General features: G+C 64.7%; 101 protein-coding genes (1 of these 101 only partly in view). 41 read left to right on the top strand and 60 right to left on the bottom strand.

The annotated features are described in order from the left end of the window. From ftsH to dacB, 5 genes are all read right to left on the bottom strand, one after another. Positions 1-1,924: the 5' portion of an ATP-dependent zinc metalloprotease FtsH gene (ftsH, locus tag G6R19_RS00505; RefSeq protein WP_163161282.1), read on the bottom strand. The gene continues 140 nt to the left of window position 1, outside the view; the window shows 1,924 of its 2,064 coding nt (coding positions 1-1,924); it begins with the start codon at positions 1,922-1,924; its stop codon lies beyond the left edge, outside the window. A 262-nt stretch (positions 1,925-2,186) separates the two neighbouring features. Continuing rightward, positions 2,187-2,738 carry a hypoxanthine phosphoribosyltransferase gene (gene hpt, locus G6R19_RS00500; protein WP_041651844.1) on the bottom strand — a complete coding sequence of 184 codons (552 nt, stop codon included), beginning with the start codon at positions 2,736-2,738 and terminating at the stop codon, positions 2,187-2,189. A 30-nt stretch (positions 2,739-2,768) separates the two neighbouring features. Beyond that, positions 2,769-3,827 carry a tRNA lysidine(34) synthetase TilS gene (gene tilS / locus G6R19_RS00495; RefSeq protein ID WP_163162798.1) on the bottom strand — a complete coding sequence of 353 codons (1,059 nt, stop codon included), beginning with the start codon at positions 3,825-3,827 and terminating at the stop codon, positions 2,769-2,771. A gap of 120 nt (positions 3,828-3,947) precedes the next feature. Continuing rightward, positions 3,948-5,081 carry a zinc-dependent metalloprotease gene (locus G6R19_RS00490; RefSeq protein WP_163161280.1) on the bottom strand — a complete coding sequence of 378 codons (1,134 nt, stop codon included), beginning with the start codon at positions 5,079-5,081 and terminating at the stop codon, positions 3,948-3,950. A 75-nt stretch (positions 5,082-5,156) separates the two neighbouring features. Continuing rightward, entirely contained in the window at positions 5,157-6,680 is a 1,524-nt protein-coding gene (dacB, locus tag G6R19_RS00485) for a D-alanyl-D-alanine carboxypeptidase/D-alanyl-D-alanine-endopeptidase (protein ID WP_163161278.1), read from the bottom strand. A 155-nt stretch (positions 6,681-6,835) separates the two neighbouring features. Here dacB and G6R19_RS00480 point away from each other — a divergent pair, with 155 nt between their 5' ends. Beyond that, a complete protein-coding gene (locus tag G6R19_RS00480) occupies positions 6,836-7,324 on the top strand; it encodes an inorganic diphosphatase (RefSeq protein ID WP_079596875.1) in 489 nt (162 codons plus the stop codon). 179 nt (positions 7,325-7,503) lie between these two features. After that, positions 7,504-8,832, top strand: a complete 1,329-nt coding sequence (locus G6R19_RS00475) for a carboxylesterase family protein (RefSeq protein ID WP_240341749.1) — start codon at positions 7,504-7,506, stop codon at positions 8,830-8,832. Positions 8,833-8,908: 76 nt separating this feature from the next. On the opposite strand, the gene G6R19_RS00470 is transcribed toward G6R19_RS00475, so the two are convergent. After that, a complete protein-coding gene (locus G6R19_RS00470; protein ID WP_163161276.1) occupies positions 8,909-9,739 on the bottom strand; it encodes an alpha/beta hydrolase in 831 nt (276 codons plus the stop codon). A gap of 127 nt (positions 9,740-9,866) precedes the next feature. Between G6R19_RS00470 and G6R19_RS00465 the strand changes: the two genes are divergently transcribed. Beyond that, on the top strand, positions 9,867-10,619 hold the full coding sequence (locus G6R19_RS00465) for a DUF429 domain-containing protein (protein WP_163161275.1): 753 nt from the start codon (positions 9,867-9,869) through the stop codon (positions 10,617-10,619). A 72-nt stretch (positions 10,620-10,691) separates the two neighbouring features. On the opposite strand, the gene G6R19_RS00460 is transcribed toward G6R19_RS00465, so the two are convergent. Then, a complete protein-coding gene (locus tag G6R19_RS00460) occupies positions 10,692-13,073 on the bottom strand; it encodes a phosphoketolase family protein (RefSeq protein ID WP_163161273.1) in 2,382 nt (793 codons plus the stop codon). A gap of 121 nt (positions 13,074-13,194) precedes the next feature. Between G6R19_RS00460 and G6R19_RS00455 the strand changes: the two genes are divergently transcribed. After that, on the top strand, positions 13,195-13,794 hold the full coding sequence (locus G6R19_RS00455) for a hypothetical protein (RefSeq protein WP_163161270.1): 600 nt from the start codon (positions 13,195-13,197) through the stop codon (positions 13,792-13,794). 46 nt (positions 13,795-13,840) lie between these two features. On the opposite strand, the gene G6R19_RS00450 is transcribed toward G6R19_RS00455, so the two are convergent. From G6R19_RS00450 to serS, 3 genes are all read right to left on the bottom strand, one after another. Next, positions 13,841-14,425: a histidine phosphatase family protein gene (locus tag G6R19_RS00450; protein ID WP_163161268.1), complete on the bottom strand. Its 585-nt coding sequence runs from the start codon at positions 14,423-14,425 to the stop codon at positions 13,841-13,843. An 80-nt stretch (positions 14,426-14,505) separates the two neighbouring features. Then, the gene (locus G6R19_RS00445; RefSeq protein WP_163161266.1) at positions 14,506-15,366 is read right to left on the bottom strand and encodes an HAD family hydrolase; all 861 of its coding nucleotides are present in this window, start codon (positions 15,364-15,366) and stop codon (positions 14,506-14,508) included. Positions 15,367-15,485: 119 nt separating this feature from the next. Continuing rightward, the gene (gene serS, locus G6R19_RS00440) at positions 15,486-16,766 is read right to left on the bottom strand and encodes a serine--tRNA ligase (protein WP_163161264.1); all 1,281 of its coding nucleotides are present in this window, start codon (positions 16,764-16,766) and stop codon (positions 15,486-15,488) included. Positions 16,767-16,856: 90 nt separating this feature from the next. Between serS and G6R19_RS00435 the strand changes: the two genes are divergently transcribed. Continuing rightward, entirely contained in the window at positions 16,857-17,921 is a 1,065-nt protein-coding gene (locus tag G6R19_RS00435) for a diacylglycerol kinase family protein (protein ID WP_163161262.1), read from the top strand. A gap of 10 nt (positions 17,922-17,931) precedes the next feature. On the opposite strand, the gene G6R19_RS00430 is transcribed toward G6R19_RS00435, so the two are convergent. The 3 genes from G6R19_RS00430 to G6R19_RS00420 all read right to left on the bottom strand — a co-directional run bounded on the left by G6R19_RS00430 (position 17,932) and on the right by G6R19_RS00420 (position 19,608). Further along, positions 17,932-18,138, bottom strand: a complete 207-nt coding sequence (locus tag G6R19_RS00430; protein WP_163161260.1) for a hypothetical protein — start codon at positions 18,136-18,138, stop codon at positions 17,932-17,934. 95 nt (positions 18,139-18,233) lie between these two features. Continuing rightward, a complete protein-coding gene (pheA, locus tag G6R19_RS00425) occupies positions 18,234-19,211 on the bottom strand; it encodes a prephenate dehydratase (protein WP_163161258.1) in 978 nt (325 codons plus the stop codon). Positions 19,212-19,281: 70 nt separating this feature from the next. After that, the gene (locus tag G6R19_RS00420; protein WP_163161256.1) at positions 19,282-19,608 is read right to left on the bottom strand and encodes a rhodanese-like domain-containing protein; all 327 of its coding nucleotides are present in this window, start codon (positions 19,606-19,608) and stop codon (positions 19,282-19,284) included. 110 nt (positions 19,609-19,718) lie between these two features. Between G6R19_RS00420 and G6R19_RS00415 the strand changes: the two genes are divergently transcribed. The 5 genes from G6R19_RS00415 to G6R19_RS20175 all read left to right on the top strand — a co-directional run bounded on the left by G6R19_RS00415 (position 19,719) and on the right by G6R19_RS20175 (position 23,177). After that, on the top strand, positions 19,719-20,453 hold the full coding sequence (locus G6R19_RS00415; RefSeq protein ID WP_163161254.1) for a peptidase E: 735 nt from the start codon (positions 19,719-19,721) through the stop codon (positions 20,451-20,453). Continuing rightward, positions 20,446-21,870 carry an amidase gene (locus G6R19_RS00410; protein WP_163161252.1) on the top strand — a complete coding sequence of 475 codons (1,425 nt, stop codon included), beginning with the start codon at positions 20,446-20,448 and terminating at the stop codon, positions 21,868-21,870. Before G6R19_RS00415 ends, G6R19_RS00410 begins: the two co-directional genes overlap by 8 nt. A gap of 77 nt (positions 21,871-21,947) precedes the next feature. After that, positions 21,948-22,151, top strand: coding sequence for a hypothetical protein (locus tag G6R19_RS00405; RefSeq protein ID WP_163161250.1), 204 nt, complete (start codon positions 21,948-21,950; stop codon positions 22,149-22,151). A gap of 161 nt (positions 22,152-22,312) precedes the next feature. Beyond that, positions 22,313-22,672, top strand: coding sequence for a hypothetical protein (locus G6R19_RS00400; RefSeq protein ID WP_163161248.1), 360 nt, complete (start codon positions 22,313-22,315; stop codon positions 22,670-22,672). A gap of 82 nt (positions 22,673-22,754) precedes the next feature. After that, positions 22,755-23,177 carry a LapA family protein gene (locus G6R19_RS20175; RefSeq protein WP_205484175.1) on the top strand — a complete coding sequence of 141 codons (423 nt, stop codon included), beginning with the start codon at positions 22,755-22,757 and terminating at the stop codon, positions 23,175-23,177. A gap of 40 nt (positions 23,178-23,217) precedes the next feature. Here the strand turns inward: G6R19_RS20175 and G6R19_RS00390 are convergent, their stop codons facing one another. The 3 genes from G6R19_RS00390 to G6R19_RS00380 are packed head-to-tail and all read right to left on the bottom strand — an operon-like array spanning position 23,218 to position 27,359. Then, complete coding sequence (locus G6R19_RS00390; RefSeq protein WP_163161246.1) at positions 23,218-24,726, bottom strand: carboxyl transferase domain-containing protein; 1,509 nt, start codon at positions 24,724-24,726, stop codon at positions 23,218-23,220. A 1-nt stretch (position 24,727) separates the two neighbouring features. Continuing rightward, positions 24,728-25,939: a CoA transferase gene (locus tag G6R19_RS00385; protein WP_163161244.1), complete on the bottom strand. Its 1,212-nt coding sequence runs from the start codon at positions 25,937-25,939 to the stop codon at positions 24,728-24,730. 55 nt (positions 25,940-25,994) lie between these two features. Next, on the bottom strand, positions 25,995-27,359 hold the full coding sequence (locus G6R19_RS00380) for an SLC13 family permease (RefSeq protein WP_163161242.1): 1,365 nt from the start codon (positions 27,357-27,359) through the stop codon (positions 25,995-25,997). Between the two features lie 137 nt (positions 27,360-27,496). Here G6R19_RS00380 and G6R19_RS00375 point away from each other — a divergent pair, with 137 nt between their 5' ends. Beyond that, positions 27,497-28,195, top strand: coding sequence for a FadR/GntR family transcriptional regulator (locus G6R19_RS00375; protein ID WP_163161240.1), 699 nt, complete (start codon positions 27,497-27,499; stop codon positions 28,193-28,195). 208 nt (positions 28,196-28,403) lie between these two features. Continuing rightward, positions 28,404-29,855: a cytosine permease gene (locus tag G6R19_RS00370; protein WP_163161238.1), complete on the top strand. Its 1,452-nt coding sequence runs from the start codon at positions 28,404-28,406 to the stop codon at positions 29,853-29,855. A 76-nt stretch (positions 29,856-29,931) separates the two neighbouring features. Here G6R19_RS00370 and G6R19_RS00365 read toward each other — a convergent pair whose 3' ends face one another. Further along, positions 29,932-30,468, bottom strand: a complete 537-nt coding sequence (locus tag G6R19_RS00365; protein WP_163161236.1) for a DUF4190 domain-containing protein — start codon at positions 30,466-30,468, stop codon at positions 29,932-29,934. 58 nt (positions 30,469-30,526) lie between these two features. Then, a complete protein-coding gene (locus G6R19_RS00360; protein WP_163161234.1) occupies positions 30,527-31,123 on the bottom strand; it encodes a LysE/ArgO family amino acid transporter in 597 nt (198 codons plus the stop codon). A gap of 69 nt (positions 31,124-31,192) precedes the next feature. Here G6R19_RS00360 and G6R19_RS00355 point away from each other — a divergent pair, with 69 nt between their 5' ends. Beyond that, a complete protein-coding gene (locus G6R19_RS00355; RefSeq protein WP_163161232.1) occupies positions 31,193-32,152 on the top strand; it encodes a LysR family transcriptional regulator ArgP in 960 nt (319 codons plus the stop codon). Here G6R19_RS00355 and G6R19_RS00350 read toward each other — a convergent pair. After that, on the bottom strand, positions 32,112-33,038 hold the full coding sequence (locus G6R19_RS00350) for an NERD domain-containing protein (protein WP_163161230.1): 927 nt from the start codon (positions 33,036-33,038) through the stop codon (positions 32,112-32,114). The genes G6R19_RS00355 and G6R19_RS00350 overlap by 41 nt on opposite strands. Positions 33,039-33,283: 245 nt before the next feature. Here G6R19_RS00350 and pgm point away from each other — a divergent pair, with 245 nt between their 5' ends. Further along, positions 33,284-34,948, top strand: a complete 1,665-nt coding sequence (gene pgm, locus G6R19_RS00345; protein WP_163161228.1) for a phosphoglucomutase (alpha-D-glucose-1,6-bisphosphate-dependent) — start codon at positions 33,284-33,286, stop codon at positions 34,946-34,948. On the opposite strand, the gene G6R19_RS00340 is transcribed toward pgm, so the two are convergent. Together G6R19_RS00340 and G6R19_RS00335 are read right to left on the bottom strand one after the other, a co-directional pair. Further along, positions 34,945-35,436: a 2'-5' RNA ligase family protein gene (locus G6R19_RS00340; RefSeq protein WP_163161226.1), complete on the bottom strand. Its 492-nt coding sequence runs from the start codon at positions 35,434-35,436 to the stop codon at positions 34,945-34,947. The two genes, pgm and G6R19_RS00340, sit on opposite strands and share 4 nt — an antisense overlap. Positions 35,437-35,566: 130 nt before the next feature. Beyond that, entirely contained in the window at positions 35,567-36,172 is a 606-nt protein-coding gene (locus G6R19_RS00335; RefSeq protein ID WP_163161224.1) for a malonic semialdehyde reductase, read from the bottom strand. A gap of 195 nt (positions 36,173-36,367) precedes the next feature. Here G6R19_RS00335 and G6R19_RS00330 point away from each other — a divergent pair, with 195 nt between their 5' ends. Beyond that, positions 36,368-37,714 carry a solute carrier family 23 protein gene (locus G6R19_RS00330; RefSeq protein WP_163161222.1) on the top strand — a complete coding sequence of 449 codons (1,347 nt, stop codon included), beginning with the start codon at positions 36,368-36,370 and terminating at the stop codon, positions 37,712-37,714. Positions 37,715-37,723: 9 nt separating this feature from the next. Here the strand turns inward: G6R19_RS00330 and G6R19_RS00325 are convergent, their stop codons facing one another. From G6R19_RS00325 to G6R19_RS00305, 5 genes are all read right to left on the bottom strand, one after another. Then, the gene (locus G6R19_RS00325; protein ID WP_163161220.1) at positions 37,724-38,695 is read right to left on the bottom strand and encodes an SGNH/GDSL hydrolase family protein; all 972 of its coding nucleotides are present in this window, start codon (positions 38,693-38,695) and stop codon (positions 37,724-37,726) included. Continuing rightward, the gene (locus G6R19_RS00320; RefSeq protein WP_163161218.1) at positions 38,692-39,552 is read right to left on the bottom strand and encodes a GAF and ANTAR domain-containing protein; all 861 of its coding nucleotides are present in this window, start codon (positions 39,550-39,552) and stop codon (positions 38,692-38,694) included. Before G6R19_RS00320 ends, G6R19_RS00325 begins: the two co-directional genes overlap by 4 nt. A gap of 102 nt (positions 39,553-39,654) precedes the next feature. Next, positions 39,655-40,554, bottom strand: coding sequence for a glycosyltransferase family A protein (locus G6R19_RS00315; protein ID WP_240341707.1), 900 nt, complete (start codon positions 40,552-40,554; stop codon positions 39,655-39,657). 173 nt (positions 40,555-40,727) lie between these two features. Continuing rightward, positions 40,728-41,099: a hypothetical protein gene (locus G6R19_RS00310; protein ID WP_163161213.1), complete on the bottom strand. Its 372-nt coding sequence runs from the start codon at positions 41,097-41,099 to the stop codon at positions 40,728-40,730. A gap of 49 nt (positions 41,100-41,148) precedes the next feature. Continuing rightward, entirely contained in the window at positions 41,149-42,048 is a 900-nt protein-coding gene (locus G6R19_RS00305) for an SDR family oxidoreductase (protein WP_163161211.1), read from the bottom strand. A 210-nt stretch (positions 42,049-42,258) separates the two neighbouring features. Here G6R19_RS00305 and G6R19_RS00300 point away from each other — a divergent pair, with 210 nt between their 5' ends. Together G6R19_RS00300 and G6R19_RS00295 are read left to right on the top strand one after the other, a co-directional pair. Beyond that, the gene (locus G6R19_RS00300) at positions 42,259-42,756 is read left to right on the top strand and encodes a DUF6328 family protein (RefSeq protein WP_163161209.1); all 498 of its coding nucleotides are present in this window, start codon (positions 42,259-42,261) and stop codon (positions 42,754-42,756) included. A gap of 144 nt (positions 42,757-42,900) precedes the next feature. Continuing rightward, entirely contained in the window at positions 42,901-43,215 is a 315-nt protein-coding gene (locus G6R19_RS00295; protein WP_163161207.1) for a LuxR family transcriptional regulator, read from the top strand. Positions 43,216-43,242: 27 nt separating this feature from the next. On the opposite strand, the gene G6R19_RS00290 is transcribed toward G6R19_RS00295, so the two are convergent. The 5 genes from G6R19_RS00290 to G6R19_RS00270 all read right to left on the bottom strand — a co-directional run bounded on the left by G6R19_RS00290 (position 43,243) and on the right by G6R19_RS00270 (position 47,154). After that, the gene (locus tag G6R19_RS00290; RefSeq protein WP_163161205.1) at positions 43,243-44,367 is read right to left on the bottom strand and encodes a glycerate kinase; all 1,125 of its coding nucleotides are present in this window, start codon (positions 44,365-44,367) and stop codon (positions 43,243-43,245) included. An 89-nt stretch (positions 44,368-44,456) separates the two neighbouring features. Continuing rightward, complete coding sequence (locus G6R19_RS00285; protein WP_163161203.1) at positions 44,457-45,266, bottom strand: SDR family oxidoreductase; 810 nt, start codon at positions 45,264-45,266, stop codon at positions 44,457-44,459. A gap of 19 nt (positions 45,267-45,285) precedes the next feature. Continuing rightward, positions 45,286-45,705 (bottom strand): hypothetical protein, encoded by a 420-nt coding sequence (locus tag G6R19_RS00280; protein WP_163161201.1) that lies wholly within the window; start codon positions 45,703-45,705, stop codon positions 45,286-45,288. A gap of 91 nt (positions 45,706-45,796) precedes the next feature. Continuing rightward, entirely contained in the window at positions 45,797-46,246 is a 450-nt protein-coding gene (locus tag G6R19_RS00275; protein WP_205484173.1) for a hypothetical protein, read from the bottom strand. 134 nt (positions 46,247-46,380) lie between these two features. Further along, positions 46,381-47,154, bottom strand: a complete 774-nt coding sequence (locus tag G6R19_RS00270) for a class I SAM-dependent methyltransferase (RefSeq protein WP_163162785.1) — start codon at positions 47,152-47,154, stop codon at positions 46,381-46,383. 233 nt (positions 47,155-47,387) lie between these two features. On the opposite strand from G6R19_RS00270, the gene G6R19_RS00265 reads away from it, so the two are divergent. The 3 genes from G6R19_RS00265 to G6R19_RS00255 all read left to right on the top strand — a co-directional run bounded on the left by G6R19_RS00265 (position 47,388) and on the right by G6R19_RS00255 (position 51,811). Beyond that, positions 47,388-49,025 carry an ATP-binding protein gene (locus G6R19_RS00265; RefSeq protein ID WP_163162783.1) on the top strand — a complete coding sequence of 546 codons (1,638 nt, stop codon included), beginning with the start codon at positions 47,388-47,390 and terminating at the stop codon, positions 49,023-49,025. Positions 49,026-49,043: 18 nt separating this feature from the next. Further along, complete coding sequence (locus G6R19_RS00260) at positions 49,044-50,576, top strand: EAL domain-containing protein (RefSeq protein WP_163161199.1); 1,533 nt, start codon at positions 49,044-49,046, stop codon at positions 50,574-50,576. Between the two features lie 284 nt (positions 50,577-50,860). Beyond that, on the top strand, positions 50,861-51,811 hold the full coding sequence (locus G6R19_RS00255; protein ID WP_205484172.1) for an EAL domain-containing protein: 951 nt from the start codon (positions 50,861-50,863) through the stop codon (positions 51,809-51,811). Between the two features lie 104 nt (positions 51,812-51,915). On the opposite strand, the gene G6R19_RS00250 is transcribed toward G6R19_RS00255, so the two are convergent. After that, a complete protein-coding gene (locus G6R19_RS00250; RefSeq protein WP_163161195.1) occupies positions 51,916-52,152 on the bottom strand; it encodes a DUF6480 family protein in 237 nt (78 codons plus the stop codon). Between the two features lie 139 nt (positions 52,153-52,291). Here G6R19_RS00250 and G6R19_RS00245 point away from each other — a divergent pair, with 139 nt between their 5' ends. Then, positions 52,292-52,750, top strand: coding sequence for a hypothetical protein (locus tag G6R19_RS00245; RefSeq protein WP_163161193.1), 459 nt, complete (start codon positions 52,292-52,294; stop codon positions 52,748-52,750). Here G6R19_RS00245 and G6R19_RS00240 read toward each other — a convergent pair. The 6 genes from G6R19_RS00240 to G6R19_RS00215 all read right to left on the bottom strand — a co-directional run bounded on the left by G6R19_RS00240 (position 52,747) and on the right by G6R19_RS00215 (position 58,449). Then, the gene (locus G6R19_RS00240) at positions 52,747-53,559 is read right to left on the bottom strand and encodes a glycerophosphodiester phosphodiesterase (RefSeq protein ID WP_240341706.1); all 813 of its coding nucleotides are present in this window, start codon (positions 53,557-53,559) and stop codon (positions 52,747-52,749) included. The two genes, G6R19_RS00245 and G6R19_RS00240, sit on opposite strands and share 4 nt — an antisense overlap. 48 nt (positions 53,560-53,607) lie before the next feature. Further along, complete coding sequence (locus G6R19_RS00235) at positions 53,608-53,856, bottom strand: hypothetical protein (protein ID WP_163161191.1); 249 nt, start codon at positions 53,854-53,856, stop codon at positions 53,608-53,610. A 111-nt stretch (positions 53,857-53,967) separates the two neighbouring features. After that, positions 53,968-54,786, bottom strand: a complete 819-nt coding sequence (locus G6R19_RS00230; protein ID WP_163161189.1) for an HAD family hydrolase — start codon at positions 54,784-54,786, stop codon at positions 53,968-53,970. Between the two features lie 9 nt (positions 54,787-54,795). Beyond that, entirely contained in the window at positions 54,796-55,605 is an 810-nt protein-coding gene (locus G6R19_RS00225; protein ID WP_163161187.1) for an IclR family transcriptional regulator, read from the bottom strand. A gap of 136 nt (positions 55,606-55,741) precedes the next feature. Further along, complete coding sequence (locus G6R19_RS00220; protein ID WP_163161185.1) at positions 55,742-56,995, bottom strand: aminopeptidase P family protein; 1,254 nt, start codon at positions 56,993-56,995, stop codon at positions 55,742-55,744. A gap of 50 nt (positions 56,996-57,045) precedes the next feature. Beyond that, positions 57,046-58,449, bottom strand: coding sequence for an MFS transporter (locus tag G6R19_RS00215; protein ID WP_163161183.1), 1,404 nt, complete (start codon positions 58,447-58,449; stop codon positions 57,046-57,048). A gap of 463 nt (positions 58,450-58,912) precedes the next feature. Here G6R19_RS00215 and G6R19_RS00210 point away from each other — a divergent pair, with 463 nt between their 5' ends. The 3 genes from G6R19_RS00210 (at position 58,913) to G6R19_RS00200 (ending at position 63,096) form a co-directional block, all read left to right on the top strand. Continuing rightward, a complete protein-coding gene (locus G6R19_RS00210; RefSeq protein WP_163161181.1) occupies positions 58,913-60,019 on the top strand; it encodes an S-(hydroxymethyl)mycothiol dehydrogenase in 1,107 nt (368 codons plus the stop codon). Further along, entirely contained in the window at positions 60,016-60,636 is a 621-nt protein-coding gene (locus G6R19_RS00205; protein ID WP_163161179.1) for an MBL fold metallo-hydrolase, read from the top strand. The genes G6R19_RS00210 and G6R19_RS00205 overlap by 4 nt, the downstream gene beginning before the upstream one ends. 99 nt (positions 60,637-60,735) lie before the next feature. Beyond that, positions 60,736-63,096, top strand: coding sequence for an FdhF/YdeP family oxidoreductase (locus tag G6R19_RS00200; RefSeq protein WP_163161177.1), 2,361 nt, complete (start codon positions 60,736-60,738; stop codon positions 63,094-63,096). A 77-nt stretch (positions 63,097-63,173) separates the two neighbouring features. Here the strand turns inward: G6R19_RS00200 and G6R19_RS00195 are convergent, their stop codons facing one another. From G6R19_RS00195 to G6R19_RS00170, 6 genes are all read right to left on the bottom strand, one after another. Continuing rightward, the gene (locus G6R19_RS00195) at positions 63,174-63,392 is read right to left on the bottom strand and encodes a hypothetical protein (RefSeq protein WP_163161175.1); all 219 of its coding nucleotides are present in this window, start codon (positions 63,390-63,392) and stop codon (positions 63,174-63,176) included. A 153-nt stretch (positions 63,393-63,545) separates the two neighbouring features. After that, positions 63,546-66,053 (bottom strand): FAD-dependent oxidoreductase, encoded by a 2,508-nt coding sequence (locus G6R19_RS00190; protein WP_163161173.1) that lies wholly within the window; start codon positions 66,051-66,053, stop codon positions 63,546-63,548. 39 nt (positions 66,054-66,092) lie between these two features. Next, entirely contained in the window at positions 66,093-67,022 is a 930-nt protein-coding gene (purU, locus tag G6R19_RS00185; RefSeq protein ID WP_163161171.1) for a formyltetrahydrofolate deformylase, read from the bottom strand. A 3-nt stretch (positions 67,023-67,025) separates the two neighbouring features. Further along, on the bottom strand, positions 67,026-68,948 hold the full coding sequence (locus G6R19_RS00180) for a BCCT family transporter (protein ID WP_163161169.1): 1,923 nt from the start codon (positions 68,946-68,948) through the stop codon (positions 67,026-67,028). A 248-nt stretch (positions 68,949-69,196) separates the two neighbouring features. Next, positions 69,197-70,612, bottom strand: coding sequence for a ferredoxin reductase (locus G6R19_RS00175; protein WP_163161167.1), 1,416 nt, complete (start codon positions 70,610-70,612; stop codon positions 69,197-69,199). After that, positions 70,609-71,913 carry an aromatic ring-hydroxylating dioxygenase subunit alpha gene (locus G6R19_RS00170; protein ID WP_163161165.1) on the bottom strand — a complete coding sequence of 435 codons (1,305 nt, stop codon included), beginning with the start codon at positions 71,911-71,913 and terminating at the stop codon, positions 70,609-70,611. Before G6R19_RS00170 ends, G6R19_RS00175 begins: the two co-directional genes overlap by 4 nt. A gap of 151 nt (positions 71,914-72,064) precedes the next feature. On the opposite strand from G6R19_RS00170, the gene G6R19_RS00165 reads away from it, so the two are divergent. Further along, on the top strand, positions 72,065-72,997 hold the full coding sequence (locus G6R19_RS00165; RefSeq protein WP_163162779.1) for a LysR family transcriptional regulator: 933 nt from the start codon (positions 72,065-72,067) through the stop codon (positions 72,995-72,997). A 64-nt stretch (positions 72,998-73,061) separates the two neighbouring features. On the opposite strand, the gene G6R19_RS00160 is transcribed toward G6R19_RS00165, so the two are convergent. Beyond that, entirely contained in the window at positions 73,062-73,871 is an 810-nt protein-coding gene (locus G6R19_RS00160) for an IclR family transcriptional regulator (protein ID WP_163161163.1), read from the bottom strand. A gap of 432 nt (positions 73,872-74,303) precedes the next feature. Here G6R19_RS00160 and G6R19_RS00155 point away from each other — a divergent pair, with 432 nt between their 5' ends. The 6 genes from G6R19_RS00155 to G6R19_RS00130 all read left to right on the top strand — a co-directional run bounded on the left by G6R19_RS00155 (position 74,304) and on the right by G6R19_RS00130 (position 81,610). Next, complete coding sequence (locus tag G6R19_RS00155; RefSeq protein ID WP_163161161.1) at positions 74,304-75,581, top strand: sugar ABC transporter substrate-binding protein; 1,278 nt, start codon at positions 74,304-74,306, stop codon at positions 75,579-75,581. Between the two features lie 66 nt (positions 75,582-75,647). Next, positions 75,648-76,535 (top strand): sugar ABC transporter permease, encoded by an 888-nt coding sequence (locus tag G6R19_RS00150; RefSeq protein ID WP_163161159.1) that lies wholly within the window; start codon positions 75,648-75,650, stop codon positions 76,533-76,535. Then, positions 76,535-77,488, top strand: coding sequence for a carbohydrate ABC transporter permease (locus tag G6R19_RS00145; protein ID WP_163161157.1), 954 nt, complete (start codon positions 76,535-76,537; stop codon positions 77,486-77,488). The genes G6R19_RS00150 and G6R19_RS00145 overlap by 1 nt, the downstream gene beginning before the upstream one ends. A gap of 67 nt (positions 77,489-77,555) precedes the next feature. Next, positions 77,556-78,608 (top strand): LacI family DNA-binding transcriptional regulator, encoded by a 1,053-nt coding sequence (locus G6R19_RS00140; protein ID WP_163161155.1) that lies wholly within the window; start codon positions 77,556-77,558, stop codon positions 78,606-78,608. A 39-nt stretch (positions 78,609-78,647) separates the two neighbouring features. Further along, on the top strand, positions 78,648-80,231 hold the full coding sequence (locus G6R19_RS00135; RefSeq protein WP_163161153.1) for a glycoside hydrolase family 32 protein: 1,584 nt from the start codon (positions 78,648-78,650) through the stop codon (positions 80,229-80,231). 41 nt (positions 80,232-80,272) lie between these two features. Continuing rightward, the gene (locus G6R19_RS00130; protein WP_163161151.1) at positions 80,273-81,610 is read left to right on the top strand and encodes a right-handed parallel beta-helix repeat-containing protein; all 1,338 of its coding nucleotides are present in this window, start codon (positions 80,273-80,275) and stop codon (positions 81,608-81,610) included. Positions 81,611-81,636: 26 nt separating this feature from the next. Here the strand turns inward: G6R19_RS00130 and G6R19_RS00125 are convergent, their stop codons facing one another. From G6R19_RS00125 to G6R19_RS00110, 4 genes are all read right to left on the bottom strand, one after another. Beyond that, positions 81,637-82,287: a hypothetical protein gene (locus G6R19_RS00125; protein ID WP_205484170.1), complete on the bottom strand. Its 651-nt coding sequence runs from the start codon at positions 82,285-82,287 to the stop codon at positions 81,637-81,639. A 40-nt stretch (positions 82,288-82,327) separates the two neighbouring features. Further along, the gene (locus G6R19_RS00120) at positions 82,328-82,579 is read right to left on the bottom strand and encodes a hypothetical protein (RefSeq protein WP_205484169.1); all 252 of its coding nucleotides are present in this window, start codon (positions 82,577-82,579) and stop codon (positions 82,328-82,330) included. Beyond that, a complete protein-coding gene (locus G6R19_RS00115; protein WP_163161149.1) occupies positions 82,576-83,262 on the bottom strand; it encodes a hypothetical protein in 687 nt (228 codons plus the stop codon). The genes G6R19_RS00120 and G6R19_RS00115 overlap by 4 nt, the downstream gene beginning before the upstream one ends. Positions 83,263-83,394: 132 nt before the next feature. Next, positions 83,395-86,130, bottom strand: a complete 2,736-nt coding sequence (locus G6R19_RS00110; protein ID WP_205484167.1) for a LuxR C-terminal-related transcriptional regulator — start codon at positions 86,128-86,130, stop codon at positions 83,395-83,397. A 464-nt stretch (positions 86,131-86,594) separates the two neighbouring features. On the opposite strand from G6R19_RS00110, the gene G6R19_RS00105 reads away from it, so the two are divergent. After that, positions 86,595-87,926, top strand: a complete 1,332-nt coding sequence (locus G6R19_RS00105; protein ID WP_163161145.1) for a glutamyl-tRNA reductase — start codon at positions 86,595-86,597, stop codon at positions 87,924-87,926. 35 nt (positions 87,927-87,961) lie between these two features. On the opposite strand, the gene G6R19_RS00100 is transcribed toward G6R19_RS00105, so the two are convergent. The 5 genes from G6R19_RS00100 to G6R19_RS00080 all read right to left on the bottom strand — a co-directional run bounded on the left by G6R19_RS00100 (position 87,962) and on the right by G6R19_RS00080 (position 93,207). Beyond that, positions 87,962-88,873 carry an NAD(P)-dependent oxidoreductase gene (locus tag G6R19_RS00100; protein WP_163161143.1) on the bottom strand — a complete coding sequence of 304 codons (912 nt, stop codon included), beginning with the start codon at positions 88,871-88,873 and terminating at the stop codon, positions 87,962-87,964. A 125-nt stretch (positions 88,874-88,998) separates the two neighbouring features. Next, a complete protein-coding gene (locus G6R19_RS00095) occupies positions 88,999-90,276 on the bottom strand; it encodes a TRAP transporter large permease (RefSeq protein WP_163161141.1) in 1,278 nt (425 codons plus the stop codon). Further along, positions 90,273-90,752 carry a TRAP transporter small permease subunit gene (locus G6R19_RS00090; protein ID WP_163161139.1) on the bottom strand — a complete coding sequence of 160 codons (480 nt, stop codon included), beginning with the start codon at positions 90,750-90,752 and terminating at the stop codon, positions 90,273-90,275. The genes G6R19_RS00095 and G6R19_RS00090 overlap by 4 nt, the downstream gene beginning before the upstream one ends. Before the next feature lie 133 nt (positions 90,753-90,885). After that, positions 90,886-91,914 (bottom strand): DctP family TRAP transporter solute-binding subunit, encoded by a 1,029-nt coding sequence (locus G6R19_RS00085; RefSeq protein ID WP_163161137.1) that lies wholly within the window; start codon positions 91,912-91,914, stop codon positions 90,886-90,888. Between the two features lie 264 nt (positions 91,915-92,178). Beyond that, entirely contained in the window at positions 92,179-93,207 is a 1,029-nt protein-coding gene (locus G6R19_RS00080) for a substrate-binding domain-containing protein (protein WP_163161135.1), read from the bottom strand. A gap of 258 nt (positions 93,208-93,465) precedes the next feature. On the opposite strand from G6R19_RS00080, the gene G6R19_RS00075 reads away from it, so the two are divergent. The 3 genes from G6R19_RS00075 (at position 93,466) to G6R19_RS00065 (ending at position 95,865) form a co-directional block, all read left to right on the top strand. Beyond that, positions 93,466-94,818 (top strand): Gfo/Idh/MocA family oxidoreductase, encoded by a 1,353-nt coding sequence (locus G6R19_RS00075; RefSeq protein ID WP_163161133.1) that lies wholly within the window; start codon positions 93,466-93,468, stop codon positions 94,816-94,818. Between the two features lie 199 nt (positions 94,819-95,017). Then, positions 95,018-95,329: a putative quinol monooxygenase gene (locus tag G6R19_RS00070; RefSeq protein ID WP_163161131.1), complete on the top strand. Its 312-nt coding sequence runs from the start codon at positions 95,018-95,020 to the stop codon at positions 95,327-95,329. Further along, positions 95,329-95,865, top strand: coding sequence for a gluconokinase (locus G6R19_RS00065; RefSeq protein WP_163161129.1), 537 nt, complete (start codon positions 95,329-95,331; stop codon positions 95,863-95,865). Before G6R19_RS00070 ends, G6R19_RS00065 begins: the two co-directional genes overlap by 1 nt. A gap of 856 nt (positions 95,866-96,721) precedes the next feature. On the opposite strand, the gene G6R19_RS00060 is transcribed toward G6R19_RS00065, so the two are convergent. From G6R19_RS00060 to G6R19_RS00040, 5 genes are all read right to left on the bottom strand, one after another. Continuing rightward, positions 96,722-99,451: a glycoside hydrolase family 2 TIM barrel-domain containing protein gene (locus G6R19_RS00060; RefSeq protein ID WP_163161127.1), complete on the bottom strand. Its 2,730-nt coding sequence runs from the start codon at positions 99,449-99,451 to the stop codon at positions 96,722-96,724. A 93-nt stretch (positions 99,452-99,544) separates the two neighbouring features. Further along, complete coding sequence (locus G6R19_RS00055) at positions 99,545-101,920, bottom strand: glycoside hydrolase family 3 N-terminal domain-containing protein (RefSeq protein ID WP_163161125.1); 2,376 nt, start codon at positions 101,918-101,920, stop codon at positions 99,545-99,547. Positions 101,921-102,212: 292 nt separating this feature from the next. Then, positions 102,213-103,523 (bottom strand): TRAP transporter large permease, encoded by a 1,311-nt coding sequence (locus G6R19_RS00050; RefSeq protein WP_163161123.1) that lies wholly within the window; start codon positions 103,521-103,523, stop codon positions 102,213-102,215. A 6-nt stretch (positions 103,524-103,529) separates the two neighbouring features. Next, positions 103,530-104,177: a TRAP transporter small permease gene (locus G6R19_RS00045; protein ID WP_163161121.1), complete on the bottom strand. Its 648-nt coding sequence runs from the start codon at positions 104,175-104,177 to the stop codon at positions 103,530-103,532. Positions 104,178-104,287: 110 nt separating this feature from the next. Beyond that, positions 104,288-105,313, bottom strand: coding sequence for a TRAP transporter substrate-binding protein (locus G6R19_RS00040; protein ID WP_163161119.1), 1,026 nt, complete (start codon positions 105,311-105,313; stop codon positions 104,288-104,290). Positions 105,314-105,667: 354 nt separating this feature from the next. On the opposite strand from G6R19_RS00040, the gene G6R19_RS00035 reads away from it, so the two are divergent. The 5 genes from G6R19_RS00035 to G6R19_RS00015 all read left to right on the top strand — a co-directional run bounded on the left by G6R19_RS00035 (position 105,668) and on the right by G6R19_RS00015 (position 111,388). After that, complete coding sequence (locus G6R19_RS00035) at positions 105,668-106,675, top strand: LacI family DNA-binding transcriptional regulator (RefSeq protein WP_163161117.1); 1,008 nt, start codon at positions 105,668-105,670, stop codon at positions 106,673-106,675. 68 nt (positions 106,676-106,743) lie between these two features. Beyond that, positions 106,744-108,159 carry a glucuronate isomerase gene (gene uxaC, locus G6R19_RS00030; protein WP_163161115.1) on the top strand — a complete coding sequence of 472 codons (1,416 nt, stop codon included), beginning with the start codon at positions 106,744-106,746 and terminating at the stop codon, positions 108,157-108,159. A gap of 62 nt (positions 108,160-108,221) precedes the next feature. Next, the gene (locus tag G6R19_RS00025; RefSeq protein ID WP_240341705.1) at positions 108,222-109,580 is read left to right on the top strand and encodes a mannitol dehydrogenase family protein; all 1,359 of its coding nucleotides are present in this window, start codon (positions 108,222-108,224) and stop codon (positions 109,578-109,580) included. Positions 109,581-109,646: 66 nt separating this feature from the next. Next, positions 109,647-110,876 (top strand): D-mannonate dehydratase ManD, encoded by a 1,230-nt coding sequence (gene manD, locus G6R19_RS00020; RefSeq protein WP_163161111.1) that lies wholly within the window; start codon positions 109,647-109,649, stop codon positions 110,874-110,876. Further along, positions 110,873-111,388, top strand: coding sequence for a gluconokinase (locus tag G6R19_RS00015; RefSeq protein ID WP_240341704.1), 516 nt, complete (start codon positions 110,873-110,875; stop codon positions 111,386-111,388). The genes manD and G6R19_RS00015 overlap by 4 nt, the downstream gene beginning before the upstream one ends. 226 nt (positions 111,389-111,614) lie before the next feature. Here G6R19_RS00015 and G6R19_RS00010 read toward each other — a convergent pair whose 3' ends face one another. Next, positions 111,615-112,652 carry a LacI family DNA-binding transcriptional regulator gene (locus tag G6R19_RS00010; protein WP_205484165.1) on the bottom strand — a complete coding sequence of 346 codons (1,038 nt, stop codon included), beginning with the start codon at positions 112,650-112,652 and terminating at the stop codon, positions 111,615-111,617. Between the two features lie 280 nt (positions 112,653-112,932). Here G6R19_RS00010 and G6R19_RS00005 point away from each other — a divergent pair, with 280 nt between their 5' ends. Beyond that, entirely contained in the window at positions 112,933-114,219 is a 1,287-nt protein-coding gene (locus G6R19_RS00005) for an MFS transporter (protein ID WP_205484163.1), read from the top strand. Positions 114,220-114,234 lie beyond the last annotated feature (15 nt).

Here is a 114,234-nt window from a genome sequence, read left to right as displayed (position 1 = left end):
GCTCCGCCTTTTCCTGGCGGGATTCCACCGGGCCGGCGGTCTGGACCGGACGGGTTTCCTTCGAAAGCCACACCTCGCGGAAGTCGCGCTTGCGGATATCACGGAAGATGTCGGCGATCTCGGCCTGGTTCAGCGTTTCGCGTTCCAGCAGCTCGAGGGCCAGGCGGTCCAGGACATCCCGGTTCTCGATGAGGATGGCGTAGGCCTCGTCATGGGCCTGGTCAATCAGCCGGCGAACTTCCTCGTCCACCACGTACGCGATCTGGTCCGAGTAGTTGCGCTCGTGCCCGGCGTCGCGGCCCAGGAACGGCTCGCCGCCGCCCTGGCCCAGGCGCACGGCACCAACGCGTTCGCTCATGCCGTATTCGGTAACCATCTTGCGGGCGGTGCCGGTGGCTTTCTCGATATCGTTGGAGGCGCCGGTGGAGGGATCGTGGAAGACGATTTCCTCGGCGACCCGGCCGCCCATGGCGTAGGCCATTTGGTCCAGCAGCTCGTTGCGGGTCACAGAGTACTTGTCGTTGTCCGGGACCACCATCGTGTAGCCGAGTGCGCGGCCGCGGGGAAGGATGGTGATCTTGGTGACCGGCGCGGAGTTCCGCAGCGCGGCTGCCACCAGGGCGTGGCCCCCTTCGTGGTACGCGGTGATCTTGCGCTCGTGTTCCTTCATCACGCGGCTGCGCTTCTGCGGGCCGGCCATAACGCGGTCGATGGCCTCGTCCAAGGCGCGGTCGTCAATGAGGTTGGCGTTGGAGCGGGCGGTGAGGAGGGCGGCCTCATTGAGCACGTTGGCCAGGTCCGCACCGGTGTAACCGGGGGTCTTCTTGGCCACGGCCTTGAGGTCCACCCCGGGTGCCATGGGCTTGCCCTTCGCGTGAACCTGCAGGATCTGGTCGCGGCCGATCAGGTCCGGCGCCTCAACGCCGATCTGGCGGTCGAAGCGGCCCGGGCGCAGCAGCGCGGGGTCCAGCACGTCGGGACGGTTGGTGGCAGCGATCAGGATGACATTGGTCTTGACGTCGAAGCCGTCCATCTCCACCAGCAGCTGGTTGAGGGTCTGTTCGCGTTCATCGTTGCCGCCGCCGATGCCGGCACCGCGGTGACGGCCCACAGCGTCGATTTCGTCCACGAAGATGATGGCGGGCGAGTTGGTTTTGGCCTGCTCAAAGAGGTCGCGGACACGGGAGGCGCCCACACCCACGAACATTTCCACAAAGTCCGAGCCGGAGATGGAGAAGAAGGGAACGCCGGCCTCGCCTGCCACAGCGCGGGCGAGGAGGGTCTTGCCGGTGCCCGGAGGGCCGTACAGCAGCACGCCCTTGGGGATCTTGGCGCCAACAGCCTGGAACTTGGCCGGTTCCTGCAGGAATTCCTTGATCTCCTGGAGTTCCTCCACAGCCTCGTCGGAGCCTGCCACGTCAGCGAACGTCACCTGCGGCATGTCCTTGCTGACCATCTTGGCCTTGGACTTCCCGAACTGCATGATCTTGGAGCCGCCGCCCTGCATGCGGGTCATCAGGAACCAGAAAAGCGCGCCCAGGAGGATAACCGGGATGAGGAGGGAGAGCAGGCCGGAGAACCAGTTGCTTTCGATCGGCTGGTCCGTGTAGCCCCCGCTGGGTGCGGACGAGGTGACAGCCCGGACAACGTCCTGGGCGCGGGCGTCAACGAAGAAGAACTGGACGCTCTTGCCCTTGTCCTGCCCGTCCAGCTGGTAGTTTTCCTTCAGCACGAGGTCAACGCGGTTTTCACCATCGAAGATCTTTGCCTGCTCAACGTTGTCGCCGGCGAGCAGTTCGAGGCCCTTGTCCGTGTCAATCCGTGCGGCGCCGCCGGGAGCCAGCGTTGCAAAAGCCACCAGGAGCATGCCGATCACGACAACGATCCAGATGCCCGGGCCCTTGAAGAAGTTCTTAGCTTTCATCTGTGTCGGGGCTGGCCCCGTCCCTCCTGGTAGTGCTGCACGGCGAGAAATCTGCGCGCGTGATGGTGCTGCGTCAGCTTCTAGCTATACACCGTCCGGAGTAGATCACGCATGGTGCCGGGCAAAAGTTCCCTCTGGGCGTAGTGGCCGCCGCCATTTGGGCAGGCGGCCGCACCGGGCCTGGAACCGGGGGCACCGACATCAATTGCGCCCACAATAACCGCCCGGCAGACGGCGTGGTGCATGTCCGCGCCGGCGAATCCTACTCGTAAACGTGCGGCGCGAGGGTTCCCACGAAGTCGAGATTGCGGTACTTCTCGGCGTAGTCCAGGCCGTAGCCCACCACGAATTCATTGGGGATGTCATAGCCGACGTACTTGACGTCGATTTCCACCTTGGCGGCGGTGGGCTTGCGGAAGGCAGTGCAGATTTCCACCGAGGCGGTGCCGCGGGATTCCAGATTGGTCTTCAGCCAGGAGAGCGTGAGGCCGGAGTCGATGATGTCCTCGACGATCAGGACGTCCTTGCCCATCAGGTCCGTGTCCAGGTCCTTCAGGATGCGGACCACTCCGGAGGACTGGGTGCCGGAGCCGTAGGAGGAAACAGCCATCCAGTCCATGGAAATGTGGCTGTGGAGCGCGCGGGCCAAGTCAGCCATGACCATGACTGCACCCTTGAGGACGCCCACAATAAGGATCTCGCGGCCCTCGTAGTCCTTGTCGATCTGCGCAGCGAGCTCCGTGATCCGCTGCTGGATCTGCTCCTTGGTGTAGAGAACGTGCTTGAGGTCTGCCTGGACGTCGTTTGAATCCACCAATGGCTCCTGTGTAGATGCGGGGTGCGACTATTTTGCGGGCGGTTTTTGAGGCCGGAGTACTAGCTTCCCACAGCGTGCGCCTCCGCGGGGAACGGGTGTGCCCTTATCCGCGGCGGCCGGGCCACGGGCGGCCGGGAGGTCTTCGAGCTGCGCGAGCGACAACCGGTACACGCTCACTCCCCCGGGCAGCTCAACGGGACCCGCAGAGCCCTGCCGCCGCAGCAGCGCTTCCGCGGCCAGAAGGCGCTGGTAGCTGGGCTGCTGCCCACCGACGTCGGCCGCTGCCTTGGCGATGACGCGGAACCTGATGGCGGGGGCCAAGGCCCGCAACGCGTCCTCCGGGAGGCTCAGTTCCTGGCCGTTCCGCTCCACCAGGGACGCGAAGGTGGCTTCCGCCACATCCTCCAGGTAGTCGGCGTCCAACTGCAGGATGGATGCCGAGCGGGCGAGGGATTCCGCGACGCCGGGGCCGAGTTTTTCCTCGAGGTGCGGCAGCACCTCCACCCGGGTACGTGACCGGGCGAAGGCGGGGTCCGAGTTGCTGGGATCGTGCCAGGGCTGCAGTTCCTCGATGGCGCAGATTTCCTCGGTGTCCGCCCGGCGAAGCCCCAGGAACGGGCGAAGCAGCATGCCGCGGGCAGGCCTCATTCCTGCCAGCGACCGGGTCCCCGAGCCCCGGGCCAGGCCCAGCAGCACCTGTTCGGCCTGGTCGTCCAGAGTGTGTCCCAACAGGATGGCAGCCGCGCCCTGGCTTCCGGCAGCCGCTTCCAGCGCTGCATGCCGTGCTTCCCGCGCGGCGGCTTCCGGCCCGAGGCCTTCCCCGGCCACGGTCACGGTCCGGATTTCCACGGGGGCGAGGCCCAGTTCCTGCAGGACGTGGGCCGTCTCCGCAGCCACCTGCGCCGAACCCTCCTGCAGCTGGTGGTCCACCACCACTGCGCCCACTGTTATGGGGTGGCCGTCGACGTGCCCGCGGCGGGCGAAGTAGGCGGCCACCGACGCCAGGGCAAGGGAGTCCGGGCCGCCGCTGCAGGCCACAATGACGTGCTCGGGATATCCGGCCCGGGCCAAGGCGTCCTGGAGCATCTTGCGGGCTGTGCCGACGACGGGCGCCAGCCTTCCGGGCCGCCGTCGGCCGCTGCGATGGGGAGACGCTGTGGCGGGTGCCGTCGGCGGGGGCGCGTCAGGCAAGCTGGCGCCGGGCAATCAGAGCCCCATCCGCTCAAGCCACAGCTTGGCGTCGTGGATTTCCGGTTCTGTAGGCAGGTGGTCGGCCGACTCCCAGACCCTGTTAAAGCCTTCCATTCCCGCGGCGTCCACCACGGCGCGGACGAACCGGGCGCCGTCGGAGTACTGGCGCATTTTCGCATCCAGGCCGAGGAGGCTGCGGATGAATTTTTCGATCACGCCGCGGTCCTTGCCGCGGTCGTTAAAGCGCTGCCGGATGGTTTTCACAGACGGCACGATGCTGGCGTCAACGGCGTCCATCACCACGTTGGCGTGGCCCTCGAGGAGGCTCATCACGGCGGTCAGGTGCGAGATGGCGGCCTTTTCCTCCGGGTCCTGCAGGAGGTCCAGGATGGCGCCGCGGCCGGGGGTGTTTCCGTTGCCGGCGCGGTCCTTCAGCGAGCGGGCAGCTGCGGTGGCCCGCTCCATCAGGGTGTCAACGTTGCCGAGCAGGTGGGCGCTGAGCTCGTCGATCTGCTCCAGCATGTGGTGGCGCAGCCAAGGTGCCGCAGCGAACTGCACCCGGTGTGTCTGCTCGTGCAGGCACACCCACAGGCGGAAATCCTCGGGGGCGACGTTCAATTCCCGCTCGACAGCCACGATGTTGGGCGCTACCAGGAGCAGGCGTCCGCCTGAGGGCGCAGTGGAACCTTCGGCCAGGGCGGCAAACGGATCGTACTGGCCCAGGACCTTGCTGGACAGGAACGCCAGGACGGCGCCCAGCTGGCTGCCGGTGATGGCGCCGCTGACGCTGGCCGCGGCCGGGGTGAGGTTTCCGCGCCGGTTTTCGAGCATCTTTTCCATGGCCGGCTTCAGCATTACGGCGAAGCTTTGGGTGTTTGCCTTTGCCCACGAGGCCCGGTCCACCACCAGCACGTTTGAATCCCGGAGGTCCCTTGCGGCTTCCAGCCCGGTGATCTCATGCACGTGTTCAACCGAAGCGTCGGCAAGCCGGCGGAGGCTTTCCACCGCGTCAGCGATGGCGGCCTGGTTCAGGACCGGACCGGCAGGAGCCAGCCGCGCCGCGGTGGAGGCGGCGAGGTCCCAATTGATCAGGGCCGAGGCCTGGCTGGACAACGTTTGGGCTGACGACGCACCTGCAGTGGACTCCATAGTTCCCATCAGAACACAGCAGGCTGGGGATAGTCCTTAAGTTCGCTCACCGGCGAACCCGGCGGCAGCAGGGCGCTAGCGGCAGCCGCAGGCCGCGAGCGCCGTGGCGGCCCGGTCGAGAGCCACCCTGTTGCCCGCAGCGCCCGGCATCAGCCCGTTGCCGATGAAGGAGAAGACCAGGAGGCGGCCGTCAGCATCAACCACGTAGCCGCTGAGCGCCAGCACCGAGTTCAAGGTGCCGGTCTTGGCACGGACCAGTCCTGCGCCCCGGGCTGTTGAATTGTCGCCGTAGCGGGTGTCCAGGGTTCCGGTGAGGCCGGCTACCGGAAAGCCGTCCAGCGCGGCGCGGAGCCTGCTGTCCGTGCCCGAGGTGATGGCACGCACCACCTCCGCGAACTGGCGGGCCGAGACCTGGTTGCCCATGGCCAGTCCGCACACGTCCACGAGTTTCATGGCGTCAACGGGTATTCCGGCGTCGGCGAGCTGCGCCCGGACGGCAGCCGTGGCGCCGTCGTTGCTGCCAGGCTGGCCTGCCGCTACTGCCGCCATCCGCCCCAGGACTTCGGCGAGGTAGTTGTCTGATTCCTGCAGCATGTGGTCCACCTGCTCGGCCACCGTCGCCGACTCCACCCCGGCCAGGACGGCCGGCTCCCCGCCTGCGTCTTCGGCCGGTTCACCCGCTGGTGCCGGCTGCGGGGACCGCTCGACGGCGGCCGCCACGGTCAGTCCCGCGGCCGCTCCCGCCGTCCGCAGCCGGGCGGCGAATTCCTCGGCCACGGTGATGGCTGAGTCCTGGGGGCGGGGGCCGGTGGTGACGGCGGGATCGAAACGCGCCGAGTTCAGGGCCAGCGGGTACAGGGGCGCCACTTCCCCCGCTGCCACGTCCCCGCTCTCCCACGCCGGGTTCAGGGCAGGGCCGGTGAACACGGAATCGTCCACGAGGACCTTGATCTCCCCGGCGGTTCCGGCTGCTGACAGGGCTTCGATCGTTTGGACAGCGAGCGTGGCCAGGCCGGCATGGCCCATCACCAGGTCCCCGTTCGATTCCCCGGGTCCGAGGAGGACGTCGCCCCCGCCCACCAGCACCACCTGCCCGGCTGCCGAACCGGCCACCACTTGGGTGGTAAAGCGGTGACCGGGACCCAGGGAGCGCAAAGCTGCCACCGCGGTCAGCAGCTTCATGTTGGAAGCCGGCACCCGGTTCTCGGAACCCCCGCGATCAAAAAGGACCTGGCCCGTGAGCGCATCCTGGACCAATCCCGTGAAAGTACCGCCGCCGTCGGTCTTCAACAGGGGTTCCAGTTGGGCGGTGACGCTGGCCGCGAGCGGCACGGCCGCCGAGTCATCCAGCGGCGCAAGTCCCTGCTCGGGCGAAAGTGTGGCCGGAGCCTGCTGCCACGCCGGTGCCGGCGGAGCGGGGGCTGGGGGTTCGGGCCCAAGGAAACCCGGGGCAACCAGCAGGGCCGCTGGGACTGCGAGAACCACCAGCAGGGCCGTCAGCAAAACCGAGGGCCAGGACTTCCGCAGCCCGGTGACGCCCACCCGGAGACGGTGGCGGGCACGGTCAGGCCATGGTTCCGCGGCAGTTGGTTTGGTCATGCTGGTGCTGGTCCTCAAGTCCTGAAATATCCCCACAAGTTCCTGATTCCAGGGCCTCTCGCTATATCCTCAATAATAGTCGGCGGCACGGAGACTCAATTTTGGTGAGCCGTCAAGTGTGCCGCGAACCCCCTGCAATTGCCGAGGAGCATTCCATGAAGCATGACGTGACCATCGAGATCCCCAAGGGATCACGCGTCAAGTACGAAGTTGACCACGAGACCGGCCGCGTCCGCCTGGACCGCGTCCTCTTCACCTCCATGCAGTACCCCACGCACTACGGATACTTCGAGAACACCCTCGGCGAGGACGGCGATCCGTTGGATGCACTGGTGCTCCTGCAGGACTTCGACCTGCACCCGGGCGTCATCGTTGAGTCCCGCCCCATCGGCGTTTTCAACATGACTGATGACGGCGGCGGAGATGCCAAGATCCTCTGCGTACCCGTCGATGCCCGCTTCGACCACATCCAGGAAGTCAGCGACGTCAACGACTTCCTGATCAAGGAGATCGAGCACTTCTTCACCCGGTACAAGGACCTGGAGCCCGGCAAGTGGGTCAAGGCCGAAGGCTGGGGCGACCGTGCCGCCGCCGAAGCCGAGCTCGAAGCTTCCATCAAGCGTTACGTGCCCACCGGCCACTGATCCCCGCCGTCCACCGGACTGGCAGTACGACGGCGGGTGCCCGGCTCTTAGGAGCCAGGCGCCCGCCGTCGTTGTTCCCGGAGTTTTTGTCCAGATATGCAGGCTTCGCCGCCCTCCAACCCTGCATACGTGGACAAAAACTCCACAAGGGGATGTGAAAAGGTGGTGCTGTGAAATTTGTGCCTGAGCCCTCCCGCCTGTTCACCCCGCCCTGCGGTCCCGTCACCGGCTGGCGGGACGGCGGCGTCGTCCGGGCCACCGGCATCCCGTACGCCAAGGCCGGCCGTTTCCAGCCTCCCGTTCCAGCGCCGGACTGGGACGAACCGTTGCCCGCAACCTCGCCCGCTCCTGCCTGTCCGCAGGGTCCGGTGCCGTTCCTCGACGACGTCCTGGGCACCCGCTACGGCGAACTTCCGGGGAGCGAGGACTGCCAAAACCTCTCCATCACCATGCCCGCAGACCTTGCCCCTGGCGAGAGGTTGCCCGTGATGGTATGGATCCATGGCGGTTCCTACACCACCGGATCCGGTGACCTCGCCATCTTCGACCCCGCGGTACTGGTTGCCGAAAACCGGGTGGTGGCGGTCTCGGTGACTTACCGCCTGGGGCTGTTCGGTTTCCTCGCCACCCGCTCCGGCCGGCCGGGCAACCTCGGCCTGCTGGACCAGCTCGAGGCGTTCCGCTGGGTGCAGCGGAACATTGCAGCCTTCGGCGGCGACCCGGGCTGTGTGACAGCCTTCGGCCAGTCGGCCGGTGGTGACGCGATCGCCCACCTCATGGCCACCCCTGAAGCACCATCCCTGTTCCAGCGGGCCATCATCCAGAGTGCGCCGTTGGGCATTTCGCGCGGCCGGGACAAAATGAACCACGCAATGGGTATCGCTGCCGAAGCCGTCACCGAGGAAACGCCGGCGATGGAAGTGGTGGAGCGGGAGGACCACGTGGCCCAGGTGGCCCGGAAGTTCGGCATGCTGGCCGCCATGCCTTTCGGCACCCAGTACGGGCACGCGCCGCTCCCGGAGGAATCCGCCATAGAGGCAGCCTGGAACCGTTCCGCTCCCGGCATTGAGGTGCTGATCGGCCATACCTCGGAGGAGGCGCGGCTGTTCCTGCCGCGAAGCCCGTACCTGAGCCGGCTGGCCAAGATCCCCGTCGCCGGGACCGCCGCCGTCCGCGCTATCGATTGGGTGGTCACCGAAACCGTCTACGGCCGGGCCGCCCGGAAGTTCGCGCGGCGCCATGCCCTGGCCGGCGGAAAGGCTTACCGCTACATCCTGCACTGGCATGCGCCGGGAAACATTTTTGGTGCTGCCCACACCATCGATCTCCCGCTGCTTCTCGGCAACCGCAAAACGTGGGACGGCGTAGGGCTGATCGCCGGTGCCCGCTGGGAGGACGTGAACGCAGTGGGACGCGAGCTGCGCAGCCTGTGGGCTGCTTTCGCCCGGGGAGACTCACTTGGCGACAAGGGTGGGATTACCGGGGCGCTAACGTATCACGCGGCGTGACCAGGAGTTTTTGTCCACATATGCGGACTTCCGGGCAGCGGAAGCCTGCATATCTGGACAAAAACTCCGAGCAGGTTTAGGCGGTGGCTGCGGTGTTCCGGATGGTGTCCACCAGGATGTCCTGGCGCTGGAAGTAGGCGTTGTGGCCGGCCTCCTCGACAACCAGCAGACGCGCGCCGGGCACAGAGGCCACAACGTGCTCAGCCCCGCAGCGGATACGCGGCCTTTCCTCGTCCCCGATCATCACCACCAGCGGGCTGGTTATTGATTCGAGCCCCTGCTGGAACCAGTCGACGTCCGACGGGTCGGCGCTGAGGAACTCCCCCTGGCTTTGTTCGAGGCTGCGCGGGTGGCGGGCTGCTTCAATCGCCGCCGCTGTGGAACGGACGCGGATATAGCGGGCGTAATCACGCGGGTTTTCCGCGATCCACTGCTCCGTGAAGGAGTTTCCTACCCCCAGCCAGATCCCCTCGTCGGCGTCGAGTGAGCTGAACACCTCGAATTTCTCCGGCTGGCCGGGCTGCCCGGGAGGGGGAACCACCAGCGGCCAGCCCATCCCGCACACCACCAGGGCGGCGGCACCGTCTGGATTCCGGACCGCCCAGCGAAGCGCTGTCATGCCGCCCATGGACTGCCCCACGATCATTGGGTTCTCCAGGCCGAGCGAGTTGATGAAGTGCTCCAGTTCGGCAGCGCGGTCCACCAGCGGTCCCTGCCGCGGCGAGTTGGAGGACCAGCCATGATCGTAGGTGTCATAAGCCAGGACCCGGAAGTCCTGCTCCAGTTCAGTGATGATCGGTTCCCAGCAGGCCGCCGCCGAGGCGTGGCCGTGGAGCAGCACCACCGGCCGGCCGGCGCCTGAGTCCGTGTAGTGGATGTCGTTGCCGAGTACATCAAGCCATGGCATGAAGGTGATCCTTTCGGTCATGGTCTGCCGGGACAGCGCACCAGGCACCAGCGTCCCAGAACCAGGAGCACCGGGTCATCCAGTGTCCAGAACGGGACCGGGAAAGCCAGGGGTAGAGTCTGGTCACGTGAGAATGCTCGGAGTGGACCTCGCGGCAGCAGCCAGGAAAACAGCCGTGGCCGTCATCGAATGGGGCCAGGGCTCGGCCCGGCTGGCGCAACTCGCACTCGACGTGGATGACCACCACATCGCCGAGCTTTTCGGCACCACGGACATGACGGGCATTGATTGCCCGGTGGGCTGGCCGCAGGCCCTGATTCCATTCCTCACCGGGCACCGGAACTTCGACGCCGGCCCCGTCCTGGCACACGACGGCATCGAGGGCAGGCGCTTGCTCGCGTACCGGGATACGGACCGGTTCGTCACCGCCCGGACCGGCCTGATCCCGCTGAGTGTCTCGGCGGACCGCCTGGCCCACCCGGCCATGAGATGCGCCGTGATCCAGGCGAAAATAGCGGCCAGGCATAGCCCCCAACCACGGGACGGATCGGGCCGCCTGGCCGAGGTCTACCCTGCTGCTTCCTTGAAGCTCTGGGGCTTGAACGCCCGCGGCTACAAAGGACGGGGCAGCGCCGAGACGGAACAGCTTTCCCTGCTCCTGCGCAATTTGTGCCAGCAGGCACCGTGGCTGGACCTTGGCGGCCACGAGGCCCGCCTGGCCGGGTCGGATGACCTGTTCGACGCCGTCGTCGCAGCCCTCACCGCCCGCGCAGTCGCCGTCGGCCTGACCGTGCTCCCGGATGACGTCCAGGCCGCGGCGGCCCGCAGCGAAGGCTGGATCCACCTGCCCGCGGGCGGCCTCCACGGACTCATCGCCTAGGAGAGTTTTTGTCCAGATATGCAGACTTAACAAGCCCGGAAGTCCGCATATCTGGACAAAAACTCCAAGGAGCTAGCCGAGCTGCCAGTTCCGGATTTCCTCCGGGTCCTCCCCGTGGGTGCGGGTGTGCTCGCGGGCGCGGATCCTGCGGTCCTGGAGCTCCTGCCGCAGCATCGAGTGCTTCTCCGCAAGGCCGGGAACGCGGTCGATGGCGTCGATGGCCAGCTGGAACCGGTCGATGCCGTTCAGCATGGCCATGTCGAACGGCGTGGTGGTGGTGCCCTCCTCCTTGTAGCCGCGCACATGCAGTCCCTCCTGGTTGCTGCGGCGGTAGGCTAGCCGGTGGATCAGCGCCGGGTAGCCGTGGTAGGCGAAAATGATGGGCTTGTCGGCGGTGAAGATCCCGTCGAAATCGCGGGCCGGGAGCCCGTGCGGGTGCTCGCTCTCGTCCTGCAGCCGCATCAGGTCAACCACGTTCACGACGCGGACCTTCAGCCCCGGAGCACCCAGCCGGAGCAACTCTGCCGCGGCAACCGTCTCCACGGTGGGCACGTCGCCCGCGCAGGCCAGTACTACGTCGGGCTCCTCACCCGGGACTTCGGAGCCGGCGAACTCCCAGATTCCCAGTCCCCGCTGGCAGTGCGTGGCCGCGTCGGCCGGTCCCAGCCAGGTGGGAGACGGCTGCTTTCCGCTGACCACGATGTTCACATAGTCCGTGGACGCCAGGCAGTGCTCCATCACGGACAGCAGCGTGTTCGCATCCGGCGGCAGGTACACCCGGATGACCTCTGCCTTCTTGTTCACCGCGTGGTCGATGAACCCCGGGTCCTGGTGGGAGAACCCGTTGTGGTCCTGCTGCCACACGTGCGAGGACAGCAGGTAGTTCAAAGACGCCACCGGCTGTCGCCACGGCAGCTTGCGGTGCACCTTCAGCCACTTGGCGTGCTGGTTGAACATCGAGTCAACAATGTGGATGAAGGCCTCGTAGCAGCTGAAGACGCCGTGCCGGCCGGTCAGGAGGTAGCCCTCCAGCCAGCCCTGGCACAGGTGTTCGCTCAGCACCTCCATCACCCTGCCGGAGCGCGCAAGGTGCTCATCGACGTCGTCAATCCGGTACTGCCACACCTTATGCGTGACCTCATAAACGTTCTGCAGCCGGTTCGACGCCGTCTCGTCCGGGCCGAAAAGCCGGAACGTTTCCATGTTGAGTTCAATGACGTCCCGCATCCAGGAGCCCAGCGTCACCATCGGGCTGACCCGCTCGCTGCCCGCCCGGGCAACCTCGACGGCGTGGTCCTGGTAGGCAGGCAGCTTCAGCGCCCGGCGGAGCAGGCCGCCGTTGGCGTGGGGCGTGGCGCTCATCCGGAAGTCCCCGGTGGGAGCCCCTTCGGCGACGTCGGGCCGGAGCCGCCCGTCGCCGTCGAACAGCTCCTCGGGGCGGTATGACTGCAGCCACTGCTCCAGCAGCCGCAAGTGGTCTTCGTTGGTGCGTACCTCCGCCAGCGGCACCTGGTGGCTCCGCCACGTCCCTTCTACCTGCAGGCCATCCACTTCCCGGGGTCCGGTCCAGCCCTTCGGCGAGCGCAGCACGATCATGGGCCAGCGCGGCGCGCCGCCATCGGCTTTTTCCGTACCTGCCTGCGGCGTACGCCGGGAGTCCTGGATGGCGCGGATGCCGGCCAGGCAGCCCTCCAAAGCTTCGGCGAAGTCCCGGTGCGCCTGTTCGGTGTCGTCGGGGTCCTTCACGGTGACGAAGTGGGGCTCGTGGCCGTAGCCCCGCAGGAGCTGCTCCAGCTGCACTTCGGGCATGCGCGCCAGGATGGTGGGATTGGCAATCTTGTACCCATTCAAGTGCAGGATGGGCAGCACGGCGCCGTCCGTGGCGGGGTCGAGGAAGTTGTGCGAGTGCCAGCTGGCGGCAAGGGGCCCGGTCTCCGCCTCGCCGTCGCCAATCACGACGGCGGTGACCAGCTGGGGATTGTCGAGTACCGAGCCGTAGGCATGGGCGAGGGAATAGCCGAGTTCGCCGCCCTCGCTGATGGAGCCGGGGGTTTCCGGAGCGGCGTGGCTGGGGATGCCTCCGGGGTAGGAAAACTGCCGGAAGAGCTCGGCCATGCCGTCCGCGTCGTTGCCCACGTGGCCGTAGATTTCGGAGTATGTCCCTTCCAGCCAGGCATTGGCGACGACGGCGGGGCCGCCATGGCCGGGACCCGCCACAAAGAGCATCTCGGCGGAGTCGCGGCGGATCACGCGGTTCAGGTGGGCGTAGACAAAGTTAAGGCCCGGGGTGGTGCCCCAGTGGCCCAGCAGCCGGGACTTCGTGTGCTCCGCCTTCAGCGGTTCGCGCAGCAGCGGGTTGGAGCGGAGGTAGATCTGCCCTACCGAAAGGTAGTTGGCGGCGCGCCACCAGCGGTCTACACCTTCGAGCTCGTCCTGGCCCATGCTGCTGGTCATAACCATCCTCACGTCGCGTTCGCCGCGGAAGGCGGCCATTGGTCCATCGCATCAGATGGGTCCGGACGAGGCAACCCCGCTTGCCTGCCCTCTGCTACCAGCGGGTAGTCTTTGGTTTCAGATGTTCACGCTGACAATCAACCAAACCGACAGCCGGCGCGATGGCGACCGGGTGCCGCAGTTACTCAAGGACCTGCGGCATATTCCTGCGCGCCTGGATTTCGACCGGTCGGTGGAGGACGAGGTCCAGGGCATCGTGGACTGCCCGCATCAGGCCGTGGAGGCGGCGTTGATCGCGCTGCGCTCCGGTTCCTGGTACGTGGGTATCGGGGTTGGGCCTGTCAACGAGCCGTTGCCCAACCAGATCAAGGACGCTTCCGGCCACGGGCTGGTGTACGCCCGGCGTGCGGTGGACCGGATCCGCAGCAGCAAGGAGCGGATCCCGGTTGCGGTGGAAGGGCCGCTGGCCGATGTGGCCCATGATGCCGAGGCCGTGCTCCGGCTGCTGGGACATATCGTCCGTGACCGGTCCGATGCGGAATGGCGGGTCCTTGACCTGCTGACCCCGGGCGTCCGCGGCCAGCAGAAGGCGGTGGCCCACGAACTGGGCATCACCACGCAGGCCGTCAGCAAAGCTGTGGCCCGGGCGCAGTGGAACGAGGAGCATGCAGCCCGGCCCGCCGCGGCCCGGCTGCTGGGGCTGATTCTCGAAGTGCGCTGAAACGGCCTTTCCAACGAAAGCCAGGGCCGCTAAAACGTGCCAGTGGTCAGCGCTGGGTGGCGGCCATCACGGGCTCGCCGTTGAAGTATTCGAGCTGCCATCCGTCAAAAGCGTGGTGGTGCGCGAGGTTCAGGACGGCATTGTCGATGCTCTTCAGGGTGCTGCCTACGGCGCGGCTGAGGCTCACCCGGAGCAGCGTCCCGTGGGCGACCACGAGTAGCCGGCGTCCGCGGAACTCCTCAGCCAAAGCCTCCAATGCGGCCAGTCCCCGGTCTGCTGCCTCGTCCTCGCTTTCCGCGCCGCGGAAGCCCCCGGGGATCCGCAGGGCGTCGAGTTCCGGGCCGGCCTGCATGCCCTCAGCGGGCCCGAAGCTGCGCTCAATGAGTTCCGGCACGCGGCGGACCTCGGTGAGCCCGAGCCCGGCGGCGATCAGGTCTGCGGTTTCAGCAGCGCGGCTGAGCGGCGAGGACACAATGGCGTCCCATTCGTAAGCGGACAAAACGGCGACGGCGTCACGCGCCTGGGCCCGGCCGACGTCGTTCAAGGGAATATCCGTGGAACCCTGCAGCCGGCGCTGCGCATTCCAGTCAGTCTGGCCATGGCGGATGAGGGCGAACGTCGTAAGGGTCATGCTTTCCATTCTGCCCGACGGCGGGCCCCCACCCGGACGCCGGCTGGCGTTCGCGTGGGGCCGCCGTTCGGCTCCGGCAGCTAGAGGAGGCTGCGCAGCACGTGGGCGGCGCCGTCGTCGAACACGGAGTGGGTGACCTCGTCCGCGGCCCTCATCACTTCCTCCGGAGCCTGGCCCATGGCCACGCCCCGTCCGGCCCAGCTGAGCATCTCGATGTCGTTACGGCCGTCTCCGACAGCCACGGTAAGGTGCGGTTCGATGCCGAGGCGGCTCCGCAGGTTTTCCAGGGCGCTGGCCTTGGTCACCCCGGCCGCGGCAATATCCAGCCAAGCGGTCCAGCCCACCGAGTAGGTGACGCCGGCAAGGCCAACATGCTCGATCGCTTCGTTGAACTCTTCCGGCGTGTTTTCGGTGCTGAACACCACTACGCGCACAGCGGTGGCTTCGAGCATGGTGTGGAAGTCCACGCCGACGGCCTCGACGCCGAAGCTTGCGTCCTGGAAGCGTTCCGTGGAAAGGAAGTTTCCGTCCTCATCTTCCAGCGCGTACTTGGCAGATGGGAGCCGCTCGCGCAGTGCACGAAGGGCAGGCGCAGGATCAAAGGTGGCTTTATGGATGACCTCATAGCCTTTTTCAAGCTCCGGGTGGAGCCGCAGGGTTACGCCGCCGTTGCAGCAGACCGCGTAGCCGCGCTCGATCCCGATGTTCTCAATGATGGGCAGCATGGCGTTGAGTGAGCGGCCGGTGGCAATCATGACCTCATGCCCGGCAGCTACCACCGCCTGCGCCGCTTCGCGGACCGCCGGGGACATGTGCCCGTCGTGGTCCACCAGGGTGCCGTCCACGTCCAGGGCGACCATGAACTTCTGGTTTACGGTGTCGTTTTCGTTCTCTCGCCGGTCATCGTTGCCGGCGACTGAGGTTTCAGTCAGCGTTGTCATCCATCAAGTAGAGCAGACGGCCCCCAACCCCGCTAGGACGCGCGCCACAGATTTTTTGAACTATTGGTAAACATCCGGACACGGCCGCCGGGGTGGATATTCACCCCGGCGGGAAACTTTTACAGGACCGGGAGGACCTCAAGGCCGCCCAGGTACTTCTGCAGTGCCTTCGGAACGTTGACCGAGCCGTCGGCGTTCTGGTGGTGCTCCAGGAGAGCAACGATCCAGCGGGTGGTGGCCAGGGTGCCGTTCAGGGTGGCCACCGCCCGGGTGCCCTTGGCAACACCGGCCTCGTTCACCACGCGCTCACGGATGTTCAGGCGGCGTGCCTGGAAGGTGGTGCAGTTGGACGTCGAGGTCAGCTCGCGGTACGCGCCCTGGGTGGGAACCCAGGCTTCGCAGTCGTACTTCCGCGCAGCAGACGTGCCAAGGTCGCCGGCTGCGGTGTCGATCACGCGGTACGGCAGCTCGCACTTGGCCAGCATATCCTCTTCCCAGGCCAGCAGGCGCTGGTGCTCGGCGGCGGCTTCTTCAACGGTGGTGTAGATGAACATCTCCACCTTGTTGAACTGGTGCACGCGGATGATGCCCCGGGTGTCCTTGCCGTGCGAACCGGCCTCACGGCGGTAGCAGGAGCTCTGTCCGGCGTAGCGGATGGGCCCCTTGGAGAAGTCGAGGATTTCGTCGGCGTGGTAACCGGCCAGCGCCACCTCGGAGGTGCCGACCAGGTACAGGTCGTCTTCCGCCAGACGGTAGATCTCGGCGTCGTGCTTTACATCAAAGCCGGTGCCCTGCATGGTCTCCGGCCGCACCAAAGTGGGCGTGATCATCGGGACAAAACCGGCCTCAATAGCCTGCTCCATCGCCATCTGCAGCAGGGCCATCTCCAGCCGGGCACCCACGCCGCGGAGGAAGTAGAAGCGGGCGCCGGACACCTTGGCGCCGCGCTCCATATCGATGGCGCCGATCAGTTCACCGATTTCGAGGTGGTCCTTCGGCTCGAAGTCAGGGAATTCGCGGGGCGTCCCGACGGTCTTGACCACCACGTAGTCGTCCTCGCCGCCCTCGGGAACGCCGTCCTCGATGAGGTTGGGAATGGTGCGCAGCAGCTCTTCCTGCTTCAGCTGCGCCGCGTCTGCCTCGGCGGAGGCAGCCTTGACCGAGTTGGCCAGTTCCTTCACCTCGGCCAGCAGCGCCTTCTTCTCGTCGCCCTTGGCCTGGGCCACCTTCTTGCCAAAGACGTTCTGCTCGGCTCGGAGGTTCTCGAAGCGGATCAGCGCCGCCCGGCGTGCAGAGTCCGCGGAGATGATCGCGTCCACCACTGATTCGTCCGCGCCGCGGGCGCGCTGGCTGGCTCGGAACTTGTCCGGGTTTTCGCTGAGGTCTTTTACGTCGATCACCACACAAGGGTATCCAATCCGAAGGAGTACGACGGCGGCCGCGGGCACCCAGGACCGGCGCACCGCCCGCCGGGATACTGTTGGGGGACCATGAGCGACCTGATTCTCTACGTGCTGATTGCGGTGGCGCTTGCCTTCGCCATCTCCAGCTGGTGGGGAGTGCGCAGGCTCAAGGCCCTGCATGTGCGCAGCGCCGTAGGCGGGGACGCCCACAAACCGGGGCTCACTGATCAGCGCGTGGTGGTGATCCTCAACCCGATCAAGGCCCGCTCCGACGAAGCCAAAGCCACCATCCAGCGTGCCTGCCTGACGGCAGGCTGGGATGAGCCGGTGTTTTACGAAACGACGGCGGAGGATCCGGGCTTCTCGCAGGTGCAGGCGGCGTTGGAGCACAAGCCCGACGTCGTCGTGGTGGGCGGCGGCGACGGCACCGTCCGGGTGGTGGCTGAGTCCCTCGCCGGCACCGGCGTCGCGATGGGCATCATCCCGCTGGGCACTGGAAACCTCCTGGCCCGCAACGTGGACCTGGACGTCAACGACCTCCACGGCAGCGTGCAAACCGCACTTTTCGGGCACCAGCGGTACATCGACACGGCACGGATGGGTATCGAAAACTCCCGGACCGGCCATTCCTCCGAGCACGCATTCCTGGTGATCGCGGGTATCGGCATGGACGCCGAAGTCCTTGCCGACACCAACGCCGGCCTCAAAAAAACGTTCGGTTGGCTCGCTTACACGGAGGCCGGCATGCGCCACCTGCCCGGCCGGCGGAAGAGGATCTCAATCTCCCTGGACGGCAGCCCGGACCAGGTCAGGAACATCCGCAGCATCCTTTTTGCCAACTGCGGGCTGGTTCCCGGCGGCATCGACTTCATTCCGCAGGCCATGATCGACGACGGCATGCTGGACGTGGTGGTGATGAGCCCGCGGAGCGCCATCGGCTGGCTGCTGATGTATGTAAAAATCATGTTCAAGCACAGCGGCAAACTGCCCATCATGACCGTTTACAGGTCAGGCAGGATCGTCATCAAGTGCCCCGAGCCCATGCCTACGCAACTCGACGGTGACACGGCAGGGGAAGCCACCAAGGTCACTGTGCAGGTGGAGCCGCGTTCGCTACTGATCAGGGTTAAAGGGCAGGGCTTGCTGGTCTAAAGCAGGAGGATCAGGCGTGGGCTTCCTTGCGTGCCTCGGCGGCGGCCTTGGCGGCGGCGCGGGCCTCGGACTGCTCACGGATCATGGCCTGTTCCTCTTCGAAGCGCAGGCGGTCCGCCCGATCGGCCTCGTCGCCGTCCCAGTCCTGGTTGTCGGCGGTGGGGCGGGGATTAACGATCATCCCCTGGCCGTCGTTGTCAGAGCTGTTGGTACTCATGACCCGCTCCCTTCGTTAGGGGCCATCCCCCAATGTGGATCAAGTAAGCATACGCATTGTCCACAGCCCGCGGAAGTGGTAAGGAAGGCAATCACCTACGCTGTGGGCGAAGCGGCGGAACCGATTTCCGGACCACCAGCCTGCGGCTGCAGCCCTTCCACCCAGGCCCGCGCTGCTTCGAATGCGCCATCAGAAGTATGCGGCTCCACCACTGCCTCCTGGTGGTCGGCCCGCGGGTAGGAACCCAGGAAACGCGTGGCCGGGCTGATGCGGTGGAGCCCTGCCAGGGCGTCCGCGACACGCGCGTCCCCGAGGTGGCCGTCGGCGTCGATGCTGAAGAAATAGTGCCCCAAGTACTGCCCGGTGGGCCGGGATTCGATCCTGCTGAGGTTCACTCCCCGGCTGGCGAACTGGTCCAGGATCTCCATCAGGGCACCTGGGCGGTCTTCCGGCAGGGGCACCACCACTGTGGTTTTGTCCGCTCCGGTGCGTTCGGGCAGGATGCCGGGGCGGCTGACCAGGACGAAGCGGGTTACGGCCCCGGGGTTGTCTCCAATGTCCTCGGCGAGCGCCGTAAGTCCCGGCTGTTCCTGGGCCACCAGCGGCGCACAGATCGCGGCGTCGTAATGGGAATCGTCCTCCAGCAGCCCCATGGCAGCGGCAGCGGTGGACGAACCGGGAACGTACTCAGCACCGGGAAGGTGGGCATCCATCCAGAGCCGGCACTGCGCCCAGGCGTGTCCGTGCGTGGACACCCGCTTGACGTCCTGCAGCCGCACGCCCGGGCGGGCCACCAGCACAAAACTGATGGGCACCAGGACTTCCCGGATGATCCGCAGTTCCTGGCCGGTGGCGATGGCGTCCAAGGTGGCGGTGACGCCGCCCTCCACCGAATTCTCGATGGGCACCATCGCAGCGTCGGCCGATCCCTCGCGCACCTTGTCCAAGGCAGCATTGACGTTCGACGCAGGGAGGCGGGTAGCCCGGCCGGCGCCCGGCACCTTCAGCAGGGCAGCCTCGGTGAAGGTACCTTCGGGCCCGAGGAAGGCGTAGGTGGCGGAGGGCGCAGGCATAGGTATTCCTTCGAAGGCATGTGAGCACCCTGGGGCAGGGCGCCCGGAACGCGGAAGCGAAGCGGAGGTGCTAGAGAACCAGCGGCTTCAGCCCGTTGTCCGACACCAGCGGCTTCCCGGCTTCCAGCCACTGGTCCATGCCGCCGGAGACATTAATTGCGGAATAGCCCTGGCCAGTGAGCCACTGTGCAGCGCGGAATGACCGGCCGCCGGTACGGCAAATGATGTACAGGTCCTGGTCCGGATCGAGTTCGTCCAGGCGCGAGGGCAACTGGTCCAGGGGGATGTGAAGGGCCCCGTCCGCATGCCCGGCGACCCACTCGTAATCCTCACGCACGTCCAGGATGGCGGCGTCGGCGGGGATGTCGTTGACGGGGACGGAATCAAAATCGCTCATGGAAAGTCCTGTCTGGCTGATCGGGTTCAGCGTTAAGCCTAGCCCCCGCAGGCCCTTGCCCGCCGGGAAGAACTGCAAGTTAGGCTACTCGGAAGACCCTAGGAGGAACCTTGCCTGCAGAGCAGCCCACCATTCTGGCAACCTCGGGCGGCTTCAAGCCCGGCAGCCGCACCCGACTCGAGTTTGACCGGTTGCTGCACCACGCCGTCGAACTATCCGGCGTCATCGGCCGGGCACCAAAGGTGACGCACATCGGCACGGCCGCCGGTGACCAGCGCGCCTTCAACGCCGAAATGGATGAGGCGTCGCGGCAGGCGGGATTCGACTTCAGCCACCTGAACCTTTTCACCATGCCCAACCACGCCGATCCCGAGGCGCACCTGCTGGCCCAGGACGTGGTCTGGGTGAACGGCGGCTCAGTAGTGAACCTGCTGGCGGTGTGGCGGGCCCACGGCCTGGAACACATGCTGCATAAGGCATGGCAAAGCGGCGTGGTTTTGGCGGGCGTTTCTGCCGGGTCCATCTGCTGGTTCCAGGGCGGCACCACGGATTCCTTCGGCCCTGAACTCCGCGCCGTGACCAACGGGCTGGCGTTCCTGCCCTTCGCCAACGGAGTGCACTACGACTCGGAGGAGCGCAGGCGCCCCCTGGTGCACCGGCTGGTGGCTGACGGGACGTTGGGCGAAACACACTGCACGGACGACGGCGTGGGGCTGGTTTACCACGGCACGTCACTGACCGAGGCGGTGGCCGAAGTCCGCGGCAAGGGCGCCTATATCGTGACCCGTTCCCAGGACGCAGAGGGCGCCCAGGAGGAACGCCTGGAGCCGCGGTACCTTGGCTGAGCTCCACGAGCTTTCCGCGGTCGCCCTCCGGGACAGCCTCCGTAAAGGCGAGGTCTCGTCAGTGGAAGCGGCAGCCCACTTCATGGGCCGGATCGAACGGCACAATCCCCTGCTCGGGGCATTTGTCACGGTGACAGCCGAGCAGGCGATGGACAACGCCCGCGCGGCCGACACGCTTCGAAGCAGCGCTCCTGTTGACGAACTGCCATTCCTGCACGGCATGCCCCTGGCGTTCAAGGACCTCACAGACGTGGCCGGCGTGGTGACAAGCCACGGCAGCGCTGCCCTGGAACACAAACCGGCAGTCAGCGACGGACCGCTGGTGGCGCACCTCCGGGAAGCGGGCGTGATCTGCCTGGGCAAGACGCAGGTGCCCGAATTCGGACTGACTGCCTACAGCGAAAACCGCGTGGCGCCGCCGTCGCGCAATCCCCATGCTCCCAGCAGAAGTTCAGGAGGATCCTCCGGCGGGAGCGCCGCGGCGGTGGCCGCCAAACTTCTTCCGTTCGCACCGGGCACGGACGGCGGCGGCTCCATCCGCATCCCTTCCGCCGCCTGTGGTTTGGTGGGCCTGAAGCCGGGGCGCGGCCTGGTGCCGGCCGGAGAGAGCCTGGGCGACCCCGCACGGCTGGTGGTGGCAGGTCCCCTTGCCCGGAGCGCCGCCGACGCCGCACTGATGATGGATGCGCTGGCCCCCTCCCCCGCGGATACCAGGGATGGCGCCTACCTCGCGGCTATGGACCAGGAGCCGCCGCGGCTGCGGATCGGCGTCACCCTGGACAGCCCCTGGTCCGGCACCTTCCCTTTTACTCCGGACCAGGAGGCGCTGGACGCGCTCCGGACCGGGGAGGAACTTCTGGAGCACGCGGGCCACACGCTCAGCGACGCCGCCATCCGCTATGACAACCGCTACCCGGACGCCTTCACCACGGCCTGGACGGCGCCGGTGGGCGCGGCCAGGATCAGCCCCCACCGCGAAGCGCTGCTGGCGCCGCTGACCCGGACCTTCCGGCGCAGGGCCCAACAGCGCAGCGCGGCGAAGCTGAATGAAGCGCTGGCCTTGCTGCGGCAGTTCCAGCGGGACACGGTGACGCAGTACGCGCAGTGGGACCTGATGCTGATGCCGGCACTTGCCCAGACACCGCGCCCGGTGGGCTGGTTCACCGGGACAGCCCATGGTGATGGGCGCTGGCCGTCGGCGCAGTGGGCAGGGGATGCCGACGGCGACTACCGGAAGCAGTGCGAGTTCGCGCCGTGGTCCTCCGTGGTCAATGTGTGCGGGCTTCCCGCCATCACCGTTCCGGTGCATTGGACAGGCGGAGCTCCGGGCCAGGGGTTGCCTATGGGAATCCAGCTGGTGGGGCCAAAGGGCTCCGAAAGCCTCCTGCTGCGGGTGGCCCACCAACTGGGTTACTAGCGGGCCGCTTGCAGGGTGTCGACTCTTTGGCACATCGGGAGGACGATTAAGGGGCAGTCACGAGAAGGAGGTCTGCGATGTGCTATTCATCCAGCAAGGACTTCGGGTGGGGCGTTAAGAAGGAATCCCACCGTCAGCCTGAAGCCAAGCAGGAAACCCCGGTGGAAACTCCGGAGCAGGAAGTCAAGGCACAGGATTACACGTTCTGGGCCTTCCCCAACTGGCGCAGGACGCCACGGCCCAGCACCCCCTCCGGCGAACGGAGCAGGGAACGGGTCTGACACGGTGCCGGGCTGGCGGAGTGCCGATCCGGCGCAGTGCCGAAGTCCTCGGAAGGGCCTCCCCCAAGGGGCCCTTCCGTTGCGTGCGAGGTTGGTCAGGCAGTGCCAGGTCAGCAGGTTCCGGCCCGGCGGCGGGGCGCCTGTTGCCGGAGAATGGACGCATGCCCGGTTTCTACGTACACGAAGCCACCCTCCGGCTTGACACCGACGCCGACGCGGCGGCGCCAGGAGCTGCGATCACGGTAGCCCTGTGCGGCAGCTGGGAGCATCCCCCGCCGTGCCCGCTCGCCGCCCACCACACTGCCGTCCAGCAGGAGGGACAGTCAGTGACGCTCCGGACAATCTTCGCAGCCGATCCACGGCAGGAAGCCGAGGTCCGCCGTCGTATTGACGCTGCGCTTGCCACAGGAGCGCTGGCCCGCCCCAACGGCGCCCTGTCCCGCTGGACGCTTGTGGGGACCCGAGCTGGGGAGCTGACCACGGCGGAGCACGAGCACGCGCAACGAATCGCCGGCAGTTAGCAGGCGTGGCGTTGTGCCCGGCGAAACTTCCCGGCTAAGGTGGCATCATAAGCATGCTTAGCATCCTTGGAAGGGGCCGTGAATGAGTGCTGGACAGTACACGCCGGGGACCGACGGACCACTGGAGCCGCGCGACAACGGCACGCCGCCGGCTGACCGGACAGGCACCCCTGGGGTACCCGCCGCGCGCCACGCAGACTCGTCCCCTGCCACCACGCCGCCCGCCCCAGCGGGTGCCGGCGAGCCCAAGGTGACCCGCGCCGGCGTGGTATGGGCCGCAGTGGTGGCCGCCCTGGCGCTCCTGATCCTGCTGATCATCTTTATCCTGCAGAACCAGGACCTCGTGCTGGTCAGGTTCCTGGGCTTCGAAGGAAGCTTGCCACTGGGCATGGCACTGTTTATCGCCAGCGTGACCGGCGGGGTCCTGGTGGCCGCGGCAGGCGGCGCGCGCATCCTCCAACTGCGTGCCAACGCCCGCCGGGCGCGGGCAAGCCAGCGAAGGTAGCGCTCCCGAGGCTTCATAAAAAGCAGGGAGCCCCCAGGGCTCAGAAGTTCCCGAGGTTGCGGTACTTCCCCGCCCGCGCTGCCACCAGCTCGGGAACGGAGATCCCCGCAACAGATCCCAGCTCGTATTCGATGGCGAGCGCCATCCGCCGGCAGAATTCCTGGGGTTCCAGGAAAGCGTCGTCCCGCTCATCCACGATATGGTCCACCAGGCCGTTGGCGTAAAGCGAAGCGACATTCACGCCCTGCGCCTGCGCCATGGCGGGAGCATACGAGGTGGTCCGGTGGACGATAGCGCTCGCGCCCTCGGGAGGCAGCGGTGAGAGCCAGCTGTGCTGGGCTGCGATGGTCCTGTCCGCGGGGAGCAGGGCCAGGGCTCCTCCCCCGGCCCCCTGGCCCAGCAGTACCGAAACTGACGGCGCCCCCAGCCCGATGAGCTCGTGCAGCGACCGCGCGATCTCACCGGCGAGCCCGCCTTCCTCCGCCTCCTGTGAGAGGTCTGCACCTGCGGTATCGATGACGGTGAGCAGCGGCAGGCGCAGCTCCTCGGCCAGTTTCATGCCGCGCCGTGCCTCCCGCAGTGAGGCTGGACCCATCCCGGCCGCGTCCTTGCGCAGCGGGCGGGCATGCCCCAGGACGATGCAGGACTGCCCGCCGAACCGGGCCAGGGCCAGCAGGAGCCCGGGGTCCTTCTCCCCCTGCCCTGTCCCATTCAATAGCAGGGCGTCGCCGGCACCAAACTTGAGGAGCTGCCGCAGGTCCGGCCGGCGGGGACGCCGGGAAATTCCGATGGACGTCCACGCATCAACTGCTGCCGGCCGGACAACCAGCGTCCCCGGGGCTTCCGGCCGGGGGCCCCGCCGGGCGCAGAGGATGTCCAGGGCCCTGCCCACCAGTTCGGCGAGGTCCGCAGGCTCAACAACGCCGTCGATCAGCCCCTTGTTGAACAGGTTTTCCGCCACCTGCACATTCTCGGGAAATTGTTCGCCGTGCAGCGCCTCGTAGACCCGCGGGCCCAGGAATCCCAGGAGCGCACCGGGTTCGGCCACGTTGATATGGCCAAGGGATCCCCACGAGGCCATCACGCCACCGGTGGTGGGGTGGCGCAGGTAGACCAGGTACGGAAGTCCGGCCTGGCGGTGTGCCCGCACCGCCCCGGTAATCTTCACCATGGACAGGAAAGCCAGCGTGCCCTCCTGCATGCGGGTGCCGCCGGACGCCGGGCCGGCCAGCAGCGGCAGCCCTTCCGCGGTGGCCCGCTCGACGGCGGCCACTATCCGCTGCGCCGCCGCGTGGCCGATCGATCCCGCCAGGAACGAAAATTCGCTGACGATCACTGCAACGCGGTGCCCCCGGATGAGTCCGGCGCCCGTCACGACCGATTCGTCGGTTCCGCTGCGTTCCCGCGCTTTGGCCAGGTCGCGGAAGTACTCCTCAAACAGTGGAGGCTCCTGGGCAGGCGTGTCCCAGGAGACGAAGGAGCCTTCGTCCACCACAGTTTCCAGCAGCTCTGCGGCGCTGAGGTGCCTTACCTTTTCGGTTGTTGGCATGCTAGGCCACCTGCCCGGCGAGTGAAGCCAGGCCGAGCCATTCGCGAATCGCCTGCCCGTCCTCGTCCAGCAGCGGCGGCGCGTCGTGCTCGGTGACGGTGGTTTCCGCAGCATCGCCCGGGGCAAAGAACCTCAGCGGCGGGCCCGGCAGGCTGACCTTGCCCAGCAATGGGTGGTTCACATCGACCACGAGGCCTTGGGACGCCACCTGCTCCCACGCGTACACCTCATCAAGCGAACGCACCTTGCCTGCCGGGATCCCGGCGTCGTTCAGTTTCTGCAGCAGCTCCTGCGCCCCGTAGTCCGCGAAGGCGCGTTCGACGGCGGCAATGACGGCTGCGCGGTTCCGCACCCTTTCGGCGTTGCTGGCAAAGCCCGGCGCCGCCGGGTCAAGATTGAAGGCCGCCGCGAATGAGAGCCACAGCTTTTCGCTGCCGACGCTGATCTGCACGCTTCCGTCCTTGCAGGCAAACAAGCCGTAGGGCGCGATGGACGGGTGGTGGTTGCCCTGGGCCCTGGGAACTTCCCCCGCCACCGTGGTGCGGGTGCCCTGGAAGGCGTGGACCCCGATCAGTGATGCCAGCAGGGACGTGCGCACCACCTGCCCGAGGCCCGTCCGGTCCCGTTCAACGAGTGCTGCCAGCACCCCGAAGGCACCGTTCATGCCGGCGAGGAGGTCCGCGATGGGGACGCCCACGCGCTGGGGGTCGTTGGGCCCTGAGCCGGTAAGGGACATCAGCCCGGCCTCGCCCTGGAGGATCTGGTCGTAACCGCTCCGCTGCGACTCGGGGCCGTCATGGCCGAAGCCCGTGATGGAGAGGATGACCAGCCGCGGGTTGAGCTCGTGCATGGCCGCGGGCGAAAAGCCGAGCCGGTCCATGACTCCGGGGCGGAAGTTCTCGATCACCACATCGGCGTGTTCCAGCAGTCCGCGCAGCACCGCCTGTCCGTCGGCGCTCTTCAGGTCCAGGCTGATGGATTCTTTGTTGCGGTTGCAGGACATAAAGTACGTGGACTGCAGATCGTCCTCCGGGCCGACGAAGGGGGGACCCCAGCCTCGTGTGTCGTCCCCGGTTCCGGGGTTTTCCACTTTGATGACCCGGGCGCCCAGGTCCGCCAGCATCATGCCGGCGTGCGGGCCCGCGAGGGCACGGCTCAGGTCAACCACAAGGTGGCCGGCGAGGGGGCCTCGGATGTTCTCGGTTCTGCTCATGCGCTGGTTCCTTTTCTCAAACAGGCGGGGAAGTGTGTGGCGGCGTCCCGGTCCGCTAGAGCCAGCCGGGGACGACGAGTGCCAGCCAGGCCAGGGCTGGGCCGGCAACGATCACGATGCCGCTGTAGCCCAGGATCTTCTTGTAGAACCGGTCCTTGTCCACGCCTTCGGGAGCGTTGGCCAGGACCAGGGCCCCGTTGGTGGAGAAGGGTGAAACGTCCACGATGGTGGCCGAAACCGCCAAGGCGCAGATGACGCCGACAGCTCCGATTTCGCCGGTCGAGAGGAATGGCACTGCCAGCGGGATCAGGGCGGCGAGGATGGCGGTGGAGGAAGCGAAGGCGGAGACCACGGCACCGATGTAGCAGATCAGCAGGGCCGCCAGCAGGGGCAGGCCCATACTGGCCACACCGTTGGAGACAACCTCGATGGTTCCGGCTTCCTCGAGGACCCCGACGAAGGTCAGCATGCCGCAGATCAGCAACACCGTGGACCAGCTGATCTTGTTGATCGCGCCCTTCTGGGCGGCCGGTGAGACCAGGGCCAGGACGATGGCGATGGTGATGGAGACAAACCCGACGTCAACCTTGAACCCGAGGGCAATGACGGCCAGCGCGATGAGGCCACCGATGGTCACCAGCTGCGGGATGCGCTCCGACCGCTCCTTGGTGGCTGCAACGCCGTCGCCTGCAGGGTCGCGGGGGCCGTACATGCCCGAGCCGAAGCCTTTGAAGGCCACGTCGCCGGCCTTGGCCCCGACGCTGACGGCCATCCGCGCTTCGGCGGCCTGCTCCACGAAGTGGCTCACCTTGGAGGACAGGAGCGCCCGCCCGCCCAGGACCACAAAGAGCACCAGGGCGATGAGGGTGTTGAAGACGAGGCTGGACAGGAACAATGCGGTGGGGTTGAAGGCAAGGTCGGTCTTGGCCAGGATGCCGTTGACGGTGACGCCGTAGACCGCGATGGGCGAGAAGCCGCCGGCCTGGGCGCCGTGGATGACCATCATGCCCATCAGCAGCGGGCTGATTTTGTACTTTCCAGCGAAGCTAAGGGCGATAGGGGCAATGATGGCGACGGCGGCGGGAGACAGTGCGCCCACGGCGGTGATGACCGCGGTGATGGCGAACATCACCCACGGGATCAGGGCAACCCGGCTTCCCACGAGCTTGACGGCGCCGCGCACCAGGAGGTCGATGGTTCCGTTGTTCTGGGCGATGGCGAACAGGTAAGTGACGCCGACGATGGTCAGGAATAGGCCGCCGGGGAAGTTGGCAAGGATGTCATTGGTGGACATACCCAGCACCACGGTGCCGAGCAGGAAGGCGCCAACGAAGGCCAGGGCACCCATGTTCAGGGGCAGGACAGTGGCGAGCAGGAACATCGCCGCCAGGATGATGATCGACAAAACAGGAGCGGACATCGTTGGTCCTCCAGTGGGAAGAAAGAAAAGTGTGATGTGAGTTACTGGCTCACTGGACTAGCCTCCTAGACAGTGAGTCTATCTGTCAATAGCCGCTCCCTGTAGTCTTGGGGGAACGACGACGTAGCGAGGGCTTTGTGGAGAAGACATCACGGTTGGGATTGGAGCGGGTTACGCGGCCCCGGCTTTACGAACAGCTGGTGGAGCAGATCCTTGCCTATATCGAATCGGCCCAGCTCAGGCCTGGCGATCTCCTGCCGGCCGAACGGGACCTTGCCGAGCGCCTCGGTGTATCCAGGGCGACCCTTGCTCAGGCCCTGGTGGCCCTTGAAGTCCTGGGCGTCATCGACGTGCAGCACGGCACGGGTGCGGTCCTGGCGCGGCGGCCCAGTGTTGCGTCCGTGATCAAGGGGTTGCGTGAGCACCGGAGCCGGCTGCCGGAGATCGTGGAGGCGCGGAGCACGCTGGAGGTCAAGCTTGCTGCGCTCGCTGCTGCCCGCCGTACGGACGACGACCTCGCTGCGATCGATGAGGCGCTGGACGTCATGGCCCGGGAGATCAGCGACGGCGACCGAGGCACCCACGGCGACGAACTCTTCCACCAGGCCATCACGGCTGCAGCCCATTCCTCGGTGCTGGCCCAGCTCATGGCGTTTATCGCGGAGATGATCCTGGAAACACGGATGGAATCGCTGGGCCAGCCGGGCCGGCCCGAGCAGTCCCTCGCCTCACACCGCAAGATCGCCGACGCCATCCGGGCGCAGGATGCGGAAGGGGCAGCAGAGGCCATGCTTGCCCACATCGAGCTCGTCTCGGATGTGGAGCTGCTCCGTTAGACGGCGCCCACGCGACCGCGGAGAACTCATCCCCGGCCAACGGTCAATTCCCCCGGAATGCGCGGTGGAATAGCCCATTCGGAGGGGAATTTTGCGCCGACACGCCGGGCTGTCTGGAGTACGGGACAGCCGGACGGTATTTCCTGTTCTTATCGGGCCGCAAACCCAGTGTGATGGAACCTACGTTTTATCACCCAAGGAGTTGGCCATGGCCGCAACAAGCAGTGCCGTAGAGGCACGTTCTATTGAAATGATTCCGCCCGGCGAGCGCCACGGCCACCCGCGGGGGCAGTTCACGCTCTGGTTCGGCGCCAACGCCCAGATCACCGCCATCGTGGATGGCGCACTCGCCGTTGTTTTTGGCGCCGATGCCTTCTGGGCCATTGTCGGACTGCTGGTCGGCAACGTAGTGGGCGGCGCGGTGATGGCCCTCCACTCGGCGCAGGGCCCCAAGCTGGGCCTTCCGCAGATGATTTCCAGCCGGGCGCAGTTCGGCGTCTACGGGGCAGTGATCCCGCTGGTCCTGGTCATCCTGATGTACATCGGGTTTGCCTCCACGGGCACCGTTCTCTCGGGCCAGGCCATCAACCTTATGCTCGGCGTGGAGGCTCCCGCCGTCGGCATCCTGATCTTCGGCGCGGCCACCGCACTGCTGGCCATCCTCGGCTACAAGTACATCCACGCCCTGGGCCGGATCGCCACCGTAGTGGGACTGGCCGGGTTCCTGTACCTGACGGTGGCGGTCTTCACGAAGTTCGACGTCACCCAGGTAATGATGGTCAAGGGCTTCGAATGGCCCACGTTCCTGACAGCGATCGCCCTTGGCGCCGGCTGGCAGCTGACGTTTGGCCCCTATGTGGCCGACTACTCCCGGTACCTGCCGGCCACCACGTCCGAACGCAAGACCTTCTGGTACACCTTCGCCGGATCCGTGGGCGGCGCGCAGTGGGCCATGACCCTGGGCGCGATCGCCGGAGGCCTTTCCGCTGCCAAGCTCGGCGGCGACTTCCTGAAGAACCAGGTGGGCTACATGGGCGACCTCGCCGGCGGCGGACTGATCGCCATCTTCATCTACCTGGTGATCGTCACGGGCAAACTCACAGTCAACTGCCTCAACGCCTACGGCGCCTTTATGTGCGGCGTCACCATCAGCACAGCCGTCAACCGCAGGGATTCCGTGTCCAGGACGCTGCGGATCGTCTTTATCATCGCGGTCATCAGCGCCAGCGTCCTCATCGCACTGTTTGCCAGCAAGGACTTCCTGAACCTCTTTAAGAACTTTGTCCTGCTGCTGTTGATGGTGTTCACGCCGTGGTCCGTGATCAACCTCGTGGACTACTACAAGATTTCCCGGGACCGGCTGGACATCCCGGCGCTGTACAACCCGGACGGCCGCTACGGCCGCTGGAACGCGGCGGCGCTGGCGTCCTATGGAATCGGCGTCGTGGTCCAAATCCCGTTCCTGGCGCAGGCGCTGTACACCGGCCCCGTCACCAAGCTGCTGGGCGGCGCCGACATCTCCTGGCTGGTGGGGATCGCAGTCACCCTCGCCATCTACTACCCATGGGCGAAGGCCACCAACCGCGCGCCCGCCGAATCAATCTATCCGGCCGGTCCGGCGGAGGACAGGGTTCCGCTGGCAGCCGTCGGCCAAGCCTAAAAACTGAAGATGCCCTATCACTTTTGGTCCCTAAAACCGCGCCTTGGGTACCAAAAGTGATAGGGCATCCGGGGGTTCAGAAGGTGTTCGTTGAGGTGGAACTGGCAACGGCCAGACCGATAATGAGCAGCAGCCAGAACGCGCCGTAGCCCAGCAGGCAGAGGTACCCCAGCACCAGGCCGGTGATGGACATGCCCTTGCCGGACGGCTCGCGCTTGAGCGCCATGTGGCCGGTGACGATCGCGGCGACCTGCGGCAGGAGGAGGAAGCCCATAATCACCGACGCAATGCCGCACACCATGCTCGCGATACTGAGCGTCTTCGGCTCAGCGGGCACGCCGTAATACCCAGGCTGGCTGTAGGGGCTGGGTTGGCTGTAGGGCCCCTGGCTGTACTGGCTTGGCGGCTGGCCATACGGGGCACCGTACTGGCCGGGTTCTCCATAGTGGTTTTGCCCATGGCCGCCCTGTCCATGGCCGCCCTGTCCGAACTGCTGCTGGGTCGGGGGCTCAGCACCATAGGGCGGCGCAAACCTGGGCGGTTCAGAACCCGACGGCGGGGCGGCGCCATCTGGGCGTTCGGATTCAGGCCGCTGGGAAGGCTGGTCAGTCAAGGTTTCCCCCTGGGAGTTTTGATTCCCAGCCTACCGCCGAAGCACCCTCCGGAACCGGTCAGTGCACTACAAGCCTGACGGCGAGCACCAGCATCAACACCCCGATGGCCAGGTCCACCCAGCGCCAGGTCCGCGGGCTGCGGAGGACCCCCGCCAGACTCCGCGCCCCGTACCCCAAGGCGGAGAACCAGAGCACACTGCCGGTGACGGCGCCGCCCGCGAAGACCCACCGGGTCCCGGCGCCCTGCTGGTTGGCGAGGCTGCCCAGCAGCACCACCGTGTCAAGGTACACGTGGGGGTTCAGGAAGGTCAGGGCGACCGCAGTGCCGACCACCGAGTGCTTCGATCGCGGAGGTTGTTCGGTCAGCGAGGAGGGCTTCAACGCCGCGATGAAGGACCGGACCGCAAACCAGAGCAGGTATGCAGCCCCGCCCCAGCGCAATATCTCCAAGGCCTCCGGAAAGCGGGTGACCAGAGCGCCGATGCCGGCTGTGCCGCCGAGGATCAGCAATGCGTCACCCGCCATACATACGGCCACCACCGCACCAACGTGTTCCCGCCGGATTCCCTGGCGAAGCACGAAGGCATTCTGCGCCCCGATTGCCACGATCAACGCGAGGCCGGTGAGGAGTCCGGTCATCCCTACAGTCCACATGCTTCGACGCTAAAGGACTCAGAGGATGTAGACAAATAACGGATTCTGCGAAGCCATTAGAATATCTTCATGAACTTCGAGCACCTCAGAGCACTGACCGCCGTGGTTGACGAGGGCACTTTCGAGGCCGCGGCGGACGCGCTGTCCATCACCCCGTCCGCCGTGAGCCAGCGGATCAAGGCTCTGGAAACCTCGGTGGGCCAGGTCCTGGTGCGCCGCCGGGCGCCGTGCACTGCCACCGACGCGGGCAGGCTCTTGCTGCGCATGGCCCGCCAGGTACAGGTGCTTGAGGCCGAGGCATCGACCGCGCTGGGCAGTGGCGGGTCGTCCCGGACCCACCTGCCGTTGGCTGTCAATGCGGATTCGCTGGCCACCTGGTTCGTCCCGGTCCTGGCAGAGGCAGCCGGCTGGGATGACACCACCATCGACCTCCATGTCGAGGACCAGGGATACAGCAGCCAGCTCCTGCGGGAAGGGGAAGTCATGGGCGCAGTGACCTCTGATCCCGTCCCGGTAAGCGGCTGCCGGGTAGAGCTGCTGGGGCACATGCGCTACATCCCGGTGGCCGCCGCCGGACTTCATGACCGGTTTACCACTCCCGACGGCCTGGAGTGGGCGGCGATGCCCGTGCTGAAGTTCAACGCCAAGGACACCCTCCAGCGTCAGCTGCTCGATGCCAAAGGCATTGACCCGCTTCCGCCCACCCACACCGTTCCGTCCTCGGAAGGATTCCTCGCCGCTGTCAGGGCCGGGCTGGGGTGGGGAATGATCCCGGAACTGCAGCTCACCGGTGAGATTGCAGAAGGGTCCCTGGTCCGCCTGGAGGACAGCCACCAGGACGTTCCCCTCTACTGGCAGTCCTGGACGCTGGACTCCGAACGGCTCAACCGTTTCACGGAGACTGTCCGGCAGGCCAGCAGCAAACTGCTGGTTCCGGCCCACGCCAGGGCACGCACGGAACAGCCGCCACCACGGCCCGGCGCTGGGGCTAGTACCCCCAGTACGGCAGGATATAAACGGCGAAAATGACGAATGCTGCGAGCAGCGCCAGGCGTCCCGCGCCTGCTCCCGGATGCTGGTGGGCCTTAGCGTTCCGGCCCTGTCTTACCCCGGCTGCCTTGAGGTGGCGGCCCGCCGGATGCCGGGCATAGCTCCCGCTCCGGGTTGAGGTGTTCCTGCCCGTTGCAGGCCCGGGGCCACCTTCGGAACGGGAATCCTCAGCCGTTGCCCGTCCAGTGGCACCCTCAGCCGCTGGGCCACGTGGCGGCAGGGCACCCGTTGGCTGGACCACAGTCCCTGGCCGGACGTTCCGGAATGCTGTAATCCCGGGCTCCTGTTCATGCGTAAGCTGCTGGCCGAGGTGCGCGTAAATCCCCACTACGGTCTGCTGGTCCAGCACTGACGGGAGCGATTCGATGGCACCCACCACACGCTGGGCACCCGCTACGGCGACATCGGAGTTTGTCACGCCAAAAAGGTCCGGCTGCTCGGCCATACAGATGAGCGGACGCACCAGCCGGCGGTGCGGCGGGGCCATCACGGAGGCGACGGCAGCGCATTGGGCCAGTGCACCTTCCACGGCCTGGGTCCGGGCGTAGCGGCCCTGCCACAGCACCCCCGAAGAGACTTTGACTTCTCCGGTCCAGTTCTTGGCGTCCACCACCACCACACCGCCCGGCCCCACCAGGACGTGGTCCAGGTTGGCCTTGGGCCGGCCAGGCCAGTGGACGTCGTGCAACACGTACCAGCCGCGCGGCACCAGTTCGCTCAGCTTCTCTGCCACCACGTGCCCGCCGGCGGCACCGGCATCCCAGGCCTGGGTGGAACGTTCGGCCTGGTCGAGCCGGCGCTTGAGCCTGGCAACCCTTTCCGCAGCCAGCCTGGCCTGCTCCGTTGCCCCGTCCCCTGCCCCCATGGCCGCCCTGCTTCCCTTGCCGGAGGACGACGGCGGGAGGCCGCCGTCGCCCTTTGCTTACGGACATTCCGCCCGATTTTTCGAAAATAACAGGGCGTGCAGGCGGCGGTATATAAGTACTTTGTGGCCCCGGTACTCAGGTCCGCTACTTGGTTGATGACATTCTTCCGTCACAGGGCGGGACACAGTGGCCGGATTATGGACGGATCGTTTTGGCTGCGGCCCGGGTCTGGCATGCTGGTCCCATGGCTAGCCGCGCGGGTACAGTTGCCCAACCCCAGGACCTTGTTGACATCACTGCGCTTCTCGATGCGTATTACGACATCACGCCGGATCTGGGTGACCCCGGCCAGCGCGTGGCGTTCGGCACCTCGGGGCACCGCGGTTCCAGCCTTAAGGCGTCATTTAACGAGAAGCACATCGTCGCCATCACCCAGGCCATCGTGGAATACCGGGCTGGGCAGGGCATCACAGGCCCGCTGTTCCTGGCCAAGGACACCCACGCCCTGAGCGAGCCGGCGCAGAACTCCGCGCTTGAGGTGTTGGCCGCCAACGGCGTCCAGGTCCTCATCGACGCCCGGCACGGCTACACCCCCACGCCGGCGCTGAGCCACGCCATCCTCACATACAACAGGAACGCCGGTACCGGGGCTCCGCAGGCTGACGGCATTGTGGTCACCCCCAGCCACAACCCCCCGGCCGACGGCGGCTTTAAGTACAACCCGCCGCACGGCGGCCCGGCCGATTCGGATGCCACCGGCTGGATCGCGAACCGCGCCAACGAACTGCTCGAGAACGGCCTCCGGGGCGTCAAGCGCATCCCGTTGGCCGACGCGCTGGCGGCTGACACCACTGGCAAGTTCGACTTCCTCAGCAGCTATGTGGACGATCTCCCCTCCGTCCTGGACCTGGACGCCATCCGCGAGGCCGGCGTCCGGATCGGCGCGGACCCCATGGGCGGCGCCGCGGTGGACTACTGGAGCGAGATCGGTGAGCGCCACCACCTGAACCTCACCGTGGTTAACCCGAGCGTGGACCCGCAGTGGGCCTTTATGACGCTGGACTGGGACGAGAAGATCCGCATGGACTGCTCCTCGCCCGCCGCCATGGCCTCGCTGATCAAGCGGATGTCAGACGCTTCATCGTCCGGCCAGTCGGCCTTCGACATCGCCACCGGCAACGACGCCGACGCGGACCGCCACGGCATCGTCACGCCGGACGGCGGGCTGATGAACCCCAACCACTACCTCGCCGTCGCCATCGACTACCTGTACCGCAACCGCAGCGGCTGGAACCCGGAGTCAGTGGTAGGCAAGACGCTGGTGTCTTCCTCGATCATCGATCGCGTGGCAGAAAGCCTGGGCCGCAAGCTCGTAGAGGTCCCGGTGGGCTTCAAGTGGTTCGTGCCGGGCCTGCTCTCCGGTGAAGGCGCATTCGGCGGCGAGGAGTCCGCCGGCGCGTCCTTCAACAAAAAGGACGGCAGCGTCTGGACTACGGACAAGGACGGCATCCTGCTGGCCCTGCTGGCCTCCGAGATCACCGCCGTTACGGGCAAGTCCCCGTCCCAGCTCTACAAGGGCCTGACGGACCAGTTCGGTGCGCCCGTCTACGCGCGCATTGACGCAGCAGCCACGCGGGAGCAGAAGTCGGCACTCGGCAAGCTGTCGCCGTCGGACGTGACGGCAACTGAGCTGGCCGGCGAGCCGATCCTCGCCAAGCTCACGGAAGCGCCCGGCAACGGGGCCTCCATCGGCGGACTCAAGGTGGTCACGGAAAACGCCTGGTTCGCCGCCCGCCCGTCCGGCACCGAGGACGTGTACAAGATCTACGCCGAGTCCTTCAAGGGCGGGGATCACCTCAAGCAGGTGCAGGCGGAAGCCAAGGCGCTGGTGGACGGCGTCATCGCCTAGCCGGGCGCTTCGTCCAGACTCCACAGCCGCAGGACACGCCGGACGGTGCGGTCACCGTCCGGCGCCATGTCCACCAAGGCGATCCGGTCAAGCACGACGGCGTCGCCCGGGTTCAGGCGCTTGGCCCCGTGGTGTGAAACGTGCGGCCGGTAACCCGACATTGTGTGCGCCGGCGTGAGGATCTTGCCGCCAAGGCTCTCGGCGGCGGTGACCAGCTGCTCATGCAGGGCCTGCAGGTCCGGCTGAGGTTGGATGAGGCTGACGGGCACCAAACCGTTCCGGCCGAAACCGGCGTCCGCCCCCACCGTGAGGGGGGCGCCCAAGGCTGCCCCGGCGTACGGCGCCGCGAGGACTGCCGCCCGTTCGGCCAAGTCAGCAGTGCCGACGTCGAACCTCACAAGCGTGATGTGCAGGGGCCAGTGCGTCCGCGGGAAAACCAGCCCGTCCGCCACGGGCTCGACGAAGGCAACCAGGATAAGGTTCCGCATCAGCCCAGTCTCCCACCGCCCTGACACCAACGCTCTCTCACATAATGCGCCTTAAACGCCATCGCTCTCTCACGGGGGAGAGAGCGATGGCCGAAATGACGCATTAAGTGAGAGAGCGTCCGGGGGGGGATTAGACGGTACGGACTACATCCTCGTAGGAGAACTTGGGCTTGGCTTCGCCCCAGGCGTCCTCGGCCGGCTGGCCGATGTTGACCACCAGGAAGCTTTTCTGGTCACCCGCGGGGAAGAAAGCGGCATCGATGGCACCGAAGTCAGCGCCGGTCATGGGGCCGGCTGCGAACCCGAGGGAGCGGACGGCCAGGATGAAGTAGCCGGCCTGCAGGTGGGCGTTGTTGTTGCCCGTAGCGGCAGCCAATTCCGGGTTGGCGTCGTACATGGCCTTCGGAGCGTTGTAGCCGGGGAGGAAGTTGTCCCACTGCCCGGCCCAATCGGTGTCGTAGCTGAGGATGGCTACCAGCGGGGCGGAAGCGGTCTTGGCACGGTTTCCGGGCATCAGGGCGTCCACCAGCTTGGCGCGGGCCTCGTCCGAGCGGACGTACGTGACGCGCAGGGGCTGGGAGTTGAAGGCTGTGGGGCCAAACTTGGTGAGTTCGTAGATCGCCTGGGCCTGCTCGTCGGTCACCTCTCCGGTGAAGGAGTTGGCGGTGCGGGCCTGGGCGAAGATGGCGTCGACGGCGGCCGAATCGATGACTGCTTCTTCGTGGGCAATGGTCATGGGCTTACCTTTCGCTGCGCCTCCCCGCTGCTGGGGCGGCCTCGTTGCTTTCCATAGTTGCAACTTCAAGTAGTCAGGTCCTCTTCCCGTGACGGCAGGTGACGTTGGGCACAGCTGACCGGCATAAAAGGTGGGCGGTATTCTGGAGCAAGTTGCGATCTTCGCCCCCGGCACCCCTTTGAAAGGCCCCCACCCATGAGCATGCTCGGAATCAAGTGGAAGCTGCACGGCACCGGCAAGTCCATCAAGCCGGGCCACGTGGTGGCCCCGGACGAGCGGCTGGCCTGGCCGCTGACCATCGGCGTGGGCATGCAGCACGTGGTGGCGATGTTCGGCGCCACCTTCCTGGTGCCCATCATCACCGGGATGCCCCCGGCCACCACTTTGTTCTTCTCGGGCATCGGCACGCTGCTGTTCCTGGTAATCACTAAGGGCCGTGTGCCCAGCTACCTCGGCTCAAGCTTCGCGTTCATCGCCCCCATCACGGCGTCCCAGCAACAGTTCGGCGTGCCCGGCGCCCTGGGCGGAGTGGTCCTGGCCGGCGCGGCGCTGGCCATCGTGGGAGCCATTGTGCAGAAGTTCGGAGCAGGCTGGATCAACCGGCTCATGCCGCCCATCGTTACCGGCGCCATCGTGGCGCTGATCGGACTCAACCTTGCCCCCGCAGCGAAGAATAATTTCGACGCCGCCCCCGTCACCGCCGTCGTTACCCTGGCCACCATCATCCTGGTCAGCGTCCTGTTCCGCGGCATCCTGGGCCGCGTCAGCATCCTCGTGGGTGTGGTGGTGGGCTACCTCGTGGCCATGCTCCGGGGCGAGGTGAGCTACGACAAGATGGAGGCAGCCGCCTGGGTGGGCCTGCCGCAGTTCCAGACCCCGGAGTTCCATGTGGGCGTCCTGGGCCTGTTCGTGCCCGTTGTACTGGTGCTGGTTGCCGAGAACATCGGCCATGTGAAGTCCGTAGCAGCCATGACGGGCCAGAACCTCGACGGCGTCTCCGGACGTGCGCTTATGGCTGACGGCGCCGCCACCGTCCTGGCCGGCTTCGGCGGCGGTTCCGGCACCACCACCTATGCCGAGAACATCGGCGTTATGGCCGCCACCAAGGTCTATTCGACGGCGGCCTATTGGGTGGCAGGCGTCTTCGCCATCCTGCTGAGCTTCTCCCCCAAATTCGGGGAGCTCATCGCCACTGTTCCGCCGGGGGTACTGGGCGGCGCCGCCACCATGCTGTACGGCATGATCGGCATCCTGGGCGTGAAGATCTGGGTACAGAACAAGGTGAACTTCTCCAACCCGGTAAACCTCACCACTGCCGCCGTTGCCCTGATTATCGGCATCGCGGACTACACGTGGACCATCGGCGACCTCACGTTCACGGGCATCGCACTCGGTTCAGCCGCCGCCCTGGTCATTTACCACGGCATGAAGGCCATCGCGAAGGCCAGGGGAACGGTGGCGGACCCCGAGACAGAACAGGCTGGGCTGCCGCCTGCAGCCAAGGCAACGATGAACGCCAAGCGGTCACCGAAGAAGCGTTAGGCCAACGAGCTAGGCGACTTCACCGGATTCATCCACGTCCTCCCGCTCCGCCCCGCCCTCCAGCATTGCCGTGCCCGCGGTCCCGCCACCGATCCTCGTCATCGCATCCCCCAGGCTGTCCGGCGCCATGCTCCCGGCTGGGTGGCCGGGAGGGAACGGACCAGGGAGGCCAACGCCGAAGACCGGGCCGGCCTGCGGCCTCTTTGCGGCCAGGGACTCAGGCCGGGGCCGGAGCCGCCGCAGGACCCACGGAAACAGGTATTGCCTGGCCCAGATCAGGTCTTCCGCCCTGGCCTGCGTCCAGCCATGGGATGGGACCGGCCGCGGCTGCAGGGCCTTGAGCGAGTGCGGTACTCCCAGCGCGTCCAGGGTGGCAATGGCGACGGCCTGGTGGCCCAGCGGCGAAAGGTGGAGCCGGTCCCTGTCCCACATCCTGGCGTCGTGGAGCGCCGGCAGGCACCACAGGTCCACCATCACGGCGTGATGGCGCAGTCCGATGGTGTGGAGGTGTTCGTTGTAGATGGCCAGCCTTCCCCGGATCTGGCTAAACACCGGCGTGCTTCCCCAGTCCGGTCCGGCGAACAGCAGGACCGTGGCGCCGGTTTCGGCCAGCAAACCCACCGCCTGGTCCATCTTCTCGGCCAGCTTGTCGGGATCGCCCCGGTGGAAAACAACATCGTTTCCGCCGCCGGACATTCCCACCAGGTCCGGTTTGAGGGCCAGGGCCGGCTCCAGCTGCCGGTCCAGGATCTCCTGGAGCACCAGCCCTCGCACGGCAAGATTGGCATAGGCGAAGTCACGCTGGCCAACGCTGAGTTCCTCCGCCGCCCGGTCAGCCCAGCCCCGGAGTCCGCCGATGCTGAGGGGCTCGGGGTCGCCCACCCCTTCGGTGTAGGAGTCGCCGAGGGCTACGAAGCGGTGCCAGGGGTGCCGTGCTGCCGGCGGCCGTCCTGGCCACGTCTCCTGCTGGTGGATAGTCATGACCGCCGTCCTCTCGCCCTTGGGGATGGATCCGTTTCCGGTGCCGCGACTGCCTCAAGCGGCTGGTCCAGTTCCGCCGGCGCCACCAGGCGGAAGTCCTCGACGTCTTCGAAGGCCTCCCTCCGTGGCCCGGCAGGATCCCTGCCGGAGACCGGCGCAACGATGGTCAGTGCTGCATCACGGAGCCCCAGCTCGTGGTGCGACGCCTCCCGCTGCAGGAACCGCAGGGCGCCCTCGCGCGAGAGGCCGTACTCGTCCATGAGGCTCCGCACCGCCAGGTCCACCAGGACCAGGGAGCTCTGGGCGACGGCGAGGCCCGCCGTCGCTTCCGCGCGCTCCGCCACCCGGACTACCACCCGCAGCGCACGGGCCACCTGCTGAACGTAGCTCCGGATTCGGAGAAGGTCATCACTGGTGAAGGCATGGGGTGAGGACGCGTACAGGTTGATGGCGGCGCTGGTCCCGCCCTCGGCCACGATGGGGACTGACAGGAGCGACTGGACACCATGGCTTGCGGCCGCGCTCGCGTACCCGGGCCAACGCCGGTCCCGGCTGACGTCGGACAGCAGCACGAATTCGCCGGTCCGCAGGGCCTCGATGACTGGTCCGTCAGCAAAGGAACACTGTTCCCGGTCCGCTTCGCGTGCTTGCTCCGCGCTGGCAGCAATGGTGTGCCCTTTTCCCAGGCGGAAGAGGGTGGCTGCCCAGACGATACCGCGGCCTTCGCCCTTGATGTCCGCCATAAAATCATGCGTAACTTCCCAGAGGTAGGTCTCGACGTCCTTACTGTCGAAAACCGGCTCCGGGGGCATTGGAAGCGGTCCCCAGCCAACCTGCCCTGTGGGTTCAGCGGCCATGTTCCCACGCCTTTGTTGAGCGCGTCGGCCTACTGCAAAACCTCGATTTTTAAAGAATACGTCGCCCACCCTGCGGGCGGGAGGGGCAGCGCGTTTGGTTGCCTAGTCCGCGGCTGCGGTGTTTCCTGAGTACGCCTGTGAATGTGCGCTTAGGACGACGTCGTAGGCCTCCACCCGGCGGTCCGTGACCGTGGTGGGGGACTCCAGATGGACGGCTCCGGAGGGCAGGATGCCAGCGGCGCCATACCTTTCCATGACCTGCCATTGGGCCACGACGTCCTCCCCCGCGTGGTCAACGGGAAGGCTGGTCCAGAAGGCGAAGCCGCCTGCAGCGTTCAGGGCTTCCCGCCGGTAGAGCACGCATCCCCCGAGCCAGGCCACGCGGTAAGGCACCCACTCCCCCGGTTCCAGGGACAGGTCAGCGCTGAGATGGCTGAGGTTGGCGGCGCTATGAAGCGGCCAGCGATCAAAGCCGGGGGCCCCCGGCCGGATGCGTTCCGCCGTCACAGGGCCATCCCACGCTTCAAAGCCTGCTGTTTGCTCCGGCCGCCTGTCATCGAGGTAGGACAGTCCCTGGGGAGCCATCCCCACAAAACCGCAGTCCAGTTCGTCCAGTGCCCGGCTGAGCCGCTCCAGGGCGCCCGGCTCCAACCAAACGTCATCGTCAAGGAAAAGGCACTTCTCCGCCGTCGACTGATCCAGCAGGTACTGGCGGTGCTCGGCCAATCCCCGCCGCGGCAGGTGGCGGAGCAACGTGACCGGGCGGCCCTGGGCTTCGAGGACCCGCACCATCGCCGCGGCTGCAGGATGTTCCCAACCAGGAGTATCAGTGGACTGGTCGCTCACCACCACACGGAATGCTGGGTCAGCCTGCCCTGCCAGGCCGGCCAGGGTCACGGCCAGTTCTGCCGGGCGGTTGCAGGTGGGAACGAGCACGTCAACTGCCACACTGTCCGGCACCTCAACACGCCGTGCCCACTGTTCTGATGATCTCCTGCTCACAGCCACCTCCTGGCGCCGCCTCGGCATTGATAGTGAATGGGTTCGCTGGTTCTGTACCCACATCACCGGAATGTATGCCCGGGCACGGCGAAGGCCTCCGCCCGCTGCCATCCCGGCAGGGGCGGAGGCCTTCAGGGGTGGGTGCACCGCCCTCCGACGGGACACCCAAGCGGTTACCCGGCGTCGAAGCTTTCACCGCCGTCGTCGTTGGGTGATTTCTCCTCCGGCAGGTCATTGCCGCTGCCGTCCGGGATGCCGGCGGCTTCCTGCCCGGGCTCGGAGGACACCGGGGCAGACCCCCGGGAGTCATCGTTGCCTTCATCCAGCTCAGCCTCACCGGAGGGAAGGTCCACGTCGCGCGGCACCGGATCCTCACTGGTACCGGACTGCGGTTCGTTCGTGCCGACGCTGCCCGAGTCGCCCGTACTGCCGGTGTCCGAGCCACCGGCGGAGGCCTGTGCCCCGCCCAGTTCCTGCTCGGCGGTGGGAGTGCCGTATCCGCCCGGGTCCGTTTCCGGCTGGGCGTGCTGGTTTTCCTGCGTCATGGTTCCTCCTGGTGTGCGTGGGATGAAATTGAACTGCGGGGGTGGCTGCTCAGAGCCCCTTACCGCCGGTGACCGGCAGTACGGCCCCCGAGATGTAGGACCCGTCTTCCGAGGCCAGCAGGACGTAGGCCGCGGCAAGCTCGGCCGGCTGGCCTGCCCGTTCCAGCGGTGTGTCCTGGCCGAACTTGGGGAGCTTTTCAGGCCATTCGGTGGCCGGAATCAGCGGGGTCCAGATTGGGCCGGGAGCCACGGCGTTAACGCGGATTCCCTTGGGGCCAAGCTCCTGTGCCAGTGCTTTCGTGAACGCCACTTGGGCCGCCTTGGTCATCGCGTAGTCAATGAGCCCGGGCGAAGGGTTGAAAGCCTGGATGGAAGCCGTGGTGATGATCGAGGCACCGGCCTTCAGGTGGGGCACGGCCGCCCGCGCCGTCCACAGCAGCGAGTACAGGTTGGTCTTGAAGACCCGGTCGAATTCCTCCGTGGGCAACGACTCCAGGCTCTCGCGGTTCTTCTGGTATGCCGCGTTCAGCACCACCACATCGAGGCGGCCGAACTCGGCCGCCGTTTCGTTGGCGATCCGGGTGCTGAACTCCTCTTCCCGGCCGTCACCGGCAAAGAGGAGGACCCGCTGGCCCGCCTTACGGATCCAGTCCGCGGTGTCCTGGGCATCCTCCTCCTCTTCGGGAAGGTAGGAGATGGCAACGTCGGCACCCTCACGGGCGAAGGCGATGGCTGCGGCCTTGCCGATGCCCGAATCCCCGCCCGTAATGAGTGCGGCCTTGCCCTGCAGCTTTCCGTGCCCCTCATAGCTGAGTTCGCCGTGGTCTGGTTTCGGCTCCATGGGCGCCGTCAGGCCGGGCTGCTTCTGCTCCTGCTCCGGGAACGGGCCCGCGTGGTAGCCGCCCCGGGGATCCTTCGGCTGGTCTGTCTGCTTGTCCGTGTCGCTCATAGTCCGCCTACTCACTCTGTCGGTTTCCGAAGGCCCCGCCGTGCACCGGCCCTTCGAAGCTATCCCGGCCGGCGGAGCAAAGTCCACCGTTCCGTGCGAATAATCAGTAAACTTATCAAATGTGGGCGGCGGCGCAACGTTGTCCCGGTTTCTGGGTACCTGGGGAGTAGAAAGGTAGCCAAGGCCAGGATGAGGTGGGAAGGAGAGGCAATGTCGGATGTGGAGGATTACACCGGCCGGACGGGCAGGAATGAGACCCGCGAGGAGCAGCTGGACCGTAACTGGGCTGAACTGCTCCAGGAGATGCGGGTGCTGCAGATGGGCGTGCAGATCCTGGCCGGCTTCCTGCTGACACTGCCCTTCCAGGAGCGGTTTGAAGACCTTGATGACTTCCAGATTGTCCTCTACCTGACGAACGTGGTGATCGCTGCACTGACCACGGCGCTCATCCTTTTGCCCGTGAGTGTCCACCGGCGGCTTTTCCGGAAACGGCTCAAGGAAACCCTGGTTGCCAGTGGGGACACCATCGCCAAGATCACCCTTGGCGGAATCGCGCTGCTGAGCGCCGGCACTGCCGCCCTGGTCTTTGACGTGACCGCCGGACGCTCGGCCGGCCTCACTGCCGGCGGAGCACTGATGGCCGTGATGGTGGTCCTGCTGGTTTACGTCCCCATCCACCTGAACAAGCGGGCTGAAGCGGCCAGGTAACTGGAAACCCGCACAGGGCAGCCCTGCGCCTCCTGGACCCGCCACGGAAAGCCATGACCCGCGTTCCCGCCCAGCTACACCATGTGTCCCGATACCAGCCACGCGGCCGGACAACCAGCCGCTGACAACCGACAGGAGAACCCTATGAAAGCACTTTTGCGAACTGCCTTGGCAGCCCTGCTGCTGCTTGCCGCACCGGCACTTTCAATCGGCGCCGCCCACGCCTCGATGCCCGCTGACAGTGCGGGGACCACCGTTGCGCTCTCCGCGGCATCTCCCACGCCTTCTCCCGGGGATACCGCCTCCACCGGCCCGGCCAATCCCGGAACCGGCGAGTCGGCCCAGAATGAGTCGACCCGCACAGACAACACGCCGTGGGTCATCGGCGGGGTCATCCTGCTGACGCTCATCGTGATCTTCATCTGGAATCGCCGGCGCAGCAACAAGACCATCGTCTAGGTTCAGGCGCCGGGCGCCGGAATCTGGCTACGCGCCTTCAAGTACCTGGCTTGTTGCCCAGGCCAGGTACTTGGCGGCGTTGGCCACCGCGTCTTCCGGGCCTGACGCGACGTCCAGCAGCTGCGCGGCAGCGACCACACCGTGCCCGGCCAGGTCTTCGGGAGTCACCAGGATCCTGCCGGCCACCACGATGACCGGGATGCCCCGTTCCCGGGCCGCGTCCGCGAGCGCAATCGGTGCCTTGCCGGTCAGCGACTGGACGTCCATGGAGCCTTCGCCGGTGATCACCAGGTCGGCTCCGGACAGTTGGTCCGCCAGGCCGGTCAGTCCCGCCACAAGTGCGAAGCCGCCTTCCAGCGCGGCGTCGGTAAAGGCAAGGAACGACGCCGGGAAGCCGCCGGCAGCGCCCGCCCCCTCAATATTGACGTCCCGGCCCGTGGCCTCGCGGAGCAGGGACGCCCAGTTGCGAAGTCCGGCGTCGAGCAGTTCCACGGACTCTTCGTCCGCGCCCTTTTGCGGGGAGAAAACGTGCGCGGCGCCCAGCGTTCCGTAGAGGGGATTGCGTACATCGACGGCGATGCGGAACCTGGTGGCGGCCAGCCGGGGGTCCAGTTCGGAGGAGTCCAGCGCCACGATGTCCGCGAGTGAGCCGCCGCCCAGCGGGACCACGTTTCCGGCGCGGTCGAGCGGCTTCAGGCCCAGGGCGCGCAGGGCACCGCTGCCGCCGTCGGTCATTGCCGATCCGCCGAGCCCCAGCACAATTTCGGTGGCGCCTGCGTCCAAGGCCGCCGCTATCAGCTGTCCGCAACCGTAGCTGTGTGCCCGAAGCGCGTTCGCCGGGGTGGGCTCCATGTCTGCCAGGCCGGAAGCCTGCGCCGTTTCAATGACCGCGGTGACCTTGCCGGCGTCGTCCTTCCGGATGGCCCAGGCAGCACCGACCGGGGCGAGGATGGGACCCACCACCGCGTTGATCCGTTCCTCGTACCCGGCAGCAACGGCGGCTTCAAGGGTGCCCTCGCCGCCGTCGGCGATGGGGAACTGGGTGGCGACGGCGTCGGGATAGACGCGCAGCGCGCCCTCGGCGATGGCGGCAGCTGCTTCGGCAGCCGTGAGGGAACCCTTGAACTTGTCCGGAGCAATAAGAATGCGCATGGGGTCCATCATGCCAGCCCTGCAAGGGAAAGCGCTTGCCCGTAGCGTAATACGGCCAAGCGCTCCCTCAGAGTCTCAACTGGGCGCGCCTACCCTTCGCGCCATTCATGGCTGGTGATGTGCGAGCCGCCCTGGGGGCCCATCTGCAGCATCCCGCCGTCCACCGCCCAGGAAGCTCCGGTGACATAGCTGGAGGCCGGCGAAGCGAGGAAGGCGATGACGGCAGCCACTTCCCGCGCGTCCCCTGGCCTGCCCAGCGGGACCCCCGGCCTGTCCTTCGCCGTCGGGTCCTCATCCTCCTGGCCCGTCATGGGCGTGGCTATCTCACCGGGGGCAACACTGTTGGCGGTAATGCCGTGCTCGGCGAGTTCCAGGGCCAGCGTCTTCATCAGGCCGCCCAGGCCGTGTTTGGATGCGTCATATGCGGACGACCCCACCCTCGGCTGGAACTCGTGCACACTGGTGACGGCAATCAGCCGCCCTCCCCTGCCCGCCTGCACCATGCGCCGGGCTGCCGCCTGAAGGCAGACGAACGCGCCGTTGAGGTTGGTGTCCAGCGTTTGCATCCAGGTGTCGACGTCGAGGTCCAGGAACCTGGTGCCATCTCCAGTCCCGGCGTTGCTGACGAATACGTCCACTCCGCCGAGCTCCTCGGCCAGTTCCTCGATGACGCCGCCGGCTGCCCGGAGCTCTGTGGTGTCCAGCTGCCGCACCACGGCCTTGCGTCCCAGGCTCCGGATTTCTTCGGCAGTGGCTTCGGCGCCGGCCTTGTCCGAATGCCAGGTCACGCCGACGTCCATGCCAGCTTTGGCCAGTGCCACGGCTGTGGCCTTGCCGATTCCGGAATCTGATGCGGTGACGATGGCGGTGGCGGGGCTAAAACCTGTGGTGTCCTGCATGGTGGCTCCTTTTGGGTAGTCAGGCGGGGCGGCGGAGTTCCGGGCGCGAGGGGTAGCCGGCGTCGTCCTCGCCGGCAGGCGCATCCTGCACGGCCATGAGCGGGACGGCAAAAGTAACCACAGGCCTGGCCTGGGCGTCATCCGCCGACCTCACCGTTAGGCTCCTGGTTCCCGGCGGCACCGAGGGGGTAAAGACCTGCAGGTTCCGGGAGCCCAGATTCGCGGAGTTGCGCAGCGAATACTCAGTTCCGAAGTGGTCCTGGAGGACGATGTTGGGCTCCGGTTCGCTGTCTGAGGCGAGCTGGATGTTGACAACCAGCCCCGTGGCCCAGATTTCGACGGAGAGGACGGTGAATGCGGTGTTGTCCGTGACGTGCCGGCCGTAGGTTGGTGGCAGCAGCATCCCGCGGAGGGAACCGGAAGGGATAAGTTCGCGCATTGTTGTTCCTGTGGTTACGCCTGCCGACGACGGGACAGCGCCGGAGGTGGTCCGGTGCTGCTCTTTCGGGGTACGGCTGGACGGATGCGGCTTAGGCGTCTTCCCGGCCGGGGTTTTCCAGCCGGAAGAAGTTGGATTGCTGGCCGTCGCTGCGCTGTTCCTGGTAAATGAAGTTCAGCTGGCGGGAGTCGAAGGTTTCGAACCATTCTTCCCAGCTGATGTGGCGGAGCTTGTCATTTTCGCCGCCAAAGTCGATCCGCAGCACTCCAAGGTGGTCACCGTGCTCGGTGCCCTCCACTGTGGCCGGAACGCCCTCGCGCTCCTCCGCCCACTGCCTAATGACTTCGTGGTGCGTGGTGACCAGGCTCCGGCCCTCGCGCTCAGGTTCGTCGTCCGTTGAGGTGACCTCCTGTGAATACTTCAGGGATTTGGATGATTCAGGACCCGTGCGGACCTTGCCGTCATCCGGGCCTGCGCCCAGGTCGTCTTCGTCCCGTTCCGCTTCAGCTTCGCGGCCCTTCTTGCCTTTGTCCTGTGCCATGGTGGCTATCCTTTCCCCTGGAGATAACTAGTAAGTCTACTTACTATGTAGCCTCCGGTTCCGCCTCCGTGTCAAGGGGCAGGGCCAAGGGGGCCGTGCGGATGCAGATTGTACCTCCGCCCGGGCAACTGCGGCTAGGACCGGGGGCGCAGCACGGCGTAATAGCCGGGGATCCGGCTCTGTTCGGCCACGTCCGTCATGGGGTTCGTCTCGATGGCCACGGCTCCGTCCTCGAGGAGCTCCCAGCTGTCCTCGGGGAGGACGCGGACCCGTTCGGCAGGGCCGAAATGGCCAGGCATGGGCAGTTCGCGGATTGCCCGCTCAAGGGGCGCAGGGATGCCCCTGGTGGTTGCGCCCAGGTGTGAAACGTAGTCCACAGGGTTTCCCTGGAAGTTGGTCTCGGCAAGGAACACCGCGCCGCCGCTGCCGGCAAGGAGCCGAAGGTTTTCCACCAGTGCTATCTGGTCATCAGGGCTCAGCACGTGGAGCACCCCGCGGATGAAGACGTTGGCTCCGCGTTCGTCCCCCAACCCGCTTGCGGCACCGGGCGCTGTCATGTCCCGCACCTCGTAACGGACGCGTTCGGCGATGTTGCCGTCCGCTGCGGATTCCGTGCGGGCCCGGGCAACAGCGTGGACGGATACGTCCACCCCTATCACCGCAGGGAAGACGCCGGCCAGGGCACGCGTGAAGCTGCCGTGTCCGCATCCCACGTCAACCACGGGAAGTTTCGGGTCCAGGTGGCGCACCAGCACATCCCGGTAGCCAAGGAACTCATTGTCCCTGCCGGAGTCCCAGAGGACCTCGCCGCCGGCACCGGTCACCTTGATGCCTGCCCAGTACCTGTCCCACGCCACGGGCCTGTCCTTATGCGCGGAACGGGACAGCCGGACGAGTTTGGGGAGCATCAGGTACTTCTGCCAGGCAGAGCGCACTGATTTCGCTGGGGAGGACACGCATCAAATATATGGTGTGCCCTATAGGGCAAGCAGCCAAGCGGTGCCGTTTGGGTGTGCCGCCCCTCCCTGCTCCGGTTGTTTCGTCACTCTTGCGGGATGTGCACCCTCTGCGGGTTCAACCAGCCGTCGTCGCCCTACAATGTACTCAACTGGGATCAAAGGGGGGCGTTGTGGCGGCTGACATGCCGTGGGACTCGACTGTGCCTCGCACCGCTGTTGTGGCGGACCCGGACGACGGCAGGCTGGCGGTCAACGCACAGGCACTGCGCGATGCCGGCTATGAGGTTCGCACCGCAGGGGATGCGAGCGGGCTTGCCGCCATGCTCGAGGCAGGCGAGCCGTCGGTCATCGTGGTTGACACGCTGCTGTCTGCGGTGGAAGCAGAAGCTCCCGTCCTTGTGATGGTGGACCTGGACAGCCCCGCCGAGCTCGCAGCCATGCAGCCTCCCGGCATCCACGACTGCATCGCTAAACCCGTGCCGCCCAAAGAACTGGTGCATCGCGCCACTGCACTCATCACGCAGGTGTCCCGGCGGGCAGCGGCGCGGCAGGAAGCCGAAGGTCTCCGGGAGCAGCTGAGGCTGGTATCCGCTGCCGTCCGTGGCACCAACGATCCGCAGCAGATTGCGTGCCTCGTGGTGGAGGGATTCGGCCGGACGTTCAAGGCTGACCACGTCCGGCTCTCTACTTTTGAGGACGAGCGGGTCTCCCCGATTGAAGCTACGTGGACAAGGCCTGGACTGGAGAAGCTTCCAGCAGCAGCGCTTCCGGATCAGGACTCTGCCAGGCACACTGCGGACATGCTCTGGGAGGCTGCTGAAACACTTTCCTTTGACGGGTCCGAAGAGGAAACAAAGCCGGGTGAAGCATCCGGCACCCCGCGCCTTGCACCGGCTGCGTCGTTACTGGCCGTGCCGATGGGTGAAGGAAGCTCCTCGCTGGGCATTATCTGGATCGTGATGCTGGACCAGCCCCGGCAATGGTCCCGCGCCGAGCTGGGGCTGATCCAGCATGTGGCGGGCAATGCCGCCCATGGGCTGATCCAAAGCCACCTCATCAGCAGCCAGCAGCAGGTTGTTAAGCAGCTTCAACAGCTCGACAAGGCGAAAACAGACTTCCTTGCCACGGTCAACCACGAGCTGAGGACACCGTTGACGTCCATCATGGCGTACCTGGACATGATCCAGGAGAGCACTGAGCAGCCGGTCTCCCCCGAGGTCCACCAGATGCTGGACATCGTGGTGCGGAACACGGAGCGGCTCCGGACGCTGATCGAAGACATGCTGAGTGTTTCCCGCAACGGCCTCGATGACAACCTGATGCACCTCACCCCGGTGCGCCTGGGGCACACCCTGGACCTTGTCGCCGGCGCGCTGCGTCCTTTGGCCCAGCTGCAAAACGTAACCATCGCCGTCGACCCGCTCCCTGAAGATCCTGAAATCCTGGCTGATGAGGTGCAGCTGCAGCAGGTGTTCACCAACCTCGTGTCCAACGCCATCAAGTTCACCCCCAGCGGCGGCCGGATCGAGGTGGGCAGCGAATCCCACGCCGCGGCGGATGGAACGCGGTGGGCCACCGTCAGCGTCGCGGATAACGGCATCGGCATCTCCAGCGAGGAAATCGACCACGTCTTCACCCGGTTCTACCGCGCGTCCAACGCCATGTCCGGCGCGATTCCCGGAACGGGCCTGGGCCTGGCCATCACCAAGGACATCGTGGCACGCCATGGTGGCCACATCGATGTGGCTTCCACCCTGGGCGCGGGTACAACTGTTACCGTCAGCCTTCCGCTGGATACCGACCGCAGCCAGGCCAACTGAGCAGGGGAAGGAGGACTGATGTTTGCTGACAATGACCCCCGGCTCTCCCAGCTGCTGGAAGGCATTGTCCGGCTGGCGTCGGGAGACCTCGCTTCCCGGATCGAGGTATCCGAAGCCCGCGATGAGCTCGACGCCATCATCATGGGCACGAACCTGCTGGCCGAGGACCTTCAGATCATCTACGAGGAGCTTGAACAGCGGGTGCAGGTGCGCACGCAACTGCTGCACGAGGCCCACCTGGAAATGCAGAAGATGGCCATGCAGGATCCGCTGACCGGCCTGGCGAACCGCTCGGCGCTCATCGAGGCTTTGCGCGCCGCGATTGACGACGACGATGCCAACGAAGGGCCCGTCATCCTGCTGATGGACCTCGATGCCTTCAAATCCATCAACGACAGCCTGGGCCATACTGCCGGTGACCAGGTCCTGATCACGGTGGGGGAACGGATCCGCGGGGCGGTACGCGCTACCGACGTCGTGGCGCGCCTCGGTGGGGACGAGTTCGCGATCGTTATGCCGGCGGTCTCCGCAGACCAGGCAGCCATCGTAGGACACCGCATCCTTACGGCGTTGACCGAACCGATTGAACTGCCGGGGCGAAGTATCCGCTGCGGAGCAAGCATCGGGCTAAGTGTTGGCGGAGCCGGGCAGACCCCCGAGGACATGCTGATGGAAGCCGACGTCGCCATGTACGCCTCCAAGGCGGAGGGCCAGAACAAGCTTCACCGGTTCGAACCCGGCCTCCTGCTGGTCCGCAGGCTCCGCAGCCAGCTCGTGGAGGACCTTCGGGCAGCCATTAAGAGCGACGGACTGACGCTGCACTACCAGCCGGTGGTGGAACTCAGCTCCGGCCGGATCGAAGGCGTGGAGGCCCTGGTCCGCTGGAACCATCCAACCCGCGGGCTCATCATGCCGGATGAGTTCATTCCACTGGCCGAGGATGCGGGGCTGATTTCCGTCCTGGGGCTGTGGGTGCTTCGCACGGCGGTGCACCAGTTGCGGCAATGGATTGACGAGTCCCTTGTGGACAGCCGTTTCTCCGTTCGGATCAATATCTCCGCCACCGACCTGCAAAGCCTTCAGTTCATTGAGGATGTACGGAGTGTCCTGAAGGAAACCCTCGTCCGGCCGGAACAGGTGGTCCTGGAACTGACGGAAGTGGCGATCGTCAAGGGCAACGAACTGGACCGCTACTCGCTCGGCGGGCTGCGCGGCCTCGGCGTGGGGATCGAGATCGACGACTTCGGCACCGGCTACTCATCCATCAGCTACCTGCGCCGGCTGCCGGTGGACCGGGTGAAGGTGGACCGTTCCCTCATCACCGGCCTGGGCACCGATCCCACCCAACCGGCCCTGGTGGCCGCCGTCCTGCAACTCGTCCGCGCATGCGGCCTGGAGGCGGTCTGGGAGGGCGTGGAGACGGCGGAGCAGGCAGAGATATTACGAAGTCTGGGCTGTCTCAGCGCGCAAGGCTATTACTTCAGCCGCCCTGTCCCTCCTGCTCAGGTTCCGGAACTCCTGGCAGGCCAGCCGGAAAGCGCTAACCCGTAACAGAAAAGTACTGCACTTTTGTCCGCCCCGATATACGATCATCGTGCTGGGTCTGATTTTCGTCGCCGTGGATGTCGCGGCTGATCAGCAGCACGGGACTTCAGAAGCGGTTGGAAATTGAACAACAAAGGGCCAATGGGTCATTACTTCGTCAACTGGGGGCGTAGCTAATGTCGGTTCGTGTGCAGGCGTGGGGAATCATCGCCGCTGTTTTGGCGGACTCGGATCCATCCGGGGCTGCTGTACGGCAGCGACTTAGCAACAGTCTCGACGAGAATCCGGGCGTGCCAGAACGGGCGTTGCTGGAGTATCTCCTCGAAACGCGGCGCAGCGACGCCAACACGGTTGAGACGCTGGACAGCGCCAGGAAAATGCGCCTGGAATCCGTCGCCATCCCGCCGAAACTCGCTGAACAGATTGACGCGATTCGAAGCATGTCACGCATCAGCGCTTTGCTTGACAGCCAGATGCTGATGACGGCTTTCCAACCCATTTACGGGCTTGCGGAAGAATCGGTTGTGGGAGTGGAGGCACTGTCCCGCTTTGTCAGCGACGACGGCGCTGCCGCGGAACTTTGGTTTGCGGAGGCGGCGGCGGTGGGCCTGGGCGCGAACCTTGAGTTTTCGGCCCTCGGATCCGCTGCTGCTGCAGCCAGGGATCTTCCCAAAGACCTGTACGTTTCGCTTAACATATCGCCCACTTCATGCCTGGACCCGCGCCTGCCGGAGCTGTTCGAGCACATTGACCTTCCCATCAGCCGGGTGGTGCTGGAACTGACGGAGACCATCAGCGATGAGGAGTACCCGCAGTTCATTGCCGCCGTTAGCCCCCTGCGCGAGAAGGGCCTGCGGATCGCCGTTGACGACACGCACCCCGAGGCCGGCGCGCTGAGCCGGATGGTGCACCTGCGGCCGGACTTCCTGAAGGTCGGCCGGAATGTCATTGGCGACGTGGACAAGGACGGCATCCAGAGGGCCATGGTCGCCTGCCTCGTGGACTTCGCCGGGCAGATCGGCACCACCCTGGTGGCGGAGGGCATCGAGACGGTCGGCGAACTCGAGGTCCTCACGGAACTTGGCATCAGTGCCGGCCAGGGCTACCTGCTGGGCAGGCCGTCCGTCCGGCCCCAGGACTGGGCCAGCTGGAACACCCGCCTCGACATGGACGGGCTCAAGCGGCAACTCGTCGGCCCCGAGAAGTCCGGCGGCAGCACCCCACCCAAAGACTCCCTCTGACCATCGGCTGCCGCCGGGACCTGCACGGCCGGCGGATGGCTGGAACCCAGGCGCCGGCCCGGCGCGGCCTAGCCGTGTCCGCCGGGCCGTTCCTGGCGGACGGTTTATTCGTCGTGCCCCTGGTCGGCGCTCATCTGGTCTTCCGCCGGCGGCGTCTCACCTGGCGGCACTCCCCCGCCGGGCTCCAGCCCCGTTACGTTGCCTGCCGCCGGGTCCGGATTCGCCGAGCCGGCGGAGTCCCGCCCGCCCTGTTGGGCCGCACCTGTCCCGTTAACGCCCGGCGGATTCTTGCCAGGCTGGTCAGGGTTGGCGGGATCGTTTTCCGGATGGTAGCTGCTCACAATACTCGTCCTTCCTGTGCCGGGCCGTGGTCTGGTACCCCAGCTCTGGACTAATTGTAAGCATGCTGATAATTCTGGAAGGGTAATTCCGGAAGTCCACTGGGGGCGCCCGGCACGCAATGTCAGAAGGAGCAGTCTCATGGGTATCGGCGACAGCATCGGCAAGGCAGCAGAGAACGCCATGGAGGACCTGGCAGGGACAAGCAAGCCCACTGAGAAACTGCATGTTCCGGACCCCTCGGATCCCAATGACGACGTGGAAGTCCACTCCTCCCTCAGCGAGGGATCCAATGCCATGGAGGCGGAAAAGCAAAAGGCTCCCGGCCTCAAGGCCGGCGCGGCCCCCGGCCCGGTCTCCGAAGCTCCCCTCGGCGGGGATATAGACGAAACGAACAATGACAGCGCGGAAGCAGGCCGAGGAACGGGCGACGACGGCCTGGCAGGCAGTGCCTCCGCCCCGGCCGGCGGGGCCGGGACGGCAGGCAGCGGTGGCCCCGGCGGCGTAACCGGTGGGCTGCCGGAAGGCGACCCGGATGAGCTGCGCGCAGATCCGTCTGAAGGCGACCAGGACCCTTCCACCAGCACTGGCAGGGGTTAGTCCTCCGGCTGCCCCGGCCACTCGCCGCGTTCCTGCAGCACGTCCCGGAGGAGGTCTGCGCGGTCGGTCACAATGCCGTCCACGCCGAGCTGGAGCAGGCGGCGCATTTCCGCTGGCTCATTGACTGTCCAGACGTGGACCACCAGGCCCAGGGCGTGCGCGCGGCGGATAAAACCGGGCGTCACCACTTCGATCATCCCGCGCCGCACCGGAACCTGGAGTGCCTGGACATCGCGCAGTACCCACCGCATAGTCCAGCGGAAGGCAGGTCCGGGAAGCACCCGGCCGAGCACGGTAAACAAGGCCACCGGAACCACTCCGGCCGATGACGCCACCGGACGGCTCAGCAGCTTCAGCACCGCCCGTCGCCGCCGGTCCGAGAAGCTGGTGACCAGCACGCGGGAATGGGCCTGGTGGCGTTCGATCGCGGCAGCGAGGCTCCGGACGGAGTTCCAGTCCTTGACGTCCACATTGAGGCGGGCCCCGGGCAGCCCGGTGACCAGGTCATCAAAGGTCGGGATCGCCTCGCGGCCACTGATGCGCGCACCGGCCACCTCAGCAGCGGTGAGCGCGGCGATCCGCCCGCTGCCGTCCGTTACCCGATCCAAGGTGTCATCGTGGAAGACGAGCACCACCCCGTCCGCGGTGGTGTGCACATCGGTTTCCAGGTAGCAATAGCCGAGTTCCACGGCGGCACGGAACGCTGCCATCGAATTTTCCAGCCCCTCCCGGGAAAAGCCCCGGTGGGCCATGGCGACAGGCGTTTGGGCGCCGGTATTGTCCGGGCTGCTGAAGAACGGCAAACTCACCCTGCGAGCGTACCGGAGCCGCCGGGACGCGGGCCGGGTATGGCCGGCCTAATCCTCCTCGGGAAGGATCTCCACGCCGTCGCTGCAGTGCAGCAGCGTGCGGCCGCGGCCGCCGTCGAGGTTTATCCACACCGCGGTGTGGTCCCCGGTGAGGGCGTCCACCAGGCCGCCGCTCTCGAAGCCGGGCGTGAAGACTACGCGGACGCGGTCGCCCTGGCGCAATTGCTTCCAATGCGGCGCGGGCGTTGCCCTGCGCAGCGGCACATCAACAGCGTCGTGCTTGGCGTTTTTTGCCATCGTTACCCCTTGAGCCGAAAGGGGAGCTCTTGGTCCCCTTCGCTCCACGGTAAGGAGCAAAAGTGAACACAAGGTGAGCGTCAGCTGGAAATTGCCCGCTGGCAGGCGGGATCAGGGAAGTTTGACGCCCAAAGACGCCAGGCGGGCCTCCAGGATCTGGGCCACGCCGTCGTCGTCAAAATGCGGTGCCTGCTGCCCGGCGGCGCGGATTGCCTCCGGGTGGCCGCTGGCCATCGCGTAGCCATGGCCGGCCCAGCGGAGCATCTCGATGTCGTTGGGCATGTCCCCGAACGCCACAACATCGGCGGCGTCGATGCCCAGCGCGGCGGCGTATTCCGCCAGCGTCACGGCCTTGTTGACGCCGGGCAGGCACAACTCCAGCATGGAGACGCCGGGCGACGAGTGCGTAGCCGCGGCCAGATGTGCGACGACGGGCCTCACCTCCGCCAGGAAGTCATCGGCGGTCCCCTCCCGGACAATCGCGAGGAACTTCACGACGGCGTCGTCCGTGGTGAGGGTTTCGGCCAGCGGCGCCGGGGTGAATTCCGAGAGCAGTTCCGAGGAGCCGTTTTCGATGAAGCCGGGCTCGAGGTGGAAGCCTGTCAGTGTCTCCGCGGCGAAGAGGGCGGCCGGGCGGAGCTCCTTGATGATGCGGCGGATCTCCAGCACGGAATCGATGGCAAGGGTACGGGCGGACACAAGCTGTTCAGCTTCCAGGTCCCAGACCACGGCCCCGTTGGAGCAGATGACGGTTCCGGTGTGCCCGAGCTGGTCCTGCAGGGGGTGGAGCCAGCGCGGCGGCCGGCCGGTGACAAAAACGAGTTCGACGCCGGCGTCGCGGCAGGCCTGGAAGGCGCGGACGGTGCGGTCGCTGATCTTTCCATCGTGCCCAAGGATCGTTCCGTCAATGTCACTTGCTACCAACCGCATCCTGCCAGTCTACGTGGCGGTCCCGCGCGCCCTGCCACCCAACCGGGCAGTGACCTTGGCTGCCGCGGCGGCACAGGATTCGCCGAGCGCCTTCAGCCGGTCCTGGGATACCCGGAACCGTGGCGCGGGGATCAGGACGGCAGCCACTACCTCGCCGCGATGATCGTAAACGGGTGCCGCCAGGCCCACCTCGTCGATGGAGGTTTCCCCGTAGTTGGTGGCCCAGCCGCGCTTGAGGTCATCCTTCAGGCGGACCAGGTAGGCGTCCAGGCTCGACTCGTCCAAGCCGGGGTAGGTGATGGCACCGCTGCTAAGGAGGGAACGGACGCGGCCTTCGGGTTCCTGCGCAAGGAACACCTGGACCGAGGCGCTGAGGGCATCGTTATAGCGGGCGCCCAGCGGGGTGGTGTGCTTGATCTGGTGGTGGCTGGCGATTTGCTCGACGCAGATGGATTCATCACCGCTCCAGACCATGAGGGCGCTGGTTTCGCCGGTCTGCTCCGACAGCTCGCGCAGCACGGGGTAGGCGACGCGCCGCTCCTCCAGTTCCGCCAGCAGTGGGCCGGCCACGGCGATCAGTCCGAGTCCAAGCCGGAAGCGGCGGGTCTCGGCGTCACGTTCCACCAGGTGTTCCTGTTCGAAGGTGGCCAGGATCCGCGAGACGGTGCTCTTGTGCAGCCCTATGCGGTTGGCGATCTCGGTGACGCCCAGCAGGGGCTCGTCCGCGGTGAAGGTGCGGAGGACGGCGATCGCATTAACGATCACGGAGGCGCCCTTGGTGTCGCCGTTGGCTGTGGTCTCGGGTTCTGTTGCGCTCATGGTGTTACCCATCATTCCTTAGCGGGTGCCGGAAGCGGCGCCGTGATGATGACGCCGCTTCCGGTTTGTCCCCTAATGGGGCCAAACGCCGCCGCGTTCCCCGCCACGTCTTCGAGGCGCGGGCGCGGCAGGGGAACTAGGCGCCGATGATGTTGTACTCGGGCCCGAACGGGAACTTGGTGATGTTCTCCGCGCCGTTCTCCCCCACCACCAGGATGTCGTGTTCGCGGTAACCGCCGGCGCCCGGCTGGCCGTCGAGGACCGTGATCATGGGTTCCATGGAAACCACCATGCCCGGTTCGAGCACCGTGTCGATGTCCTCGCGGAGTTCCAGCCCGGCTTCGCGGCCGTAGTAGTGGCTCAGGACGCCGAAGGAGTGTCCGTAGCCGAAGGTGCGGTTGGCCAGCAGGCCGTAGCCGACGTAGATCTCGTTGAGCTCAGCGGCGATGTCCTTGCACACCGCACCGGGCTTGATCAGCTCAAGGCCGCGTTTGTGGACCTCGACGTTGATGTTCCACAGTTCCAGCGAGCGGGCATCGGGTTCGCCGTAGAACAGCGTCCGCTCGAGGGCCGTGTAGTAGCCGGAGGTCATGGGGAAGCAGTTCAAGGACAGGATGTCGTGTTCCTGGATCTTCCGGGTGGTGGCCCAGTTGTGCGCGCCGTCGGTGTTGATGCCGGACTGGAACCACACCCACGTGTCGCGGATTTCAGAGTCCGGGAAGGTGCGGGCGATCTCGTGCACCATGGCCTCGGTGCCGATCAACGCCACCTCGTACTCGGTGATCCCGGCGGTGATGGCGTTGCGGATGGCTTCGCCGCCCAGGTCTCCGATGCGTGCACCGTGCTTGATGACCTCGATTTCTTCGGCGGACTTGATCATGCGCTGGCGCATGGCTGCCTGGGCAACGTCCACGAGGGCTGCGGACGGGAATGCGGCCTGGATCTTGTTGCGGTTGTCCAGCGGTAGCGAGTCGTCCTCGACGCCGAGGCGGCGCGGGTTGATGCCGCGGGTGCGCAGGACTTCATGGATGGCGAAGATGTAGTTGTCGCGGCGCCAGTCCGTGTAGACGATGTTGTCGCCGTAGCTCCGGCGCCAAGGCATGCCGGCGTCGATATTGGCCGTGACGGTGACAGTGTCATCCTTGGTGACCACCATGCCGTAGGAGCGGCCGAAGGTGGTGAAAAGGAAGTCGGAGTAGTACTTGATGGAGTGGTAGCTGGTGAGGACGACGGCGTCGAGGTCCTTTTCCGCCATGATCCGCCGGAGCCCGGCGAGCCTGCGTTCGAACTCTGCATCGGAAAAGGTGAGGGTGACTTTTTCGCCGTTCTTGAGGACCTTCGTGCGCTCCAGTTCGGCGACGGTGGTTGCGTTCTCGGTGGTGATGGTCATCGTGGTGATGCCTTTCTGTGGTGCGTTTCTTCAGGTGGTTGGGAGGGAAGCTATTCGTGGCGCAGGGGCTCTTTGCAGGTTTCCCTGGACAGGGCCACGGCGATCAGGGAGACGACGGCGGCAGCCACCAGGTACCAGGCGGGGGCCAGGTCGCTGGCTGTGGCAGCGATCAGCAGCGTCGCCATAAACGGGGCGGTGCCGCCAAAAAGGGCGTTGGAGAGGTTGAAGCTGACTGCGAAGCCGCTGTAGCGGACGCGGGTGGGGAACATTTCCGCCAGGAAGCTGGGCAGCGTGCCGTCGTTCAGGGTGAGCATGGCGCCCAAGAGGATCTGGACCAGGACGATCACCAGGAAGTTCCCGGTTCCCAGCAGCGCGAAGGCGGGGACGGTGAGGACGATGAAGGCAACCGATGCACTGATCAGCACCTTCTTGCGTCCGTACCGGTCCGAGAGCATGCCGGTGAGGAAGATAAAACCGATGTACGTGACCAGCGCGATGGTTGTGGCCAGGAATGATTCGGTTTCACCCAGGCCCAGCTCCGAGGACAGGTACGTGGGCATGTAGCTGAGGATCACGTAGAAGCCGACGGCGTTGAGCAGCACGGCCCCGACCGCTTGCAGCAGCTGCCGCCAGTGGTTCCGGAAGAGGCTGGACACGGGTGCCTTGGCGGCCTGGTCCTCGGCGGCCAGTTCGCGGAACACGGGGGTGTCCTCGAGCTTGGTCCGGATGTAGCGGCCGATCAGGCCCATTGGGGCTGCCAGCAGGAACGGCAGCCGCCAGCCCCAGCTGTGCATCGCTTCGGTTGACAGCAGGGTTGTCAGCAGCCCGGCGATAAGTGAGCCGAGGAGCAGGCCGGCGGCGGTGCTGGCCGGGACCACGGCGGCGTACAGGCCGCGCCTGTTGGCGGGGGCGTATTCCACCAGGAAGGCCGATGCGCCGGCGTATTCACCCGAAGCGGAGAAGCCCTGGACCACCCTGATCATCAGGAGCAGGAGGGGCGCCCAGATACCGATCGTGTCGTAGCCCGGAATCAGCGCTATGCAGAAGGTTGCTCCGGACATGATCAGGATCGAAAGGGAGAGTGCCGTCCGGCGGCCCACCTTGTCGCCGATGTGGCCCCAGACGAAGCCGCCCAGTGGGCGCACCAGGAATGAAATCGCAAAAAGGGCGAAGGTCAGGAGAAGTCCGGTCTGCGGATCGGACTCCGGGAAGAAGACTGTCGCGATGGTGACGGCCAGGTAGCCGTAGACGGCGTAGTCGAACCATTCGACGAAGTTGCCGATGAAGCTGGCGGCGATGACCCGGCGCCGCGTTTCCTTGCTGACGGCGTTGTCTGCAAGTTCAGGTTTGTTCCCGCCCGGCGCGCCGGCACCGGACGTGGAGCCGGTCTGGCTGCCGTTCAGCTCCGGGCCCCGGTCCCGCCTGCGGGCGGGAGAGGAAGTTTCGTTACTCATGGATCCACCAAGTTGTTGGGGTTGCATTCAGCGCAACGCTGTTGCAATAGACTAAGGGTGATGGGGGCCACAGTCAATGGTCACTGCGCGCCTCACAAAACGACACTCAGAGCACTGAGGCAGGTGGGCCAACCGAAGCGGACTGCAGGGCCGGTGAATGGCATTTGTTGCACTGAGAGGATTTGAGTTGCAGGATACAACTAAAGTTGATTACAAAGAAGTAGCTGACCCCGCCTGGCATTCGGACGTTCTATTGACACGCCGTGTGACGGCTGACATATTTCGAGTACGCGCTAGGCGCATCTTGTTGTGTAATACGCAATTCGCTGGCAGTAATCAGGCCGACTACCCGCCACGCTGCCTGAGGCACGAGAATAAGAAGTCGGGCTGAACTCGGGCCGAACGAACTTGCCCGGGGCACCGCCTCCAGAGTCCCGGGACTAGGAAAGGAACACCCCAGCTAATGGTTCATAAAGTCAAGGCAGTCATTGCCAGGGAAAAGAACGCTCCAGTGTCGGTGGAGACCATCCTGGTCCCGGATCCGGGCCCGGGCGAGGCGCTGGTGGATATCCTCACCTGCGGGGTCTGCCACACGGACCTGCATTACAAGCAGGGCGGCATCAACGACGACTTCCCCTTCCTGCTGGGCCATGAGGCCACCGGTGTGATCAGTGCGGTCGGTGACGGCGTGACGTCGGTCGCCCCGGGTGACCGCGTCATCCTGAACTGGCGCGCCGTGTGCGGCGAGTGCCGCGCCTGTGCCAAGGGCCAGCCCCAGTACTGCTTCAACACCGCGAACGCCACCCAAAAGATGACCCTGGAGGACGGCACGGAGCTCTCGCCGGCCTTGGGCATCGGTGCGTTCGCCGAGAAAACCCTCGTCGCGGCTGGACAGTGCACCAAGGTCGACCCCGAGGTTGATGCCGCCGCCGTCGGGCTGCTCGGCTGCGGCGTTATGGCCGGCATCGGTGCCGCGATCAACACCGGTGAAGTCAAGCGCGGCGAATCCGTGGCTGTGATCGGCTGCGGCGGCGTGGGCATCGCCGCGATCGCCGGGGCCAAACTGGCCGGCGCGACCACCATCATTGCCGTGGACATTGACGCGAACAAGGTGGAGATGGCCAGGTCCCTGGGCGCCACCCACGGCATTGACTCCAGCAAGGAAGACCCCATCGAGGCCATCCGCGCCCTGACGGGCGGCAACGGGGCTGACGTGGTGATTGACGCCGTCGGCCGCCCGGAAACGTACAAGCAGGCGTTCTACGCCCGCGACCTCGCCGGCCGGGTGGTGCTGGTGGGCGTCCCGACGCCGGACATGCAGCTCGAGCTGCCGCTGCTGGATGTCTTTGGCCGGGGCGGGTCTCTGAAGTCCTCCTGGTACGGCGACTGCCTGCCCTCCCGCGACTTCCCCATGCTGGTCAGCCACTACAAGCAGGGCAACCTGGACCTGGACGCCTTCGTGTCGGAGCGCATCACCATCGACCAGGTGGAGGAAGCCTTCGAAAAGATGCACGAGGGCAAGGTCCTGCGCTCGGTTGTTGAAATCCCCGCGGCGGGAGCGTCGGCATGAGCGTAAGGATCGAGAATCTGGTCACCTCGGGCACGTTTTCGCTCGACGGCGGCACGTGGGACGTGGACAACAACGTCTGGATCGTGGGAAACGACACCGAATGCGTGATCATTGACTCCCCGCATGACGCCACGGCCATCATCAACCAGGTCCAGGGCCGGAAGGTCCAGGCCATCCTCCTCACCCACGCGCACAACGACCATATCGGCGCGGCACGTGAGGTCGCGGAGGCCGTGGATGCCCCGATCTACCTGAACCCGGAAGACCTGGTCCTCTGGGAGCAGGTCTACCCAGGTTCAAAGCCGGACCGGGAACTGGCCGACGGGGACGTGTTCGACGTGGGCGGGGCAAGCCTGCGTGCGATCCACACCCCGGGCCACTCCCCCGGTTCCACCTGCTTCCTGCTGGAGAGCGAGGGGACCGTCTTCACGGGGGATACGCTCTTCAACGGCGGCCCCGGCGCCACGGGGCGCTCCTACAGCGACTACCCCACCATCCTGGCTTCCATCCGGGAGCGCCTGCTTCCGCTCCCGGCCGATACCGTGGTCCGCACCGGCCATGGCGACAACACCACCATCGGCGCCGAGCGGGAGACGCTGGCGAAGGTGTCCCAGTAGCCATCGAAGTAACAGAAGTGTCCAGCAAAGGCGCGCCAGGAACCTTGGTGCGCCTTTGCTGGTGCCAGAACTACGTATGCCTGTAAGGAAGTTGGAACAATGAAGTTCGGTAAGCAGCCCGCCCCCGTTGCGGACATCAATGAGGACGAACTTTCCGTCCACAAGCCCAAGACCGAGGCGGCGGGCGTAAAGGCCGTCATGGTGGCGCTGGAACGCGCGGTGGCGCAGGCCGGAGTCACCCGGACGGCGCAGTCCCTGCTGCGGCTGAACCAGCGCGGCGGTTTCGACTGCCCGGGCTGCGCCTGGCCGGAATCGGACAAAAAGCGCAAGGCCGCCGAGTTCTGCGAGAACGGCGCCAAGGCCGTGGCCGAGGAAAACACCCTCCGCACCGTCGGCGCCGAATTCTGGGCCAAGCACTCCATCGCCGAACTCTCCACCAAGACGGAGTACTGGCTCGGTAACCAGGGCCGGCTGAGCGAACCGGTGGTGATCCGCGCCGGGGAAACGCACTACTCGCCGATCTCCTGGGCTGACGCGTTCGAGCTGATCGGTGAACACGTCCGGGCCACTACGGCTGACCGGTGCGTTTTCTACACCTCGGGCCGGACCGCGAACGAGACAGCGTTTATGTACCAGCTGTTCGCCCGGGCACTGGGCACCAACAACCTGCCGGACTGTTCAAACATGTGCCATGAATCCTCCGGCTCAGCACTGAACCCCACTATCGGGATCGGCAAGGGCACCGTGTCACTGGATGACATCCATGATTCCGAACTGATCTTCGTGGTGGGGCAGAACCCTGGCACCAACCACCCGCGCATGCTGTCCGCGCTGAAGGAATGCAAGGACAAGGGCGGCAAGGTGGTGGCCGTCAACCCGCTGCCAGAGGCCGGGTTGTTCAACTTCAAGGACCCGCAGACCGTTTCCGGTGTGGTGGGCGGCGGCACGCCGCTGGCCGATGAATACCTGCAGATCAAGGTGGGCGGGGACCTCGCCTTGTTCCAGGCCCTTGGCCACCTGCTCCTTGAAGAGGAAAAGTGGAACCCGGGAACCGTCGTCGACCATTCCTTCATCGCCGCGCAGACCGACGGGTTCGATGCCTACCGTGAAGCCCGCGCGGAGCTGGACTGGGCCGAAACGGAGAAAGCCACCGGGCTGTCCCGGGACCAGATCGAAACCGTGGCCGGGATGCTGATCCGGTCCAAGGCCACCATCTTCTGCTGGGCGCTGGGTGTGACGCAGCAGCCGCACTCGGTGGACACGATCAAGGAAATGGTCAACGTCCTGCTGCTGCAGGGGAACTTCGGCAAGCAAGGCGCCGGCGCCTGCCCCGTCCGCGGGCACTCCAACGTCCAGGGCGACCGGACCATGGGCATCTGGGAGAAACCGAAGGAATGGCTCCTCGATGCCCTCGACACCGAATTCGGCATCACCTCCCCGCGCCACCACGGCTACGACGCCGTCGAAGCCATGGAAGCGTTCGAACGGGACGAGGTGGACGTCTTTGTTTCAATGGGCGGCAACTTCTCGCTGGCCTGCTCCGACACCGAAACCCTCGAAGCCGGGATGCAGCGGATCGGCCTGACCGTGCACATCTCCACCAAACCCAACCGCTCCCACATCGTGCACGGCCGCACCTCGCTGATCCTGCCCACGCTCGGCCGGACGGACAAGGACGACAAGCACCCCGAGGGCGCCCAGTTCCTCTCCGTGGAGGACTCCATGTCCGTGGTGCACTCCACTCAGGGCAGGCTGACGCCGGTTTCGGAACACCTGCTCGCCGAGCCGGTCATCGTGGCCCGCATGGCCGAGGCGACTTTCGGCCCGGACCACTCCGTGGACTGGAAGGCCATGGCCGAGGACTACGACGTGATCCGGGACCACATCGAACGTGTCCTGCCCGGCTTCGAGGACTTCAACGCCCGGGTCCGGACCAAAAACGGGTTTGTGCTGCCCAACCCGCCCCGGGACACCCGCTCCTTCAAAACCGACATCGGCCGCGGGCGCTTCACCGTCAGCCCGCTGGAATACCTCACCCCGCCCGATGGGCACCTGGTCCTCCAGACCATCCGCAGCCACGACCAGTACAACACCACCTTCTACGGCCTGGACGACCGCTACCGGGGCATCTCCGGTGGCCGCCGCGTTATCCTCATCCACCCGGAAGACCTGGCAGAACTGGGCTTCCAGGACCGCGACCTCGTGGACGTGGTCAGCACCTTCCGCGGCCGCGACCGCACAGCAGACAAGTTCCGCCTCGTGGCCTACCCCACCGCCAAGGGGTGCGCCGCCGCGTACTTCCCCGAAGCCAACGCCCTGGTTCACAAAGAAAACGTCGCCCGCGAATCCAACACCCCCGGCTTCAAGGCCATGTTCGTCCGCTTTGTCCCGCACCTCGCTGAAGCCGCCGAGGTGGAGGCGGCAGGGGAGCGCGAACCGGAGCCCGCCACAGTGGGCTAGTTCCAAGGCAGAGAACAACGACGGCGACATCCGGCACGTGCCGGATGTCGCCGTCGCTGTTTGATCACAGGGTTTGATTACACCGGGTTGTTTCCGTCAGGCTGCGCTTCGGGATCGAGGTCCTTGCCGTAGCCGGTAGCCGAAGCAAGCCCGCCAACCTGCTGCCCTGCATTCGTTTGTCCTGGCGTAAAGCCGCTGTCTGGAGCACCTTGGGGTTCTCCCCCGGATTCCGGAGCGACATCCTGCCGCAGGTGCTCGTCGTCGGGAGTGTTCTTGGAAACCTCGTCATCTGCCATCCCATTAGCCAAGCACCAGCCGTAGGTGGCTGCAAGGGGAAGTCGCTGAGTAACTCAGACCATTGGACGAGCGGGCACGCGTGAAACCGGGGGCCGCCGGTTCGCGACCCCCGGTTTTCGAAGACGGAGCGGGGCTCAGCCCCTTGGTCTGGGTTACCCGCGGAGGCGCTCCATGCCCGGATCAAACAGCGGCTCCGCGGAGACGGTCGCAGCGATGCGCTTGCCGAAGTACTCGATCTCCACCGAATCACCGATAGAAACCGAAGCCGGCAGCCAGGCGTACGCGATCGGCTTGCGCACGGAGTAACCGTAGGCGGCGCTGGTGACGTAGCCAGCCGCTTCCCCAGCCACGTACACCGGTTCCTTGCCCAGCACGAGGGACGTGCCGTCGTCGACCGTCAGGCACCGGAGCGCGCGTGTGGCCGGCTGCTCCTTGCGTGCCGCAAGGGCCTCGGCACCCACAAAACCCGTCTTGTCCTTGGCGATGGAGAAGCCCAAGCCGGCTTCGTAGGGCTGGTGCTCGGAGGTCATGTCCGTGCCCCACAGCCGGTAGCCCTTCTCCAGCCGCATGCTGTTGAATGCGCCGCGGCCGGCGGCAACGATGCCGTGCTCCTGGCCGGCTTCGAACAGCAGGTCCCACAGCTTCAGGCCGTACTCTGCGGTGGTGTACAGCTCCCAGCCGAGCTCGCCCACGTAGGAGAGGCGCATGGCCGTGACCGGGATGCCGCCCACCGAGATTTCCTTGGTGCGGAAGTACTTCAGGCCGTCGTTGGTCAGGTCATCGGAGCTGACCTTGCCGATCACCTCACGCGCCAGCGGCCCCCACAGCCCGATGCAGCAGGTGCTGCCGGTGATGTCGGTGACGTGCACCCACCGGGCCGGATCGGCGGCCGACTGCTTGCGGGCCTCCACCCGGAGGTAGTCGAAGTCCACGTTGCTGTTCACGCCCAGCTGGAAGTCTTCTTCCGCCAGCCGTGCGACGGTCACGTCACTGCGGATGCCGCCGTCGTGCTCGAGCAGCAGGCAGTAGGTGACGGCACCCGGCTTCTTGGTGATGTTGCCCGTGCTGAGCCGGTGCAGCAGGTCCTGCGCACCGGGGCCCACCACGGACAGCCGCTTCAGCGGCGTCATGTCGTACAGTCCGACGGCGGTGCGCGTCTTCCACGCCTCGGCCGCGGAAATGGGGGAAGAGAACATGGCGGACCACTCGTCCCGCTCCGGCGCCTGCCACTCTGCCGGCAGGTCCTCCAGCAGGCCGCGGTTGGCTTCGAACCAGTGCGGGCGCTCCCAGCCGGCGGACTCCAGGAAAAACGCTCCGAGTTCCTTCTGGCGGACATTGAACGGGCTGACCCGCAGGTCGCGCGGCGATTCCCTGGGCTGCAGCGGGTGCATAACGTCGTAGATTTCCACGAAGTTCTGCTGGGACGTTTCGCTGACATACGCGTCGGAGGTCTGCACCTTCTCGAAGCGGGTCAGCTCACAGCCGTGCAGGTCCGTGCGGGACCGGCCTTCCACCAGCAGTTCCGCCATTGCCTTGGCCACGCCGGCCGAGTGCGTGACCCAGACCGCCTCGGCCACGAACAGGCCTTCGAGCTCGGGGGCCTCGCCCATAAGCGGGCCGCCGTCGGGGGTGAAGGAGAAGATGCCGTTGAAGCCGTCCTCGATTGCGGAGCTGCGCAGCGCCGGCAGCAGGTCCTGGCTGTCCTCCCACGCGGGCAGGAAGTCTTCCAGGGTGAACTCCAGGCGGGAGGGCATGCGGTGGTCCGACATTTCCTCTGCGGCGACCTTCGGCAGGGCGGACATGTCCACCGGCATGGGGCGGTGGGCGTAGCTGCCGATGCCGATGCGGTTGCCCCATTCGCGGTAGTACAGGTCCTTGTCCTGGTAGCGCAGGATGGGCTTGCCGGCACCGTTGGGAAGCTCGTTGACTCCCTCGAGTTCGGGCAGCGGGGTGCTGATGGCGTACTGGTGGGCCAGCGGCAGCAGCGGGACTTCCAGCCCCACCATCTTGCCAAGTTCTCGGCCCCAGAAACCTGCACAGGACACCACGATGTCCGCCGGGATCAAACCCTCGGACGTTTCCACCCCCGTCACCTTGCCGCCCTCCTGGGCGATCCCGGTGACGGTGGTGTTGCCCTGGTACGTCACGCCGGCCTCGCGGGTGCGCTCGATCAGCAGCTGCACCGCACGGGCGGCCAGGGCCAGGCCGTCGGTGGGGATGAGCAGGCCGCCCAGGACTTCACGGCCGCCGGTGAGCTTGCCGGTGTTCAGGAGGGGGTAGATCTTTTCGCATTCGTCGGCGTCCACGATCCTGCTTTCGACGCCCCAGGAGGTCATCACGCCCATCTTGCGATTGAGGTCGGCAAGGCGCTCGGGGGTGGTGGCCAGCTCCAGGCCGCCCACCTGGTTGAAGCAGGACTGGCCGTCCTTGCTCAGGGCGAGGAACTTGTTGACCGTGTAGGTGGCGAATTCGGTCATGGTCCGTGACTGGTTGTTCTGGAACACCAGGCCCGGCGCGTGCGACGTGGAGCCGCCGGCAAGTTCCAGCGGGCCCTGTTCCACCACCGTGATGTTGGTCCAGCCGCGGGTGGCGAGTTCGTCGGCAAGGTTGGTTCCGACAATGCCGGCGCCGATAATGACAACGCGTGGTGATGCGCTCATGGGTCTTGTTTCTCCTGTTTTGCGTGGCGGGCGTTGGCGTTAGCGGAAGACGACGGTGCGGGTGTTGTTGAGCAGGACCCGGTGCTGGCAGTGCCACTTGACTGCGCGGGACAGAGCCTGCGATTCGGCATCCCGGCCTACAGTGACCAGTGCATTGGGGTCCAGGCTGTGGTCCACCCGGAACACTTCCTGCTCGATGATCGGGCCCTCGTCCAGGTCTGCGGTGACGTAGTGCGCGGTGGCTCCGATGAGCTTCACGCCGCGGTCATAGGCCTGGTGGTAAGGCTTGGCCCCCTTGAACCCGGGCAGGAATGAGTGGTGGATGTTGATGGCGCGGCCGCGGAGGGTCCTGCTGAGGCCGTCAGAGAGTACCTGCATGTAGCGGGCCAGGACCACCAGGTCTGCCTGGTACTCCTCCACCAGTTCCAACAGCCGCGCCTCGGCCTGCGGCTTGGTGTCCGCGGTGACCGGGACGTGGATGAACGGCAAACCGGCGGCTTCCGCCATGGGGCGGAGGTCCTCGTGGTTGGACACCACGACGGCGATCTCCGCACCCAGGCTGCCGGCGCGCCAGCGGAAGATCAGGTCGTTGAGGCAGTGGCCGAACTTCGAGACCATTACCAGCACGCGCTGGGGGCGTCCGTCGTGGATGGCGAACTCCATGTCGAACTCATCGGCAACGGCGGCGAATTCCGTGCTGAGGCCTTCAGCGGAGACTTCCTTGTCTCCCGGAGTGAAGGCCGTGCGCAGGTAGAGCTTGCCGCTCATGTGGTCATCGAACTGCTGATGTTCAACGATGTCGAAGCCGCGATCAGCGAGGAATGCGGTGATGGCCCGGACGATTCCCGGGCGCTCCGGGCACGCAAGGGTGAGGACATACTGTGCTGTGCCGGTACTGCGGACGCTGGGGACGGCGCCGGCTTCGGCCGTGGCATTGGCGGCCGGGCGGCCTTCGAGGACTGTGGTCATGGTCTACTCCTGGTTTTTGGCGGGGGCTTGGGTGTCAGCGGGGGAAGCCGCGCAGGGGCCGCCGTCCGAACAGCGCTGATCACATTGATGCTTGGTAACGAGATCGAACTGGACGCCGCCGTGCTGGTCCACGCCGGTCCGGATGGCGCGCTCCACCACGGAGTCAGCCAGCCGCCGCCGCAGGGACAGCGGATCCCGGCGCAGGTCCTTCACTAGGGCGAAGCAGAGCAGCAGCATCACCAGTACGAACGGCAGGGCGGCCACGATGGTGATGCGCTGCAGGCCGGACAGTGCCTCCGAAGGCTCGTCTCCGCCGGCCAGCATCATCACGGCGGCAACCGCGCCGGTGAGGAGGCCCCAGAAGATGACCAGGCCGCGCTTCGGATCCGAGGATCCGTTGGAGCTCAACGACGCCATGATGATCGACGCCGAGTCGGCTCCCGTAATGAAGAAGATGGCCACCAGAACCATGGCGAGGACGATGACCGCCGCGGTGAGCCAGGCCGGCATGGACATGTTCTTCACCAGGTCGAACAGGGCTCCGTCAAAGTCGATGGAAGGTGACCCGCTGGCCATGGACACAAGGCCGGCCGCGCCTGCCTTGTCCGCGTCCTCCTGGATCTTGAAGGCCGTTCCGCCGAAGATGCCAAACCAGATGACGCTGACGATGCTGGGCACCAGCAGGACGCCGGTGACGAACTGCCGGATGGTGCGGCCGCGGCTGATCCGGGCGATGAACATGCCCACGAAAGGCGTCCAGGACACCCACCAGGCCCAGTAGAAGATGGTCCAGCCGGACATCCAGGTGCGCAGGGCCTCGTCACCGACGGCCTCGGTGCGGGAGGACATTTCGGCCAGGTCCCTGGCGTAGTCGCCCACCGCGGCCGGGATGAGGTTGAGGATGAACAGTGTTGGCCCTGCGATGAAGACGATGAGCGCCAGGACAACGGCCAGGACCATGTTGATGTTGGACAGCCACTGGATGCCGCGGCTGATGCCGGACACCGCTGAGGCCACGAAACACGCTGTCAGGATGGCAACGATGGCCACCAGGACCGGGGTGCCGATCTCGCCGATCCAGCCGTTTGAGCTCAGGCCGCTGCCGATTTGGAGGGCGCCAAGGCCCAGGGAAGCCGCCGTACCGAAGAGGGTGGCGAAGATCGCCAGGATGTTGATGAACTTGCCGACCGGCCCTTCCACCGTCCTGATGCCGAACAGCGAAGTGAACGCCGCGGAGATCAGCTGCCGGCGGCCCAGGCGGTAGGTTCCGTAGGCCATGGCAATGCCGACGACGGCGTACATCGCCCAGGGATGCAGGGTCCAGTGGAAGATGGAGGTGGCCATGGCGGTCTGGATGGCCGCAGGGGTCCGCCCGTCCACCGTTCCGGGCGGTGGAGAGATGTAGTGGTAGAGCGGCTCGGCCACGCCGTAGAACATCAGGCCGATGCCCATGCCGGCCGCGAACATCATGGCGATCCAGGAAACAGTCCGGAACTCAGGCCTCTCCCCGTCCTTGCCGAGCGGGATGTTGCCCCATTTTCCGAGGGCCAGCCAGAGGACAAAAACGACGAACAGCGATGCCAGGACCATAAAGAGCCAGCCGGTGTACTCCATCACCCAGTTGAGGGCGGAAGTTGAGGTGGCGGAGAGGCTGTCCCGGCCGAGGAAGCCCCAGGCCACGAAGGCCAGGGCGAGGACGCCGGTGATGCCGAAGGTTGCCTTGTCGAGGGTGAGCTTACGGTTCCGCCGCTTCGCAACGGCCTGCTCGGCCTTGGTCTGGCGGAGTTCCTGCATGATCTGCTGGGTGTCCTCCGCGTCCTGCGAGTCGTGGGAGGAAGAAGGGTTTTCCGGTGCAGGAATGAGTTTGGGCTCCTCCGGCTCAAGGGGGGTTTGGGCATCCGGGCGGATGTCGCTGTTCAAAGCCATGTCAAGTCCTTTGGTTTGAAATCAAGGGCTGTGCTGTACTCCGGCGTCCCCAGACCGGGCGGAAAACTGGCATTTCGTCAGTAAAGTCAGTTGCTTGTTGGCGGTTCGGATTGTTCCGCAAGGATCAACACGTCTCGCTATAAGCAACAGAGTGGCCCGCGTCACAACCACCTGTCAAGGTTTTTCCGAAGTTTGAAGCCCTATTTCAGGGGTTTCGGCTGAGCCTTGTCAGTGGGCTGGAACAGGGGTCAGGCATCGATCACGAGGTCCGTCTGCGCGATGGAGCAGCAGGGCAGGAATTTGCCTGCAGAGATTTCCCGTGCCCGGATCCCGCCCTGGTGGTTCATCTCGATCTCCCCTGAAAGCTTGACGACCTTACAGGAGCCGCACATGCCTTCCTTGCAGTTCGCGCCAATCCTGACGCCAGCACGCTGGGCCGCCTCGAGGATCCGCTCGGTGGGGTCGATCCGCACATTGATTCCGGTACGCATGAAGGACATGGTGAGGCTGCCTGTCCCCACCGTGTCGAAGCTCGAGGCATCAGGGGAACCGGCTTCCGGCTCCCCGCCCGCACTGTCGGCGGCGGGGTCGGGGCCGGGTGCCTCCGGATCGACGATTTCCAGGGGCAGCCCCGAGGCCTGCAGGGTTCCGTCGGCGTCGTAACCAGGCTCGTAAAGGGCGAAGGCGGCGGGCTGGCTTTCAAAGTAGTCCTCGGCGGATTCGGCGATATCCTCGGCGATCTCCTCCGCGAAGTCGGCTGCAAGTGCCACCTCCGCCTGGTATTCAAGGAGCGTCTGGCGGTCTCCCGAGAAGAACTCCATGTAAATGGAAGTGTCGTCGACACCGACCTTCTTGAGGAGCTCGGTGGCGGTGTTCAGGTACCCCTCGGGACCACAGGCGTACACCTGGCGACCGTTGGCGTCCGGGGCCACCTCCTCGAGCATGGCCGCCGTCAGCCGTCCGCTCAGTCCTTCCCACCCCTCCGGTACAGTGCGGTCGCCCAGGGAGTAGTAGACCTTGACGCGCGAATCCACGGAGGCGATGTAGGCCAATTCCCGGTGGAAGGCAAAGCCTCCGGCATCCGAGCCGTGGTAGAGCACTACAACATCGGCGTGTCCGGGCAGGGAGCGGATGGTCCGCACCATGGACATGATGGGAGTGATGCCTGCGCCGGCGGCAAGCAGGAGATACCGTGCCCGGCGGTCGGCGTCGGGCAGGTGGAATGCTCCCACCGGTCCCAGCATCTCAAGGACGGTGCCGGGTTTGATGTTCTCGTGCACCCATGGCGAGACCAGTCCCGTGGGGTCGCACTTGACGGTAATGCTGAAGGTCCATGGCTCGGTGGGCGAACTGGACAGCGAGTAGCTGCGGTCCACCGGTTCCTGGTCCTCGCCGTTCACGGGAAAGGCGACGTTTACATACTGGCCCGCACGGAACGCCAGGGGCGCGCCGTCGCATCGGCGGAACACGAAGGTCATCATGGCGCCGGCCTCGGGAATGGTCTCGACGCATTCGGCCATAAACTCCTGCGGATGCCATGGACCCAGTGCACGGGCTGCCCGGGCGGGTGTCTCCGTGCTTCCCATCACCCTGTTCCACGGCATCTCAAGACCGCGGATACGCTGTGGTTCCTGGATTGCCGTTTCAGTGAGGAGTTCAATCATGCCAAGTGCTCCTGCACGCGCTGCACGTACCAGTTGATGAATGCCTCCACCTGGTATTCGCTCTTCATGTAGGGCCCGGGCTCGTAGGCGGGACTGCCGGCGCCCTGCTGGCAGAGCTCGACGAACGCCTTGTCCTGCAGGTTCGTCTGCTTCCAGGTGTAGGTGAGCTTCTCCAGGTCGTAGTCGACGCCTTCCACGGCGTCATCAGCCACCAGCCACGTGGTGCGGACGAGGCTCTGGTGTTCGTTGATGGGGAAGACACCGAACGTGATGACGTGGTCGCCGAGGAAATGGAACCAGCTGTTGGGCTGCAGGTGCATCGAGCAGCGGCCAAGGCGGAAGTCGCGCAGGTCACCGAGCAGCTTCTTGGAAAGCCTGCGTCCGTCGGCGGAGAACGATTCGCCCTCTCCATCGAGTGATTCCCGTGAGATGCGGATTCCCGCGATGCGAGTGTCAAGCTGCTCCACCACCTCGTAGGGCAGGCCGTAACGGCGGCAACGCTCCTCGAGGGAGGACTGGGCTTCCTTGTTCCGGTTCCACACTTCCTCAAGGTGGGGTGGGATCAGGCCCTCCGTCAGGCCCCAGGTGGGGAAGAGGGAGCAGGCGAGCTCAGGGTGGCCGTCGCAGTGGTAGCACTCACGGTTGTTCTCCATGACAAGCTTCCAGTTGCCCTCTTCGATGATGTTCTGCTGGTAGGCGATTTTTGTCTTCGAGAGGTCGTGGGGCGCCAGGTAGGGCTCAAAGATCTTTGCGGTTTCGTCGAAGTCACTCGGCGGTTCATCCGCAATGCAGACGAAGATAAGCCCGGCGACCTCGCGGCCGTGGGCGCGCTTGAGGCCGAAGCAGCTCTTGTCGAACTTCGTTTCCCCCGGCGCGGAGGCATGGATCAGGTTGCCCTCCGGCGAGTAGGTCCAGGAGTGGTAGCCGCAGACCAGGTTTCCGGTTGACCCGGCAGCTTCGGTAAGAACCCGGGCGCCGCGGTGGCGGCATACGTTGTGCAGGACGTTTACGGCGCCGTCATCGTTGCGCAGCACGATCAGGGAGTAGGGCCCGTAGTCGACGGTGACATAGTCGCCCGGCTCCGGCAGTTCGGCGGTGCTGGCGGCAAAGATCCAGTGCTGGCCAAAAATGGCCTCCATGTCGATGGTGAAGATCGAGCGGTCAGTGTAGAAGGGGGCATCGAGGGAGAAGCCGGTGCGCCGGAACTCAAACAACGCGGTGATCTCTGCCAGCTGCTCGGCAGGCAATGATGCAGCGAGTTTTCCGCGTGAATTGAGGGGCACGTTCACTGAAGCAGTCATGGGTTTCCTCCCGGGAGGCCTGGGTAATGGGTGTTGCGTGTTGACCACGGGTGCGGGCGGCACGGTCGAAGAACTTGTAGTGATGAGATTAGGGTCACAAGAGCTGCAACAAAAGCGCAAGATTTCGACGATGACCATGCACAATGGGTGCATGATCGATGCGAGGCTCATCACCCTCCGCGTGTTTGCCCGGTGCGGCACCATAGGCGCGACGGCGGAGCTCACTGGCTATTCTCCCTCTGCTGTCTCCGCGCAACTGCGGGAGCTCCAGCGGGTGCTCGGAATGCAGCTGCTGACGAAAGACGGCCGGGGCGTGCGGCTTACCGCGACGGGACGCTTTCTCGTGGCGGGCTCGGATCCCCTCATTGCCCAGTGGGAGAGCCTGCGCGCAGCAGCCATGGAGGCCGGCGATCAGGTGCAGTCCCACTTTGGCCTCGGCGGATTTTCCAGTGCAGCCGCCCAGTTGCTCGCACCGTTGGCCGCCACCCTGCGCTCAACACGGCCCCTGCTGGAGGTGCAGGTTCTTGAGGCTGATCCGGCCCGCTGCTTCGACTTGTTGATTGCGGAACGAATCGACCTTGCAGTCATTGTCGCCATGCAGTCGGACAGTTTTGGTGAGGACGATCCGCGCTTCGAGCAAAGAGTTCTGCTCGACGATCCACTGGATGTCATCATTCCCGGTGACCATCCGCTGGCATCACGGGAAACAGCGACGCTTGAAGAACTGGCATCGGAACCTTGGATCACGGAGGCCGCCGGTTCCACCTACCATTCCCTCTTCACCGCGGCGTTCACGGCAGTCGGGGTGACACCGCGGATTGCCCATGAAGCGGTTGAATGGGAAACCCACATCGCGTTCGTGGGTGCGGGGCTGGGCGTCGGCCTGCTGCCCCGGCTGGCGCCCTTGCATGGCGCCGAAAACGTGGTTCGGCTACGCATAACCGGTAAGGCGAAACCCACGCGCCGCATTGTCGCAGCGGTGCGCAGGGGCAGCATCGCCTCACCACTGATCCAGGAGTCGCTCGGCATCCTGCAGGTCAACGCCAGCCGGATCCTCACCGCCCGGCTCGAAGAGGACGTCTGAACGCTGCCGGCATGGGCGTCCTGGCGTTCGGCAGCTTCCCTGTCCTCCCCTGGACGCTGATGCCTTAACGGCCGGTGTAGCCCATCTTGGCGCTGACCTGCAGCCCGCCCTGCTTCAGCGCTTCGATCAGTCCCGGGATCTCCTCAGGATCAAAGCGGAAGGCCGGGCCGGAGATGCTGATGGCCCCGATCACGGCGCCCAGGTGGTTGTAGACGGGAACGGCGGCGGCCGTCAAGCCGATCTCGAATTCCTCGCGCACCACCCCATAGCCGTCGCGGGCGACGGCGAGCAGCTGGTTTTCAAGTTCCTTGCGGTTGGTGATGGTCCGGGGAGTCCGTGACGGCAGGCCGGTCTCCTTCAGGATGCGGTCCCGATCCTCGGCCGGCAGCGCGGCAAGCAGGACCTTCCCGCTGGAGGTGGCGTGCAGCGGCGTCAGGTTGCCCACCCAGTCGTACGTGGCCAAGGTTGAAGGCCCCATTGCCTGGTCTACATTCACCGCGTAGTTGGAGCGCAGCACGGCGAGGTTGACTGTCTCCTTGAATTCCTCCGCCAGGCTTTCCAGGACGGGTCGCGCCTCCCGGACCAGGCTAAGCCTGCCCGGAATGGAGCTGGCCAGGCGCAGGATGCCGAAGCCCAGTTGGTACTTTCCGCGCTCGCTGTTCTGATGGACCATTTCCCTGGCCACCAGCGAGCCGAGCAGGCGCGAGACCGTGGACTTATGGATGCCCATCTCCTCGGCGATGTCACTGACGCCTGCGTGGCCGTCGCGAGCCAGGATTTCCAGCACCGCAAGTGCCCGGTCCACAGACTGAACGCCGCCGGACTGCCCGCCCTCAACATCAGTGTCAGATTCAGGGTCAATGTTCGAAGCCATGATGCATACTCTCGAGTAGTTTCTGCGGCCCGCTCTCCCGCAACGAGGCCGCCTGAAGCGTCCTCCCGGCTAGTTCCACACATCCGATCCTAGACTGCGGACTGTGACGGAGCTGACATGGCGTCAAGCGGCTTAACGCAATCCGCTGTTTGCGAGCGCAATCGCTTCTGCGCGTGAGTACGCCCCGATCCTCCGGAAGGTGTTCCCGAGATGGAACTCCAGGTGTTTTCACTGATTTGAAGCTGCCCCGCGATCGCGCGGTGCGGGCCGCCACTGCTGGCGCTCGTCCAACATATTGAATCCCGACGGATGTGATGCTTGACACTTCTGACGCCAGGGTCCTATCGTAGGTGCCAAGTCGTTTTAGCAAAACGATTTTTCACCCCAGTTCCTGTCTCGCATTTCCGTTCGAGAGAAAGTGAGTCGACAGCGATGTCCACTCGAAACACCATCAACAGGTTCGCCACCATCGGCGGTATCTGCACCGCCGTCGCACTGGCGGCCACCGGCTGCGGCGCAGGGGGCCCGTCCACCACGGGTAGCGCCGGCACCAGCACCGTCAACGTCCTGGTCGAGGCCGGTGGCCACGCCGAGCTGACCGGCGTGGCCGAACAGTGCAAAAAGGACGCCGGAGTTGACGTGAACTTCGTCGAACTGCCTTACGACGGCATGTTCAACCGGCTTTCCAGCGAATTCTCCTCCGGCAACGTCTCCTTCGACGTGGCCGCCCTGGACTCCGTGTGGCTCCCCAGCTTCAAGGACGCCGTCCAGCCCATCGACGAACTCTTCACCGATGAGGCCAAGAAGGACATCTTCCCGGCCCTGGTCAAGGAAGCCAACGTGGACGGGCACTTCATCGGAATGCCCGCCTGGACCAACGCCGAAATCATCCTCTACCGCAAGGACCTCTTCGAGGACGCCAAGAACAAGGCCGACTTCCAGGCCAGGTACGGCTACGACCTCGCTGCCCCCACCACCTGGAAGCAGTACCAGGACATTTCGGAGTTCTTCACCAGGGATGGCATGTACGGCACCGACGTCAAGGGTGGCGTGGAAACTGAATGGCTCGCCCACGTCCTCCAGGCCGGGTCTCCGATGGTCCTGGATGGGGACAAGGTGGTCATCGACAACGCCGCGCACAAGGAGGCCCTGGACTTCTACGTCAGCCTTGCCAAGTCCGCTCCATCAGGTGCCGCCCAGGTGGACTGGGCTGCTGCCCAGAACCTGTTCAACCAGGGCAAGACCGCAATGACCCGCTTCTGGGCCCACGCCTACCGGCAGATCCCCAAGGACTCCGCCGTAGCCGGCAAGGTGGGAGCCGCCCCCATGATCGCCGGATCCGCCGGCGTCGGAGGCGTTCCGGGACCCTGGTACCTGACAGTCCCCAAGGCCACCAAGAACGCTGATGCCGCCAAGAAGTTCGTCAAGTGCGCCTATGACTACAACGACAAGGGCATCGAATCCAGCCTCGGCCTGGCCTCCCGCATCTCGGCTTTTGAGAAGTACCAGGACAAGGAAGGCTACGAAAGCTTCGGACCCCTGATCGAGACCCTCAACGGCGAGGCCACCGCCACCCGCCCAGCCACCGAGAAGTGGCAGCAGATCGTGGACACGGTACTGGTTCCCATGCTGCAAAAGGCCGTGGCCGGCGGTGACTCCGCCACCCTCCTCACTGACGCCAAGAAGCAGATCGAGGACCTCCTCAAGTAAGACCCCCGCGGCCGGCATCTGACTACCGGTGCCGGCCGCGGCCCCCAACCAGCGGAAGAGAAAACCGTGCGTATCTCCGATCGCCGCTTCGCATTGTTCCTGATGACACCAGCGGCGCTTTTCCTGGCAGTGTTTGTCGCCTTCCCCCTGTTCCGCCTCGTTGCGGACAGCTTCTTCAAGATCTCGCCGATTGCCGGCGGCCCCCGCGACTTCGTGGGCCTGGATAACTACTTCCGGGCCTTCGCCTCCGAAGCCTTCATCGGCGCCGGCTGGCGGACCCTGGCCTACACCGTGATTGTGGTCACCCTCGAATTCGCCCTTGGCCTGGGCATGGCGCTGCTGTTCACCACTCTGGGACGAAGCTCCCAAATCTGGCGGACCGTGTTTATGTACCCGCTGATGATCGCCCCGATCGTTGCAGGCCTTCTCTGGAAGTTCCTGATGATCGACAACTTCGGGCTCATCGGGACCCTCCTGCACCAGGCCGGCATCCTGTCCAACCCGAACCAGATCGGCTGGCTCTCGGACCCGAACATTGTGCTCTACTCCGTCGCCATTCCGGACATCTGGCTGACCACCTCGTTTATGTGCCTGGTGCTCTTCGCCGGGCTGCAGAACATCCCGGGGGACCTGATCGAAGCAGCACGCCTGGACGGTGCACGCGCACCGGCCATGCTGTTCCGCATCATCCTCCCGCTCCTGCGTCCGGTCATCGCCGTCGCCCTGGTGGTCCGCGGCATCGACGCGGCCCGGGCCTTTGACACCATCCTTATCCAAACCAACGGCGGCCCGCAGTCCGCCTCGGAAACCATGAGCCTGCTGATCTACCGGACCATGATCCGCTTTGGGGATCCCGGGTTGGCCAGCGCCATGGGCACCCTCTACCTGCTGGCCATGCTGGCCGTCGCGTTCGTCGCGGTGTCCACCATCTGGCGGCCAGGAAAGGACAACTGATGCGCGTCGCCGAGCGAATTAAGAACGACGGCGGGAAGGCAGCTCCAGCGGCTGCCGGGCCTTCCGCCCGAAGCACCACAAGCGGCAGCGGCCGCAAGCGCCGGGGCGTCAACCGCGAAGGCCTGGAAGCGGGCCGCCGGAGCACCAGGACCCTGCTGTGGATCCTCCTCGCGGCTGCGATGGTGCTCTACGGTTTCCCGTTCCTGTACCTGCTCTTCACATCCTTCAAGACACCCATCGATACGATCGCGGTGCCGCCCACCATCCTGCCCCGGGAATGGACGCTGGAGAACTACACCAACGCGCTGGGCCGCAGCGGAGTGGTCGCCTCCTTCATCAACAGCATCCAGACGGCCATCATCAGCACCGTGCTTTCGCTGGTGCTGGCGGTGCCGGCGGCCTACGGCATCACCCGGTACAAAACCCTCAGCGGCAGGATCTTCATTATGGCCGCGCTGGTAACCCGCATGGTACCGCCGGTCGCGATCGGTATTCCGCTGGCCTCGATGATGGCAGCCATGGGCTTGTCCGATACGCCCATCGCCCTGTCCATCGCCCACACCACCATCTCGCTGCCGCTCTCGATCTGGCTGATGTCCAGCTTCTTCGAAGCGGTGCCGAAGGACCTGGAGGAAGCCGCCACGGTGGATGGCTGCAGCAGGCTCGGAGCCCTGTGGCGGGTGGTGATCCCGGTAGTCTCCGGCGGCATCGCCGTCACCGCGATCTTCGCCTTCCTGGCGTCCTGGAACGAGTTCCTCTTCGCACTCCTGATGACAGCGATCCGCTCCCAGACAACGCCCGTGGTGATCGCGAACTTCCAGACCCAGTTCGGCCTGGACTGGGGATCCATGACCGCGTTGGCCGCGGTCTACTCCATCCCGGTCATCATCCTGACCCTCCTCCTGCAGCGCAAGATCGTCGCAGGGATGACGCTCGGCGCCGTCAAGGGCTAGGCAAAGCAACGAGTAGCCTACTGGTAACCCCCAGGGGCATCAGAAACCATAAGGACGTGGGAGACAGATGAGCAACAAGAACATCGGCATCAAGGACGTGGCCGTTGCCGCCGGCGTGTCCGTGACAACTGTCTCCCACGTCCTCAACGACGTTTCCTATGCACGGATCAGCCCCGAAACCAGGGACAAGGTCAGGTCCGCCGCCGAGGAGCTGGGTTATGGGCCCAACCGCCTTGCCCAGGCCCTGCGCACCCAGCGGACCGGCATGCTGGGCTTGGTCAGCGAGGATATCGCCACTACGCCCCACGCCGGCCGGATCATCCTCGGCGCGGACGAGGCCGCCAAGGCCCGGGGATACAACCTCATGATCATCAACACCTCCGGCTCCGCAAGCCTGGCATCCCGGCAGGCCGACGTCGAGGCCCTCCTGGAACGCCGGGTGGACGGCATCCTCTACGCCACGATGTATCACCGCAACGTGGAACTACCGGCCAACCTCGGCAACGTGCCTTCCGTCCTGGTGGACTCCGTGGCCGCCGGCGGAAACATCACAGCCGTGGTTCCGGACGAGGAGGGCGGTGCACGCACGGCAGTGGAAGCGCTCCTGGCAGCGGGCCACACCCGCATCGGCTTCCTCAACAACACGGACGACGTTCCCGCAACCCATGAGCGCCTCCGGGGCTTCCGGGCCACGCTCGCTGAAGCAGGGCTCGACGGCGCCGCGGCACCCGTCGAGTCCGAGGTCTCCGAGGTGCAGGGCGGCTACGAGGCGGCCCGGCGGATCCTGGCACGCGAGGACCGCGCTGATATGCCTACGGCATTGTTCTGCTACAACGACCGGATGGCGATGGGAGCCTACCGCGCCGCTGCGGAGTTGGGGCTCAGCATCCCCACCGACCTTTCAATCGTCGGCTTCGATGACCAGGAACTGATCGCCGCCAACCTTCACCCGGGCCTCACCACCGTGGCCCTGCCTCACTACGAAATGGGTGCCTGGGCCACCGAGCACCTGATTGACGCCGTCGAGGGGAAGACCGACCTTGCCCTCATGGCACTCCACCCGACCATACTGAGCTGCCCCCTCGTGCGCCGTGATTCCATCGCGGCTCCGCGGCCGTAGGCAGCCAGCCCCTTCCACTTCCCAAGAGGACCGCCAGATATGTCCAGTCGCCTTGATGCTGCACGCCCGGAAACAGCGCCGGCAGAGACCTCCAGGTTCCGGCCTGCCATCCACTTCACGGCTAGGGACACCTGGCTGAACGACCCCAATGGCCTGGTTTTCCACAACGGCGTGTACCACCTCTTCTTCCAGAACAACCCGTTCGGCAGCGTCTGGGGCAACATGTCCTGGGGCCACGCCACGTCGGCTGACCTGTTGCACTGGACAGAACATCCCGTTGCCATTGCCTGCGACGAGGCAGAGGACATTTACTCAGGCAGTGTCGTAATTGACCACGCGAACACCTCCGGTTTCGGCACGGCCGAGGCACCTGCCCTCGTAGCCGTTTACACCAGTGCCTACAAGGGCGCGTCCGAACACTGCGGTATCCAGGCGCAGTCCCTGGCGTACAGCACAGACGCAGGAATGACCTGGCGGAAATACGGGAACAACCCCGTCCTCAACAGGAATTCCGCGAACTTCCGCGATCCCAAAGTCTTCCGGTATCAAGGGGACCACGGTGCCTGCTGGGTGATGGTCGCCGTTGAAGCGCAGCACCAAAAGGTGGTTTTCTACAGTTCAAAAGATCTTAAGTCCTGGGAATTCCTGAGCGACTTTGGCCCGGCCAATGCCGACGCCGGCGAATGGGAATGCCCCGATCTCTTTCCACTGAAGGTGGACGGGGACCCGGACAACATCAAATGGGTACTGATCGTCAACGTCAATCCGGGCGCTGTGGCGGGCGGCTCCGGTGGCCAGTACTTTGTCGGGCATTTCGACGGCGTCCGCTTCAGCCCCGATCCCGGTTCCGTTGTGGCGCCGGCCGGGGTCAGCGCTCTGGGCGATTCCGCCGCTGCCGCGGCAGCGCTGCAGCAGTGCTTGTGGCTGGACTGGGGACGCGATTGCTACGCCTCCGTATCCTTCAGTAACGCCCCGGATGGCCGGCGCATCGTCATCGGCTGGATGAACAACTGGGACTACGCCAACGAGCTGCCCACCGCCCCCTGGCGGTCCTCGATGACGCTCGCCCGCGAGGTGCGCCTCACTGCAGTCAACGGCTCGGCCCGTCTGATCCAGCAACCGGTCCTGGCGGATCCCTGCGCAGGAGAAATCCTGCCTGCCGGGACGAATATTATGAACGCGGACACCTTTGAGCTGTGGAATTCACCTCTAAGGTTGCCGGATGCGGTACCCGGCAGCGCCCACATCATCGAGGCGGAAATAGCGCCAGGAAGCGCGGAACGTGTTGATTTCCGCCTCTTCGGAAGCAGCGACGGGAGCGAGGGGGCCGTCCTGAGCTACAACACAGCCAGCGCCCAGCTCATCCTGGACCGCAGGAGGTCAGGCAACACCGGCTTTCACCGAAAGTTTCCCTCTGTGGAGTCAGCCCCGCTGGTACTCGAGGACGGCCTGCTCAAGCTGCAGATCGTCGTCGACCATTGCTCGGTGGAGGTCTTCGCCCAGGGCGGTGCGGTGGTCCTGACTGATCTCATCTTTCCCGAAAGCGGGAACCTGGAGAACCGGGTATGGGCTGAGGGCGGCCTGGCAACGATACTGAAGCTCACGGTCTCGACGCTCACCTAATTCCTCGCAGCGCCACAGAAACCACAAGACAGGGAAGAACCATGCCAAGCAGCAACTACTACGACGTGACGACGTGGCCCGTCGGCAATCCGTCCAAGGACGTCGGTGAAGTCATCAACAGCATCATCGCTGACATCAAAGGCCGGCAGACCGGCATCGATGTGGACAATGGCGGAAAGCCGGGCGCGGTGATCTACATTCCGCCCGGGGATTACCACCTTCGCACGCAGGTGGTAATCGACATCAGTTTCCTTCGGATTGAGGGCTCGGGGCACGGCTTTACGTCGTCGAGCATCCGCTTCAACGTGCCCGAAGACGAATGGCCGGACCTGCATGAGCTGTGGCCTGGAGGGAGCCGCATCATCGTGGACATTCCCCCCGCCGGGGACGGGGAGGAAACCAAGGGAGCCGCCTTCTACATTGAGCGAAGCGGGAGCCCGCGGATCAGCTCGGTGGAGTTTTCCAACTTCTGCATCGACGGGTTGCACTTCACCCCGGATGGCTCAGGGATGCCTGCGGAGAACACCTACGTCAACGGCAAGACCGGCATCTATGTCGCGAGCGCCAATGACTCATTCCGCGTAACCGGCATGGGGTTCGTCTACCTTGAGAATGCCCTCACTATCTACAATGCGGACGCGCTTTCCATCCACGACAACTTCATCGCCGAAAGCGGAAGCTGCATCGAGCTGCGCGGCTGGGGGCAGGCATCCAAGATCACCGACAACCTGGTGGGAGCAGGCCCTAAGGGTTACTCGATCTACGCCGAGAACCATGGCGGCCTGCTGATAACCGCGAACAACGTGTTTCCGCGTGGCGCGAGCAGCGTCCACCTCAATGGCGTCACGCGGTCAAGCGTCACCAACAACCGTCTGCATTCGTTCTACCCGGGGATGGTTGTTCTCGCGGACAGTTCGGAAAACCTCGTGGCCACGAACCACTTCCTGCGTGACCATGAGCCCTGGACGCCCTTCCTGGGAGTCGACAACGGACTGGACGACCTCACTGGACTTCTCTGCGTCAGCGGCAGCAATAACTCGGTCATCGGCAACCACTTTTCCCAGATCATAGACTCGGAAAGCATTCGGCCTGCGGGTGCGACGCCGGTCGTCATCCGGCTGATGGCGGGGGTGGCCAACTTCATCTCCAGCAACCACGCTGTAGCGATGGACGTTCGCTCCACGTCAAGTGACGCCTGCTTCTCGGCCCAGGTGGACGCTCTGTTGGCGACCGAGGCTTCGCAAGCCCTCGCCGTCACGGCCGTTAAGGTTGATCCCGCATCAGCGCGGAATACCATCCTTGATTCCGGAACTGATGCCGAAGTCATCGCGGATAGGGCCGTTAACGCCTTGAGGGCCACACCCGGGATCGGTTCCTAGGCGGGCTGTACCCGCCAGTGGGACTCCTACCCTACGTTCCCGGTAACGGTGTTATGCGTTGACTCCGCCAACTGCTGGCTTACGTTGTTGCTTGCACGAGGGACATTGCGAAGTATCCAGAAGGCAAGGAAAGCGGCGGCAATTGCCAAACCAACCAGGCCCAGCTGCAGCACACTTTCCGGAAACACCGTCCGCAGGGCTATCGGAACTGAACTCAACGTGTAGAGGATGACCACAGCCTTGGGCACACTTGAAGTGCGCCACAGCGCGAGCATAAAGACAACAGTACCGAGCAGGAACACCATGGATACAACCGTCAGCGCGATACCGAGCGGACCTGCACGCAGCACGGCAATCACGCCTTGGTCAACGTAGGGAAACACGAGGTTGAGGACAAATTCAACCCCGACGAGGCCGGCCAGTGCGGTTACGGAGAGAGCGGCACCTAAGGTTGCCAGGGCGCCAGCTGGGCGGGACAACACCACATAGGCACCGATCACCAGCCCGATGGCGGCGACTTGAGCAAGCGGCGCAGCGAGCTGTGTGAAAGGTGATGTTGGGATGATTCCTGCCCTTTTTGCCGCGTTGACCAGCAGTATGGCTGCTGAGAAGAATCCGGCGAAGGCAAAGATCCTGATGAGTACGGCAGGTAGGAGTGCGGTGATTTTTGCAGACATTTGAGGCTCATATCTAAGAGGGCGGTGCGGCGGATAAGTTTCAGTGACCCTCGTCCGGGCCGACCGGAGGGCTGATCATTCGTACGGAGATGAGGACCATGCCCAGGTCACGGACCTTGTTGAGGAGGCTGTGGAGTGCGGCCTGGTCTGCTACCGGGCCGTGGAAAGCTGTTGTACCGTCACTTGCGCGGGTGAGTTCGAGATGCTCGAACCATTCCACCCAGTGATCATCGAGGTGCCCTTCCACCCGGAGCTCGTAGTGGCCGGGTTCGTGCTCGTTTCTGATCATCATTGGGCCACAGCGCGGCCACGCCCCGGGACGGCGGTCCCGGCAGCCGGGGAACCCGTTTTGCGGGTGCTGACCCACAGTGAGTAGCCCAACCAAGCCACGGCGATACCCACGGGAAGGGCGGCGAAGCGTCCCACAGCGTGGGGAAACAGCGGAAGCAGGGCGGTAGAGACTGACCCCGCGGCCAACAGGATGCCCGCCCAGCGGGCGAGAACCCGGGCGCGGAAGACGGCAACGCCGAAGGTCAGTCCGCCAAGGAAGTAGATCGCGAAGGCGAACGTGCTGATGCCCTCCAGCGGGCCCAGGCTCCCGTCCGCTGCGGCTCCGCCGAAAATGCCGAGGATGTCCGTTGCGATGTGCGGAGCCTGCTCCGCCAGTGGCGGCAGGACGAAAGCCTCCACGAACGAGTTCGCTATGACGGTCAGATAGAACAGTCCGAGCAGAAGGAAGCCGGACAGCCCCAACAGCCCCGTCTCTTGCACCTGCTTGAGGTACATTCCGGTGATGCCGGCAAGGCCGAGGACACCCATCGCCACGGTCAGGTAATGCACGATGGCCCAGGCGCTGCCGGTGACGTTCGCGACTTCCTCAACCGGGTGGACGAACTGTATCCCTCCGTACAGCAGTCCGGCAGTTATGGCAGCGACGCCGGCAGCTCCGCTGAGATTGGACGGGGTGATGGTCATTTCCGCGCTCCCTTGTTTGGGTTGGTCCTGGGCGGGTGCCGGGGACGGTTCCAAAGCTACGGATGCGCGTGGTGACACAGCATCACCACCTGTGGTGACCGGGGTGGTGATCTTCGAATGGAATTGATTCGTTTAGAGGAGCCCGTGCTCGCGTGCGCTGCGAACTGCCTCGGCCCGGTTGTTCACCTGGAGCTTTTCGAAGATGTGCCGGGTATGGGTCCTGAGGGTGTTGAGTGAGACGAACAACTGCCGGGCGACCTCCGGCCCGCTCAGGGAAGAGTCGAGCAGCCGGAGTACCTGGAGTTCCCGCTCGCTGAGCTGGACGGGCATCGCGTCCGTGCCGGGAGACGTGGCAGGTGCCGTTTCCCCGGTGTTGGCTGCGTGGAGCAGGTGACTGACATAGCTGGGACAGATACGCTCGACGGCGGCCTTGCGCAGCAAAGCGATCATGGGTGCACCTTCATCCAGGAACAGCCGCACGTGGCTTTCGGCTGCGGTTCGTTTCAGTGCTTGTTCCAGGGCCTTGAGCGCCGAACCCACACCGCCCTGTACCTGGTACGCCCTTGCCTTTAGGACGAGGATCTCGTTGACGCTGCCACCCCGGCCGGCGGTGTGGGCGGCCTGGAGCAACCGGTCGAGCAGATCAAAGGCGTCGTCGAGGGAGCCGGTAGCTGGGTCTGCTTCGTGTTGGGCGATGAGCAGGCGGGCGAGGGTGAGGTGCTCGAATTCCCGCAGGTACGTCAGTTCATCACCGGCTGTGAGGTTCCGTGCCTTGGCCCAGTCCGACGCTTCCCGCAGAGCCCCTTGACTGATCCAGATCCGCGCCTTCATCGCAGGGATCGGCCGGACGTCGGGAAAGAAACCCCGCAGGTATCGCCGTTCGGCCTCCTCCAACAGCCCGATGGCACGGTCAGGATCTCCGGACAGGTACTCAAGGCGTGCCATCACCACGAAGCGGCGATACCGGTTCTCCGGCAGTGACGCCGCCTCACCGAGCGCGACACCCGCTTCCAGGTGCTCTTTCGCGTCAGCCAGCACCCCGGTCTCAGCGTGCACGGCGCTGATTCCCACATGGAGGTCGGCAGTTGGCGGACCAGCGGATATGCCTGCAGAGTCCGCGGCGGTAAGGGCTTGCTCCAGAAGACGCCGGGCCTCGGCCAGGCTGCCCCTGGCGATCCACAGGTCCGCCAGCACCATGGTGCTGGCAAGTTCGTCGGCGATATTTCCTGCAGCATGCAGGTTCGGGGCCACCTCGGCGAAGGTGGGTACTGCGGTGTCGAGATCACCGCGGGCCCACGCGGCCAGCCCGAGGAACCCTGCCGCCGCGGCCCGCGACAGATGATCGCCCGGCCGGCACAGCACCAACGCGCGCCGGGCATGGGCGGCGGTCCCTGCCACATCCCCCACTGCCTGGGCCAGCGCTGCCCGGTACACGGCAATGGTCACCGGCAGGGCGCGGAACTCTTCGCTCCCGGCTTTCAGCCCCCTGCGGAGCTCATTTGTCCGTTCCCCGTCCCGGGAAGCCTCCGCAAGTCCACGTTCAGCATCCTGGAGACGTTGTTCGACGGCGTCCAGGTCACCGGAGGTGAGCATCAGCCAGGCGTAAAACACGCTCAACACAGGGTTCGCGCGCACAATGTGGTCGGGAAGGGCGTTCAACCAGCCACGCAGGGTGGCATCTTGCCGGCTCTTTCGGATGGCCGGCATCACCGCCTCCAACAAGGCCCCCGCCCGCTCGAAGTCCCCCGCCGCCAGGGCATGCTTCAGGGCGTCCTCCAGCAGGCCATGGTGCTGGTACCACTCACTGGCACGCCGGTGCAGCGACTGCAGGAGCTCAGGTTCCTCATGCGATACACGGGCCCGGAGTACTTCGGCAAAGAGGTGGTGGTAGCGATACCACTGTCTCCTGTCGTCCAAGGGAACAACAAACAAGTTCGCCCTCTCCAGGCGGTCAAGAACAGCACTGCTGCCGCCCTGGCCCGTGACCGCGTCACACAGCGGACCCGAGAGACGGTCAAGAATGGCGGTGTTCATCAGGAAGTTCCGCACGCCGTCGGGCTGGCGCTGCAGTACCTCCTCGACGAGGTAATCCAGGATAAAGCGGTTGCTGCCGGTGAAGGCGTCGATGAAGGCTGGCACGTCCGCGTTTCCGCGCAGGGACAGCGCCGCGAGCTGCAGGCCGGCAGCCCAGCCTTCCGTCCGGGCGTCGAGGGCGGAAATGTGCTCGGCGGAAAGGCCCAGCCCCATGCACTCGTTAAGGAAGGCCTGAGCCTCCTTGGCCGAAAAGCGGAGGTCGGCAGCGCGCAGTTCAGTCAGCTCATCCCGCGCCCTCAAACGCGACAAAGGAAGCGGGGGGTCAGAACGGCTGGCGATTGCCAGTTGCAGTTGGGGCGGGGAATGGTCGAGCAGGAACGCTACGGCGTCATGAACAGTGTGCGCTTCGACTGCATGGTAGTCGTCGAGGACAACAATGAAGGTCGTTCCAACCCGGGCGAGGTCATTGATGAGGGCTACCAGAACCGGTTCCGCCACCGCGGCCTGCGTCGCGTCGAGCAGCGCTTTGGCGCCTGACCCGATGTTTGCGTCCACGCCGTGTATCCCGGCGATGAGATGGGATAAGAAACGTGCAGGATCGTTGTCGCCCGCATCCAGGGACAACCAGGCAACCCGCACCTCGGGCTCGGCTGCGCGGATGCGATGCACCCACTGGCTCAACAACGTGGTCTTGCCAAAGCCGGCCGGGGCACAAATCAGCGTGAGCTTCCGATCTGCGCGTGCTTCCGAGAGCAGAGGATCGACAAGCCTGGGGCGGGCTACGGCGTGGCGCCGCGGGGCCGGAACATGGAACTTCGTGGCAAGCATGCTCATCGCCATTGTGTGAACTATACGGCGGCCGGCAGATGCTGTGTAGGGCTGGCTCCCCTGTCCTTGCTTTAGTCCCGGCGCTCCCCCTTGCGTGCGGTTCCAAGGCGTTGGCGCGACCCACGACGCCGCCAGCGTGCAGGAAGGTGTGAAAACTGGGTTCCTCATCAGTTAAGGGAGTATCGCCCGGCCTCGATCCGCACTTCGCTAGTGGCATCCTTCATCAGCGGTGTAGACGACAGAGCGATTAGTTCACAGTGGCCCCTATCGCTTACAGGCTGGCGGTTTCGCAATGCCTTTGTGCACACGACCTGGAGGGCTGACTGCGGAAGGTGTCTTGAAGAGACGTATATGCCAAGAATTTCCAAAGGTTGCTGTACGACGCTGTCTTGGAGCAGGTGGTCTCACTAACTGCGTCAGCAGATGGATTTCTCGTGGGGGGAACAGCAGTGGCAGGAACGTTTAGTACAGTGAGCCCGAGCTTTCAAGGCACGGTCAGCACTCCACCCCTGGTGGTGCTCACGGCGCGGTACCGCTATTTCCCCCCTGATTCGATCGTCACGCTGCAAGCAGTGTCCGAAAACATTGCTCAAGCGCTGTTGGATGCCACTACAGCAGTGTCAGGTTGCGTCGTACTGTCCACCTGCAACCGTTTCGAAATCTACTGTGAAATTTCGCCTGCATCTGATGCCGCAGGGGCCTGCTCGGACGCACTCGAGGCTGTGAGCTACTGTTCCGGCCTTCCCTTACAAGATTTGGAAGTACTGTTCGATTACCGCGAAGGTACAGCAGTAGCCGAGCATCTGTTTGCTGTCGGATGCGGCCTTGATTCGCTCGTTGTGGGTGAACGTGAAATTGCAGGCCAAGTCCGGCGTGCGCTGGCCACGGCCCAGGCCGCAGGCACAACTACCGGACGGCTCATCCGATTGTTCCAAGAGACTTCCCGGACTGCTAAAGAGGTGGGGGCACGGACCCGCCTTGGCAGCGCAGGAAGGTCGGTAGCTTCGGTGGCTGTCGAACTGGCCGCCTCCCGACTACGGCCGGCGACGCTCTCTGGGCTTTCCGTAGTCCTCATCGGCAGCGGCTCCTACGCCGCCTGCATCTTGGACCTGCTGCTAAGAGGGCGTTGCTCATCTGTCGCCGTCTTTTCCCGCTCAGGACGTGCAACGGCATTCGCGGCCGCCCGAGGGGTGAAGGCCCTTACGGCAGCCGAGCTCCCTACAGCCATTGGCCAGGCGGACATCATCATCGGCTGCAGCGGCAGCGGAACGAGAATCGACGCCACGATGATTGGAGCAAGGCAGAATACCCGTCCGCTTGTGGTTGTAGATCTCGCCCCCAACCGTGACTTCGACTCTGCCGTTGCTGACCTGACGGGCATCGACCTGGTGACCCTTGAGACAGTCCGCCAGGCAGCCCCGCAAGCTGACGCGGCGGAACTCCAGCTTGCCCGCGCCCTCGTCAGCGAAGCAGCAGACCGTTTTTCCCAACAAGAGTCAGTGCGGGCAATTGACGCCGCCATCGTCGCCCTGCGCCATCACCTGCAGACTGTTCTCGACACTGAAGTAGAACGCCTCAGAAAACGAAACGGAACAACTGCCTCGGTGGAGGAAACCACGATGGCACTGCGGCGCGTTGTGCATCAGCTGCTCCATACGCCCGCGGTCCGCGCCAGGGAAATGGCGGCCGCGGGTCGTCACGAGGACTACACGTCCGCCTTGGAGGCGCTCTTCGGCATCAGCGTCGACCTTGTTCCTCCGCCTGGGGTGAAGACGAACGTGCCTGAGAAGCTGGTTGTGTAGTGGAGCCCGTACTTTTGCGCCTTTCGTGAGGGTTTTCAGGTCTCAGTGAGAGCGTTGTTGCGCTGGGCAAGGGTCCGGAGGATTCCAGTGTGGTCAAGGGCGCCGTCGCCCCGGGCGACCATATCCTCGAAAAGATCCTGGATTACCGTGCTCAGGGGTAGCTCCAGGTGTGCTGTCCCAGCCGCCCCCAGCACGAAGTTGAGGTCCTTCAGCTGGTTTTGGGCGCTGCCGCCACCATTGAAGTCGCCGTCGATCCATCTGTGCCCTTTTTGGCGCAGCACCTCGGAGTCGGCCAGCCCACCCCGGAGCAGTTCAAGCATCACCGATGGATCCAGTCCCCCGCCGCGTGCGAGGAGCATGGCTTCGGAAACTGCAGTGACCGTGCCGGCGACCACGATCTGGTTGCAGGCTTTGGCGAGTGCGCCCGAACCTCCCGGGCCCATGTGCCGGATGGTGCTGCCCATGAACTGGAACGCCGGGGTGACCGCGTGAAGTGCGTCCTCGTCCCCGCCCACCATGATGCTCAGGGTGCCGTTTTCGGCGCCCACGGTGCCGCCACTGACGGGGGCGTCCAGGACTCGGACGGCGTGTTCGCGAAGCATCCGTTCGCCAAAGGCCGCCACTGCCCCCGGCGAAACCGTCCCGTGCACGACGAGTATCGGCCTGGCAATGCCCCTGGCTGTCCATCCGGCTATCAGGCCATCTTCTCCGGGAAGCAACGATTCGACGTGGCTTAGGTCCGGCAACACGGTGAGAACGATGTCGGCGGCCGCCTCAAAAGGTGAAGCCGCAACGCTGGCGCCCAGGCCCACCAAGGCTTCGGCCTTCGAAGCAGTCCGGTTCCAGACTCTCAGCTCGCCGTAGCCCTTCAGCAGCCGGCGCGCCATGGGTTCCCCCATCGGCCCTAATCCCATGAGGGCAAGGGCTGGGTGGTCATGTCCAGGCATTGGGAATCCTGTAGCGATTAGGGCGTGCAGGACCGGCAATGTAGCTGCTGACGGTTTTCCGAATGGGGGAACACATGGTTTTCCTGTTTCTGTGACTGTATGGGATAACGAGCTGAGGGCAGGTGTTACTGGTTGGTCAGGAGATCAGACGGCCACAGGATGAGCTGCGGGAAGATGGCCAGCATGACGATGGCAACCACCATGACCACGTAGAGCGGCACCGCGGCCTTCACGATCTTCTCCATCGGTAGCCCGCTGACGTAGGACGCCGCGAACAGGCAGACGCCGACAGGCGGTGTGACCAGGCCAACGGCAAGGGCAGCAACGAGGAAGACGACGAAGTGGATGGGATCCACACCGGAAGACACGGCCGCGGGCATGAGCACCGGTGTGCAAAGCAGGATGGCTGCGACTTTGTCCATCACGGTTCCGATGACGATCAGGATCAGGCCGATCAGCAGCATGACGATGGTGGGGTCAGTGCTGACACTCAGCAGCCAGCTGCTGACCTTTGCCGGCAGCCCGTCAATGGTGAAGATGTAAGAGGCGACGCCGGCGATCATGGCGATGAGCAGGATGGTGCCGGTGGTGAGGCCAGCATCCACGATCATTTTGGGCATCTGGCGCCACTTCATGTCCCGGTAGACGTAGACGCCGACCAAGAGGCTGTAGAAGACGGCGATGGCGGCTGCCTCAGTAGGCGTGACGAGCCCGCTGAACATGCCCACCAAAATGATCACCGGGCCGCCCATGGCCGGGATGCCCTCGAGGACGATCCTCAGGCCCTTCTTGAATGGCGTCCTTGAGACCTCGCCGTAACCATGGCGTGCCGACAGGAAGAAATTCACGAGCATCAGGACGAGGATCAGGACAATGGACGGTCCAAATCCTCCCGCGAGTGCTGCGCCTACCGAGACGTTCGCGGTTGATGCGGCGATGATCATGAGGATGCTCGGCGGTATCAGTGAGGACAGGGTAGCGGTGACCATGGTCATTGCTGCGGCATAGGGCCGCGGGTACTTATGGTCTGTCATGGCCTTGATCTCGATCTTGCCCAGGCTGACAATGTCGGCAACCGAGGAACCGGAGATCCCGCCGAAGATCGCGCTCGATGCGATGTTCACTTGGCCAAGGCCGCCACGGAAGCGGCCGAAGATGACTTCGGCGCCACGGAAGATGCGGTCCGAAATACCCCCTCCGGACATCAGGTTGCCGGCCAGGACGAACAAGGGGACAGCAACCAGCAGGAAGCTGTTCATGGAACTCATCATGGACTGCGGCAACAGGTCCAGGGGGATATCGAAGATCAGCAGCGTGGCGATGACGCCAATGCCGAGTGAGACTGAGAGCGGAATGCCCAGCAGCAGCAGGAGGAGGAAAATGCCCAGCAGGGTCAGGCTCATGCGATCATCTCTCCTTCGAGGATCCGCCTACGCATGTACGGGGAGAAGTAGACGGTCGTGATATGGGCGACGATGGCCAGTGCCGCGCTGATCACAAGGGGCAGGGTTACCAGGAACATCTTCAGTCCCAGGGCAGGGCTGGACTCTCCGGCGGCGTACTGTTGCAGCATCAGTTCCACCGTCTTGTAGAGCAGGACACTGAAGAACACGGTCCCGCAGATGGCATAGAGATGCATGCTGACGTGCTTGAGCCAGGCTGGTCCCCACGCCACCGCGAAGTTCACCCGCGGGTGCACGGCGGCCCGGAAGCCCGCTGCCATCCCCAGGAAGGTGGTGTCCATGAACAGGAAACGGGTCAGTTCCTCGGTCCATGGCAGCGAGGCTCCCATCTGCCGGCTGACCATCTGGGCAGCAAGGCTGAGCAGCATCGCGGTGATTCCGACGAAGAGGAGAGCATCCACGGCCTTCCAGATCACACCATGAGGTTCGGAGACTTCGGTTACCGGAACCACCTGGATGCTATGTTCGGCCGCCTGGTGTTCGGCGCCCCGGGTTTGCGCGGTTCCATCATCATGCACTGAACTCGTCTCCTGCACTGGACCCGTCACCTTAACGTCCGAGGAATTCAAGGCTTGACTGGACGAATTCCTTGCCAACCTTGCCCTCAAGCTCGGGGTAGACCTTCTGCGCTGCCGCCTGGAACTTTTCCCTGGCTTCGGGCGTCAGCTCGTTGATCTTAACGCCTTCGCCCTTGAGCTTCTCAAGGGTTTTAGTGGCTTCATCGGTGTCGTACTTTGTCTTGAAGTCAGCGGTCTCGTCTGCAGCTTCCTGCAGGACCTTCCGGGTGTCCTCATCGAAAGAGTCCCACTTCTTCTTGCTGAACCCGAGGACGAGGCCGTCGGAGATGTGGCCGGTCAGGGAGAGGTAGTCCTGGACTTCGAAGAACTTGTTGTTAACGGGAACTTCCAGGGGGTTTTCCTGGCCGTCGATGGTGCCGAGCTGCAGGGCGGTGTAAACCTCCTTGAAGTCCATCGGCGTCGGGTTGGCGCCCACTGAGCCGAAGAACTTAACCCAGAGGTCATTCTGCGGTACGCGGAGCTTCAGGTCCTTGAAGTCCTCGGGCTGGGTGATGGGACGCACCGAGTTGGTGGTGTGCCGCGGAGTACGGGTCAGCATGGACACGCCCTTGATGCCAAGCTTGTCCAGTGAGCCCAGCAGTTCCTTGCCTGGCTCGCCTTTAAAGTACTTGGTGACCTCCTCCGAGTCCTTGAAAAGGTAGGGAAGGCTGACGGCATTCATCTTCGGCTCGAAGGACGCGTACACCGAGGTGGACATGATGGTCGAGTCCAGCGTGCCGTTTCCAAGCAGGTTGACGGCGGCGTTCTGGTCTCCGCCGAAGAGGGTGCCGTCGGGGAACGTCTCGACCTTGACCTTGCCATCGCTCAGCTCTGCAACCTTGTCGGCGAAGTGCTTTGCGCTCACGCCCATGGAAGATGTTGCGGGGTCGCCGAGGCCGAGGCGCACGGTGGTGCTGGCCGCGCCGGCGCCGCCGGCCCCGCCTCCGCCGCAACCGGTGAGGGCAGTCGTAACGGTGAGTGCAACGGCCACAGCTACGGTGGCCAGGATGCGCTTTGGCATCTGATTCTCCTTTGAATACTTGCTGGTTCCTGGCCTGTACGGACAGGGGTACTGATGCTTTGACGGCGGTGGTTAAGCGTCCTGGGCTATGCAGATATGTCGAGAAGGGCTGCTCTTGCTGCTTTCTCGTCCCGCTTGCCCAGTGCCTTACAGACGCGGCCTACAGAACAGGGTGGAAGATCGCGGCCTCGGTGGAACCGGTACACTTTTGTACCACGCGCCGAGCGCGGCTGTAAACCTTTTGAGTCGGATGTGCGTCTGAAGTTACTTCGAGAACTGCAGCCGGGCAACGCTGGACCGTTCGACCAGTTCGGCGGCCACGCGTATAACGTTGGGTTTTCCCGGCGTCTTGCCCTGCGTGTTGGACAAAGCGAGCTGCACGGAGTGCCGGGCAAGCAGATCTATGGGTTGCCTGACAATTGTCAGGGCCGGGGTCATGAGTTCGGTCCAGGGTGAATCGTCGAAGACGATGACGGACAGGGTGCGAGGGATGTCGATTCCGGCGTGGGAGAGGCGCCGCAGAACTTCGGTTACCTGGGCGGTGTTTGCCACCACCAAAGCGGTGGGCGGCTCCTCGAGATTGAGAAGCGCGGACGCGGCGTCTCCTCCCGCCGGACCGCGGAACGCGGCGTGCCGGATGAGGAGCTCATCCTGCTCCAGGCCCGCTGTTTCCAGGGCTTGCCGGTAGCCGGCGATCCGCTCCCTTCCGGTAGTGGAGGCAGCCGGACCGGAAATGATCCCGATGCGCCGGTGGCCGTGCGCGGCGAGCAGTGCCGTAGCAGACCGGGCGGATTCAAAGTTGTCGATGCTCACCACGTCCACTTCGGGGAGCGACGGTATCGATCGGTCGACAAAAACCACATCAGTGCCCAGATCCTGGAGCTGCTTCCAGGTTGCCAGGTTGTTGCCCGTCGGGGTCGCGATAATCCCGCTGACCCTGCGTTCGATCAGGGTCGCGAGACGCTCTGATTCCAGCTGGTCATCCTCCTGAGTGGTCATCAGCAGCACTTGGATTCCGCGGGCGTGCGCCTCCTGCACCACCTGGTCGGCGAGCCGGGCGAAAAAAGGGTTGGAGACATCGGCGAGGAGCAGTCCCAGCGTAGTAGGCGGGCCGTACTTGAGCTCCCTGGCCGCTGTGCGGGGATGGTAGCCCAAGGTCTTCATCACGTCGTTGACCCTGGCTCGGGTAGCTGCGGCGACTGGCCCTGAGCCCGGATTCAGCACCCGGGAGACAACTGCAACGGACACCCCGGCCGCCTGGGCAACATCGCGGATGGTGGGTTGTTTCTGCACGCCTACTCCTTTGTCTGGCACTTCCTGGACATCTGGGAACCTTTTTTAGCCTAGGGCTTGACCTCAGGCCTACCCCTGTGACATAAAAGTGTACCGGTTCCACTTATTTTACCTTAGTTCGATCCCGCTTGGTCTGCAGAGCCTCACTACCAATGGCGGCCAGCGGCACGGTGAAAAGTAGAGCCCCAAAAGCTGCGGCTGACCCAGACCAGCCCGCATCCCTTCCGGAACAGCGCCGTATCCCTTGAAAGGCAACCCATGAATCTGCACCATCTCCTGACCCAGCGCGAAGCCGACGGAAAGCCCATCCGGGTCGGCCTGATCGGCGCCGGACGCTACGGAACCATGTACCTGGCCCAGGCAAACAACATCCCGGGCATCCACGTCGTCGCGATCGCAGACATCAACGTAAAGCGCGCTGAAGGTGCTTTCGACCTCGTTGGATGGCCCAAGGACCAGATCGCCCCCGACATAGCAACCGCCCTGAGGGACCGCTCCACCGCGATCGTGGCCAACGCGGACGAGCTTTTCGACGTCGACATCGACATCATCGTGGAAGCCACCGGCAACCCGATCGTTGGCGTCAAGCACGCACTGCGCGCCATCGAAACGAAAAAGCACATCATCATGGTCACGGTTGAAGCCGACGCCTTGGCAGGGCCCGCTCTTGCCAAGCGGGCAGAAGCAGCCGGCGTTGTCTACTCAATGGCATACGGCGACCAGCCGGCCCTCATCATGGAACTTGTCGACTGGGCCCGCACCAGCGGCTTCGACGTCGTGTGCGCCGGCAAGGGCGCCAAATTCCTTGAGCACTACCACGAGATGAACCCCGACAACGTCTGGGAAAACTGGGAATTCTCCAAGGAACTCACCGACTCCGGACAGCTGAACCCCAACATGCACACCTCCTTCCGCGACGGCACCAAGGCCTCCATTGAAATGGCCGCCGTCGCCAACGCGGCAGGACTTGTCCCCTCTGACACCGGGCTGACCTTTACGCCGGGAGACGTTGAGGAAATCGCCTCAATCTGCCGCCCCGCCGACGTCGGAGGAGCCCTCGCGCACGAAGGCACTGTCGACGTCATGTCCAGTGTCAAGCGCGACGGCACCTGGATCCCCCACAACACCCAGGAAGGCGTCTTCGTCGTCGTGAAGGCAACGAACGCCTACGTCTCCGGCTGCTTCAACGAATACCCCTGGCACCCGGACCCCACCGGCCAGTACGCCGCCCTGTACCGCCCCTACCACTACGTCGGCCTGGAACTGAACGTATCCATCGCCAACGCCGTCCTCCGCGGAATCCCCACGGGTTCGCCCATCGGGTTCTTCGGCGATGTTGTCGCCACGGCCAAGAAGGACCTCAAAGCCGGTGAATTCCTCGACGGCGAAGGCGGATACACCGTGTGGGGCCAGCTCGTTTCCGCGAAGCACTCCGTCACCACCGGTGCACTGCCGGTCGCACTGGCCCACCACGTGGAACTGCGCAATGACGTAGCCAAGGGCGGGATCGTCCGCTGGGAAGACGTCATCATGGACGACTCACTCGCCCAGGCCCTCGAACTGCGCCGCGAAACCGAAGCCCTTGCCTTTGAAGCGGTTTCGGCATCCTGATCCACCGGCGCTCATTCCTATGGGCTGCCGGAGCCACTGAAAGCCCGGCCCCTGGAAATCTCGCCGATCTCAGCTGAGTCCCAGGGAAACCCTGCGGATGTTCGCGCGGACCGACGGACTATGACCGCCGGTCCGCGCCGCGTCCCCCAAGGACCCTGTCACGCCCTAGCGGCACCCGTAACACTAGGAGAACCTCACGATGACCATCGTCGTCACTGCAGCTTTTAGCCCCAAGGAAGGCGCCTTCGACCAGGTCGTCGCCGCCCTCTCCCCCGCAATCAGCGAAGTCCACCAGGAACCCGGCTGCCTGCTCTACGCGATCCATGAAGCCCCCAACAACCAGATCCTCATGATCGAGAAATGGGAATCAGCTGCGCTGCTCGACGCCCATGGCGAAGGTGAGCCGGTCAAACGCCTGAACGCCTCCCTCGAAGGCCTGCTGGAGAAGCCTGTCGTAGTGACCCGGATGGTTCCGATCCCCGCGGGAACAGCACAACAGGGAGAGTTGTAGTGCATCGCCCTCTTGTCGTCATGGGCGTGTGTGGTGCAGGCAAGACAGCGGTCGGCGCTGCACTCGCAGCCCGGCTCGGAGCAACCTTCAAGGACGCTGACGACCTGCACCCCTTGCCGAACGTCGAAAAAATGACAGCCGGCGTCCCGCTCAACGACGAAGACAGATGGCCATGGCTTCGCCTGGTCGGCGCAGAACTCGCAGCCGAACACCCCCACGGGATCGTGGTTGCCTGTTCAGCCCTCAAACGCGCCTACCGCGACGCTATCCGCGCAGCCGCTCCCTCCACCAGGTTCATCCTCTTAAAGGTCGACCCTTCGGTACTGAAGGAGCGGCTGGCCCAGCGCCCAGGACACTTCATGCCTCCATCCCTCCTCACCTCCCAGCTGGAGACACTCGAGAACCTTGAAACAGCCGAAGCCGGAATGACCGTGACATCCGAAGGCGGCATCGAAGCACTCACCGATCAGATTCTCGCAAATCTGCGCCAAGAACATCTTGCAGTACCGGCCGGTACGGATCAGAACGAAAGATGAGTTTCTAATCCGACGCCCCGGGCGCCTTGGTACGTCAACTCAAGTGAACCCAACCTGACGCACGCCTCCCTGCCTTGGTCCTCAGAGCAATGGGAAATGATCTATGCCTGAACGAGAAGTCCGGTCCGCCCGCCTACGGCCGGGGACAATTCTCGTAGGTTATCCACCGCTACTGCTGCCAGGGAGCTGCCCAACGGCTCCCGGTTCCCAGCCGTGGATAACCTGAATTGACCCCAGCCATGGACGGATCAGTGTCGCCGCCATTTGCGGCCGCGTGATCAGCAAGCAAGTTGGTTTGCCCGGCCGAGGCAGGTTGACGGAATATCCATTATCGGCGTTCAGACGGGACGACCAACTAGACAGACACCCCGGTCGCGATGGCTGTGCCCGGCGTGCGCTGCCCTTATCGCCCGACCTGACGTTGAGTCGTTGAGTCGTTGAGTCATAGCACGCGTCGTTTCACGCCCAGGCCGCGTTGTGTCACTGAGCTGAATTTTTCTTCATTGAATCTTTCCTTTGCCTGATCAGGGTGCAGAAGGAACGGGCCGTCAGGGCTCCGCAAAGTGACCTTCATCACTGACAGCCCATCAGGTATTCACGAATTACGCTTCTTCAATAGTTGGTATCAGCCGGACCGGTAAGCGGGTTCAGGTCCTGTGCGAGCGGGCAGGTTTGTAGTCGCCGCCGACGGATGCTGACCTCGCTTCCGCCAAAGGCTAACACCGTGAGCATCCCTTGGCCTTCATTAGAGCGGATGCACGTGCCTGTCCGGACGGGACTGCAGTGTCGATGATGAGAGTGGGCCGGACAAATACGGCTGTCCGGCCCACACTTCATCTCGAGTGGATCTGATGTTCTAGAGCTTCCGGACGTCGATGCCGCTGACGACGGGCAAACCGGTCAATGCGTCGAATGTGACGATCAGTCCCTGCCCGTCCGCCACTTCGGTGGTGCCTACCAGGTCGTATGCGGTACTTGCTCCGGCCACCGCGACGAGGTCAAGCTTCTCTTTGAGAACCGAATTGCCTAGCTTCACCGTGAACACCCGCTCTCCGGGTGACGTCTTCTGGGGATCAGCGAAGCGAAGCCGCACTTCGTAGCGACCGTTGGGCACGTCGAACCTGTAGGCAGACATTCCTTCCCTGTACGTCTGGTAGAGAGGGTCCTCCGACGACCCGTTCGTCCATTTTCCGGCTAGGCCAGTCTTGCCTCCGACTGCCCCCCACGCACCGTCGGTATATTCACGGTCCTCGATCCAGACCAGCTGATTAGGATCGGTGTACTGCACGATGGCGCCGGCACTGAGCGCGAGACGCTCGAACGGCACCGAGGGATCGGACAGTTGAGGTGCGTTGTAAGTGAAGGTGACCGCCACTTTGTCTTCCACCCGCCGCCCGCCGGCGTCACGGCCCACGGCTACGACGTCGTTGCGACCGTCGACAAACGGAACGTCCCACACCGCGGTCCGATCCTCGTCGACGTTCTGAACGCCGAGCGAAGCTCCGTTGAGGAAGAGCTCGACGGCATTGAGATTGGTGTACACCTTGACCGGCTGACGAACCGGCTGGGCGCCAGCCCCGGGGGTGGCGTCCCAAGCGGTGCCTGCCCGGTGTTGCCATTCGTGGCTCGCGATGCGGAGGACGGGAGTGTCGAGCCATTGGGCTTGGTAGAAGAAGTAGACATCCTTGGGGGTGCGGTCCGGGTGCATGATCCCTTTTTGGTTCACATGCGGGATCGAGCCGGTTCGTTGCTCTGCACCGAACTCGAATTGCGCCCAAAGCGTCGTGCCCACGAGCCAGGGCCTGTCATTGATGGCCTGCACGTACGTCTCATGGAAGAGTTCACCGAACTCGATCGACTGGTCCTGGTAAGACACACGGCCCGATTCCGGGTTTACCGGCAACTGCTCCACGTCGACCCTGTGCAGCCTGCTATCGGTGTCGGCTCCGTACTCGCTGACCCACAGCGGCCGGTCAGGGTAGTTGGCCCGTTCGCGGTCCAGATGCTCGGCGAAGCCCTCCAGGTTGCCGTAGTACCAGTTGTAGTAGAGGTTCCAGGCTACGATCATCGGTATGGCTGTAAGCCCTGAGGTGTTGTACCTGTCGGCGGTGTCGCGGTTGCATGCCATGACAGTGAGCCGATAGCGGTCCTCAGCACGAGTCACGTCCTCCAGCGACTGTGCCAGGTCGACGACGGACTGGATGTAGCCTTCAGGCGTTGGCCGAGGGACGCGAATGAGGATTTCGTTCATGTAGCCCCAGAAGATGATGCTGGGGTGGTTGTAGTGCTGCCGGATCATCTCGATTTGCATGTTGATGCTGTTTTGTGTGAAAGCCTCGGTCCTGGTGATCTCGTTGACCAGCGGTGCCTCCTCCCACAGCACCAGCCCCAGTTCGTCGGCTGCCTCCAGGACGGCCGGCGCCTGCGGATAGTGGGCGAGCCGTACGACATTTGCGCCCATCGCCTTGATTAGCTGGAGGTCGCGGACGTGTTCCTCGTCTGTTAGGGCGTTGCCCTTCCCGACTTGGTCCTGGTGCCGGTTCGCACCCCGCAGGGGGTATCGCTCACCGTTCAGGTAAAACCCGGTGGCTGCATTCACAGAGAACCAACGAAGACCGAGAGGTGAGTCCACACGATCAGCGGTGCGGCTCCCGCCGTCGACGATGGTTGCCACCGTGTAAAGGTAGGGCGACTCAGGCGACCAAAGCTGCGGCCGAGAGATCGTCGGAAGCGTCTGCTCGATTTCCCTCGTTTCGCCGGGAGCCAGAGTGACTTTCGACTTTCCTTCAACAACCGTCTTACCGCTGTCGTCCAGCACTATGTTCTGCACTGTGATAGCAGCTTCGGTGTCGAGGTCATTGACCACCCGACTGCGCACCAGGACAGTCGCTGCTGCCGCAGTGACCAGCGGGGTTTCCACGTACACGCCCGAGGAGGCGTGATCAAGCAAGTCGAGATGCACCGGCTCGGTGACCACAAGCCATACGTTGCGGTAGATACCTCCGTAGAAGGTGAAGTCAGCGCTCAGCGGCGGTATGTCGAGGTTATGGCTGTTGTCGACCCTCACCGCGATCGTCGCATCGCGCCCGTTCTTGACGTTCGCGACCTGGTCGGTGATCTCGACGCTAAAGGCCTGGTAACCACCTACGTGATTGCCGACGTGTGCACCCTCCACATAGACGTCGGCTACCTGGTTGGCACCCTCGAAGTACAGGAAGAGGCGTTTGCCTTCGTACTGCTTCTTCATCTTCAAGGAAGACCGGTACCACCCAGGCCCGCGGTAGTAGCCTGCCTCGTCGTCGTTCGCGTCCTGTGCGTTCCACGTGTGCGGAATCGTGACATCCGTCCACCCGGTGTCGTCAAAGCTGTTCTTGGAGGCGCTGGCTATGTCGCCCCTGAAGAAGCGCCAGCCCTCGTTCAGCTGCTCACGCTCGCGTTGCCGCGTTGCCTGCGGCGGCCGCTTGGTCCACGTCGACGCCGCCGCCGGCGCCGCCAGGGCAGCCAAGGCGGCACTGGTTGCCAAACCGGTCAGCACGGTGCGGCGACTCGTTGTCCGCACGCTGCCCTTGTTCTCATTGAAACCCACGTGTTGGTCCTCTCGTCATTGGGATATAGGTGCAATGCATTCGGTAAAACTGGACGGTGCCGGCCTTGAAAACCGGGCCGGCGCCGTCGCAGTTCAGTAGGTCAGGCCAAATCCGAGGGGGAAAAGCTCTCCGTCGGTGGTCTCCTTGTAACCGGGAAGGTCGCTGTACTGCTCACGGATCGCATTCGCCGTGCCCGCCAGCGCGAACGGCATGCGGCCCTGCGGTGCCACCTTGCCCGAAAGGAGATCCAGCAGTGCGGTGTCGCTCATGCCGAATCCGGCAACGATGGCGCCGGCGTCGCGCAGTCCGCTTGCTTCATCCAGGACGAACGGCTGGCGGAAGTACACCTGCAGGACAACCTTCTCGGGGTCCTCGACCTCGGCCATGACCTGCTTGATCGTGTCCAGTGACGGGGTGATCTTCCAGGACTCCGACTCGGCCATGGATGTGAAGTCCAGGACGCTTGACTCCCACGGCAGGGAACCGCCGAAGCGCAGGCCGTTGTCCGTGCACGACGGCGCGCCCTTGGCTACGCACGCGTCCGCCGCACCGTACGGGCTCTTACCGTCGAGCCCTGCCACACCTTCAAGCGTGACGGGGTTGATGTGCTCGGGGTTCATGCCGGAGGTCGGGGAGTTGCTGACGTACGACGAGGTGTTGGTGTTGTTGACCGTTACCGAGATCAGTGCGTAGTCGCTGCCGGCAGCGCTCGGACGCTCGGCCGGGTTCGTCACGTTCCCGTTGGTGACGTTGTAGCCGTAGCTCTCCACGGTTTTCTGTGTGAAATCGCCAAGGATGTAAACGTCCGATCCGTCCTTCAGCGGCAGGGTCTTGCCGCCATCAGCTGTGTCCTTGTTCTGCAACAGAACCGCCGATTTGCGCTGGAGGTCCAGCCCCACCTCGCGGTGAGCAGCATTGCCGACGACGGCGCCAGCGGCCTCGGCGTCCACGTATGGGTTCTCGAAAAGACCCATGCTGAACATTGGCTTCAGCAAGCGGGTCGCCGCCAGCGTGACCCGCTCCTCGGAGACAAGCCCGCTGTCTACCAGGTCGGTGATGGTCTTGACGTCGTGGAAACCCGAGAGGGTGTCAGTTCCGCCATTGATTGCTGCCGCGACGCGCTCGGGGACTGTCTTGTCCTCCAGGCCCCAGGCGCGGTCGTTGATGATGCCGGTGTCGGAGTTGACGTAACCGGCGAAGCCGAGCTTGCCGCGCAGGAGGTCGTTGACGATCTGATTGGAGAAGGCCATGCCCGTCTGGTCGTACGTGACGCCGTCGTGTGTGACGTCAACGGGAGCACCGTAGTAGGGCATGATCGATGAGACGCCGGCTTTGATCGCCGCTTCGAAGGGCTGCAGGTGGTAGCCGAAGCCATCGCCGGGGTACACCTGCGTCTTGCCGAAGGAGTAGTGCGCGTCGAGGCCAAGCTCCTGTGGCCCGCCGCCGGGGAAATGCTTCATGGTCAGGGCTACGGAAGTGTCCGGGCTGAGGGAGTTTCCGTTATCGTCAACCGGTCCCTGCAGGGTCTGCACGAGCTGGGTCATGATGTTGGAGTTGAGGTCCGCGTCCTCGGTGAACGTTTCGTGGGTGCGATACCAGCGAGGCTCCGTGGAGAGGTCCGCCATGTAGCCGTACATTCCGCGCAGCCCGATCGCCTCCCACTCCTCACCCATGACGGTGGCGAAGTCCTCGACGACGGACATGTCACCGATTGTGGGGTTCTGACCGGTCTGCCGTGCTTCCTCGCCGAGCGCTGCGGCGGCGATACCCGCTTCCTTCGGGAAGGCAGTAAAGGCGCCGGCTGCTTCGTTGATTCCTGCCCGCGCGTCCGGATCGATGTGGTTGCGGGCGTTGGACTTGTAGAGCATGGGGATGCCCAGACGGGTTGCTTCGCCGAGTTCCTGGATGGTGTTCATGTAGCTTGCGGCTTCCTGCGGGGTCAGCGACGTGCTGGCTGCGAAGCCCCCTGATCCGCCGCCGCAGACTGCCTTATCCTCGCTGGTCACAACGTTGCGGAAGATGAACCGGTGCATCTGCTGGTTGTTGATGTAGTCACTTGCCGAAGGGCCGAGGGTGCCGCGGGTTTGGGTTGCTGCGTCGCACGCGGCGTTGAGGGTATCGATCAGCATAAGTCCGGCCTTCTCGTCCAGCGTCATGAGCGACACGAGGTTCGCCGCGCGGTCCTCGGCGGGAAGGCGCCAGTCCTCATAAGCGTCGAGAGTGCCGTTGGCGTTGAGGTCCTTGAAGGTCCGGCCGTTTACCTTGATTGTGTCTTTAATTCGGGTGCCGAGCACCGGGGGTTTGCCGTGGTTGCCTTGGTCTTTGTTCGCGGCCGTTGGAGTCTCCACCGGGGACTTGGCCTGGTGCGGCAGCGCTCCGGCAGTCACCCCCAGCGTAAGGGTCAGGGGTAGGGCCACCGCAGCGGCAAGGCGCTGGCGCGCCGACAGTCGCTTGAATAAACGAGTCATTCGTCTGCTCTCCATTGAGGGTGGGATGCTGCTTGGCGCTGGGGACACAAGTAAAGGTCACGTATGAAGCGCCTCTTCCACTCTCCCCGAATAACAACCCAGGCTCTTAGAAGTTGCCACAAGTTGCTCCAGTTGCGGGAAGTTGCAACGGGGGTGGGGCCGGGAAACTACAAAAGCGCCGGAGAGGTGCAGGAAACTGAAAATCCTGCGGCGCTCCAGCGCTTCTATAGTGCAGTCATGCCGTCTAAGGAGCGATCAACTCCAGCTGCCTCCGCATTCGGCGATGCGTTGCTTATGGCTTGGCGAGGCCCATGACGGTGGGCAGCCACATCGATAGCTGGGGGATGAAAGCTACGAGGAAGAGGGCGACGGTCAGTGCCCAGAAGATGGGCATGATTCGGGTGATCATCGGTTCGATGCTCACCTTGGCTACTCGGGCCGCCACGAAGAGGTTGTTTCCTACGGGCGGGGAGATATTCCCAAGGCACATGTTGAAGACCATCATCGTGCCGAAATGTATTGGATCGACACCGAGCTGTGTGACGATCGGCAGAAAGATGGGCGTGAAGATCAGGATGGCGGGCGTAGGGTCCATCACGGTGCCGGCCAGGAGCATGATGATCATGATAAGGACGAGTATCACGACGGTGTTGTCGGTCAGGCCCAGGAGGGCGTCACCAACGAGCGCGGGCACCTTGGCGAAGGACATTACCCAGGCGAGAATTCCCGAGACGCCGATGAGCAGCATGACGATCGCGGTGGTTTTGGCCGCTTCAAGGGTGATTGAGGGCAGCGCGCGCAGCGGCAGTGTCTTCTGAATCAGGCCGAGGGCGAGGGAGTAGAGCACTGCGATGACGGCCGATTCGGTGGCGGTGAAGAATCCCGCGAGGATGCCGCCGATCACGATGACGATCATCAGCAGGGAGGGGACGGCGCGCAGGAACACGAGCCCGGCCTCGCGGGCTGTGGGGCGCTGCCCGCCACCGAGCTCGGGGTGCTTGCGGGCGTAGATCGCGACCATGACGACGCAGACCAGCGCCCACAGCAGGCCCGGGCCGACGCCGGCCATGAACAGTGCTGCCACAGAGGTGCTTGAGACGAGCGAGTAGATAATGAAGGTGTTGCTCGGCGGTATGAGCATTCCTGCCGGTGAGGCGGCTGCGTTGACAGCGGCGGCAAAGGCCGGGTCGTAGCCAGCCTTACGCATCGGCGGGGAGAGCACCGAACCGACTGCGGCGGCGGAGGCGACGGAGGCGCCGGAGACCGCGCCGAACATGGCGTTGGCCACTACGGTGGTCTGGGCCAGGGAGGCAGGCAGACGTCCTGCCAGGACCTGCGCCAAGTCGATGAGTCGTTGTGCGATTCCGCCGGTATTCATTAATCCGCCCGCAAGAATGAAGAAGGGGATCGCAAGCAAGGCGAAGGAATTACTGGCGGCGAACAGGCGCTGGGCGGACGTGAGTGCCGCTCCGTCCCAGCCGAGGAGGACGACAATGGCAAGGGCCGAGGGCACGCCCATTGCGACGGCAACGGGGACCCCCAAGGCGATGCCGATGACCATGCCACCGAGCAGTATGAGCGCGGCGAGTGTGATGGGTTCCATAGTGCCTCAGATTCCTTGGTTGTTCTCGTCGATCTCAGGCATGGGCTCCTCCGTGCCAGCGAACATGCCTACCAGGTGGCACAGCGCGAAGAAGGTGATCAGTGCGCCCGCGACGGGCAGGATCAGGTAAATCTGGCCCACGCTCACCGGCATGGTGGAAATGTTCTGGTTCCATGCGTTCATTGCCACTTCGTATCCGCCGAAGATCATCACGAACACGGCGAAGAATATGATCGTCGCTTCCACAACGAGGGCTACGACTTTCTGCACCGGCTCGGGAAACTTCTTCACAAGGAGCTCGACTGCGATGTGGCCACGCTCGGAGAACACCAGCGCCGCGCCGAGCAGGGCCAGGACGACGAAGACATACCGGGCTGATTCCTCGGTCCAGGATGCCGGTGCGCCGAGCACCTGCCGGGAGATCACCTGCCAGGCGACCACGACGACCAGTGCGGCGAAGATCACCATGCACAGCAGGGCCAGGACCCGGTCGATGATACGCCGCGTTGCCTCCAGTGCGGCCACGGCTGGACCGCCGGTGGGGCGTCGCTGTCCGGCGCTTGCCCCCGGTGCCGGCACGGCTGAAGCACCGCTATCCCGCCCTGCCACGGCCGGGGCGTCACGGCCCGCCCCTGTTGGCTTCTTGCTGGTCATTATTTCCTCCGCTGGGGAGCAACTATCGCGCTGCTCCCTGTTGTCATCTGAGTGCCCGATTTCATGGCACGGGGTGGTGGGGGCGCACTGGATGCGCCCCCACCCGTTAGTTATTTCGCGGCGGCGCGAGCGGCGTCGTAGAGGGCCTGCTGGGCGTCGTTCTCGATGAATTTCTCGGCGATCGGTTCGAGCACCTTGTTGAAAGCGGCTTCATCGACCTCGCTGAAGGTCGCACCAGCGGCCTTGGCGCTGGCGATATCCTCCTCGGTGGCCGTGGTCCAAAGCTTGGTGTGCTCTTCGTGCGTGGCCGTCCACTCCTTCTGGAACGCGGCGCGGTCAGCCTCGGACATCTTCGGGAGCAGATCGGAGTTGATGATCAGATAGTCCAGACCGACCAGGTGATTGGTCTGGGAAAAGTGCGGGGCGACCTCGAAATGCTTCTGCGTGAAGTAGGAGACCTCGTTGTTCTCAGCTGCGTCTACCACTCCGGACTGCAGGGCGGTATAGAGCTCGCCGAAGGCCATCGGGGTTGCGGAGGCACCCAACGCCTCAGCCAGCGCTACCATCACGTCCGACTCCTGCACGCGCAGCTTCTTGCCGGCCAGGTCCGCCGGGGTCTCCACCGGGGCGTCCTTGGTGTAGATGCTGCGGGCCCCCTGGGTGAACCCACCCAGAACGGTGAGGTTGTTCGACTCCTCCAGTGAGGCGTACAGCTCCCCGGTGACCTTCGGGTCGTGGATGACATTCATCTGGTGGTCGACATCATCGAAGACCTTGGGGAGGTTGAAAACCCGAAAGTCCTTGTTGAGGTTCTCCAGTTGAGTGCCCGAAACGATCGCCAGGTCCACTGAGCCGTGGGAGACCAGCTGCAGGGCCTCCTGCTGGGCGCCGAGAGTCTCGTTCGGATAGACGTCAATCTTCCAGCGGCCCTCAGTGGCGGTCTCAAGACGCTTGCCGAAGTTGTCCAGGGCAATGAACGAGGGGTGCTCCTCGGTCTGGTTCAGCGCCACCCGCAAGGTGCCGCTCTCCCCACCAGTGCTCCCTCCCCCGGCCTCACTCCCGCCGCCGCAGGCGGTCAGGGCCAGCGCGGTGGCAGTGGCAACAGCCACCATGGAAAAAATCTTTGTGCGCAACATGATGTTCCTTCTCTGCTCGTCGATGAGCTTCTGGGCACGTCGCGAGGCGACGCTGTCGTACCAATTGGGGCTGCTGGCAATACGCGAAAACAAGGAGTTGCCATTTGTTGCAAGTCTTCTATGGCCCGCTGAACGACGCAGGTGGTTCCGGTGTTCAGCGGCCATCCGCGCTCACGCTGGCCGTTGTGTAGGTGCACTTCGCTACGAGAGTCCCGGAGTGCTACCTCATGGGGCCGTTCTAACCTGCACGTTGTGACGTGGAGGCTTCCTCCATAGAGCCAACAAAGTACGTCACGTTACAAGCAGTTGCCAAAAATTGCCTTTGCCGGTCTATGGTGGGCGTCGGAGGTGATCATGGCTGATTCACGAGGTTTACCCTCGATCTACGACGTTGCCCGCGTCGCCGAGGTGTCGGCATCTACCGTTTCCCGTGCCTTCGCCCGCCCGGGGCGGGTCAGCCACCATACGGCACAGAAAATCTTCGCTGCGGCCATCGAGGTGGGCTACCGCTCAGCCCACGTGGCCGGCATCCAGCACCCGGGCGGGCAGCGCTCCTCGATGATCGCCCTGGTCATCGCGGACATCCGGAACCCTGTGTACGCGGAGATGGTGCGTGGGGCTGAAGCCGCGGCGGCAGAAGCGGGTTACACCATGCTGCTCGCCCACACACAGGAGTCGGAGCGGAAGGAACGCGAGGCGCTTGAGCGCGCCCTGCCCTCGGTGGACGGTATTGTCCTGTCAAGCTCGCGCATGTCTGATTCAGCAATCCGCATGATGGCCAAGCAGAAACCTCTGATCGTCATGAACCGCGCTGTCAAGGACGTCGCGAGTGTGGTTACCGATAACCCCCGCGGCATCCGACGCGCAGCCGAGCACCTTGGGGAGATGGGACACCGTAGCATCACCTACTTGGCTGGACCCGAGGCGTCCTGGGCCGATGGCATGCGGTGGCGCTCACTGCGCGAAGCAGCCATGGAGCTGGAGCTCTCGGTTCGCCGGACAGGGTCGCATCTGCCGACGATTCAGGGCGGTGAGGAAGTCGCCGGCGAGTGGCTGCGCCACCGCACCCCCGGTGTCATCGCATACAACGACCAAATGGCTATTGGCTTCATCCGTGCCCTGCAGCAGAAAGGGTTATCCGTTCCCGGCGACGTCAGCGTGGTAGGGCACGACAACAGCTACGGGGCCGCGCTCATCACTCCCTCCCTGACCACGATTGAGGCCCCCCTGTACTCCCTCGGTGCTACGGCCGTGAACAACCTGCTGGCCTTCGCTGCAGGCGCCCGTTCCCGATCCAACCAGCCGGTGGTTCTTCCTACACGGCTGGTCGTCCGCGACTCCACCAGGCCGACGAACAGCTGACCTCGCCTTGTTGCCAACAAATGGCAACTCGTTGACGCGGCTCGTTCCCCTTGGCAACGATTGGGCGCATGCCTTCTTCACTTTCTTCCCTCGCAGCAGAACCGGATCGGCTCCTGCCTGCCGAACCCGGTGTGCGGGCGACAGCCCGGAATTTGCTGGCCCGCGTGGAGTCACTGCCCATCATCTCCCCGCACGGCCACGTCGACGCTGCTGTACTGGCCCAGGATGAGCCTTTCCCGGATCCGGCGACGCTGCTGGTTACCCCGGACCACTATGTCGTCCGTCTCATCCACGCCAGCGGAGTCCCGCTCGACCGACTCAACCAGGGCCCGATCGCCAACGCCGATCCCCGCATCGTGTGGCGCGAATTCTGCAAGGCCTGGCCCCTGTTCGACGGCACCGCATCCGGCTACTGGATCCGTTCGGAATTCGAACACGTCTTCAAACTGGACCAAGAAATTTCAGAGGCGACTGCCGACAGCACCTTCGACGCGCTTCAGGCCCGCCTGAACGAGCCGGCATTCCGCCCGCGCCAGCTCTTCCATGACTTCAACATCGAGGTGCTCGCCACCACCGACGACCCGCTTGACGACCTGCAGCACCACGCTGCCATCGCCGCTGATCCCACCTTCCGCGGCAAGGTGCTCCCCACCTTCCGCCCCGACGCGTACATCAATATCGCCCACCCCAACTGGGTGGAAAACGTCGACCGGCTGATCGGCCTCGCGGGCGATGGCGCGGCCGGGTACGCCGGATACATCCGAGCATTGGAGAACCGGCGGCGCTACTTCGTGGAGCACGGTGCCGTGTCAGCAGACCACGGCGTACGCACGCCGCTGACCCTCAAACTGGGACGGTCCGACGCCGAGAGGCTCTTCACGCGTGCGCGGTGCGGTGAATGGACAGCCGAAGACCGCGACATGTTCGAAGCCCACATGATGTATGAGATGGCGCGCATGTCAGTCCAGGACGGTCTCGTCATGACAATCCACCCGGGCTCCTATCGCAATCACCACCTGCCCAGCTTTGAGAAGTTCGGCAGCGACACCGGCCATGACATCCCGATTCCGGTGAGTTACACCGAAGCCATCCGCCCGCTGCTGCAGGACTTCGGAACCACACCCGACTTCCACCTGGTGCTGTTCACCCTGGACGAGACCGTCTTTTCCCGCGAACTGGCCCCGCTGGCCGGATTTTACCCTTCCGTCTACATCGGCGCGCCCTGGTGGTTCCTTGATGCCCCCGACGCCATGCTCCGCTTCCGCTCGGCCATCACAGAAACCGCCGGCTTCTCACGATCCTCCGGCTTCATCGACGACACCCGGGCCTTCTGTTCCATACCCGCCCGCCACGACGCCTCCCGCAGGATCGAAGCGTCCTTCCTCGCCCGGATGGTGGCCGAGCACCGCATCACACCTGCCCGCGCGGAAGAGTTGATTGTCGACGTCGTCGACCGCGCACCCCGCCGGGTCTTCAAGCTATGAACGTCCGCAGCCGGGTGTCACCATTGAATCGAACAAACGCCGGAGCACCTCCCGCTGCTCCCGTGCGGATCGTACATATCGGGCTCGGGGCGTTTCACCGCTCACATCAGGCCTGGTACACAGAACGTGCCGACCCGAACAATGCGTGGGGCATCGCCGCGTTCACCGGACGCAGTCCGGAAGCGGCGGACATCCTCGCTGCCCAGGATGGGCTCTATACCCTGGTGGAACGCGGCGACGACGGCGATGAGTTCGGCATTATGTGCCGCATAAGTGCAGCGTACGACGGCGGTGACCTCGCCCAACTGACGAAAGTACTGTCGGCACCGGAGACCTCGCTGCTGACAATCACCATCACGGAACCGGCTTACCACCTCGGTATGGACGGACTGCTCAATCCACAGTCCGCTGCTGTCGCATCCGATACAGCCGCCCTGAAGGATATGTGGGCGAGCAGCGGGAGCCTGGAGGTGGAGGGTGATTATCCGCAGCTGACAACGATGGGCGCCCGCGTCCTGCCGGGGCTCGATGCAAGGCGCCGCAGGAACGCAGGCCCTATCGCCGTCGTCTCCTGCGACAACCTGACGTCCAACGGTTCGGCAGCTTGCCAGGCGATTCAGGGCCTCGCCAGCCTTGTGTCGGCCGAACTCTGTGAGTGGATCCAAGCGAACGTTTCATTCGTGGATACCTCCGTGGACCGCATCACGCCCCGCACCACCGAAGCGGACGCCACTGCAGTCCGCGAAGCCACCGGTTTTGACGACGCTGCGCCAGTTATTACCGAGCCGTTTTCAAGCTGGATTCTCAGCGGTGAATTTCCCGCCGGGCGTCCTGCATGGGAGAACGCCGGCGCCCTCTTCGTTAACGACATAGTGCCATTCGAGCAGCGCAAGCTCTGGCTGCTGAATGGTGCACACTCGCTGCTTGCCTACGCTGGCCAGCTGCGGGGCTTGCGCACTGTCTCAGACGCGGTGGCCGACCCCTCCTGCGCCGCGGAGCTCGAGGCCTTTTGGGATGAAGCCGCCGCTCATCTCGATCACCCCGAACTAAACACCCAGGCTTACCGCGCGGCCCTCCTCAACCGATTCCGGAACACCCGGATTGAGCACCTGCTGGAACAAATCGGCATTGACGGCACGACGAAACTCCGTATGCGTGCCGTCCCGGTCCTCATCGCCGAACGTTCAGCGGGGCGCACCGGTGAAGGTTCGGCACGCATCATCGCCGCATGGGCAGCTTTCCTGCTCCACCGGCAGGAAAACGGTGCACGGCCGGTGGATGCAGAAGCACAGCGCCTCTCGGACATCCTAAAGCTCTCCGGCAGGGACCTCACCAAGGCCCTCGTCACGACACTCAACGCCGACCTCGGAGCTGACACCAACGTTGTGGACCTCGTCCATCGCCTCCGGGGCAGTTGGTAACAGCCCTCCTCCAATGCCTTTTCTCCCCCGCGCCTCAGCGCACCCGTTATGCACGAAAGGTTCAAAATGAAGATAGTCGCCGCTGAAGTCTTTGTGACCAGCCCGTCCCGGAACTTCGTGACCCTCCGGGTCACCACTGAGGACGGTGTTACCGGTATTGGTGACGCCACCCTGAACGGCCGGGAACTCGCCGTCGCTGCGTACCTGAAGGAGCACGTCGCGCAGCTGCTGATCGGCAAGGACCCGCACCGGATCGAGGACACCTGGCAGTTCCTCTACCGCTCCTCGTACTGGCGACGCGGCCCCGTGACCATGGCGGCCATCGCTGCCGTAGACATGGCGCTGTGGGACATCAAGGGCAAGCTCGCCGGCATGCCGGTGTACCAGCTCCTCGGGGGTGCATCCCGGAACGGGCTTCGCGCCTACGGCCACGCCTCCGGCGCGGACATCCCATCACTGTTCGACTCCGTCCGCGAGCACCTGGAACTCGGGTACAAGTCGATCCGCATCCAGACTGCCGTGCCCGGCATCAAAGCCCTCTACGGCGTCGCGGCCCAGGCCCAGGCCTCCGGGGAGCGGTATGACTACGAGCCCGCCGGCCGCGGCGCATTCCCCGTGGAAGAGGACTGGGATACCCGCGCCTACCTGCGCCACCTGCCCACCGTGTTCGAAGCCGTCCGCAACGAATTCGGCCCGGAAATCCCGCTGCTGCACGACGGCCACCACCGCATGACCCCCATCCAGGCCGCGAAGCTCGGCAAAGCGCTGGAACCCTACGACCTGTTCTGGCTCGAGGACTGCACCCCGGCCGAAAACCAGGAGGGCCTGCGCCTGGTCCGCCAGCACACCACCACGCCACTGGCCATCGGCGAAATCTTCAACACCGTGTGGGACTACCAGACCATCATCAAGGAACAGCTGATCGACTACGTCCGGGCAGCCTCCACCCACTTCGGCGGGATCTCCCCACTGAAGAAGGTGATGGACTTCGCCGCGCAGTACCAGATCAAGTCCGGATTCCACGGCCCCACCGACATCTCCCCGGTCGGGTTCGCCGCGCAGCTGCACGTGGGCCTGGCAATCCACAACTACGGCATCCAAGAATACATGCAGCACTCGGACAAAACCAACGAGGTCTTCCACCAGTCGATGACCTTCAAGGACGGCTACCTGCACCCGGGTGACGAGCCGGGCATTGGCGTCGAGTTCAACGAGGAAGCCGCCGCGGCGTACCCCTACCAGCAGGCCTACTTGCCCTACAACCGCCTCATCGACGGAACGGTTCACGACTGGTGAGGACACACCACGTCGTTGTCATGGGCGTCTCCGGCTGTGGCAAGAGCACTGTGGGAGCGCTCCTAGCGCAGGAAATCGGTGCCGTCTTCCTCGACGGGGACTCGCTGCACCCCTCCGCGAACATCGAGAAGATGGCAACCGGAATCCCTTTGGACGACGAGGACCGCCAGCCATGGCTCCAAGAAGTAGGACGGCGTCTCGCAGCTGACAGCGGTCATTCACTAGTCATTGCGTGCAGCGCCCTGAAACGTTCCTACCGGGACCTGATCCGTTCCGAGGCTGCAGAGGCGCGGTTCGTCCATCTGCATGGCACCGCGAGCCTTCTTGCGGCGAGAATGTCGGCCCGACCCGGGCACTTCATGCCGCCGTCGCTCCTGGCGTCACAACTAGAGACGCTGGAACCACTAGGTGAGGGCGAGTCAGGAATTGTTCTTGACATCGGGGAATCCCCTGCTCGGCTGGCGTCCGAAGCGGCGGCCTGGCTCGAATTTGCAGAGCGCGGAGTCCGCTAAAGGTACGAGCTAGGCGGACTCAAGTAACGGGTCCGCCTAGCTCGTAACCCTCAACAAATCGGAACGGTCTGTTCTCAAGACTGCTCAAACTGCCGCTTTTCTAGGTAAACATTCGTCCAGCTAGGGCACACCCGAACCTGACGCTAAAAGGTCAGTTGTCGGCGCCGCTATTGTCGGTCGCATGGGACGAGTGAAAACTGGTGGGTAATTTCTACCGGCACGAGTGCTACCTAATAGCAGTGGACTGCCTGATGATGAGCTCCGGCTGGAAGAGGACATAGCGGCTCGGGGTTTGGGGCAGTTCCCCGCGCTTGGTGTTGGCGATGAGGTCCATTTCTTCGAACAGAAGCTCGACCGCGGCTGCTCCGAGGGCTTCGCCGGAAACCCGGATGGTTGATAGCGGGACTGCCATGGATTGGGCGAATTCGATGTCGTCGTATCCCATGACTGCTATGTCTTCGGGCACGCTGACGTTTGCGGTGCTTGTGAGGTATTGAACGGCGCCGATCGCGAGGAGATCGTTGGCGCAGAATAGTGCGTCCGGACGTGTTTCTTGGGGGCGGGCAGCGATGTTTCCGGCGGCGTATGCTCCGGCGGCGACGCTGCGTTCGGTAACGTTGATTACCTCAAACAGGGCTCCCGGGACCTCCTGGATGGCTTTCAACGCTCCCTGCATCCGGTCTGTGAGTTGTTGGAGCTCCAGTGAAGAGGTAACGAAACCGAGCCGTCGCCGGCCAAGGCTCAGGAGGTGCTTTGCCGCGATGTATCCTCCGGCGACACCGTCCGCCGCTGCCCATGCAAGGTGGGGGCTTTTGGCCTTCCTGGCACTGAGTACGCTTGGGGTGCCTCGGCGTTTGAGTCGCAGGAGTTGTTCTTCGATGTCCCCTATCGGTGCGACGATGAGGCCGCTGACGCGCTGCATTTCAAAGAGCTCGATGTAGCTGCGCTCCCGTTCAGAGGAGCCGTCGTCGTTGGCCATCAGGACGTGCATCCCGCGTGCGCTGACCTTTTGCTCGATGGACCGGGCAATTTCGGGGGTGAAGGCACTGGAGAGCTCGAAGGCGATGTAACCGATGACAGGATTCGTACCAGACCTCAGTTGCCGGGCGGCGTCATTTGGAACGAACTGCAGCCTCTCGACGGTTTCACGGATCCGGTCACGCGTCGGTTCAGAAAGCCGGCCAGGGCTGTTGAAAAAGTTTGAAACGCTCGACTTTGAGACGCCCGCCATTAAGGCGACGTCGTTCACTGTCACTTTGTTCACTGGCCTATCTTCCCTGATTCAACACCCCGTTCCCACGAGGACAACCCCATTGTAACGGTTTACACCCCTCCAATGGGGCGGCGTTTGTCCGGGCACTGGGTCTTGTAAATCGTTCCAATTTTGTTTTATGGTTGTGGGGGCCGCCACACTGAGCCAACGGAGCAATCAGAAAACGGCGGCAAAGAACGGCCGCGGGTGGAGCCCGCAGACTGCATTAACTGGGCATCTGCCCCGAACCTCGGCTTCACAATCACTTTCAAGACTCAATGAGGAGATTTCCGTGACTAACACTGGAACCCCCACAGCTATCGACTCCCGGCACTGGAAACTGGGCGTGGCTGCAGGAATGGCATCATTCCTGGACTCGGCTGCCATCATTTCTGTTGGCCTGGGCCTCGCTCTTTGGAAAACCCACTACAACCTCGACGTGTGGATGGTCGGCGTGCTGAGCTCCGCACTGACKCTCTTCATTGCCATCGGGGCCCTGTTCGGCGGCCGGGTGGCGGACCTGTTCGGCCGCACCAAGGTCTTTTCCATCACGATCCTTATTTATGCGGTAGGTACGGCGGCGATTGCTTTGGCACCGAACGCRGCRGTTCTTGTGGCCGGCGTCGTSGTTGTCGGGCTCGCCGCAGGGGCGGACCTGCCCACTTCCATCGCCGTTTTGTCTGAGCGGGCCCCTGTCGGCGCACAGGGCCGGCTGGTGGCGTTCACCCACGTGATGTGGACGGTTGGCGTCGTTGTCGCTACGGCCCTCGGGTTTGTTGTTGCAGGCTTGGGAACGTTGGGAATCAGCATTATCTTCCTGCTGCTCACGGTCCTGGCGGTSGCCACCTTTGCTTTCCGGGCCTTCTACCCGGCCTTCCGTGAACTCGAAGCAGAATCCGAGCGCCGCCACGAAGAAAACGGCGTCAACGCCTTGGTCGCCATTCCCCTGAAAGCCCTCTTCACCAACCGGACGTTCGTCGTGACCATTGTCCTCACGGCGCTCTTCTACGTGTTCTTCAGCCTGGTTGCCAACACCTTTGGTTCCTTCAAGACCTACTTCCTGGTTGTCGTTGGCGGCACGGACCAGGGCACCGCAACCGGAATCTCCTTCGTCACCACCCTCATCGGCCTGGTCGGAACCATCATCTTCACCCGCATCGCAGACACGAAGTGGCGAAGCCGGTTCTTCTTCGCAGGCGTCGCCGTCTTCACCTCCTGCCAGGTACTCATCGCCATCACCGGCGGAACCGTCCTGCCGATCATGTTCACGGCACTCGTTCTCTACAACATCGCCTTCCCCTTTGTCGGTGAAGCCCTCTACAAGATCTGGACCCAGGAGTCCTTCCCGGTCAATGCCCGGGCCACCGTCCAGGGAACCACGATCGCTGCAGCCCGCTTCATCGCATCCGGATTCGCCCTGATCACCCCGGCACTGATCGCCTGGAGCCCGTCGGGTCTGTACTGGCTGCTCACAGCCTTCGCCCTGACTTCCGGAGGCATCGGAGCCATAATCCTTCGCCGTGCCCGCCTGGCGCCGGGCGCCACCTTCCAGGCACCGGCTCCCGCACTCGTCAAATAGCCAAAACCCTGAAAA

The sequence above is a fragment of the Arthrobacter sp. Alg241-R88 genome, assembly GCF_900537115.1.
Classification (GTDB): domain Bacteria; phylum Actinomycetota; class Actinomycetes; order Actinomycetales; family Micrococcaceae; genus Arthrobacter.
The sequence above is the reverse complement of the archived record's forward strand: the minus strand, read 5'-3'. Positions and strand labels throughout refer to the sequence as shown.

What these genes read in the sequence shown, in the direction of transcription:
- tilS (WP_163162798.1), bottom strand. Translation starts at nt 3,827, where the DNA reads ATGCTCCAGGACGCCTTGGCCCGGGCCGGATATCCCGAGCACGTCATT.
- G6R19_RS00490 (WP_163161280.1), bottom strand. Translation starts at nt 5,081, where the DNA reads ATGGAGTCCACTGCAGGTGCGTCGTCAGCCCAAACGTTGTCCAGCCAG.
- dacB (WP_163161278.1), bottom strand. Translation starts at nt 6,680, where the DNA reads ATGACCAAACCAACTGCCGCGGAACCATGGCCTGACCGTGCCCGCCAC.
- G6R19_RS00480 (WP_079596875.1), top strand. Translation starts at nt 6,836, where the DNA reads ATGAAGCATGACGTGACCATCGAGATCCCCAAGGGATCACGCGTCAAG.
- G6R19_RS00470 (WP_163161276.1), bottom strand. Translation starts at nt 9,739, where the DNA reads ATGCCATGGCTTGATGTACTCGGCAACGACATCCACTACACGGACTCA.
- G6R19_RS00460 (WP_163161273.1), bottom strand. Translation starts at nt 13,073, where the DNA reads ATGACCAGCAGCATGGGCCAGGACGAGCTCGAAGGTGTAGACCGCTGG.
- G6R19_RS00455 (WP_163161270.1), top strand. Translation starts at nt 13,195, where the DNA reads ATGTTCACGCTGACAATCAACCAAACCGACAGCCGGCGCGATGGCGAC.
- G6R19_RS00450 (WP_163161268.1), bottom strand. Translation starts at nt 14,425, where the DNA reads ATGACCCTTACGACGTTCGCCCTCATCCGCCATGGCCAGACTGACTGG.
- G6R19_RS00445 (WP_163161266.1), bottom strand. Translation starts at nt 15,366, where the DNA reads ATGACAACGCTGACTGAAACCTCAGTCGCCGGCAACGATGACCGGCGA.
- G6R19_RS00435 (WP_163161262.1), top strand. Translation starts at nt 16,857, where the DNA reads ATGAGCGACCTGATTCTCTACGTGCTGATTGCGGTGGCGCTTGCCTTC.
- G6R19_RS00430 (WP_163161260.1), bottom strand. Translation starts at nt 18,138, where the DNA reads ATGAGTACCAACAGCTCTGACAACGACGGCCAGGGGATGATCGTTAAT.
- pheA (WP_163161258.1), bottom strand. Translation starts at nt 19,211, where the DNA reads ATGCCTGCGCCCTCCGCCACCTACGCCTTCCTCGGGCCCGAAGGTACC.
- G6R19_RS00420 (WP_163161256.1), bottom strand. Translation starts at nt 19,608, where the DNA reads ATGAGCGATTTTGATTCCGTCCCCGTCAACGACATCCCCGCCGACGCC.
- G6R19_RS00405 (WP_163161250.1), top strand. Translation starts at nt 21,948, where the DNA reads ATGTGCTATTCATCCAGCAAGGACTTCGGGTGGGGCGTTAAGAAGGAA.
- G6R19_RS00400 (WP_163161248.1), top strand. Translation starts at nt 22,313, where the DNA reads ATGCCCGGTTTCTACGTACACGAAGCCACCCTCCGGCTTGACACCGAC.
- G6R19_RS20175 (WP_205484175.1), top strand. Translation starts at nt 22,755, where the DNA reads ATGAGTGCTGGACAGTACACGCCGGGGACCGACGGACCACTGGAGCCG.
- G6R19_RS00390 (WP_163161246.1), bottom strand. Translation starts at nt 24,726, where the DNA reads ATGCCAACAACCGAAAAGGTAAGGCACCTCAGCGCCGCAGAGCTGCTG.
- G6R19_RS00385 (WP_163161244.1), bottom strand. Translation starts at nt 25,939, where the DNA reads ATGAGCAGAACCGAGAACATCCGAGGCCCCCTCGCCGGCCACCTTGTG.
- G6R19_RS00380 (WP_163161242.1), bottom strand. Translation starts at nt 27,359, where the DNA reads ATGTCCGCTCCTGTTTTGTCGATCATCATCCTGGCGGCGATGTTCCTG.
- G6R19_RS00370 (WP_163161238.1), top strand. Translation starts at nt 28,404, where the DNA reads ATGGCCGCAACAAGCAGTGCCGTAGAGGCACGTTCTATTGAAATGATT.
- G6R19_RS00360 (WP_163161234.1), bottom strand. Translation starts at nt 31,123, where the DNA reads ATGTGGACTGTAGGGATGACCGGACTCCTCACCGGCCTCGCGTTGATC.
- G6R19_RS00355 (WP_163161232.1), top strand. Translation starts at nt 31,193, where the DNA reads ATGAACTTCGAGCACCTCAGAGCACTGACCGCCGTGGTTGACGAGGGC.
- G6R19_RS00350 (WP_163161230.1), bottom strand. Translation starts at nt 33,038, where the DNA reads ATGGGGGCAGGGGACGGGGCAACGGAGCAGGCCAGGCTGGCTGCGGAA.
- pgm (WP_163161228.1), top strand. Translation starts at nt 33,284, where the DNA reads ATGGCTAGCCGCGCGGGTACAGTTGCCCAACCCCAGGACCTTGTTGAC.
- G6R19_RS00340 (WP_163161226.1), bottom strand. Translation starts at nt 35,436, where the DNA reads ATGCGGAACCTTATCCTGGTTGCCTTCGTCGAGCCCGTGGCGGACGGG.
- G6R19_RS00335 (WP_163161224.1), bottom strand. Translation starts at nt 36,172, where the DNA reads ATGACCATTGCCCACGAAGAAGCAGTCATCGATTCGGCCGCCGTCGAC.
- G6R19_RS00330 (WP_163161222.1), top strand. Translation starts at nt 36,368, where the DNA reads ATGAGCATGCTCGGAATCAAGTGGAAGCTGCACGGCACCGGCAAGTCC.
- G6R19_RS00325 (WP_163161220.1), bottom strand. Translation starts at nt 38,695, where the DNA reads ATGACTATCCACCAGCAGGAGACGTGGCCAGGACGGCCGCCGGCAGCA.
- G6R19_RS00320 (WP_163161218.1), bottom strand. Translation starts at nt 39,552, where the DNA reads ATGGCCGCTGAACCCACAGGGCAGGTTGGCTGGGGACCGCTTCCAATG.
- G6R19_RS00310 (WP_163161213.1), bottom strand. Translation starts at nt 41,099, where the DNA reads ATGACGCAGGAAAACCAGCACGCCCAGCCGGAAACGGACCCGGGCGGA.
- G6R19_RS00305 (WP_163161211.1), bottom strand. Translation starts at nt 42,048, where the DNA reads ATGAGCGACACGGACAAGCAGACAGACCAGCCGAAGGATCCCCGGGGC.
- G6R19_RS00300 (WP_163161209.1), top strand. Translation starts at nt 42,259, where the DNA reads ATGTCGGATGTGGAGGATTACACCGGCCGGACGGGCAGGAATGAGACC.
- G6R19_RS00295 (WP_163161207.1), top strand. Translation starts at nt 42,901, where the DNA reads ATGAAAGCACTTTTGCGAACTGCCTTGGCAGCCCTGCTGCTGCTTGCC.
- G6R19_RS00290 (WP_163161205.1), bottom strand. Translation starts at nt 44,367, where the DNA reads ATGCGCATTCTTATTGCTCCGGACAAGTTCAAGGGTTCCCTCACGGCT.
- G6R19_RS00285 (WP_163161203.1), bottom strand. Translation starts at nt 45,266, where the DNA reads ATGCAGGACACCACAGGTTTTAGCCCCGCCACCGCCATCGTCACCGCA.
- G6R19_RS00280 (WP_163161201.1), bottom strand. Translation starts at nt 45,705, where the DNA reads ATGCGCGAACTTATCCCTTCCGGTTCCCTCCGCGGGATGCTGCTGCCA.
- G6R19_RS00275 (WP_205484173.1), bottom strand. Translation starts at nt 46,246, where the DNA reads ATGGCACAGGACAAAGGCAAGAAGGGCCGCGAAGCTGAAGCGGAACGG.
- G6R19_RS00270 (WP_163162785.1), bottom strand. Translation starts at nt 47,154, where the DNA reads ATGCTCCCCAAACTCGTCCGGCTGTCCCGTTCCGCGCATAAGGACAGG.
- G6R19_RS00265 (WP_163162783.1), top strand. Translation starts at nt 47,388, where the DNA reads ATGCCGTGGGACTCGACTGTGCCTCGCACCGCTGTTGTGGCGGACCCG.
- G6R19_RS00260 (WP_163161199.1), top strand. Translation starts at nt 49,044, where the DNA reads ATGTTTGCTGACAATGACCCCCGGCTCTCCCAGCTGCTGGAAGGCATT.
- G6R19_RS00245 (WP_163161193.1), top strand. Translation starts at nt 52,292, where the DNA reads ATGGGTATCGGCGACAGCATCGGCAAGGCAGCAGAGAACGCCATGGAG.
- G6R19_RS00235 (WP_163161191.1), bottom strand. Translation starts at nt 53,856, where the DNA reads ATGGCAAAAAACGCCAAGCACGACGCTGTTGATGTGCCGCTGCGCAGG.
- G6R19_RS00230 (WP_163161189.1), bottom strand. Translation starts at nt 54,786, where the DNA reads ATGCGGTTGGTAGCAAGTGACATTGACGGAACGATCCTTGGGCACGAT.
- G6R19_RS00225 (WP_163161187.1), bottom strand. Translation starts at nt 55,605, where the DNA reads ATGAGCGCAACAGAACCCGAGACCACAGCCAACGGCGACACCAAGGGC.
- G6R19_RS00220 (WP_163161185.1), bottom strand. Translation starts at nt 56,995, where the DNA reads ATGACCATCACCACCGAGAACGCAACCACCGTCGCCGAACTGGAGCGC.
- G6R19_RS00215 (WP_163161183.1), bottom strand. Translation starts at nt 58,449, where the DNA reads ATGAGTAACGAAACTTCCTCTCCCGCCCGCAGGCGGGACCGGGGCCCG.
- G6R19_RS00210 (WP_163161181.1), top strand. Translation starts at nt 58,913, where the DNA reads ATGGTTCATAAAGTCAAGGCAGTCATTGCCAGGGAAAAGAACGCTCCA.
- G6R19_RS00205 (WP_163161179.1), top strand. Translation starts at nt 60,016, where the DNA reads ATGAGCGTAAGGATCGAGAATCTGGTCACCTCGGGCACGTTTTCGCTC.
- G6R19_RS00200 (WP_163161177.1), top strand. Translation starts at nt 60,736, where the DNA reads ATGAAGTTCGGTAAGCAGCCCGCCCCCGTTGCGGACATCAATGAGGAC.
- G6R19_RS00195 (WP_163161175.1), bottom strand. Translation starts at nt 63,392, where the DNA reads ATGGCAGATGACGAGGTTTCCAAGAACACTCCCGACGACGAGCACCTG.
- G6R19_RS00190 (WP_163161173.1), bottom strand. Translation starts at nt 66,053, where the DNA reads ATGAGCGCATCACCACGCGTTGTCATTATCGGCGCCGGCATTGTCGGA.
- purU (WP_163161171.1), bottom strand. Translation starts at nt 67,022, where the DNA reads ATGACCACAGTCCTCGAAGGCCGCCCGGCCGCCAATGCCACGGCCGAA.
- G6R19_RS00180 (WP_163161169.1), bottom strand. Translation starts at nt 68,948, where the DNA reads ATGGCTTTGAACAGCGACATCCGCCCGGATGCCCAAACCCCCCTTGAG.
- G6R19_RS00175 (WP_163161167.1), bottom strand. Translation starts at nt 70,612, where the DNA reads ATGATTGAACTCCTCACTGAAACGGCAATCCAGGAACCACAGCGTATC.
- G6R19_RS00170 (WP_163161165.1), bottom strand. Translation starts at nt 71,913, where the DNA reads ATGACTGCTTCAGTGAACGTGCCCCTCAATTCACGCGGAAAACTCGCT.
- G6R19_RS00165 (WP_163162779.1), top strand. Translation starts at nt 72,065, where the DNA reads ATGATCGATGCGAGGCTCATCACCCTCCGCGTGTTTGCCCGGTGCGGC.
- G6R19_RS00160 (WP_163161163.1), bottom strand. Translation starts at nt 73,871, where the DNA reads ATGGCTTCGAACATTGACCCTGAATCTGACACTGATGTTGAGGGCGGG.
- G6R19_RS00155 (WP_163161161.1), top strand. Translation starts at nt 74,304, where the DNA reads ATGTCCACTCGAAACACCATCAACAGGTTCGCCACCATCGGCGGTATC.
- G6R19_RS00145 (WP_163161157.1), top strand. Translation starts at nt 76,535, where the DNA reads ATGCGCGTCGCCGAGCGAATTAAGAACGACGGCGGGAAGGCAGCTCCA.
- G6R19_RS00140 (WP_163161155.1), top strand. Translation starts at nt 77,556, where the DNA reads ATGAGCAACAAGAACATCGGCATCAAGGACGTGGCCGTTGCCGCCGGC.
- G6R19_RS00135 (WP_163161153.1), top strand. Translation starts at nt 78,648, where the DNA reads ATGTCCAGTCGCCTTGATGCTGCACGCCCGGAAACAGCGCCGGCAGAG.
- G6R19_RS00130 (WP_163161151.1), top strand. Translation starts at nt 80,273, where the DNA reads ATGCCAAGCAGCAACTACTACGACGTGACGACGTGGCCCGTCGGCAAT.
- G6R19_RS00125 (WP_205484170.1), bottom strand. Translation starts at nt 82,287, where the DNA reads ATGTCTGCAAAAATCACCGCACTCCTACCTGCCGTACTCATCAGGATC.
- G6R19_RS00120 (WP_205484169.1), bottom strand. Translation starts at nt 82,579, where the DNA reads ATGATGATCAGAAACGAGCACGAACCCGGCCACTACGAGCTCCGGGTG.
- G6R19_RS00115 (WP_163161149.1), bottom strand. Translation starts at nt 83,262, where the DNA reads ATGACCATCACCCCGTCCAATCTCAGCGGAGCTGCCGGCGTCGCTGCC.
- G6R19_RS00110 (WP_205484167.1), bottom strand. Translation starts at nt 86,130, where the DNA reads ATGAGCATGCTTGCCACGAAGTTCCATGTTCCGGCCCCGCGGCGCCAC.
- G6R19_RS00100 (WP_163161143.1), bottom strand. Translation starts at nt 88,873, where the DNA reads ATGCCTGGACATGACCACCCAGCCCTTGCCCTCATGGGATTAGGGCCG.
- G6R19_RS00095 (WP_163161141.1), bottom strand. Translation starts at nt 90,276, where the DNA reads ATGAGCCTGACCCTGCTGGGCATTTTCCTCCTCCTGCTGCTGCTGGGC.
- G6R19_RS00085 (WP_163161137.1), bottom strand. Translation starts at nt 91,914, where the DNA reads ATGCCAAAGCGCATCCTGGCCACCGTAGCTGTGGCCGTTGCACTCACC.
- G6R19_RS00075 (WP_163161133.1), top strand. Translation starts at nt 93,466, where the DNA reads ATGAATCTGCACCATCTCCTGACCCAGCGCGAAGCCGACGGAAAGCCC.
- G6R19_RS00070 (WP_163161131.1), top strand. Translation starts at nt 95,018, where the DNA reads ATGACCATCGTCGTCACTGCAGCTTTTAGCCCCAAGGAAGGCGCCTTC.
- G6R19_RS00055 (WP_163161125.1), bottom strand. Translation starts at nt 101,920, where the DNA reads ATGACTCGTTTATTCAAGCGACTGTCGGCGCGCCAGCGCCTTGCCGCT.
- G6R19_RS00050 (WP_163161123.1), bottom strand. Translation starts at nt 103,523, where the DNA reads ATGGAACCCATCACACTCGCCGCGCTCATACTGCTCGGTGGCATGGTC.
- G6R19_RS00045 (WP_163161121.1), bottom strand. Translation starts at nt 104,177, where the DNA reads ATGACCAGCAAGAAGCCAACAGGGGCGGGCCGTGACGCCCCGGCCGTG.
- G6R19_RS00040 (WP_163161119.1), bottom strand. Translation starts at nt 105,313, where the DNA reads ATGTTGCGCACAAAGATTTTTTCCATGGTGGCTGTTGCCACTGCCACC.
- G6R19_RS00035 (WP_163161117.1), top strand. Translation starts at nt 105,668, where the DNA reads ATGGCTGATTCACGAGGTTTACCCTCGATCTACGACGTTGCCCGCGTC.
- uxaC (WP_163161115.1), top strand. Translation starts at nt 106,744, where the DNA reads ATGCCTTCTTCACTTTCTTCCCTCGCAGCAGAACCGGATCGGCTCCTG.
- manD (WP_163161111.1), top strand. Translation starts at nt 109,647, where the DNA reads ATGAAGATAGTCGCCGCTGAAGTCTTTGTGACCAGCCCGTCCCGGAAC.